Genomic DNA, 114035 nt, shown 5'->3' on the forward strand with positions numbered 1-114035 from the left:
AGAGTATGAATTCCACTGGTCTAGTTGGGCACAGACCATGATTTTCATGAGCGCACTGGTTGAAAGTTTATCCTTGTCGTAATCCAAAAGAGGACACTCAAAATCCTCCATTGGTAAGAGGGAGAGGCATTGACAAATAAGCGATAATTGACCTATACTTTTACTCACAGTTGAGCTCCTTTTCGTAGAGTTGGGAACAAGTATGGTCCCTTCTACATTAGGAGCTTTTTTGCGTTCTGTAAAGGATCTTTCTGTTTATTATCCATAATTTTCAAGTGGTGCATCGCTAGTGGGACAGGCCCCGCCATCCCACGGTCATCCCGCGGTCATCCCACCGCCAACCATCCCACCGCCATCCCACCGTCCCCCGAGCCACATCCAATTATTCCCCCTGCGAAGGACACGCAGCTTCCATCAGTCTCTCCAAATCCTGGTCCATAATGAACATCTCAATGCGTTCACCGGTTTTCGTGCTGATATCGCTATGGCTGGACAGTACTTTGCAGCCTGTCAGGCCTTCAATGATTTCTTCGTATTTTGCACTGTACATTTCTCTGAGCAGCTGTCTCATATGCTTTACGAGCTTTCGTCCGTCGTCCCGTTCCACAAGGTGCTTTTCCTCAACTGTCAGGACACCTTTGAATCTGGTAATGACCATGTCTCTCATAATATACGTTTTGGCTTCCTGAGGTCCTCGGCCGATCAGCTCGCGCTGAAATTTAATTAATGCTTCGCTTACGTCTGCTTCCAGCTTCTTTTTCGTTGTATAAGGCAAACCGATGTCCTCCATTAACCCGATTTATTTCCAGCTAATCTTAATCATGGGGAAAAAGTTTGTCAACAGGAGAAAAGAGGAGAAATAATGTGAAAAAGTGAACTCAGAATAATAAAATGGCAGATTAAGAGTGAATATGAGTAAATATGCTTAAATTTAGAGGTTAAAAGGGTATTTACTTTATAGAGCGGCAGGATTAAAATAAATCTCGTAAGAAACAATTAAAGACGGCTTAGTCCCTGGTACACAGGGAACGGAGGAACCAATTTTTTGGGGTTAATTCTGCAGCAGCAGAAAGGATGAGAAACTCTTTCGCCATCCTACCCGTCAGCTAACTTCGTCGGCTAAAGCGAAGGAGGTCCATGACCGCCTTAAAAGGGTGTTTTTTTATGGAGTTTTTTAACAAACTCTGCAAAAAACCATTCATTCCGCTGGTCTTTTTATTTTGCTTACAAACTGAACATGTGAATGGATAAGTGAAAAAGTCTGGGGGACTGGACGTAAAGGAAGCTTCTGGCTTGCTGGACGTAACGTAGACCAATGAGTGCTTTTTCTCCGAATAAACAAATCTTGGCTTGCCCTGTAAAACAGGTGCCTGAGCTTACTTAAGATTTGTCCGGGGAAGGAGTAAGCATTGGTCTATTTTTGGTTTTCAGGATTGCTCCATCCTTGGGAGGGATCGGTCAGGAGGGCAAACAGCGGAGGCAGCCGCCTTCCTGCTTTTCATTCACCGAACTCAATTTGGGAGGTCGCGTATGGACATTGCAGCGATAGGGATCGCCGTTATCTGCTTCGGTCTGTTTTACGGATTTATCGTATTCTGTGAAAAAGTAATAAAAGAATAGGAGTGGCGGATATGATCTTTTTATTAATCCTCGTACTTGGTTTGTCAGCATATTTAATTGATGCCCTTATTCATCCTGAAAAATATTAATTCGAATGCCGGAGGAGAAAAACATGGATTTTGTTCAAATGGGAATTGTCCTGCTGCTTGTTGTGCTGCTGGCTATTCCGATGGGGAAATATATTGCACGCGCCTTTTCGCTGGAAGAGACGAAGCTGGACCGGGTGTTCGGCTTTGAGAAAATCATATATAAGTTATCTGGAATAAAGCTTTCATCGATGACTTGGAAGCAATATGCGATTGCCGCTTTGCTTTCAAACATTGCAATGTTTGCCATCACCTATCTCGTTGTTAGACTGCAGCACGTTCTGCCGGGAAACCCGAGCGGAATTGCAGCGATGGACCCGTTTTTATCCTTTAATACCATTTCAAGCTTTTTAACGAATACGAACCTTCAGCACTACAGCGGCGAGTCAGGATTATCCTACCTGTCACAGATGATGGTTATTATGTATTTAATGTTTACGACTCCTGCTACAGGGCTTGCCATCTGTATCGCATTCTTTAGAGGCCTGACAGGGCAAAAGAGCATGGGGAACTTTTATGTAGACTTGGTTCGTGCCCATACCCGGATCCTGATTCCGCTTTCAATAGTAGTTGGTCTTGTTTTAGTCAGCCAGGGTGTTCCGCAAACGCTAAGCGGTACAGTAAATGCCGAAACACTTGAAGGCGCCCAGCAGCAAATTGCCCGCGGTCCTGTTGCGGCACTAGAATCGATTAAGCATTTAGGAACAAACGGCGGAGGATTTTTTGGAGTCAACTCTGCCCATCCATTTGAAAACCCGAATCCATTTACAAACGTTTTAGAAATTCTTTCGATGTTCCTCATTCCGGCATCTTTGCCATTTGCCTTTGGACATATGGCGAAAAGCCGCAAGCAGGGGTGGATCCTGTTCAGCTCAATGGGCATCATTTTCCTAGCCTTCCTGGCTGCCGCCTATTTTGCTGAAAGTAACGGAAACCCAGCGCTTGCAAACATCGGCCTTTCCCAGGAAAACGGAAGCATGGAAGGGAAAGAGGTCCGATTTGGAATTGCCCAAAGTGCCCTGTTTACCACGGTAACAACAGCGGCAACTACAGGAACAGTCAACAATATGCACGATACGCTGACTCCGCTTGGCGGAATGGTTCCTCTCGGATTGATGATGCTGAACAACATCTTCGGCGGTGACGGTGTCGGTACGATCAATATTCTGATGTATGCGATTCTCGGTGTTTTCCTCGCTGGCCTGATGGTCGGACGAACGCCTGAATTCCTCGGCAGAAAAATTGAAGCAAAAGAAATGAAGCTGATTGCGATTACGATTCTTGTTCATCCGCTGATCACTCTTGTTCCATCAGCGATCGCTCTCGCTACCGAAATGGGCTCATCAGCGATTTCCAATCCAGGATTCCACGGAATTTCACAGGTCGTGTATGAATTTACTTCAGCCGCTGCGAACAATGGATCTGGATTTGAGGGCCTTGGCGATAACACACCGTTCTGGAATATCTCCACAGGGATAGTGATGCTGCTAGGACGCTACTTGTCCATTATTGCCATGCTTGCCGCCGCCGGATCACTACTTAGCAAGAAGCCGGTGCCGGAAACGCTTGGAACATTTAAAACCGATAATATGACGTTTATGACGATTCTTATATTCACCGTAATTGTTGTTGGAGCCCTTACATTCTTCCCAGTGCTTGCACTAGGACCGATTGCAGAATGGCTGACGATTGCGAACTAATACAAAGAGAAGAGAAGGAGCAAGATCATGAATACGAAGCGGAAAGCGACGATGACAAATGATATTGTCAAACAGGCTTCAATTGATGCCTTTAAAAAATTAAATCCAATGACGATGGCGAAAAATCCTGTTATGTTCGTGGTGGAAATCGGTTTTATCGTCACGCTCATCCTGACACTGGCTCCCAGCCTGTTCGGTCCTGGGGAAGGCGCCGGCTATAACGGTATTGTCAGCATCATCCTGTTCATTACCATTCTTTTCGCTAATTTTGCTGAAGCGTTAGCGGAAGGACGGGGAAAGGCTCAAGCCGATTCGCTGAAAAAAACGAAACAGGACACGAAAGCAAAGCTTCTTCAAAAGGATGGCTCTTACAAGTCGGTCAGCTCCACAGATTTGCGGAAAGGCGACATTGTCCTAGTTGAAGCGAACGAGCTGATTCCAAGTGACGGAGAAATTATTGAAGGGGTATCGGCAATTGATGAATCAGCCATTACCGGAGAATCTGCTCCTGTTATTAAAGAGTCAGGCGGCGATTTCAGCTCTGTAACGGGCGGAACAAAAGTCATCAGTGACGCTATTAAGATAAAAATTACTACAGATCCGGGTGAATCATTCCTTGACCGGATGATCGGGCTTGTCGAAGGGGCAAAACGCCAAAAAACACCGAATGAAATTGCATTGAATACATTGCTTGTCAGCTTGACCCTGATTTTCCTGATTGTTTGTGCCACACTGCTTCCAATCTCATCTTATGTGGATGCAGCCGTTCCGATTGCGACCTTGATTGCCTTGCTCGTCTGCCTCATTCCAACGACCATCGGCGGCTTGCTTTCAGCGATTGGGATTGCTGGAATGGACCGGGTAACGCAGTTTAATGTCATTGCGATGTCTGGGAAAGCAGTAGAAGCTGCTGGGGACATCAACACCATTATCCTCGATAAAACCGGAACGATTACACATGGAAACCGGATGGCTGCTGACTTTGTGGCCGTTGGAGGAACAAGCAAAACAGAACTGAACAGAGTAGCGATGGAAACCTCTCTTTTCGATGAAACACCGGAAGGCCGCTCTGTGATCGAGCTTGCGAGAAAGCAGGGAGCGGCGGAAGAAAAACGGGATGGCTCTGAAGGAGTCGAGTTTAAAGCGGAGACCCGGATGAGCGGAACGGATTTCGCTACAGGAAGAAAGGTAAGAAAAGGGGCCGTTGATGCCATAAAGGAATATGTGAAAGATCAAGGCGGAACAATTCCATCCGATCTTGATGACCAAACCACGATGATCGCAACAGAGGGCGGAACTCCGCTTGCAGTCGCAGACGGAAATCGCATTTTGGGCTTAATTTACTTAAAAGATACCGTGAAACCAGGGATGAGAGAACGGTTTGATGAGCTACGCAAAATGGGAATCAAAACCGTCATGTGTACAGGGGATAACCCGCTTACAGCCGCTACAATTGCGCGCGAAGCAGGAGTGGATGACTTCATTGCAGAAGCAAAGCCTGAAGATAAAATTGCCGTCATTAAAAAAGAACAAGCGGAAGGAAAATTGGTCGCAATGACCGGGGATGGAACGAATGACGCCCCTGCACTTGCTCAAGCAGACGTGGGTCTTGCCATGAACAGCGGAACCATCGCCGCAAAAGAAGCAGCCAATATGGTGGACCTTGATTCGGATCCAACGAAAATCATTGAAGTTGTGGCCATCGGCAAACAATTGCTCATGACCCGCGGAGCGCTGACAACTTTCAGTATCGCCAATGACATTGCAAAATACTTTGCCATTATCCCTGCCATGTTTATGCTTGCGATTCCACAAATGCAGGCGCTGAACATCATGCAGCTTGATTCACCGCAAAGCGCGATTCTTTCTGCTCTAATCTTTAATGCAATCATTATTCCGCTGCTCATACCGCTTGCAATGAAAGGCGTCAAATACATTCCGATGAGCGCTACGAAGCTATTAAACCGCAACCTGTTTATTTATGGATTCGGCGGTGTCGTCGCTCCGTTCGTTGGAATTAAAATCATTGATATGATTCTATCTGTATTTTAAATCGAGAGAAAAAGGTGAAAATCATGTTTAAAAACTTACGAATTGCCCTAGTCCTTCTTGTCATCTGCGGCATTGGCTATCCGCTGCTGATGACAGGAATTGCACAAGCCGTCATGCCGGCGAAAGCGGATGGAAGTCTGATTGAGAAAGATGGAAAGGTGATTGGCTCTGAGCTGATCGGACAGACGTTTAAAGATCCTTCCTACTTTACAGGACGTGTTTCTTCTATAGAAAACAATGCAGCAGGTTCCGGATCAGGGAACTATGCACCATCAAATGCCGATATGATTGAGCGTACGAAAAAAGATATCGCAGCCTTTCTAAAGGCGAATCCGGATGTAAAGAAAAGCGATATTCCGGCAGACCTGCTGACCAACTCAGGCTCCGGACTGGACCCGCACATTTCACAGATGGCAGCAGAAATTCAGATTCCGAGAATCTCCAAGCTTCGCAATTTGGATGAAAACGAGCTGAAAGACTTGATTAAAAAACATACAGAAGGCCGCCAGTTTGGGCTGTTCGGCGAGCCGAGAGTCAATGTGCTGGAACTGAACATGGAGCTTGGTCAGAAAAAGTAACGAGTTAGGGGGCGGAAGCGATGGCCGATCAATTTAGACGAAAATCACCTGAGGAGCTTCTGGACTCCATTTCCAAACTCCATCGCGGCCGTCTGAAAATCATATTAGGAGCGGTAAGCGGTGCGGGAAAAACGTATCATATGCTGCTTGAAGGCCATTCTTTAAAGAAAAAAGGGCTGGACGTCGTGATCGGTGTCATCGGCAGAGGGGAAAACCGCCCGAAAACAGAAGAAAAAATCGGAACGCTTGAAACGGTTCTTCCCATCCAATGGCGCCGCGGAGACAGCATTCGCTATGACTTGGATCTGGAGCGTTTGATTGAACGGAACCCTGAGGTTGTACTCGTCGATAATCTGGCAAAAAGAAACCGCCCCGGAGCAGAAAATCCAAGCAGGCTGGACGATGTACTCAAGCTCCTTGAGCACGGAATCAGTGTCATCACCACCTTAAATATTTATGAACTGAGCGGTGCCAGGCAGGTAGCCGAAAAGCTTACGGGAATTAAAGTGAAAATTGAGGAATGCCTTCCAGAGGACACTTTAACCAGGGCAGACGAAGTCAAGCTTCTCGATGTTCCGCCTGAAGCCATTTTGAAAAGGCTTCAGGAAGGATGTCCGGAAGGTCTGTACGGGGAACTGTTCAGTCAGGGGAGCCTGACCGCTTTGCGTGAGCTTGCTCTTCGTTTTTTGGCAGGAGAAGTGGGAGAGGATCTTGAGGAATACCGGGAAAAACAAGGGCTGATCGGAGCCTCCGGTGCCTCGGAGCGAATCCTCGTCACAGCGCAATATCACTGGAACGGCTCAATCTTAATCAGAAGAGGGCACCAGATAGCCAAGCGGCTCGGAGGAACCCTGAACGTCGTTTGCTTTATCCCGCACAACCGGTCGATCACCTCCGAGCAGGCGGCATTTAAACGATCGATGAAAAAACTGACAGAGAAATTGGAAGGGAAATTCGAGGAGCTGCCGCTTTTAAATGAAGATGCGCCTTCCGCCATCGTTTCCTATGCAACGAGGAAAAACATCACCCGGATTGTAATGGGCCATTCAAAAAAGAGTGTATGGGAGGAGCGAATTCAGGGATCGGTTGTGAATAAGATTCTTCGCCATACTCGGAATATCGATATTTTCCTTGTCCCGGACAGGACCGAAGCTGAGGGAGAGCGGCTCCTGCCCGCTAAACAGTCCGAGCTTCCTGTTAATCCTTTTAAGCGGCTCTCGGCAGATGAAATGGCCGATGAAATCAGTAGAATCCGGCGGGGAACACTGAAAATTTATATCGGTGCCGCACCGGGTGTCGGTAAAACATACACGATGCTGAGAGAAGCGAATGAGCTGAAAAAAGAAGGAATCGACATTGCCATCGGTCTTCTTGAAACCCATGGACGCAAGGAAACCGAGGAGCAGGTAGGGGACCTTGAGCTTATACCGAGAAAACAGATTCCCTACAAAAATGTCGTCTTAGAGGAAATGGATACAGCTGCGATTATTAAGCGGAATCCTGAAGTTGTCCTTGTCGATGAACTCGCCCATACAAATGTCCCGTTCAGCAAGTATTTAAAACGGTACGAGGATGTTGAAGAAATTCTTGAAGCGGGAATTTCGGTTATTTCCACCGTGAACATTCAGCACCTGGAATCTCTGAATGACAGTGTTGAGCAAATAACAGGGGTAAGAGTACGTGAAACGATTCCGGATCGGGTCTTAACCGCTGCGGATGAAATTGAACTGATTGATATCTCTCCAAAAGCCCTCAGGCAGCGGATGAGGGAAGGAAACATATACGCCCGGGAAAAAGTCGAGCAATCGCTTCAGAACTTTTTCAAAACCGGCAACCTGATTGCGCTGAGAGAACTTGCGCTAAGGGAAGTAGCAGATGACGTAGATGAAAGGCTTGAATCATTAGAGCGAAGCCAAACGATGCGGGGGCCGTGGAGAAAGCAGGAAACGATTTTCGTCTGCATCAATCTCCATCCCGAAAGCGAAAGGCTGATTCGCAGAGGCTTCCGCATTTCCTACCGGCTTAAAGCGAAATGGTATGTGATGTTTGTAAAAGGTCCGGCACCTCTTTCAATGGAAGAGGAAGCCCTTTTGAAAAAGGCCAGGATGCTGACCGAGCGTCTTGGTGGAGTCTTTTTGCTGCGGGAAACAAAAGAATCAGGGGAAATTGTCCAGAATATCGTCATCCATCTGATTGATAAAAAAGCGACCCAGCTCATAGTCGGACACACATCCAGATCAAGGGTGGAAGAGCTATGGAAAGGGCGGGTCGTCCAAAATCTGCTGAAAGAAACGAGAAATTATGATGTTCTCGTTGTTGCGAATCCAACCGACGCAGCTAAAGGATAGGAGAGTGTACCATGTCAGGGGACACGAGCTAGTTTCCATGTGTTTCATCATTCGTTACTAAAACGGAAAGGGATGAACATGGATGAAACAAGCAGTGGTGAAAAACAGGCCGGCCGTGCTGCCGATGCCAAAAAAACAGGCAGTCCATGATTTGCAGCGAGGACTTCAAGCAAGGCATTTAACGATGATCTCAATTGGCGGAAGTATTGGAACAGGACTTTTTCTAGCGAGCGGTACCTCCATTTATTCTGCCGGGCCAGGCGGTGCCCTACTTGCCTACTCCATTATCGGAATCATGGTGTACCTGCTTATGACAAGCCTTGGCGAAATGGCTGCCTATATGCCGGTAACGGGCTCTTTCAGTACGTATGCTTCAAAATTTGCAGATCCAGCCCTGGGATTTGCATTGGGCTGGAACTATTGGTTCAGCTGGGCCATCACACTTGCCGTTGAAACATCGGCCGCAGCCATCTTGATGAGGTACTGGCTGCCGGATTCTTCCTCGCTCCTGTGGAACGCCCTGTTTCTGCTTTTGATTGTAGGATTGAATCTGATGCCGGTGAAAAAATACGGGGAAGCCGACTACTGGTTTTCCATGATTAAAGTGGCAGCCATCATCGTGTTTATCATAACGGGACTGCTGATGATTACCGGCATTCTTTCAGGACAAACCTCAGGACTGAGCGGCTTCACCGCGGGGGATGCGCCCTTTCACGGCGGACCGCTTGCCATCCTGGGAATCCTGATGATTGCCGGATTCTCCTTTCAGGGAACCGAAATCGTTGGCATCGTTGCAGGAGAAAGTGATAATCCGAAAAAGAACATCCCAATCGCAATCAAACAAATTTTCTGGAGAATCCTTCTCTTTTATATGCTCGCGATCTTTGTCATTGCGATGATCATTCCCTTCACGGACGAGCGCCTGATGGTAGGAGATCTAAGCAACGTCGCCATGAGCCCGTTCACACTCGTTTTCGAAAAAGCCGGCATCGCATTTGCCGCGGCTGTAATGAATGCAGTCATCCTGACATCTGTCCTGTCAGCTGGAAACTCCGGTCTATACGCAGCAACCCGGATGCTGTACGTAATGGCAAAGGAAAATAAAGCCCCATCGATATTGAAAAAAGTAAACAAAAACGGCGTACCGATTTTCGCTCTGCTGCTAACGGCATTCGTAGGAATGCTCGCCTTCCTAAGCTCCATCTACAGCGAAGGAACCGTCTTCCTCTGGCTGCTGAACGCCTCCGGACTCACAGGTTTTATCGCCTGGATGGGAATAGCAATCAGCCATTACCGGTTCAGAAAAGGGTATCTTGCTCAAGGGAACCTTCTTGAGGATCTTCCTTATAGAGCAAAATGGTATCCCCTTGGACCCATTCTGGCTGGCCTGCTTTGCCTATTCATTATCCTGGGCCAAAACTATCAAGCCTTTACAAGCGGACCAATCGACTGGCATGGAATACTCGTCACCTATATCGGCCTCCCTATTTTTATCGGAGCATGGATCGGACATAAAGTCATCTGCAAAACCAAATGGGTCACACCGGAAAAAATGGATTTAAAACCGTAGCCTATGGAGTCCTTATTGCATCAGGAAATCACTTCGGTACATGGCTGCAAGTGAAAACGCTCAGACTGTATGGATTTGCAGCCATCAGGCGAAGTGATTTCACGTTAGAACCCCGCTAACTGGGATGGCGGGGTTTTTGTTGTTGTGTGATGTGGTCGTTGATAGATATTCCTAAAAACAGTAATACCAGTAATTTGGTTCACAACCAGCCAGGGAAGAATGCCAGGCAAACGTCTGAAATCCAGGAATGCCAGGGAAGAATGCCAGGCAAACGTCCAAAATCCAGGAATGCCAGGGAAGAATGCCAGGCAAACGTCCGAAATCCGGGAATGCCAGGGAAGAATGCCAGGCAAACGTCTGAAATCCAGGAAAGCCAGGGAAGAATGCCAGGCAAACGCTCCGAAACCAGGAAAGCCAGGAAAGAATGCCAGGCAAACACTCCAAATCACTTGACCAGTGTCCCCCATCCCCTACCCTACAACTAAAGTCCGAGACAAAATTCCTCCTTTCCATGTAAGAATATTCGGCTTATTCCTGATATACTAACGAATAAGAAGGAGCGAAACGGCATGAACCAGGATGAAAGACGGATAAATGAATTAAAAACACTAAAAACAATTGCGGAGAAGCTGAATGAGGGCAATGAACTTGCCATTCTTCTTCCTGATGTATTAAAGGAGCTCGTTTTATTGGCTGATATGAAGACGGGCTGGATTTTCCTTGTTGATGATCAAGGAAATCATTCGCTAGCTGCTGATTATTCATTGCCAAAAGCTCTTATGTTCGAGGAAAAGAAACCAATGTGCGGTGCGAGCTGCTGGTGTATGGATCGTTTTCGAAACGGCCGTTTGACGCAGGCTGCGAATATTTTAAGCTGTCAGAGAATTGAAGAAGCGATTGAATATAATTATGGTGATACCGAGGGCGTGACTCACCATGCAACTGTCCCGTTAAGTGCAGGGGGAGAGAGGTTTGGCCTGCTTAATATTGCAGCACCGGGGAAGAAGCATTTTTCTGATGAGGAGCTTGCTTTGTTAGAATCGGTTGCACTCCAGATTGGGTCGGCGATTAAGCGGATCCAGCTTGCTGAGAATGAACAGAAGCTTGCCCTCATTGCGGAGCGAAATCGACTTGCCCAGGATCTTCATGACTCGGTCAATCAGCTGCTCTTTTCGATTTCCCTTACAGCGGGCGGAATGAAGGAGATGACTGGGGAGCCGAAGCTTAAAGAAATGCTTACCTATGTGCAGGATTTGTCTCAGGAAGCCTTGTCTGAAATGAAATCGCTTATTTGGCAGCTAAGACCTTCAGGATTGGAGCGGGGATTAACCTGTGCGCTTAAGCAATATGCTGATATGCTTGGACTTACAGTTCATTGTGCGGTAGAAGGCGTCCATAATCTTTCGCCTAAAATAGAGGTGGTGCTCTGGAGAATCGGCCAGGAAGCGCTGAACAATATCAGAAAACATGCAGGGGTTTAGCGGGTCATTAACTTTTTCCAGATCCAAAGATAAGGTACAGCTTGTGATTAAAGATAAAGGGCGCGGATTTCATTGCCCGAAGTCATCCTCTGATCTTCCTTCCCTCGGTTTGCAGGGAATGAAACGAAGAGCCGAGCAGCTGAACGGAACATTTTTCATCCGTAGCAAGCCAGGGGCAGGGACCACTATACAAGTAACGATTCCATTAAAGGGAGCTGAAATGCCATGATTCGAATTCTTCTTGCAGACGACCATCCGGTTGTGCGGAGGGGGCTTGGCTTTTTTCTGAGCATGCAAAAGGATATGGAAATTGCCGGAGAGGCCTCGAATGGGGCAGAGGCTCTGCATCTGGCCGGAGAGCTGAAGCCGGATATTATTCTGATGGATCTCAGTATGCCGGAGATGGATGGAGTCCAGGCGACAAAAGCCATTAAGGCTGATTTTCCGAAGATGAAAATTTTGATTTTGACGAGCTATGCGGATCAGGATCATGTCATACCTGCAATTGAGGCGGGTGCATCAGGGTATCAGCTCAAGGATGTGGAGCCGGGAGAGCTTGCTCAAAGCATCCGTGCAATTCTAAACGGGGAGAATAAGCTGCATCCAAAAGTAACGAATCATGTACTCGCCCATCTTTCGAATGGAAAAAAAGAGAAAAATCCTCTGACTGAATTGACTGCAAGAGAGCTTGACGTGTTAAAAGAAATTGCAAAGGGAAAAAGCAACAAAGAGATTGCTGCATCCCTGTTTATCACCGAAAAAACAGTTAAATCACATGTTTCCAATCTCCTTCCGAAGCTGCAGGTTTCGGATCGCACACAGGCGGCGCTGCTTGCAGTAAGAGAAGGATTGGCCTAGGAGGATGACAGATGAATGTATTAGTACTAAGCGGCGGACCGAGAAAACACGGCCGTTCAGCTATTGCGGCAAAATGCATTGCAGAAAACCACAAAACGGATCTAATTGATCTGTCCCAGTTTGCTCTGCCGCTTTTTACTGGAGAAGAAAGTCAGCCAGCCGATTCTCAAGTAAAAAAGCTGAAAGAGGCAGCTGAAAAAGCAGATGGATTTGTGCTGCTGTCGCCTGAATACCACGGGGGAATCTCAGGTGCTCTAAAGAATGCTCTCGATTTTCTGAATAGCGGTTATTTTGCCCAGAAGCCGGTTGCTTTAGTATCTGTAGCCGGAGGAGGAAAAGGCGGAATTAATACACTGAATCAAATGAGAACCATCATGCGGGCGCTCTACGCCAATACGATTGCCAAGCAGCTCGTTTTGGATCCGCATTGCTTTGATATGGAAGCGAAGGCTTTACATGCAGAACCTGCTGGGCTGGTAAATGAGCTAATGGATGAACTGGCTCTTTATTTGGAAATTTCAAAGCAAATCAGAAAGCTGTAAAAACAGAAAGGAAGGCAAAGTCCGAGCGGACTGCCTTCCTTTTTTGTACTTATCTATGTTAAAGGAACAGCATGTTCCTGGATTTCCGGATGTGCGGCATGATCGATATATCGAAGCAATGTGTAAAGATTCTGTTCGATCATGGTGTAGTCATGCTCAAAATTATAAGCATGCAAAAAATGTTCAATTTTTTTAGAAAGAAAATCATCGTGGGTCCGCACCATTAAGATCAGCAAATTGTCCCACTGGGAACGGTGCGTGTAATATAAAGCTTTATCATAATCAACGGTATTCAAATGATTTTCCTCCTTCATTAGGAGTCCTTCTTAATGTGCGCACACTCGTGAGAATTCCTCTGGGGAAAACTTGGCTTCCGCTAAAAACGGGATTGGGAGTTACTGCACAGGATAAGATTAATTTGTTTCGTTCGGGACAAAATAAGATAAAATCCTTTTACGGAGGAGATTTTGTTGAAATCCCGATTTTGGCTGAAAGCATTGGCTTTTATCTTATTTGCTGTATTTTGTATAGACTCTGCCGGAGTTTATTTCCATAAAGAAGAATTGCTGAAGGAAGAAGGCGAATATGCCCTTCAAGCTGTTCAGGGGAGTTTTCCTGATGCGGCTATTCGTACATTTTCCTATACAGGCCGAAAAACGTCCGGTCACGAGGCGAAGGATTTTTACCGGGTGGAAGCAGCGGTGAAAAACCGCCATCCTCTTGTGCTGCTCGTTGAAGTGACGGTTAATCCTGAAACAAGTGAACCCACAAGAGCACATGTAAAAAAACTTTAAACGTTTCTGCTGTCCCTTCCAGTGGTATAGTTTAGGCAAGTAAGGAAAGGGGCGGACACCGTTATGTTTCATGATACCGAGAAAAAGCTGATCTCATTATTTGTGCAAAAGGAATGGGATGAAGCCTATGCACTGATTTTACAGGACGAGCCGAATCATCCGGGTAAGCTTCACAAATTCAGCTTCTGGAAAGCCTGCCTGCTGTGCATAAAAAATGAGCCGGATGAAGCGTTGGCCACTCTGCAGAACGCATTTGACAAAGGCTTTTGGTGGAATCCGGACTTGCTTAAGGGTGACCAGGATTTAACTCCGCTGCATGAAAAAAAAGCATTCCAGGGGCTTATTGATGAATGTGAAAAGCGAAAAAAACAAGCGATGGAAGAAGCAAGACCGCTCGTCGAATTTCATGGTAATCAGGATCCTTCAGCTGCAGTTGTCGTTCTGCATGGACGAGGCGGAAATATGGAAGATACCATTCCCTACTGGATGAACGAGATGTCAGTGCGCGACTGCCTATTCGCATTCCTGCAATCCTCGCAGGCAGCGGGTTATGAAGCATACGGCTGGGATGATGCGGACAAGACTATACGTGAAGTACAAGGAATTGTGAATAAAATCATCAAAGATTATCCCGATGTAGAAAGGATTATTCTTGCTGGCTTTTCACAAGGAGGAAAAACGGCAATCAAACTTGTCCTTAGCGAAGAGCTTGAAAGGACGAATGAATTCTATGCTGTCGTTCCGGCTATTCGCGAGGAAGACCTGCAAATGGGTGGAAAAAGTGGTGCAAGAGGCTGGATCGTTACAGGCACAGAGGACCCTTTTTATGCAGAAACGAAGAAATTGAAACAGCATCTGGAAAAGCAAAAAGTTAAATGCGAATGGATCGAATATGAAGGGATGTCTCATACATATCCTGAAGATTTTACTGAGCTATTTCAAACATCTTTTCAATCAAAAAAAGTCACCCGTTGATGGGCGACTTTTTTTCTCATTTAAAGAAAATAGTTGAGAATACTGTTTACATTTTGCTGAGCTGTGCTGTATAGGCGCTAATATCGATACCGAGTGAATCAGCGAGACGCTGACCGTATTCTGCATCTGCACGGTAGAAGTTGCAGATGGCAAGCAGCTTTGTACGTTCATGAACGCTTTGTAAATCATCTGTCATATTTTTGATCAGATTGTCCTGCTCTTCTTTCGTATAGCTGCGGTATTTTTCGCCCGCTTGCTTGAAGTCGTTCGGTTTTTCGATTTTTTCCCTAGTGATATAGCCTGACGGAAGCGGTTGAACGCTATCCCGGAAAGCTGGTGCCTCTTGAGGAGCTTCAGCATGACGGGTCGGCTCGTAGTTTGTTGGTGACGTTTGCTGTTTCGTTTGCATGAAGCCGTCGCGCTGGTTGTTGCGCACCGGTGCATATGGACAGTTAACCGGGATCTGCATATAGTTTGGTCCGAGTCTGTGGCGCTGTGTATCCGGGTATGAGAACAAACGGCCTTGCAGCAGTTTATCTTCCGATGCTTCAATTCCAGGCACCAATGCGCTTGGAGAGAAAGCAGACTGCTCAACATCTGCAAAGAAGTTTTCAGGATTGCGGTTCAATGTCATAGTTCCTGCTTTTTGTAGAGGATACTCATCCTCAGGCCATATTTTTGTTGGATCGCACGGATCGAAATCAAGGCTGTCGTACTCATCCAGCGGCATGATTTGCACATACAGCTCCCATTCTGGATAATCGCCCTTTTCAATCGAATCGAAAAGATCGCGCGTTGCATGGTTGAAATCTGTTTTTTGGATTTCAGCTGCTTCTTCAGCCGTCAGGTTCTTAATTCCCTGAAGGGGCTTCCAGTGGTATTTCACATACACGACATTTCCTTGTGCATTCACCCACTTAAAGGTATGTACGCCGAAGCCTTCCATTTGACGGTAGTTCGCAGGTGTTCCGTAATCAGAGAACAGGTACGTCATCATATTTGTGGATTCCGGTGTAAGGGACATAAAATCCCAATATCTGTCTGGATCCTGAATGTTCGTTTCAGGAGATGGCTTTAATGAATGAACCATATCAGGGAATTTCATCGCATCCCGGATAAAGAAGACCGGCAAATGGTTTCCTACAAGATCATAGTTCCCTTCATTTGTATAAAATTTCACGGCAAATCCACGGGGATCGCGGAGGGTTTCTGGTGATCCTTTAGAATGAATAACCGTCGAAAATCTTACGAATACAGGTGTTTCCCTTCCTTCTTCGCTTAAAAAATCAGCGCGTGTAAATGGATACATGCTGGTTTCCGTTTTGAATACCCCGTAAGCTCCAGCTCCGCGGGCATGGACGACGCGCTCAGGAATCCGTTCGCGGTCAAAATGAGCGATTTTTTCAAGCAAATGATAGTCTTCAAGAAGTGTCGGGCCGCGCTGGCCTGCTGTTCTGGAATTCTGATTGTCTCCAACCGGGACCCCTTGATTTGTTGTTAAGTTTGGACGATTGTTTTCAGTCATGTTATTGCCTCCCTATCATTCTATCAATAATTATTATTATATAGTTTTTAGTTTGATAGTCAATATTTAATAGTAATTATTTTAATTTAGATGTGCGAATAATATTGATGGGAATTAATGGTTATTTATGTGGTACAATGGAGAAAAGGCGGTGGAGGATGAAAAAGCGGATTGTTTTCATGCTGACAATGCTTGTATTAAGTGGATGCAGCGGAATGTCACTTGTAAATGGTTATTCCCCTTCTGATCGTGACGTAATCAACAAACATGGAGAGATTAAAAATCTTGAGCTTTTCATGGACTTTAAAGAAAATGCAGAAAAAGGTATAAAGGACAAAATTCGGATCGTGAGCTACACAACTGAAGGTGATCCGATGATTCAGGATCTGGAGTTTGACGGCAAAGTGATTAAATCCAGGTTTGATGGAACCCGTGATCAATTTGGCAAAGAAGAAGTAACCTACGCCTCGTGTAAAACGATTGAAAAATCAGAGCAGCAGGAAAGTACGGAATATATATTGAAACAGTGCGGCAAGGACAATGGGGAAAGTACAGTGTTAACGATTCGGGAACAAAAGAGATGATGAGCGGTTTAAAAAAAGGGGATGCGGGATTAGCGATTTTCAGGTGAAATTGTGAACGAACATAAGTAAGATCAACTGAATTGGTTTACTTAGTTTTAAAGTCTTTGGAAAGAAAGACCGCCTGCTGCGTCCTTGCGAAGGACAATGCGGGCGGTCTTTTTAACTGGTTCCTAGAAGATCCTGGAGCCTGTTCTGATTTTTCACAAGATCAGCCAGCGTATACCCGTCCAGTATCTGCAAATACGATTGAAGCGCTTTATTCAGTACATGTTTCAATCCGCAAACAGGGGAAATGACACAGCTATTCGTTACTGGGTCAAAGCATTCAACAAGGTTAAAATCATCTTCCGTTTTTCTTACAACCGCACCGATGTTAATATCTGAAGGATCTAAAGCAAGCCTGATGCCTCCGTTACGTCCGCGGGTTGTATTAAGAAGACCCATCTTTCCAAGTTCATACGTAACTTTCATTAAGTGATTCTTTGATATGCCGTAAACGTCTGCAATCTCTTTGATGTTCGATAACTTCTCCTGATCTTTTGCTGCCAGATAAATGAGGACTCGCAGCGAATAGTCGGTATAATTTGTCAGTCTCATAGCTACAACTCCGCTTAAGAATCTTACTTTAATAGTATCATACTGTTGCGTTAAATCGAGAAAGAACTCTCCAAATCAAGTGGAATTATGAATTTTTTGTGAATTCTTTCCTTGAAAGTGATCCGAAATTTTTTGGATTAAATAGGAATGACCGACTGCCTTTCATTTTTTTACCTGCCAGGTCATACATTTAGGTAAGAAAGTGATAAGGGGGAAGGACGTTTGAGCGGATCACGACATGAATCCCTTCAGTATGCAATTGAGCAAATTACAGAAATTGCTGATGGGTTTGGACTGGATTACTATCCAATGCGCTATGAAATCTGTCCCGCGGACATTATTTATACGTTTGGCGCGTACGGCATGCCGACAAGGTTTTCCCATTGGAGCCACGGCAAACAATTTCATAAAATGAAACTTCATTATGATTTGGGATTGAGCAAAATCTATGAGCTCGTAATCAACTCGGACCCGTGCTACGCATTTTTGCTGGATACAAATTCTCTCGTTCAAAACAAGCTTATCGTTGCCCACGTGCTGGCTCACTGTGATTTTTTCAAAAATAACTGCCGGTTCGGGAACACGAAGAGGGACATGGTCGAAAGCATGGCTGCAACAGCTGAAAGAGTGAAGCACTACGAAATCCTGCACGGAAGAAAAGAGGTCGAGGATTTTCTCGATGCCGTCCTTGCTATTCAGGAACATATTGATCCATCCATCATGAGACCAAAGCTTTCCTGGAGTTTGGATGATGAAGAAGAAGAGGATGCCCCACCGAAAAACAGTCCATATGATGACCTCTGGAAGCTCGACAGCCGGGATGAGAAAAAAGAGAAAAAGAAAAAAGGGAAGAAAAACTTTCCTCCATCACCCGAAAAAGACCTGCTGTTGTTTATTGAAGAACACAGCCGCGAGCTCGAGGACTGGCAACGCGATATCCTGACCATGATGCGGGAAGAAATGCTCTACTTTTGGCCGCAGCTCGAAACGAAGATCATGAACGAAGGCTGGGCTTCCTACTGGCACCAGCGCATCATGCGCGAGCTGGATCTCACCTCAAGCGAAGCCATCGAATACGCCAAGCTAAACGCGGGAGTCGTCGTTCCATCCAAAACAAGCATTAATCCGTATTACCTCGGACTGAAAATCTTCGAGGACATCGAAGAACGCTATGACAATCCGACTGAAGAAATGAAACGCCTCGGCGTCAAGCCAAACTCGGGCCGTGAAAAAATGTTCGAGGTGCGGGAAATCGAATCCGACATTTCCTTCATCCGAAACTATCTCACAAAAGATCTCGTACTGCGAGAAGATATGTACCTATTCCAAAAGCAAGGCCGCGACTACAAAGTCGTCGACAAGGACTGGAAAGGCGTCCGCGACCAGCTCGTCAGCATGCGCGTCAACGGCGGTTTTCCATACATCACCGTCAATGACGGAGACTATATGAAAAACAACGAGCTGTACCTTAAGCACTGGTACGAAGACATCGAACTCGATCTCAAGTATTTGGAGAAAGTGCTCCCATACGTTCACCAGCTCTGGGGCCGTCCGGTTCATATGGAGAGTATGCTGGAAGGAAAAAAGGTAATGTTTACGTATGATGGGAAGAGTGTGCATCGGAAGTATTTGTGAGGGAGGAAGCCGCTTTGGGGAGCGGCTTTTTTGTGGTTAAAGCTCGCAACTTGTATCCGTCCTAAGATAAAGGGATGTCAGTTAAATATGTATATGTTGTGAAAACGCTTGATTGTTCTAGAGGGATCGATAAGATTACATGTACATACTGCTTACTGGGAGAGTGCAAATTTGAAATTCAACCTGTTCGTCATGAGTATCCTTTCCGCAATAGCCTTGGCTGCATGTTCATCTGAACCCGGCACCGGAAAGAAGGAAGAAGACCACGCCAATCATCAGGAACATGCCGGCGAAGATATCCGGGAAGAGACAAAAAGCATGAACTTGCTTCCTTCCTTTATGGAAGACAAGCCTGAGGGAATGAAAGGCATCTATACGGCTGCTGCCAAACATCGGGAATTGCTCGAATCCATCCCCTGCTATTGTGGCTGCGGTGACTCGGCTGGACACCGAAACAACTATGACTGTTTTGTTTTTGAAAACAAAGATAACGGAAGCCTTGTATGGGATGATCATGGAACGAAGTGCGGGGTTTGTATGGAGATTGCAGCCAAATCAGTTGTTGATTATCAAAATGGGAAGAGCATCAAAGAAATTCGCAGTAAAATAGATGAAGCATACAAAGATGGGTATGCAAAACCCACTCCTACGCCAAAAGTATAAAATCACCAAAGCCCTTTTTAAAAGTGACGGGGCTTTTTTTCATCGTTTTTTTCTTCAATCGTATCCATTACTCATTTACATAAGTAAGCTTCCTTCCCTGAAAATGGTTCATAGGATATTGGGATAAATTCTCGAAGGGAGTGAGATGAAATGAGCGATCCTTATTACATGTTTCCATACCCGTTTCAGCCATATTACCATTATGCGAATGTACCGATGTATATGAATGTAAGACAGCCTGTATCCTGGATGGTCCCTGATCACTCTAACAGATTATGTGCTTGTCAATCACCAAAAGGAAGAATAAAAATTGAGGCAAAAGATTATGGAGCAAATCCATTTGTAGTGAATATCAATGAAGCTGCGAAGCAAAACAATACCTACCGAACGGCCCTTTGGACAGGAGAACATTTACAGGTGACCTTGATGAGTCTTAAAGCTGGCGAAGATATTGGGTTGGAAATTCACCCAAAGCTTGACCAATTTTTACGAATTGAACAAGGTCAAGGGATTGTTCAAATGGGCAAGAAAAAAGATAATTTAAACTTTGTACGTAAAGTCCAAGATGATTTTGCCATCTTGGTCCCTGCCGGAACATGGCACAATGTAACCAATACAGGGACTATCCCGTTAAAACTCTATTCTATATATGCTCCTCCACAACATCCATTTGGCACCGTGCATATAACTAAAGCTCAGGCTTTGGCAGAGGAGAGTGATTAGATTAGCAGGATGTTTCTTCTATTGCTAATGCCCTTTTTTAAAAGATTTTGGCTCTGTTAAAGCCTGATGTTGATTTTTAACACCTGTTGATTGGAGTGGAAGACACGAGACTCCAGCGGGAGCAGCGGGACAGGTGAGACCCCGCAGGCGCCTGCGCAGCGGAGGCTCACCGCCCGCCCCGCGGAAAGCGAGTGTCTGCAACGGAAATCAACAGCCAAGTTTAACAGAGCTAAGATTTTAAAAAGGAAGTTTAGGGAGCAGCAAAGGTTCATTCCTTCCTGCTCCCTTTTCATATTGGGTCACTGAATCCAGCTCTTTTCAAACATTCAAATAACCTTTTGACTAATTAATTATTCTGATTTATTATTAAACTAATAATCAAATGAACGTTTGAATATCGAGGTGAATAATATGAAGGAAATTGATACCTGTGAGGTAACCTGCGTAGACGAAGAGAAAGTCGTACGGGTCAATGAACAGCTGAAGAATCAAGATCCAATGAGTGTGGCAAAAATTTTTAAGGCCCTTTCCGATCCTACGCGGCTTAAAATAGCCTACTCCCTTACGCTGGAGGAGGAGCTTTGCGTTTGCGACATATCCAATATTGTAGAAGCTTCCAATGCAACAGCCTCCCACCATTTGCGGCTTTTGCATAACCTGGGATTAGCTAAATACCGTAAAGTAGGGAAATTGGTCTATTACTCGTTGGATGATGAACATGTGAGCCAACTAATTAAGATCGCGTTTACTCACCAAATGGAGGTAGAAAACCGAGGGTGAGAATTGGGATGAGAAGTAAGGAGGGTTTGACTTGTCAGAGCAATGCTGTGGTTCTAATAGTAAGAAAAACAACATGGAGGAAGTGAGCTGCTGTTCCTCGGGCAGTTCCTTATCCAATACAAATGAGTCAGTCGCTAAAGAAACTGGCTGCTGCTCAAGCTTAGATGGTGAGCAAAAGCCAAATATTTCACAACCAGCTGATTCATGCTGCAGCAGTGCCGCACCCCTTGACGGCTGCTCTTCAAGTGAAGAAGCAGCAGCACCCATTATGAATCAAACGAAAAGCTGCTGCAGTTCTGATTCCCAAATTAATGAAGATGCTGCAGCCCTCTCAGCTGAAGCTGAAAGCATGAACTTTCGGGTATACGGAATGGATTGTCCTGCCTGCGCGAAAACAATTGAAAAAGGAATTGGTTCCTTACAAGGCGTCCGGGATGTTCAAGTAAATTACAGCACAGCCAGAATGCAGGTAACCGCGGCAAGCGCAGCAGCATTTGAGCCGGTTCAGAACGAATTGAAAAAGCTTGGCTATACGGCTGAACAAACGAATGAGAAGAGAAATCTTAAAACATACACGGTTGAAGGCATGGACTGCGGAAGCTGTGCAAAAACGATTGAAAATCACCTGAGGCTAAACAAGTCTGTCCAAAGCGTAAATGTGAATTTTTCTACGGGAAAAATGAAAATTGAACATACGAATTCTGCAGATGAAATTATTAAAGAAGTGTCGAAGGTTGGGTTCAAAGCTGCTTTAGACTCAAGTCGCTTATCCAATCAGCCTTCTCTCTCTGTAAAAAGCAATGAAAATGGCTGGTTTATTTTTTCCGGAGTATTGATTGCAATGGGCTTTGCAGGTTCGTTCTTGGGAATTCACCCGTTATTATCTTCATTTTTGTATGCTTTTGCCATGATGATCAGTGGGTACAAACCAGTGAAAAGTGCATTTTATTCCATCAAAAGCCGCTCGCTTGACATGAATGTACTTATGTCCGCAGCTGCAATAGGAGCTGCCTTAATAGGAGAATGGCTGGAAGGTGCTACGGTCGTTTGGTTATTTGCTCTTGGAAATCTGCTGCAAAACAAATCGATTGAACAGACAAGGAACTCTATTCGGAATCTTATGGACTTGGCTCCACCGGAAGCCTGGATTAAAAATGGAGCAGATCTTGTTAAAAAACCTGTTGAAGAAATCTCAATAGGGGAAGTCATTTTTGTTAAGCCAGGTGACAAGATTCCATTGGACGGAGAAGTGGTTAAAGGAGAATCCAGTGTTAACCAGGCACCGATCACCGGAGAATCCATTCCAGTTGATAAAGAAGCGGGAGATACCGTTTTTGCCGGGACGATAAATGAGCATGGAACACTTGAAATCCGAGTAACGAAGCTCACTGAGGATACAACGATTGCCAAGATTATTCATTTGGTCGAAGAAGCGCAGGAGCAGAAAGCCCCGACTGAAGCTTTTATTGATAAGTTCGCAAGTGTCTATACCCCTGTCGTATTTGTCATAGCACTGCTGCTTATGATTCTGCCTCCATTAGCGGGGTTTGGCACGTGGGGTGACTGGTTTTATAAAGGATTAGAGCTGCTAGTAATCGCCTGTCCATGTGCACTTGTCATCTCAACCCCGGTGGCCATTGTGTCAGCCATTGGAAATGCGGCAAAGAACGGGATCTTGATCAAAGGCGGTACATTTTTAGAAAAAGCTGGTGCGATCACGGCGATTGCGTTTGATAAAACTGGGACGTTGACAGAGGGGAAACCAAAAGTATCAAAAGTTGAAGTGCTGGAAGGTACTGAGGAAGAATTGCTTTCAATCGCCCTCACACTTGAAACCTATTCTACACATCCCATTGCCAAAGCGGTTGCTGATTATGTAAAGTCAAAAGGAATACCTTCTCAAGAGGGAGACTCATACAGCAACATTGTAGGAAAAGGTGTGCAAGCGACCGTAAAAGGGATTACGTATTACGCAGGTAATCTTGCGCTTTTTAAAGACATGAACCCGTTGCTGGAACAGGTCGTAAAACACGTATTGGATTTGCAGAACGAAGGAAAGACCATTGTACTGATTGGTACGGAGCAAAAACTAATAGGATTGATCGCGGTTTCGGATACAATTCGGGAATCGACCACTTCTGCAATGAAAACATTAACTGGAAAAGGAATCCGCGAAACGGTGATGCTGACGGGAGATAATACGGGAACCGCCAAAATGATTGCCTCTGAAGCAAACATCACCCGCTACTTTGCAGAATTATTGCCAGAAGATAAAGTAAACGCCATAAAAAAACTTCAAAATGAAGGCCATAAAGTGGCCATGGTAGGAGACGGAATCAATGATGCCCCCGCATTAGCCGCCTCTGACTTGGGAATTGCGATGGGAGGAGCAGGGACAGATACAGCCATGGAAACAGCAGACATCGTATTAATGGCTGATAATCTGGATAAACTGCCTCACACCATCAAGCTAAGCAAAAAAGCGCTAGCCATCATCAAGCAGAACATTTGGTTTTCCATCATTATTAAAGTGATTGCACTGGCCCTTATTTTCCCCGGCTGGCTCACTCTTTGGATGGCTGTTTTAAGTGATACAGGCGCAGCATTGATTGTCATTTTGAATGCTTTGAGGCTGTTAAGAGTTAAGGAATAACTGGGAGAAAGAACCATTGAATTCATATTCATTGGTTCTTTTTCGTTGATATTGGACTTTTTGCGAACAGATGGATGAAGGAAGTATGTGTGAGGGAGGAAGTCAATTTTCGCTATTTGATCCTCCTATTAATCCTGAAAGGAGATTTCCAACCTATGGAGGAGTGGTAGCCGCCTTGCCGTTAGTCAGTTTACTGAGCCTAAAAACAAGCGAGCGGAAAAAGTTGATTGGAAAATCTCTGAACGCACCCGTTCGATTATGAAATATTATGAGGAATAGTTGACGGAAGAAGAAGTTGTTGACGAGTTCCTGCTCAATCTCTTGGATGATAAGAAGTTTCTAAAATGGGTGGAAGGAAAACGTTATAATAAGCGGATTTTAGCTCAAATCTTTAGTACGGAGGAGGATGCTAATATTGGCTAAACTGGAAATGCCATCAGATGGTGCGGTAGAAGGTTTTGATCTTATTTTTTAAAAAGGAATCTTGCTTAACAACAAGAATTCAATATTAAATAATAAATATTTATTGATAAACAATAAATTATAAATTATAATTAACAGAAAATGGAGGAGGATTTGCTTGTGAAACAATATAAAATTACTTTTCTAAAAATCACGATCTTCATCATCGGGCTTACTATACTTTCATTATGTATATTTTTATTACCTAACTTGGCGAGAGATGCAGCGGTGATGGACCCTGAGAATGCTTATTTGAAAATACCAGTTCTTATGGGATTATATTTAACAGCCATACCATTTTTTCTAGCTTTATACCAAGCCTTAAAAATTTTAAATTACATAAAACGAAAGGATGCCTTTACCGATTTATCTGTAATTTCTTTAGGATATGTAAGGAATTGTGCAATAGCCATTATAGTTTTATATGTAATAGGGATGATTATGTTGACAGTTCTTAATGCTTTACACCCTGGAATTGCCCTTTTGGGTATCGTAATCATTTTTGCTTCACTTGTTATTGCCGTTTTTTCTGCTATTCTCCAAGAACTTTTAAGAAATGCAATACAATTAAAATCGGAAAATGAATTAACGGTTTGAGGTGTTGAAATGGCGATCATAATTAATATTGATGTAATGCTTGCAAAAAGAAAAATGAGTGTATCAGAACTAACGGAGAGAGTTGGTATCACAATGTCTAACCTTTCTATATTGAAAAACGGAAAGGCGAAAGCCATTAGGTTTTCAACTTTAGAAGCAATATGCAAGGCATTGGATTGTCAACCTGGTGATATTCTTGAGTATAAAAGTGAAGATTGAACATTTATAAAGGAAAAGAGGCTGGTACAAAAGGTTTCCGGCTAATAAAAAAGCACTGTTAAACTTGGCTGTGGATTTCCGCTGCAGGCGCTCGCTTTCCGCGGGGCGGGCGGTAAGCCTCCTCGCCGCTTTGCGACTGCGGGGTCTTACCTGTCCCGCTGCTCCCGCAGGAGTCTCACGCCTTCCGCTTCAATCAACAGGGTTTATAAAATCAGCAACATGCTTTTTTAAAAAGAAATATTCGGATTAGGGACAACAATTTTAGTTATGTCCCTCCTCTTTTTATGCGAATTTTACTGAGAATTATACTTAAAAGTTATTGTGATTTAACTTGTTATCAGCAAACACCTGTTTTTTTATCTTCTTTTATTAGGGGCATGGGGGAGTTGATTATTACCTGCAGCAATACCCTTCTTTGACCGAACCCCGCTGTTAAACTGAACCAGATTTATTTGAGAATCACAATAATTGCACAAAATCTAAAATAATTGCACAAAATCCAAGTTAATTGCACAAACTTACTCATCATCAATCCCCATTCCAGTCACCACAAAATGAGGGCTTTTTTCTTTCCAGTTAAAAAATCTCCAGTATTCAGCGTCGGAATCTTCTTCTGAGGAATCCGGAAACACTTCTAAAGTGAACCCGTATGAAAAGGAAAGGAAGAATCCTCCAAATTCATCAGCCTCGATCTTTTCCACAAGCAGTTTTTCCTTCCGGCGATTGAATAACTGAATCCGCTCATCAAATCGATTGCTTCCTATTCTATCCCAATCAAAGTCAGCCATTTCCCCGTTCCATAGTGAGGAGGGAGAATAAAAATCTCTGGACCCTGCAATGATTTTCTTTCCTTCGGATAAGCGCCAAGAACATTGTATATGTAAGGAATACTCAGCTCCAATATCAGATCCTTTTTTTGTTTGGACTGTGGATAAGGGGCCGATTCCGAGCCAAAACAAATTTGACGCCCTGCCTGCTTCCTGTAATTCAAGTTCTAAGAGTGGGTTTAATTCTAATTCAATTTCGTTTTTCATCTATGCACCTCTTGCTATTAAGTTGATATTTGATTTCGGCTTCGATACCTCTTCACTTTATCAATGGTCCCGCAAGCGCGGCCATTTGAGCCCTCCGCATACATGCTGCACCATTTTTTGCTGCCGTTTTTCGAATGATCATAGAAGACGTATCGGCAGTCAGGGCAGGATTTCAATCGGTTCCACTGTCCTTTGGATACCACTTCCGCGATGATCGCAAGAAATATACCTACGAACTTGTCTTCATCTTCTGGCTTGAACATAATTTTTGCTGCCCTTTCTTCCTTCACGAAAACCGTATATACAGGATGGGAATCCATCCAGGGAGAGAGCACATCCATTTCCTGCGTCTCGATGCTTTTGCGAACATCCTCACGAAATGCTTTAAACTCTTCTACGTTCCCTTGCAGATCTTTTAGCAAAGGCTGCTGGTGAAAAAAATCAGTGAGATCCTGCTGGGTGCGGATGGCTTCGGCAGGCTTTCTCGTATCGTTTGGGATGGACCAGGTGTTCAGATATTCCCGAAGAACCTCTAAGGATCCAGGAGCAGGTTTATGGGTCATGAGTAACCACCTATCTAATTTATTGGTTGCATCTTCCTTTATTTTACCATAAGATGGTTGGTAATGAAGTGTATACCAGTAAAAGATATGACTGGTTACAAAAGAGGAGGAACCACATGAAGCTGAATGGGCCTGTTCAGACGCTCCTGGCTGCGACTTTTTTCATGAATCTCGGAACATTTGCGGTATTTACATTTCTGGCAATCTACTTGTCGGACCAACTATCTTTCCCGGCTATCCAGGTCGGAACCGTGCTGAGTGTCCTCATGATCACCTCCCGAGTGCTGCCGCTGTTTTGCGGCTTTCTTTCCGATCGGATCGGGTATGCGGTCTCAATGGTCATGGGAATGTGGATTCGAACGGGCGGTTTTTTCTATTTTGCCATTGCAGATTCCTTCGTTGGAACCTTGATTGCCGCTGCCTTGACGGGACTCGGAACAGCCCTTTATGAACCTGCGGTGGGGGCGGTTTTCAGCCGGCAGGAGGAATCAATCCGAAAAAAAGGATTCACCTACTATAACCAGGCTTTAAACGCAGGCGCTATACTCGGACCGCTTGCGGGAGGCTCGCTTATGCAGGGGAATCCGGACTGGCCGTTTCTATTTGGAGGGTCTCTCTACTTTTTAATCGGGCTTATGTTGTTTCTCAATCGTCATTCATTTAAGGTCCAAACCGATTCTGCTGTGGCCAAAGGATTTTTAAAAGTCTTTAAAGACCGTCCCTTTCTTGCCTTCAACGGGACCATGCTTTTTTTCTGGTTCATGTACAGCCAGCTTACGATCCTGTTTCCGCTCATCATGTTTGACGTAACGCAGTCCAAGGCAGACGTATCGTACGTCGTGACTGTCAATGCCATCTGCGGCCTGCTGCTGATGTTCCTCATCCGAAGTCTTTTTGAAAAACATGCCCCGATTGTGCTCATTCAGCGGGGGATGCTCATCATGGCTTCAGGGCTTTTTCTATGCTGGGCAGTGGGGGATAAGTGGTGGATTTTATTATGCGTCATGATCTTTACCATCGGGGAAACGCTCGTTCTTCCTGCTTCCGATATCAAAGTGGCGGAGTATGCCAATAATGGACTTACAGGAGCTTATTTTGGGCTATCCAAGATCTCATTTGGGATCGGTGCGTCTGCGGGAAGCTTTGCCGGTCCAGTGCTGATGGGCTTGCAGGGATGGGACGGTATTCCCTGGCTCGTTGTTTCGGCTGCTGGGGTAATGGGGAGTATGCTTACATTTGTATTAATAAGGGGAGAGGACGGGATGAAAAAACTCGATGGTCCTTCTATTCATTCTTAGAAGGGGTTACATGATTTTATTATTAATTGGACTTTATTTATTACATCAACGAAAATAAAACGGACCTCGGCAATCAAAAACTGACGATCGAAGAATTAGTGGATTTAGCGAATCAGGTGCATTAGGATTAAATCTTAAAAGTAGAATTTAGGGGTTTGAACCAAACTGAGCAGAGGCTACTTCCTCAAAAATAATCTGTTATAAGTAAGGAGTTCAGTATTGAATAGATAATAAAAAAGTGCTAGAATACCCTAGCACTTTTCTGTGGAAATTACTTTCCATTATCAACCGTTTCAATAGTCTTAAAAATCCTTGAGTAAGCATCCAAGATATTCACCTTGTTCACCTTGTCATTATAAAGTCCAAATTCCCAATGCCTTCCTTCCTCACCAGATTGGTAATATCCACTGGCATAATAGCCGGACTTTGAATCAGAAAAATCTTCATAATCTGCATCTTCCAAAACAAAAGGAACATAGGATTTTTTTGATTCAATAAAGAAGAATGGAATACCAGAATTTCGGTAGATGCTTGCATAAGAAGCTTTTGCAGCTTCAGATAAATGCTCCTTCATAATAAATACTGAATTAAACTTTGAAGCGAGATTTTTTTCACTTAACCCCTTTAATTCCATCTTTCTAAAAACAATGTTTTCCTCACGAATTGCTGGAGGTTTCCCAATGATCCCGATCGTCAATTCTTTACCTTTATATAAAGGGCTATCCTTGATTTCGTTTTTATTACTGTTGCACGCTGATAAAATAGATAAAACAATCAATAAGATCAATATGGATTTATTCTTCATGTATTCCTCTCCAAATTCAAAATATATTTATATTTACCTTTACATATTTTACCTGTAAGTGTTGAAGATTTCATCATTATTTTCAGGAAAGTTGTTAATTTGTGGGTTTTGTAGTTAAAGAGTTCCATTTGCGAAAAGACCTTTTATAGCATCTTTTTATGATGATCTAACATGGAATGTTGTTTTTATGGAGTGAGGAAAGGTTTTTTAAGTTAAAAACTGAATACTATAAATGTGATAATCTAGAAAATGCAATCTTCTAACCATTAATGTAATATTGAAAGGAAAAATTTAATGGCTCAGTCTGTATTAAGAACGGATAACTACCATTTATCGAAAAATAAAAGAGCTGCCGCAAGACATTATACATAAGAGGGTTAAGAGCGGTTTTCCTTCAGCGGCAAAAGTAATGTCCCATATATACCTCACAGATTTAGCCTGGTTCGAGATCATTTCTGGTGAAAGCATGAGTGATGCAATTAGAAGTTAAGAGTCAACCTTTAGAGGAGCTGCCAATGAAAATTGAATCACAAAGCAGTTGAAGTAGATACCTTTAAGAAATGAGATAGTATGTTACACACGTTTTTCTTTCAGTTGATACTATGAATCTTATTTTGATAGCTATGGTAAACTCGTCAGTTGATTTTCACTGAGGTGTAAATTATTCAGCCGCCTATTTTTACATAGCATATTAAGAAGAAAATTCGGTGTATATGCAGAGGATAATAAAGATCAAGCATAATTTGAGTTAATCAATCGATCAGGGAAAAGAGGGGATTCTCCATGAATGAAAAATGGATGGAAGCGGACAATCCGCTTCCTCAAAAGAAGCGCATTATGGTTTTAGATAGTTTGAGAGGCTTTGCCTTGCTGGGAATCTTTCTTATTAACATTACGGCCATTGCAGCAGCCGGAGGCCCGCCTTCATTAGATAGTAAACCGAATTTCATCGATGAAATGGTGAATCAATTTCTTTTATTATTTGTTGAATCTAAATTTTTCACGCTCTTTTCGTTTTTGTTTGGAGTGGGATTTTCAATTCAGCTTTTGAGGGCAAATGATCAGGGGATCAATATTGTACCAAGGTTCTCAAGAAGGCTCGCTGCCCTTTTTCTATTCGGTGTCCTGCATATCGCACTGTTTTGGGAAGGGGATATCCTTGTTATTTATGCGGCAGTGGGCTTTGCTTTGCTTCTTTTTAAAAAATGCAGCGAGAAGACACTGCTTATCTGGATAGCGGGGCTATTGATCCTTCCCATTTTAATTGTGATTGGATCTGCAGCAGGAATTGAAGTGCTGCGGCATACTTCTGAATACGGCGGTCAAATAAAGGAAGCCGATCAAGAGCTGCTCCGTGCTTTCAGGATGCTGGAGGGCGGGAATGAAAAACCGCTGTCCTACACGGCTTCAATCACCGAAAGAATAAACGCGTACATCGAAGTCCTTCCTTTATTAATCTCACGGTTCCCAACGGTCCTGGCAATGTTTCTCCTTGGGTTATATGCAGGGAAAAAACGCATATTTGAGAAGCTTGAAGAAAATCTTCCCTTGTTAAAAGGCATGAGCAGAAGGGGAATAGCGATTGGTCTGCTGTTAAACCTTGCCGTTGTGATCCTGTTCAATACACTAAAGCCGGTGACCGCTATTGTCGTCCTCCTGCTTAACCAGACACTTACTGGGCCCATTCTATCGATCAGCTATGCAGCCATCTTTATTTTACTATCCAGAAAAAAGAACTGGGACTTTCTGTTTCGATGGCTTAGCTATCCCGGCCGCATGGCGCTGACAAACTATATTCTTCAGTCGGTACTATGCTCATTTATTTTCAACGATTACGGATTCGGGCTAAAGGGGCAAGTCTCCCTGTCGGGTACGATACTAATGGCATTCGGAATATATATAGTTTTAATGATTGGAAGCAGATTTTGGCTTAAAACCTTTAAATTCGGCCCGCTTGAGTGGGTATGGCGCTGCATTACCTATAAGAAAATCCAGTCCATTCGATAATGTATAGATACTAAAAAAGCCGCTGACAAAGCGGCTTTTTTAGGTGAAGAGCAAGTATAGCGATTTGTTTCCCTCGATTGCTGCGGCGATTATGAACAAACTTTCACTATTATTATGTGGATTTTTTATGAAATTCCATTGACTCCAATACAAATGCGGGGTTATAATTATCTCAACTTCAAGATATTTAAATTAAAAATACTTCATTTAAAAACATAAACCAGGAGGTGACCGATTTGGATGAAGCGTGCAAAAAAACGCCTTACCTTGCTTTGATGCAAACAGCGAAAGCGGTTCATGAACGTATGCGAAGGGCAGCGGCTTCAGAAAATCTGAATCCTACCGAGTTCTCCATATTGGAAGTCCTGTTTCTTAACGGGAAACAGACGATTCACCAAGTGGGTGAAAGCATCCTCGTATCAAGCGGTTCCATGACCTATACGATTGATAAACTTGAAAACAGAGGACTGATTTACCGTAGCGCCTGTCCGGATGACCGCCGTGCCATTCACTTGGATTTAACGGAGCTTGGCAAAAAGCAAATGGAGAAGATCATGCCGAAGCATCAGGCGCTAACGAGTTACGTGCTTGGATCCTTGAAAAATGATGAGGCCGAGAGACTAGTTGAAATGTTGAACAGAGTTAAGAACAGAGCAGAAAACTAATTTTTTATACCTGTATATCTCGATTTCGAGATAAAAGGATAATCAATCATTCATATAGAATAGAGAAATGATAAGGAGTGAAAGAAAATGACAAAAAAAACAATGGGTATTCACCATATTACAGCGATTGTCGGGCATCCACAGGAAAATGTTGATTTTTACGCAGGCGTATTGGGATTGCGTTTAGTGAAGCAGACGGTAAATTTTGATGACCCTGGTACGTATCATCTTTACTTTGGAAATGAAGGCGGAAAACCGGGCAGCATTATCACCTTTTTCCCATGGGCCGGAGCACGCCAAGGTTCGATTGGCGATGGTCAGGTAGGTGTCACCACTTATTCGGTGCCAACGGGTTCGATGGAGTTTTGGGAGCAGCGGCTGGAAGCATTCAAAGTTGAATTTACGAAATCGGAACGCTTCGGTGAACAGTATTTGGAGTTTGATGATCCTCATGGCCTTCACTTGGAAATCGTAGAGCGGGAGGAAGGCGAGGCGAATACATGGTCTTTTAATGGGGTCACTCCTGAGACGGCAATCAAAGGATTTGGAGGAGCGATTCTTCTATCGGCTCAGCCGGACCAGACAGCACAATTGCTGGAGAACGTCATGGGGCTTGAACGCGTTGGAAAAGAGGGAGATTACATCCGGTTCCGTTCTGAAGCCGATCTTGGGAATGTGATTGATTTAAAAGCGACACCAATCGGCCGCGGACAAATGGGAGTTGGAACCGTGCATCATATCGCATGGCGTGCAGCGGATGATGAGGATCAATTGGAGTGGCAAAAGTATGTGGGAGAGCATGGATACGGGGTTACTCCAGTAAAAGACCGAAATTACTTTAACGCCGTTTACTTCAGAGAGCATGGCGAGATTTTATTTGAAATCGCGACGGATCCTCCAGGCTTTGCCCATGATGAATCTCATGAGACAATGGGACAGACATTAATGCTTCCATCTCAGTATGAAGAAGCAAGAGACCGGATTGAACGTGCGTTGATTCCGCTTGAAGTAAGAGAAATCGACTGATTTTAGGGGGGGAATATTGTGCAAAAGACAGCTGGAATCCATCATATCACAGCTATGGTGAACGATCCGCAGCGGAATATCGACTTTTATGCCGGCGTCTTGGGCCTGCGGCTCGTCAAAAAAACCATTAATTTCGACCGGCCGGAAGTGTACCATCTTTATTTTGGAAATGAATCCGGCCAGCCTGGAACGATTATCACCTTTTTCCCCTGGGCGGACCAATTAAAAGGACGGATTGGAACGGGGCAGGTCGGAGTAACGAGCTATGTGATTCCTCCCGGTTCCCGTTTATTCTGGGAGAGCCGCTTGAAAAAATTCGGGGTAAAATTTTATAGGACAGAACGGTTTGGGGAAACGTATGTGGCCTTTCAGGACCCGGATGGTTTAGAGCTTGAATTGGTGGAACGGCAGGAAGGACCTCTAAATACATGGAGCTTAAGCGGAATCCCGACGGACCAGGCTATAAAGGGATTCAGCGGCGCGACGTTAATTTCAGCCCAGCCCAATAAAACGGCAGATTTACTTGAACAAGTACTAGGACTCGAATGCGTGGGACAGGAAGAAAGCTTTCTGAGATTTAAATCCGAGGGAGAGCTTGGCAATACGATTGATGTAAAGCTATCCCCTTCTGTAAGAGGGCTAATGGGGGCCGGCACGGTGCACCATATTGCCTGGAGAGCGAAAAATGAAGAAGATCATCTCAAATGGAGAGCCCTTCTTCAGGAGAAAGGGTTCTATCCAACGGACATATTGGACCGCAACTATTTTAAAGCCCTTTATTTTCATGAAGAAGGCGGCATTTTATTTGAAATTGCGACCGATCCGCCCGGATTTACAGCAGATGAACCAGCTGACGAGATGGGAACAAAGCTCATGCTGCCATCCTGGCTTGAGCCGCAGCGAGAAGAATTAGAAAAAAGCCTGCCTCATGCAGAGGTACGCGTTTTGGAGGAGGAATTAGAATGAAACACATCTTTAACAAAGGAACCAATCCGGACAAACCAACCCTGCTTCTGCTTCACGGCACAGGCGGAAATGAACTGGACCTGCTTCCGCTCGCAGGAATGATCGATGAAGAGGCATCCGTATTGAGCGTCCGCGGAAATGTACTGGAAAATGGCATGCCCCGGTTCTTCCGCAGACTCGCTGAAGGTGTGTTTGATGAAGAAGATCTCGTGTTCCGCACACAGGAACTCAATCAATTTCTGGATGAAGCAGCTGATAAGTATGGGTTTGACCGCAGCCAAATCATCGCCATCGGCTATTCCAATGGAGCCAATATCGCAGCAAGTTTGCTTTTCCACTATGGGGATGCATTAAAAGGCGCAATTCTTCACCATCCGATGGTTCCGAGAAGAGGGATTGAGCTCCCGGATCTAACGGGGAAATCCATATTCATCGCAGCCGGAACTAACGATCCAATTTGTCCGGCAGAAGAATCGACTGAACTGCACGCCTTGCTGCAAAGAGCCAATGCCAAGGCAGAATTGCACTGGGAAAATCAAGGCCACCAGCTAACGCGGAGTGAGGTTGAAGCTGCGGCGAAGTGGTATAAGGGATTGTGAAGGAAGAAAACTGCTTGTGCAGTTTTCTTTTTTTTTGCACTTTGCACTGACCCCCGCTCTGCTAAAGTGTAAAAGCTCCGTCCCCGTTTCACGTGACGCTTAGAGCGGTCAGGGATTGCACCGGCTATGCTCATTCCCCAAGTGCGGTGCAGGATAGAAGGTCAGAGCAATGCACTGACCCCCGCTGTGATAAAGAACTAAAGCTCCGTCCCCCTGACACATGAAACCCAGAGCGGTATGGGATTGCAAGCTTCTTCCTTCTTCCCCCGGTGCGGTGAAGGCGAGAGGGTCAGTGCAAGCGCATCATTCAACTCTTATTTTATCCGTATGCTGTGCACATTTTTTGCAATTGAATGATGTGCGGTTATACTAAAAGCATACTTACTGGAGGGTGATTCAATGAGCCGCAAAAAAATGATGATGTTCACTGTTTCCCTGCTTGCCGCATTTGGTTTGGCCGCCTGTTCGAACAGCGGAATGGATGAAAAGCATGAAGGAATGGACCATTCCAAGATGGAACATTCAAGCTCGGGTGAAGTGCCTGAAGGATTAAAAGAAGCAAAAAAACCGGCGTATCCGCTCGGAAGCAAGACGGTGGTGAAAACGGATCATATGGAAGGCATGAATGGAGCAGAAGCGACCATTGCGGGTGCCTATTATACAACGGTCTATGCGGTTACCTATACACCCAAAGGCGGCGGAGAAAAAGTAGTCAATCACAAGTGGGTGATTAACGAGGAAATCGAGAACGCGGGAGATGTTCCTTTTAAGAAAGGTGAAGAAGTTACCTTGATGGCAGACCATATGAAAGGAATGATGGGAGCAAAGGCGACCATTGATTCTGCTGAGAAGACAACCGTTTATATGATTGATTATTCTCCAGCGAATGGCGGAGAAGAAGTGAAGAATCATAAATGGGTGACGGAAAGCGAGCTTTCAGCCGTCAGCAAATAACGAATGAGGAAGAGCATCTTATGGGGGATGCTCTTTTTCGATCTTTACGGTTTTCTGAATCTGTTTTTAAAATTGATCTGCTAAATTGCACCTGAAAAATATAAGCATTGCCTTATATAAGTATATAGTTATATTATAATAAAGGGGTGACGATCAAAGATGACCAAATCAATTGAAGTGGAACAAGCAGCATCCATCATGAAACTGCTAGGTGATAAAACCCGGCTTACAATGATGAAAATGCTCCAGAAAAATGAATGCTGCGTATGCGAATTTACGGCGATTTTTCAGGCGAGCCAGCCTGCAATCAGCCAGCACCTGCGAAAATTGAAGGATGCGGGGCTTGTAAAAGAAAGGCGAAACGGACAGTGGATTTTTTATTCGCTGAACGGCGAAAGTGAAGTGTATGAATTTGTTCAAAATCTGCTTGTGTTTATTCCTGATCAAGATCAGAAGCTGAAGGATCTGGAGAAACAGGGATTGCGAATAACCTGTGAATAATGGAGGGACCATTTTGACATCAGTGATTTTAGCATCCCTGATTTTCCTGTTGACCCTTGTGCTTGTAATCTGGCAGCCGAAAAACTTATCGATTGGCTGGTCTGCTTGCGGCGGAGCAATCCTTGCGCTCATCGCAGGGGTTGTTGACTTTCAGGATGTATGGGATGTAACCGGCATCGTTTGGAATGCCACGTTAACGTTTATTGCAGTTATCATCATTTCTTTAATAATAGATGAAATTGGATTCTTTGAATGGTCCGCCCTACATATGGCGAGAGCGGCCAAAGGCAGCGGAGTACGAATGTTCATTTATGTGAGCATCCTCGGAGCTGTGGTAGCTGCTTTCTTTGCCAATGACGGAGCAGCGCTTATTTTGACGCCGATTGTTCTGGCAATGGTCCGTAATCTGAACTTTGAAGAAAAATTCGTGTTTCCTTTTATCATGGCCAGCGGATTTATAGCGGATACGACTTCGCTTCCCCTTGTCGTCAGTAACCTGGTAAACATTGTCTCGGCTGACTTCTTCGATATTGGCTTTGCAGAGTACGCCAGCCGAATGATTGTGCCAAACTTCTTCTCGCTCGCAGCAAGCATTTTAGTTTTATACTTGTTTTTTAGAAAGAGTATCCCGAAAAACTATGATGTGACCAGCTTGAAAAAGCCGAAAGAAGCCATTAAGGACATGAAAATGTTCAAACTCTCATGGGTTGTCCTTGGTGTACTATTAGCGGGTTATTTCATTAGTGAGTTTATTGGGATTCCTGTATCGATTATTGCAGGAATCATCGCGATTTTCTTCCTCATCATGGCGAAAAGGAGTCCGTCAGTTCCAACGAAAAAGGTACTAAAGGGTGCTCCATGGGCCATCGTCTTCTTCTCCATTGGGATGTATGTCGTGGTGTATGGACTTCGAAACGCTGGATTAACAAGCGTTCTTGCAGATGTCATTCAGTCAGTAGCAGATCAAGGTTTGTTCGCCGCAACGATTGGTATGGGATTTATCGCTGCGATTCTTTCATCGGTCATGAACAACATGCCGACGGTCATGATTGATGCGCTTGCAATCGCTGATACCGATACGTCTGGTATCACCCGGGAAGCGCTCATTTACGCAAATGTGATTGGTTCGGATTTGGGACCGAAAATCACCCCAATCGGTTCCCTTGCGACACTGCTTTGGCTTCATGTTCTGTCGCTGAAGGGAGTGAAGATTTCCTGGGGTACCTATTTTAAAACGGGGATTATCTTGACGATCCCAACCCTTTTTATTACGCTTGCCGGCCTTTATCTATGGCTTTTGCTGTTCTAAATCCACTACATAAAAGGAGACTGACAACATGTCTAAAAAAACACTTTACTTTCTTTGCACAGGAAACTCATGCCGGAGCCAGATGGCGGAATCGTGGGGGAAAAAATACCTTGGTGATGAGTGGAACGTACTCAGTGCAGGAATCGAAGCTCATGGATTGAATCCAAATGCCGTAAAAGCGATGAAAGAGGTTGGAATGGATATTACGGATCAAACCTCTGACATCATCGATAGCGAAATTTTGAATAACGCGGATTTCGTAGTGACCCTTTGCGGTGATGCGGCAGATAAATGTCCAATGACACCGCCGCATGTAAGACGTGAGCACTGGGGCTTTGAGGATCCTGCGAAAGCTACCGGTACGGACGAAGAGAAATGGTCTGTTTTCCAGCGGGTTCGTGATGAAATTGGGGAACGGATTAAACGTTTTGCGGAAACAGGGAAATAAGAGAAAAGCCGGGAGTGAATGCTCCCGGCTTTTTTTACTTCAGTAAATGAACCTGCGTTCGATTATTTTGCCACGTCCCCAAAAATATAATCTGTGTGTTTTTCACAGTTTTCTGTATTCTCCCATTTAATTTTCGCGTTTTCCACTTTCCCAATGCGCTCTGAATGATAATCAATCACAATCTTTTTGACTTCTGCTTCGGAAATACCGGTTTTCGTAATGGCGTATCCAGCTGCTGTTACTAGTACAAAAAACAAGAGAACAATGTGCTTCACATTCTCCACCCCAATATGTTAAACGGGAGAGGAAGAGGGAGGTTTCCTCTTAAAGGAGGAGTTAGGTATGATTTGTTGAAAATAATAAATGGCTGCTGTTATCTTTGAAAAAAGAACTGGTCGGACTTCAATTTTCACACCTGAAAAAATACCCCGAATGGAGAACTGAATGAGAACGTTAAAATGGATCCTCATCCTACTGGTCATCCTAATTTTCGTTTGGCTGTTGTACACGAAATTACAAGAAAGATACTATGAGCCGGTTCAGCCGGGCGGAAAATATAAAAATACTTCCAGAATATTAAAAGACTTGCGGTATCTCTATAACGGGAAATATAAAGTGAAGAGTGTGGAGTCTTGGTCGGCGGATGGATACAGTGACCCATTGATGTTCGAAAAAGAGATGAAGGTGCTTGGAAATCTGGTAAAGAATAAAGATAATGAGGTTCTTACAATAGAGTTGACTGATTTAGTTAAACCAAAAAGTCACGAAGACGTGAGAGATAAAGAAATCGTGACAAGAGAAGCCGTTCATATCCTCCACTTCCTTACTAAAAGAGAATTAGAGGTCCATGTAAAAGCCGTTCAGGTTCACTACACTCATCAATACGGTTTTTTAGCGGTACCAAAAACCACTTCTATTATCATCCCTTTAGAAGAATTCATAAACAAGTATGATGAATACCAAAAACAAGGGGACTCTGCAGATATAAGGTTTGTTAAGCTATGTTTGGAATTTATCAATTACTCGAAATAAAGCACGTAACGGTTTTTGTAGAACAAGGGCATGACACCGCGCATCAAGCCCTTTTCTTCTTAGTAATGCTTAATCCATATCCTGCTTTTTGTTAATGACTTCTGCTGCAAGTTCCTCATCCTGTAGCATGAGCAGCACTTAGATATAGTTATTGCAACCTCAAGGCATTTACCATAACATGGAATTAGATCCTCTTATAAAGAGAAATGAAAAGTAAAGAATAAATGGGTTAAAACCGCATGCCATCTATCTTATTTGGAATTTTAGCGATTGTATTCACGACATTCCTTGCTTATCAGCTGGGGATGCGGATTCACACTGTTTCTTGCTGCTTTGTACTGTGCTTATAAAGCATTCCGTGAGAAAGAGAAAAAATCAAAGCTTTTGCTATTTCTTCTAACAATTTTCACTCTGTTATTGGACATTCACTTTATTCAATTTTTAAGGGCCCATTTGAGTTTAGGGGTGGAGAAGGGCAGGGTGCCCGCCGTAAGGAGCTAACCGGCGGCCATCCGGATACACCCCCTGCGGAAGATATTGCTCGCTGGGGAGAAAAATATGGCCTGCAGGAAGCACTTTTGCTGACGGTTTTTCAAGCGCTTTCTATGGAAGAATTATACAATCCAAAGATCGAGCCTCAAAATTTTCTGAAGCATGTACCCGTCCTGAAATCAGTTGAGGTGGAAGGACGCTTGTATACCCTAACTTTTATCCGGCAATTTGAGAATGCAAGTGTCATCCATCTGCATGTTGATTGGAATGAAACGGTTGATATGGAAACGATTCATACCCGTATGAATCGTCCCAAATTTAAATTGAGAGCGCTGGAAGGGTATAATTGTCAGTCTGATGGAGCTGGAGGGGGGACAGGGCGTGTTACTCACCGGTTTACGGTTTCTCCAGCCTTGCCGGATGATGTCTCAGGTTTTTCTTTCATTTTTGAAGAGTACGATGACAACTGGATGGGGGAAAAGACCGGTCTTGAAATAGAAATAAAGATCAGTTGAAAAATGGAATGGGAGTGATTCTCAATGAAAGACACTCATGAAACTCAATTATCCAATAGGTACGAACGTGATATACGAAATGGGAAAGTCTTTTCACCTACCGAAGACCTTGAAAACATTGCAGGCGGCGGGCCTTTAAATAATGAAGGCTTGGAGAACGTAAGCAGATTTCCGAAAGGCATCAAATATATGGGGTATGTCTTATTTGGGATATTTGGCGTTTTAATCTTGCTTGGAATAACCTTGAGTTATTTTAACTGAGGCTTAGGATAGATGAGCTTTAAGCTGTAGTGGGGAATCGGCTCTGGATCAAACTTTTCCGTTTGCCTGGCGACTGGAAACGAAGAAGTATCTATATATTGGTGAAACAAATCAACTGACGGCGGTTTATAGAACGCTGTTATTTTTTTTGACTCCATGTCTGAATGCGAGTTAAGCTTTGTTATCGATTTGAAATAAATGTAATATCCAAGAGTTCTCATAAGTTTAGACCTCAATTTTAAGAGTGGGATGGGGGGCCTGTTCTTTTAATAGCTAGCACAGGTTCTTACCTATTTAATATGTAAAATAGTGCAAATTGGAAGTAGTAAGGGCTGTTAAATTGGCTGTTAGCCCTAATTTTAAACCCTTTCAAATCCATATATGTAAACTGTTTATCACAAGTGTGTAACCATTTGAAGTTGATAAAAAGATACAATTATACGGTACTTAGGATGTGGGATAAGGAGGCTATCTTTTGAAAGAAACCATTAGCGGCTATGAGGACATACTGGAAATGCTGGATTCATTTCTTCGTGAGCCAGTTCGGTTTTGGGATGAGTTTTATTCTGATCGCGAAAAAGGAGTTCCATTTTTTACGGAAAAGCCGGATGAGAATTTGGTTGAGTATTTTGAGAGAGGTTTATTACAGCCGGGAAAAGTACTTGAACTTGGCTGCGGGCCAGGAAGAAATGCTATTTTTCTTGCTGAGAAGGGGTGTTTGACGGATGCTGTTGATTTATCTGAAGCATCATTGCAATGGGCTGCAGAAAGGGCGCAGGCTAAAAACTTACCTATAAACTTTACAAGAGAAAATATTTTTGAACTTAGTGTGGAAGATCATTCTTATAATATGGTGTATGACTCCGGATGCTTCCACCATATCGCTCCGCACCGCAGAATGGATTATCTTCAATTGGTGAAAAGAGCCTTAAAGAACGGCGGTCATTTCGGGATCACGTGCTTCGTACTCGGGGGTGAATTTGGCGGGGCAGATATAACAGATTGGGAGGTTTACAGACAAAAAAGCCTCATGGGCGGATTAGGGTTTACAGAAGAAAAGCTGCGGACTATTTTTAAAGATTTTGAAGTAGTTGAAATGCGAAGAATGAGGCAGATTCCACAATCGGCTGAAGTATTTGGAGTCTCTGGATTATGGTCGGCTTTGTTTAGGAAACCTTTGTAGCAAATGTGTTTAGATAAGTCGTAAATTCGAGAAACACCGTCCTTTTTTACTGGACGGTGTTTCACTTTCAATTTACTTCCCCTCAAGAGTTGCCTTCAAATCCGTTTCATAAGCAAGCAATTCATCATTGATTTCCTTCGCCAAAGGCTCGTAGCCGTGATCCTCTTTAAAGGCTGCTGCACGTGTTTTTAATCCTGTTAGCTTGGCGAATTGTTTTTTTGCTTCTGCGGTATTGCCCGAATCAATTAGGTCTGACACTCGGTTCATTAGGCGATATTGGGAAATTTCGTATTTGGTACGTTCGATCATAATTTTCACAGGCGTTACGGATCTTTCTGTAAGAGACTTTCTATATTTTTTATTAGGAACCTGGCCAATCTTTACTTCTGTTTGCATCAAGTACTTAATGACTTTGTCATAGGAGAGGTTGGCTTGATGAAGGTCTGTGAGAGGTTCCATATCTGGAACGGTATCCACATAAATACTCAATGTATAATTGTTTAAAGCTAGGTTAATTCCAGAAGCGTATGCTTCCATATGACGAAGTTCTTCATTAATTTTTCCGGAAAGAGGTTCATAATTCCTTGCACTTTTCATGAGTTCTTTGCGCTTTTTCAATCGCTCTGCTTTTGCCATGTCTGTATCGTATTGTTTGTAGTTCATATCAGAAAGAATATGATAAATAATGCTTGCTAACAGCCTATATTCGGATACTTCGTAACCAGTTCGTTCCATTTCTATTTCAACAGGACGAATATATGTAGATAGTAAAATGGAGCGATTTGATGTACCAGATACCCTTGCAATAGTCTTTTCAGCAATATATCGCTGCTTTGCCAAACCATCATATAAGCTTTCTATCTTCTCTAAGGAACCCGATGAAATGGCTTCTTTAAACAATGCCAATTTCTTTAGCAGACTTTCACCTTGCCTGACGGCTTCTTTATTTTGAGTTGAAACTGCAGCTGCAGATGGTGCAGGTAATCCGGCAGTTGCAAGTGGAGATATAAATATTGCTGCTGTTATCCCAATCAATAGCATTTTTTTACTCATAACTAGCCCTCCTGAATGTGTTCAAGTGAGTTAATTATAAGGTGAAATGATTCTTTTGTCCTGTGAAAAAACACCTTATTAATGGAAAAGTTTAGAATGATAACTCCAAATAATGAAAAACACCGTCCTCAAATGTTGGACGGTGTTTCAATTTCATCTTATTTTCCCTCAAGAACGGCTTTCAAATCCGTTTCATAAGCAAGCAATTCATCTCGGATGGCTTTTGCTAAAGGCTCATAGCCGCCAGCTTCTTTAATAGCAGCAGCGCGAGTTTTTAAGCCTTCCAGCTTGCTGAATTGTGTTTTTGCTTCTTCGATATTGCCGGCATCAATGAGTTCCGAGACGCGGTTCATCAGACGAAGCTGGGAGATTTCGTATTTTGTACGCTCTACAGTTACTTTCGCAGGCGCAACGAATTCTTGCAGCAGAGATGTTCTATATGCTTTATCAGCCACTTGGCCGATTTTCATTTCCGTTTGTTTCACGTAGCGAGTTAAATCATCATAATAAAGATCGGCTTCGTCAATATCAGGTTCAGCGCCTGTGGACTCATCAACCCAATAATCATAATAAGATAGATTGTATCCGGCTGCAAAGGCTTCTGCTTTACGCAGATCGAGGTTGATAGAGGCAGGCAGCGCTTTGTATCCGCCGGCTTCCTTAATGGCAGCAGCGCGTTTTTTCATGCGCTCTAATTTCGCCATATCTTTATCATACGTATAGTATTCATCTTCATCTAATCCATTAAGTATGGTATAGAGCAGACGAAACTGTGATACTTCATAAATGGTGCGTTCAATTTCCTTCTTAGCCGGAACCGCATATTTATTTAGAAGTACGTTGCGGTTTGATAAGCCTGATACCTTGCCAATAGCTTTTTCAACAATGGATAGCTGCTTCGTCAATTCGTCATACAAATCATTGATTTCATCAATATTCCCCATTGAGACGGTGCTTTTGTAAACGTTCAGCTTCTTTAATAATATGTCCCCTTGTTTTACTGCTTCCTTGCTTTGTGCAGATGAGGTTGTTGCAGCAAACGCGGATGGTGCCGGTGTTGAAACAGCTGCAAGTGGTGTGATCAGCATAGCTGCGGTAATACCTGTTAACAACATTTTTTTCAAGTTCTTTTCCCCCTAAAATTCTTTCAATCCAGATAATTATAGGGATGTTCAAAACTTTCATCATGTGTTAAATGACCTATTTTTTATCATGATTTAGAAGAAGTTGTTTAATATAGAATGTTAGACAAATATTTGATCTACCCGTGGTTTACAAGGGTTTCTTTTATTAGATTCCAGTTTTTAAATAAATGTAAATTCACAAAAAAGGTATACATTTCCAACTACCTGTAATAAAATTATGAAAAATGAAAAAAATGGAAATGAGCTACTTCAGTTACTGGAAGCACTCTCTAATCCGTATCGGCTCAAAATTATTGAGGCTCTCAGAGCTGAGCGACAGTATGTGAGTCAGCTTGCGAGAGTTTTAGGGATTAGCAGGCCGCTGCTTTACTTGCATTTAAAAAAGCTGGAGGAGGCTGAATTAATCAAAGGCGCTGAAGAACGGGGCCAATATGGGAAGATCATGAAATATTTCGAGGTCATTCCATTTAGACTTGAACTAAATGACAGGATGATTACAGACGCAGCAGGAACAGTCACACTAAAAAATAAGGAGAAGGGGGATTGAAATGGTAATTCCTGAGATTTTCTGTTTTCAAGTTTTGCTTTACTGGTTACGTTCCTGCCTTTAATCTTGACTGTTTGTGTCTTGATATTCATCATTCGCGCCTTCCGCCGGTTTGAAATACGCGCGCAGGAACGTCTTCATTTAGAAAAAGAAAACTCTGCCTATCAGGAGCAGCAAATGAGAATGATTCAAGACTTAAATCAGCGCATGACAAGCATTGAGAATATATTAAAGCAAGTAGATTAGGGATTGGGGAGTAGAAACGTTTGGTTTTTCGTTCAAAAATTGACTCGTTTTTTATAAAAATAATGGTGTGTACAATCATATTTGTTGGTGTAGTTCTTTTTTTGCCTCTTTATTTTGATAAAACAGCAGATCGTACCGTATATATCGTTGAGACAGCAATTTTTCTCATAATAGCCGTTTTTATTTTCTGGACTATCACATCGATTCGCTATACCTTTCAAGACAAATTCCTGGTTGTGCAGGGAGGGCCGGTAAGAAGCCGGATCCCTTATGAAGACATCACTCGTGCAATTCCGACACGTGATATTTACACAGGCTATCGGCTCCTGTCTGCCCGTTATGCCATCGACCTCTATTACAAATCAGCGATGCTTGGAAGTGTGAAAATTTCTCCCCAAAATCCAAGCCTGTTTCTTGAGCAATTAAGAAAGCATTGCCCAGATGCTTTAATTGAATCAGACAAAATATTGAAGCTTCTGGGAAGAGAGGAAAGCCAGGCATAATCTAGTGGCATGATTGGATGCTGCCGGACAGGATGCCTGGACCAAGCTTGCCTGATTTGGTATTTGAAGGGCGAATCTCCACCTTGCTTTTTTCAAGCTCCGCTGTGATGGAATCAATTTTTCCAGCCCAAACTGGATCATCGGCAGACGAAGAAGGATATAGCCTGAAGCGCCAGCTGATCTCACCTGGAATAAAGGCGTACCCCTCATAGCTGTCGAAATTTCCTAATCTGCTGGGGGCAGGTAAATGAAGGGCGTGAATACTGATGCTGGTTCTTGGAAAACTTGGTGTAAGCTTCACTTTATAAATCAGCGCGGCTCCTCTTGCATTGAATAAGTTTTGATTAGCCGGCTCCAAAATCATACTGCATGGCATCTCAATAGCTTGGGTATTCAGGGGATTGATAGCTGCAGCAATAAGAAGGACAAATAGTGAAAGCAAAATTTTCATAAAGCACCTCTTTTTTTTGAATTTTCTTTAGGATTCCCTAAATAGGCAACTTTATGGAGAGAGTAATAGGATAAATCAACATGCAGTATTGCCATGCGGATTTCACACTATGTCCAGCAGTTTTTATTAAAATTTTCAATAACAATGATTAATTAGAAACTTTATCCTTATTGATGCGGATGAAAGATAAATAAGAAAGGGGTGGCTTTTCATGATGCAGTTCTTTTTAATAGCAGGCATCATCGGCATAATCATTTCAGGAATCTCGATTGGCGCTTGGACAAATGGTCAGCAGCAGAGAGCAAATTTCTTTTCAGAGACGAAAGAGCACCGTGCTTCCCGGACTAGAATTGCCATGTTTTCCGGATTAGCCGGAGTGATTTTTCTGGGGATTGCAGGACTGATTTGGTATTTATAGAGATACGTTTGGTTTTTTTTCTATTTAAACCCCTTCATCAGAAATACTTATTTTTCTATTATAAATTTATCAGTTAGAGAAGTGACTTTTAAGGTTTTTCCGTCTTTTTTGAAAATTTCAAGAGCACCCATTTGTTCTGACGTTGATTCTTTCCAGCCATCCTCTTCTAATTTTGCAAGGTAGGCTTTCGGCAAGCCTTCTTCTTCTTTCATTCCTTTCAGGCTATATACTGCAGAGTCCTCTTTTTTCTTTATCTCTTTTGCATCTGCTGGAATGGGGAAGGTGCTTTCAATGGATGACTGTTTAAAGTTTTCTGCATGAGCATTGCTGGAGCAGCCTTGCAGAATGAAGATAAGACCTGCAGCTGCTGTAGACATGACTAAGCGTTTCATAGTTTCCCTCCTTCAAAATTATGGTAACAATCTCATTATACTAGACTATTTGGAAAAAAAAAGAAAAAGCCTTCCGGACCAGGAAGACTTTTTAGTTTGGCTCTGTTAAACTTGGCTGTTGATTGCAGTTAGCAGGCGCTCAGCGACCAGCGGGGCGGGCGTGAGCCTCCTCGCCGCTTTGCGCCTGCGGGGTCTCACCTGTCCCGCTGCTCTCAGCTCGGAGTCTCGCGCCTTCCACTCCAATCAACAGGTGTTAAAAATCAACTCAGGCTATAACAGAGCCTTTAGTTTAATAAACCGTGTAAAACACCAAGCAACGTAAAAATAACCAGATGATCTCCAATTGCGATCAGCAAAGCTTTTCTGCTCATTAATCCGAATAGTGAATTTTTCACATACACAATGGAGATGAGAACAGCGATAATGAAGCCGATTCCAGCTCCGGTAAGCCAGTTTTCAGCACCGATGGATTGAATCAGAATAGCTGTCAGAAACGAACTGATGAAAGCGACGATGACAGAAAAGACATATTTAAGAGGGCCTTTGCTTTCATTTTGCGTAAAATTGCCTTTATCTTTAAGTAAAATAGAATAATAAATGCCTCCGTATATCATATACAGGATGCCTCCAGCGAGGATGGCTAAAAAATTTAGATCAGACATGTTAATCAGCATATGGGTTCTCCTTTTCTATTTCGGTTCAACGGCTAAGGCGATGGCCTTGATTCGGCATGTGAGGTCAAGTGTTCCTCCATTCGGATCAACTTGCACAAATTCAATTGGATTCCCCAAATATTTATAGCCGCTTCTCGGCAGCCAAAAGCTGTAGAGTTCAGAATAGCACTCAATCAGCATGCCGCGGTCACTGTAAAGGACAGGCTCGTCGAACTCAACCACCACATGTTTTCCTCCATTAAACGTATACAGTGGTTCCTCAATATTGTCATGTGAGGTGATTTGCATCAGGCAGTCGTAACGGCTTCTCTCAGGCAGTGTAATGTAAGGGTTGTTTCTTGGAATCCCAATCATCCAGGTGTCTGTTTGGATAAGTCCTCTTGCATTTGACCAGTGATAAAGCTCTTCCCAAGCATTTGGAATGTGATCTGTATAAGATCCGATGTGAAGTTTTCTGACCGCACGGAAAGCTGGGAGTTCAATTGTTTTCACCTTATCCAAATCCAGCCATCTAAATTCATTATAGGGCTGCTTATCGTTCGTTGCTTGCAGATTCTTGCTGAAAAGTTTAGATTTCTTGCTATCTTCGTATTCCCTTGGAAAACGCTCCAGGTACGCACCTTCCCGCCATTTTTTCGGGCTGGTTCTAAACGTTTCGTTAAATGAGTAGGTGAAGTATGAAAGGGACGAAAATCCGCATAGATAGGCGATCTGGGTTATAGGTAAATGCTGTTCATAAATCAGGAAGTGGGCGGCATTTTCCAGTCGGAGTCTTTTGATATAGGCAGCAGGCGATTCACCGGCTATCCCCTTGAAAATCCGCTGAAAATGAAAAGGAGAATAAGTAGAAACTTTTGCAAGTCTTTCGAGTGGAAGAGATTCATGGAGATTTTCTTCTATATAATCCATCACTTTTTGTATTTGTCTTTCTTGTTCTTTTCCATAATTCATCTTGGAAGCCCCTTATCAAATGAGTTCTCTCTTATTATGGAGAATTTCGGGCTCAATCTCTACCGTTTTTTTTCAAAATATCAATTGACCTTCACGCTGCGTAAAGGTGTAAGCTGAATCTATCAGGAGGTGAACACCGATGGAATATACGGTGCAAAAGCTTGCGAAAATGGCAGGAATCACGGCAAGGACGCTCAGATATTATGATGAGATTGGCATTCTTAAGCCGGCAAGAATGAACTCATCGGGGTATCGAATTTATGGTCTGCCAGAGGTGGATCGTCTGCAGCAAATCCTCTTTTACCGTGAGCTCGACGTCAGTCTGGAGAAGATTCAGGAAATCCTGTCTGACCCTCATTTTAACGGAGCGAAAGCCCTTATTGAACATCGTGAAAAGCTCCTGGAAAAACGAAAGCAGCTGGATTTGCTCATTTCTAATGTGGAGAAGACAATCTCAGCGGGCGAAGGGAGAATAACGATGTCCGATCAGGAAAAATTTCAAGGCTTCAAGCAAAGAATGATGGATGAGAACGAAGCAAAATACGGGAAAGAAATCCGCCAAAAATATGGAGAAGAGACAGTTAAACGCTCGAATGAAAAATTCGAAAATATGACGAAGGAGCAATACGAGGAAGTAGCGAAGCTTGAGCAGGAGGTTAAAACCGCATTGGCTGAAGCCTTTAAAAAGGGTGATCCTTCAAGTGCTGCTGCTCAAAAAACGGCAGAGCTGCATAAGCAGTGGCTCATGTACTACTGGGCTGATTACAGCAGTGAAGCACATGCGGGTCTTGCGGATATGTATGCTGAGGATGACCGGTTTAAAGCCTATTACGATGAAAAGGAACCGGGACTTGCGGAATTTCTGCGGGATGCAATTCATGTTTATACGGGTTATAAGAAGTAAAAGGGAGTGCACGGAGCTTTGAGCTTCGTCAGACCTCTTATGAAGATACAAGTCTGCCATGAATTATGGAAAGTCAGCAATTACCCTTTAAAAGTCAGCAATTAATCTGAGGAAGTCAGCAATTATCCTTCAAAAGTCAGCAATTACTTTTCAAAAGTCAGCAATTACTCTTCAAAGGCCAGCCATTATCCTTTAATCGTAAGCAAAGGTGAAGTCTGGCCGCTTTCTCCTCATCAAGTGTGGGAGAAAACAAATAAAAACGATGCGGCTGATTATGCCGCATCGTTTTTATTAAATCAGCAATCCAACAATTGCTGCAGATAAGAAGCTTACCAATGTTGCCCCGTAGAGGAGCTTCAGTCCAAAGCGGGCTACCACGTTTCCTTTTTGTTCATGCAATCCCTTTACCGCTCCGGTAATGATCCCGATGGAGGAGAAGTTGGCAAAGGATACGAGGAATACGGAAATAATTGCGGTTGTCCGGTCAGACAGCTCGGTCATTTTTGAAAGATCAAGCATGGCGACGAATTCGTTTGAAACGAGCTTTGTTGCCATAATCGTTCCGGCTTGTACAATTTCTGCAGCCGGTACACCAATGATGAAAGCGAATGGTGCAAACACATACCCAAGCATCGTTTGGAAGGAGATGCCGAAAATGATGCTGAATAGATCATTGATGGCTGCAATTAAAGCAACGAAACCAATCAGCATCGCTCCGACGATGATCGCTACTTTAAAGCCGTCCATGATGTACTCGCCCAGCATTTCGAAGAAGGTCTGTTTTTCCCCTTCTTGAACTTCAATGAAGTCTTCACTGTCCGCAACATCATATGGGTTGATGATGTTCACGATGATGAATCCGCCCAGCAAATTCAGCACAAGGGCTACAATGACGTATTTTGGATCAATCATTGTCATGTACGCGCCAAGAATAGAGGCGGAAACAGTGGACATAGCTGATGTACAAAGTGTATATAAACGGTGGTCAGGCAAATGGCCTAATTGTTTTTTTACGGAAATGAATACTTCAGACTGCCCAAAAATAGCAGATGCAACCGCATTGTAGGATTCAAGTTTTCCTAAGCCATTTATTTTACTTAAAACCAGTCCAAGATACTTAATGATGATAGGCAAAAGCCTGATGTGCTGGGCAATTCCGATCAGAGCAGAAATGAAGACGATCGGAAGGAGAACATTAAGGAAAAATGGCATTTCCTTAGGGTTGGCAATTCCGCCGAATACGAAATTAATTCCGCTTGCAGCATATTCAAGGAGCTTCGTAAATAATGCTGAAATTCCCTCGATAATAAATAGGCCAATTCCGGTATTAAGGAAAATAAATGTTAAGACGACTTGAAGAACAAGCATGATGATAATGGGTTTGATCTTAATCTGCTTTTTATTGTTACTGACCAAATAGGCCAGCAGCAGAACCACGACGATACCGACAAGTGAAATGATGATACTCATAGCAGCAACCTCCTTATGTAGTAAGCGAATGATGACGAGGGACAGGCTGGGGGAGAAAGGGTTCCCTTTATCTTTACCCAAACATTCCCTAGAGTGTACAAATTTACAGCAAAAACACATTTTTATCCTTGCTGCTTTTTTGCCCTTTCCTATTATACTGTTTTACAGGCAATAGGGAAGGGGTTATTTAAATAAAAATGAATTCGTTTTCTTTTTAGTGAAAAACGATTGGTATTCATCGTACTTTTTATTAGTCATGCCCCATTCCTTACTAATCTTTTCACAAGCAATTTCACGCATCGTAAAGCAACCACAAGCAATATGAAGATAGAGTGCCATAACAAGGAAAAAATACGACTATATAGTCAAAAACTCACATTTACAAAGTTCTATCCAGGGAGTACGATATACATGAAAATTTTACTGGCTTAATCCCGTAAACACGGGAACGGAGGAACCAATTTTTTTGGGGCTAATTCTGCTTTAGCAGAAGGGATGAAAGGACTCTTTCGCCATCCTGCCCGTCAGCTAACTTCGTCGGCTAAAGCGAAGGAGGTCACAAGACCGCCTTATTTTGGGGGCTTTTTTTGCTGTCATTTTTTCAGCAATAGCCAGCGAAGTGCCAGTGGTCTTTTTCTTATGGATTGAAAAAGTCAATAAGTGAGAAAATGCTAAAAGAGATTATAGATTAAATAAAGGAGCTATCGATTGAATGAATATAGCGTTTTTCTTAATACCAAAAAAAGAGGTCATCCATTTGCCGATTCACGCTACAATGAGACAGGCTTTGGAGAAAATGGAATATCATCGTTATTCTGCCCTTCCGCTGCTGGATGATGAGGGGAAGTATATAGCTACGCTTACAGAGGGTGATTTATTATGGAAGCTCAAAAATACGCCGAATCTAAGCTTTGACAGCACAAATAAAATCCGGTTAACGGAAGTGGAGATGCACCGGAAAAATGAACCGGTCCCAATTCACGCCAAAATGGAACAAATTATTTCCAGGGCAATGGAACAGAACTTTGTCCCTGTAGTAGATGATCAGGGGATTTTTATAGGGATGATTAGGCGCAGAGAAATTATAGAATACTGTGCAAATCAGCTTTTTAACAAAATAGAGAGATGATATTGGATGAAGGGGAAGTAGAATCATGGAATACGAAATTTTAGTGAGATTACTGACGGCTGTTTTTCTGGGGATTGTTATTGGAATTGAACGACAATGGCATAAGTGCATTGCAGGTCTTCGGACGAATGTTCTGGTAGCCGTTGGCGCCTGTCTATTTGTCATGCTCGATTTTGTCTCAGGCGATCATTCAAGTATGAGGATTGCTGCTCAAATCGTCAGTGGAATTGGTTTTTTGGGGGCAGGGGTTATTTTTCGCGAAGGGTTAACCGTTAGAGGACTGGATACGGCTGCAACTCTCTGGTGCTCAGCCGCTATCGGTACGCTTGCAGGTGCCGGGTTTTTGATGTTAGCCACTGCAGGTACAATTATTGTTGTAGCCGTCAACAGCATTCTCAGGCCAATGGCCAACTGGATTGACCGGCATAATCAAAAGCACGGCAAAATTACTTCTTCTCAAAAGGTCCTAACTAAAGATAAAATGTCTATATAAGGAATTTTTCACTCAGGGAGGCCTTTATGGAGAAAAAATGGAAGCAGGAGAATCGCATTTTTGAAACGCTCTGGGAAGCCGAGATGTGGGCTGATTCTATCGCCAATGAAATGGTCGGAAAGCTTTATAAGACATACATTACACCCGATCATAAAGTGGCATACGTGCTTGCTTTCAATTTGGCTTCTGATCCGGTTGTTCATGTCATAACTGAGAAGATTACGGCGGAAGGTTCTTCACTCTATAAAATTACAATGAATTAATCACGTATCGTGACGAGGGGATACATTCCCCCGTCATTCCACTCCATCAGGATAATTTTTCTCCCAGTATTTATCTCCTCTATGGTCAATGTCTTCTGCGGTTTTTTCCAGCTCAGACAAAATAATCTGTTTCACTTGATTAATCGTTTCGAAAAAGGTTTTTTCCTCATAAGGGTTTGGCTGTATTTTAGCCGTAGCACGAACCCCGGCATATTTTCGGTGCTCCTCAATTAATGAATCAAATGCCTCAAAAATGTGGCTTGTCAGTACTGCAATGTTTTTGTGGTTCTCAGGAAGCCTGTCCCTTAGATTTTCTATTCGATTATACATCCCATCACCGATCCCTTTTACATTTTTCTTATGATTTGCTGATTGGCGGGCAATCATTCATGAAAGAGCTGAATGTGCGCGATTGAATGAAGCAATTATGGAAACACTACTTCTCATGAAGTAAAGCATGAGGAGGGTTCAAAATGTCTCATTCCAAAATAAGGGTAGGCTGTACCAGCGAATATGCGCCTCTTAAAAGCGTTCTATTATGTCCACCCCAGTATATGAAAATCGAAGACATTATCAATGAAACACAAAAGGAATTTCAGGATGAAGAGCTTGATGCCGTAAAAGCAGTAAAGCAGCATAGGGAATTCATACGTGTACTCCGGGAAAATGGAATTGAAACACATCTTCTTGAGCCGGATGAGCAATTTCCTGAACAGGTGTTTACAAGGGATATTGGATTTACACTTGGAAATACACTTTTTATAGCCAACATGGAGATGGACATCCGGCAGGGAGAGGAACGGATCCTCAAAGAATGGCTGGATAAAGAGGGAATTCACTATGAGGACTTAAAAGGATCAGGTATTGAGGGCGGGGATGTTTTAATCAACGGGAATACCGTCTATGTAGGAATCAGTGAGCGAACATCTGAAGACAGTATCACCATGCTAGAGAACCATTTGCCTGATTACGAAATTATTCCAGTTCCTATTAAAAAAGAATACCTCCATTTAGACTGTATTTTTAACATGATTTCAGAAAATGAAGCACTGCTTTTTTCGGAAGCTTTGAAACAGGAAGAAATTGATGTGCTGTCATCCCGTTTTTCTATTATAGAAGTAAAGGAAGAAGATCAGTTCAGGCTGGGTGTGAATGTATTTTCCCTGGGAAATAAAAAAATCATCGCCCTGCCTCACAATCATCATACAAATGATCAGTTAAGAAAGCTTGGCTATGAAGTGATAGAAGTGGATCTTTCTGAAATCATTAAGTCCGGCGGAGCGTTCCGATGCTGTACATTGCCGCTTCTGCGGGAGGGATAAAGCTGTCACACAGCCCAATCTATTACAGGTCTGCACTAAAAGATAACTGGAGCAATATAGGGTGACATGGGTGGGGATTTACCAATTCATTATGAAAACTGTTCAAGCACTGAATGAAAAAAGAACCGGCATTAGGCTGGTTCTTCTTTTCTCACATTAATGATTAGCAGCTCTGCTATCAGGGCGGTGATAAACTGCCATTTTTTCAATTAATTCAGAGCTTTTTTCGTTAAGTCCTGTAACTTCCACGTGATTATGGTTTTGCCTTAATTTCAAAACGACCTTGTCCACAGCACCGACTGCTGAATCATCCCAAATGTGCGCGTTAGTCAGATCAAGCACGATGTTCCGGTTTTGAGCGGCAAAATCGATTTGATCGATTAAACTGGAAACAGAAGCAAAAAACAATTGCCCTGTAACCTTATAAATTTTTGATGAAGGAGCTTCTGTAACGGCTACTGCTACTTTTGAAATCTGGCCGGCAAAGAAAATCGCACTTAGGATCACGCCTGCCAGTACTCCTTTTGATAAATCATGGGTGAACACAACGGTAACGACTGTCACAACCATAACGACTGTATCAGTGACCGGTACCTTATGAAGACGAGTGAGCGAAGCCCAGTCAAACGTACCGATGGAAACCATAATCATAACACCAACAAGAGCCGCCATAGGTATTTTAACGAGAACCCCATTGAGAGCGACAATCAGTATGAGAAGGAAGGCTCCAGCCACAAATGTAGACAGTCTTCCCCGTCCTCCGGATTTAACATTGATTACAGACTGGCCAATCATGGCGCAACCTGCCATACCCCCGAAAAAGCCTGCAACGATATTGGCAAGACCCTGTCCTTTTGCTTCTCTGTTCTTATCGCTGCCCGTATCTGTCATATCATCGACAATTTGAGCAGTTAGAAGAGATTCCAATAAACCGACGAAGGCGAGCGCTAAGGAATAAGGAAAAATGATTTGCAGAGTTTCAAACGTTAGTGGGATATCCGGAATAAGGAAAACCGGCAAAGCCTGGGAAAGCTCCCCCATATCACCTACCGTACGTACATCAGAGCCTGTAAAGATTGCAATAAGGGTGATGACAATAATTGCGATTAATGGTGACGGTACAGCTTTAGTCACACGAGGAAATAAATAGATGATAGCTAATGCCCCAGCAGCCATTGCATACATGGGCCAGGATTCCCCTTTGAAATGGGGCAGCTGGGCCGAGAAAATTAAGATGGCAAGGGCATTGACGAAACCAATCATAACCGGACGGGGAATAAATTTCATCAGGCGGCCAAACTTAAGAATGCCGAGCACAATTTGAATGATCCCTGTGAGAATGGTCGCTGCCAGGAGATATTGCAGCCCATGGCTGGCAACGAGCGAGCCCATAACAAGGGCCATCGCGCCGGTTGCAGCAGATATCATGCCTGGTCTGCCGCCAACGAATGCAATCACGACAGCGATACAGAATGAGGCATAAAGTCCTACCATCGGATCAACCCCCGCGATTATGGAAAAAGCAATGGCTTCCGGAATAAGAGCCAGTGCAACAACAATGCCGGAAAGAAGGTCCCCGCGAATATTTCCAAACCACTGCTGTTTTATTGTATGATTCAAAAATAAAGCACCTCTTTTTTAATGTTTTTTGACTTTCAACTCTCATAAAAGTCGGGCCGTTGTGAACGAATGATATTATACCATTAATTTAAGGAATGAAAAATCCAAACAAGCAGATAAACAATTATTTTTCTTATATTATTTGATTCATACAACGCGATAAGAAAGAACTCTTCACAAGATCTGCTTGGACGTTGCAGAAGACTAGCTGCATCGTAATCAAATTATAAGTTTCCTGAAGCAGTAGAAGCATAAAAGGCTGACCCAAAAGTTCGGGTCAGCCTGCTAGCTATGTTCGTGCAAATTGCCGTTTTCTTTTACTAAAAACCAGGAAAGTCCAAAGCTAAGCAAGGCAAGAAGCAGCGTCCCTCCATATATCATATGAACCCCTGAAGCAAGAATTTCCTGCAGGCCGGCAAGCTCTCCGGAAGGAACGTTTCCGTGATCAAAGGAAGCATTCAAGTTAAGATTTCCTTTTCCTGCCTGGGAAATTGTCACTATATTAAAAATCGTTCCGAATACAGCTGAGCCCAATGTCTGGCTGAAGGTGCTGATAAATGTGTTCAGCGCAACGGCAGAACCTCTTTTGTTAGAAGCAACGGATCCCTGAATGATTAGCATAAAAATCGGAGTCATGAGCCCCATGCCCAAGCCAAGCAGTCCAATCGCTACATAGATTAGAAATTCAGGTGACTGAGCGGATAACGAGAATAAAAGAAGCGCTCCTAAGCTAAGAATGCCCGTTCCCATCGTTATAATTGACTGGGCTTTCAACCGGCCGACGAGGTTTCCTGCAAGGATTGATCCAAATGTCCAGCATACAGGCATGGGCATGAGGATAAATCCAGCCGCGGTAGCGCTTTTCCCCAGTACTCCCTGACTCCAGATCGGCAGGTAAATGGTAATGCTGATAATGACTGAACCGGTAAGAAGCGTGAGCAGATTCACAAGCAGCACACGTTTATTTGAAAAAAGATTCAAAGGAATAATCGGTTCTGCTGCTCTTTTTTCAATCCATACAAAACAGCCATAGACGGCAAAAGCTGCTGCGAACATTCCGATGATGAGCGGATTGGTCCAGTCTTGTGACTGGCTGCCAGAAAGCAGGGCGTATAAGAGGGAGATCGTTCCGATAGAGAACGCGGCAGCTCCCAAATAATCAATGCGCTGCTTTTCCTTTGAAACATCCTCTTTATAATATTTTACGAGCATCAGTAAAGCGACAAGTCCGAATGGGAGGTTTAGGAAGAAAATGTACCGCCATGAAAGGGTATCAACGATAAATCCCCCAAGCAGCGGGCCAAGAACACCGGCCACTCCCCAGACAGCACTAATCCAGCCCTGTGCTTTGGCGCGGCCCTTTGTTTCCGTGTATAAATCTCCGATAATGGTCATCGTTACCGGCATGACAACACCAGCGCCAAGACCTTGAATAGCGCGGTATATAATTAATTGTTCCATCGTTAACGCAATTCCGCAAAGAGCGGCTCCAATTAAAAACAGGATAATTCCATATACCATAATTTTTTTTCGTCCAAATAAATCGGCAAGCTTCCCGTATATAGGAGCGGAAACAGCTGTAGCCAGCATATAAACCGCATACACCCAGCTCACCAGTTCAATTCCGGATAAATCACTTGTTATACGGGGGATCGCGGTGCTGACAATGGTTCCTTCCATTGCGGCAAGGACGGTTACGAGCAGCAAAGCACCCATTATTTTTTTTCGCATGTTAAAATCTCCCTTATTCTGCATGGCAATAAAAGAAAGTTTACCATTAATTGAAGGATTGATGTAATGAAACCTCCCGAATGAATGAAAAAAGTGAAGGAAGTCGCATTCCTTCTATCAAACTATCGTCAGAAAAAAACCTCATGATAGTCAATGAGGTTCGTGCGGGTCGGCGGGCATAGCTTCATAAAGAAGATCGGCGAGATGAACGGCTTTCATTTTATCTGAAAAACCTTCCCGCTCAATCCCGAGCTTCATTTGAAGAAGACAGCCGGGATTTGCGGTGACAATAATGGCTGCCCTTGATTCTTTCGCCTGCACCATTTTATGATCCAGGATCTGCATGCTCATCTCAGATTCTACAATGTTATAGATTCCAGCAGATCCGCAGCAGCGATCCGCATCCTTCATCTCCCGGAATTCAGTGCCTTCAATCGCATGAAGGAGTCTCCGGGGAGCAGAGGAGGTGTGCATAACGTTTCTGAGATGGCAAGAATCCTGATAGGTGACGATGCCTGGCGGGAGGGAGAGCGGGACGTTTTTATGAAAATCGCATTCTATCAGCACCTCTGTAAAATCCTTCAGCTTTGCAGAAAACGTAATTGCCCGTTTGTGCCATTCCGGTTCGTCATGGAGAAGGTGGCCGTACTCAATCAGAAAAGCACCGCAGCCGCCTGCATTGGTGATAATATAGTCAACGTTCAGATCTTCAAAAGCCTGGATGTTCCGTTTTGCCAGCTCTTTTCCTTCCTCTTTTTCACCGCTGTGTCCGTGAAGTGCACCGCAGCATGCCTGGTTCTTCGGAATGACGATTTCACAGCCGGCCGCCTGAAGGAGCTTGGCGGTCGCATTATTTGTTTCCATAAACATTGTATCCATCAAACAGCCGCTGAAAAACGCGACACGTTTAGAGGCCGTTCCGCGGGAAGGCAAAAATTCCGGACGGTTTTTCATCTCTTTCATTTTTGGGACGGCAGGGAGCACTTTTTCCATCGTCGCCAATGTTTCAGGGAACAGCTTCATTACTCCGGTATTCCGAGCCAGCTTCTGCAAACCGGAACGCTGATAAAAGCCAAGCAAACCTGTTACATTTCTCATCCGGTTCTGATGGGGGAACAAATGATGAAAAGCAGCCTTCCGAATTACTTGGACCGGAAGCGAATGCTTTTTATTCTGATTGATAATATCGCGAGCTTCCTCGAGTAAATGGCCGTAATTCACTCCGGATGGACAAACCGGCTCGCATGCGCGGCAGCCCAGGCAAAGATTCAATGAGCGCTCTACATCTTCATCGGGTTCAATCAATCCGTCAACAACGCCTTTCATTAAGGCGATTCTTCCTCTTGGCGAGTGGGCCTCGTCATAGCCTGACTCAATATAGGTCGGGCAGGAGGGCAGGCAAAAGCCGCACCTCATGCAGTTGAGAAGTTCATCTTCATTCATGCGCTCCTTGAACTGTGCCTGGATTTTTTCGCGTTCCTGTACCGTTGTCATGATGAAACAACCACCCTTTTTCTAGTGTCCTTCGCGAATACTTTTCCAGGATTCATGATGTTAGCGGGATCAAGTGCGCCTTTGACGGCTTTCATGGCCGAAATACCTGCTGTACCTAATTTTAATTCAAGATACGGAGCCTTCATTTCCCCGACGCCATGCTCACCCGTAATCGTTCCGCCGAGTTCAATGGCCTTTTCGAAAATAGCGGCAAATGCTTTTTCAACCCGTTCCATTTCATCATGATCCCGGGCGTCAGTCGCAACGGTTGGATGCAGGTTGCCGTCTCCGGCATGGCCGAATGTACAGATTTGGACATTGAATCTTTCGCCGATTTCGTTAATGGCCGACACCATTCTGGCAATTTCAGACCTTGGAACCGTAGCGTCTTCAAGTATAGTCGTGGGCTTCAGCCTGGCAAGCGCGGATAATGCAGAGCGCCTCGCTGTTCTTAACGCTTCAGCTTCTTCATTTGTCTTCGCCAGCTGAACCGAAACGGCCTGCTCCTGCTTGCAGATATCCGCTATTTTCAGCATGTCGCTTGCAACGAGATCAGCTGGGCCGTCCTGTTCAATAAGCAAGACAGCTTTTACATCGGTCGGCAGTCCAATCCTGGCAAAGTCTTCGACCACTTTTAGTGTTGGCTGATCTAAAAACTCCAGTGTGGCCGGAATGATTTTATTGGCGATAATCTTGGATACAGATCTTGCTGCCGCCTCCAAATCCTGATAAAGTGCGAGCATCGTGCTTTTTGTTTCCGGCATCGGAATCAGTTTCAACGTTGCTTCCGTCAGAATCCCGAGCGTTCCTTCAGAGCCGACAAACAATCTGGTGAAATCATAGCCTGCCACATCCTTTGCAAGCTTTCCGCCTGTCCGGATGATGTCCCCATTTGCAAGGACGATCTCCAGTGCCATCACATAATCACGGGTAACACCGTATTTCAGTCCGCGGAGCCCGCCTGAGTTTTCGTTAATATTACCGCCGATTGTAGAAATTTTCATGGAGCTCGGATCGGGAGGATAAAATAATCCTCGCGCCTCGACTCCATTAATAATATCCAGTGTCACTGCGCCGGGCTGAACGGTCACAGTCAGGTTTTCCTCATCGATTTCAAGGATTTTGTTCATATGCTTAAATAATAGGACAATCCCGCCTTCTGTTGGGCAGGTTCCTGCGCATAGGTTTGTTCCGGATCCTCTGGGCACAATCGGGACGTTATAGTGCCCGGAAAGCTTTACCACTTGTGATACTTCTTCAGCACACCTTGGTGAGACGACAGCATCAGGAAGCGCCTGGAAGTTTGGTGTAGCATCATAGGAATACACAAGCCGGCTTGCCTTGGAGTCCTCCACGTTGCTTTTGCCGACAGCAGCGATCAGTTTTTCTTTGAATTCTAGGTTCAGCATCTATATCCCCCTCTACAGGTAAGCGTTTTCTCTTAGTATAAAAGAAAGTGGGCTTAGCCCGCTATGTAGATTCCTATAAAAATAGGACGGGAAACCCGCGTTTATTTTGGCTGTTTATCCAAAAGCATGACAGCCAGATAAAGAATGAGCGCATCATTGAGCCTGGAAGGATTCAGCCCGGTCAGCTCTTCTATTTTTTTCATCCGGTAATGGAGCGTATTAATATGGATAGGCAAAGCTTCAGCTGTTTTTTTCAAAGAATGATTTTTCTCAAAAAGAACGGACAATGTTGTAAATAAATCAGCCTCCGTTAATAGAGGGGAAATGGTGCGCTCAATGTATTCCTCTTTTGTTTTCAGACTGATTTCATTCAACAGCATTTCGATGGTCAAATCTTCATCAAAAACAATCCGCGCATCATGGGTGCTATTCGATTGGATGGCCCGTTCTGCTTGCATATAAGAGTCAGAGAGTCTGGAGGGGCGTACGGACTTTCCGGCTCCAATCAAAACATGTGTCCTGAATTCTTCTTCTAAAAATTGGTGAAAGGATTGTATTCTCCCTTTTGCATAGGCGGTGTCTCCTGAATGAAAAACCATCACGATCCGGTTGTTTCCCCATTGCACAAAAAGATCTTCGGGATGGCTGTTTTGCCAGGTTTGGATGACGGAGGATATGCCTTTGTAATGAAGACTTTCATCGGGAATAACCGCTATGGCTGCCAACCGCTGCATGGTTAAGTCGATATTCAGAAGACGGGCCCGGTTCGTGAAAGCAGAAGTCCATTCCTTCAGCTGGATCCAGTCGAATACAAAGGCTTCCCGGGTCCGGGCTTCCCAGTTTAACTGTTCGGTATAGTAGCTTTCGTTGACAAGAAGCTCGGTCATTTTCCGGATAACTTCTCCGAAGGGGGATATTTCATCCGGTATCCCAGTGATCCCGATTACGCCTGCTACCTCTCCTTTAAAAAATACAGGAAGATTAATCCCGGCTTTTACACCGGCTAGAGTCTGTTCATCCTTTTTGGAAATGATGACCGTACGCTTTTCGCCTGAAGCGATTTTCGCCCCTTCATGGAAGTCTCCCACCCGGCTGTCATCGGTGCTTGCGATAATCGTTCCTTCAGGAGTTACAACGATTACATCTTCCACAATGACCTTTTTTACTTCTTCCACAATTTTAGCGGCAAGTGCAGGCAGCAGCATTGTATACACTCCTTCAATTCTGTTCTGCGCTCATTATACCAAAGACAGTGATTGCGGAATCATCCGTTGCGGGAAGTTGTGCTGAAGGAAAGTAATCAATCCGGCAACCAAGAGCAGAAAGAGGCTGTGCTTAATGGTAAATCGGAATAGATGAGATTCTTTCCCTGCCAGCCCAACTGCCGCACAGGCGACTGCAATGGATTGAGGGGAGATCATTTTACCGGTCACTCCCCCGGAAGAGTTGGCAGCAATTGCAAGCATCGGATCCATGCCAATGGAAGCTGCTATCAGTGATGGAGGATTTAAAAAAGGGAGATGCCGCGCATCCCCCTTTACCACTCCTCATAATCCCTTGGAGCGTAATAATGAACAAACCCCTGCTTTTCAGCAAGCTGTTCACTTTTTTCCTTTTCTTTTTCAGAAACGGTGAAGATCGTAATCCCATATTCATCAGATAGCCAGCGGGTCTTTTTCAACCACTCTTTGGACCAGTCATCATTCATAATATAGGAGTGCTGAAAATCCTCCCACATAAACCCGTCAATGAATGGGGCCGTTTTTTGCGCGGTTTCCATCCCCCAATTCTGAATGACAGACAGCTGCCTTCTTTCCAGTACTTTAAGCAGAAGGATCAGACTCTCCTGCTGCTGCTTCATCTCTTTTGAATCCTCTGAAAAAAAATCGTCAATGTCTCCTACTGTATCTAAAAAGACTCCGTTCAGCTGCTTATGCTCAATTTGCTGATGAATTTCTTTTAGAAGTGTTTCCCGATAATGAAAGGATGTCATATCCATTAAATAAGCATCCCAATCTTTAAGGTAAACCCGCTTCCCATCTCTATAATAGAAATCCTGGTGCTCGAATTGCTTAAACAGGTTTTTGTTCCAACGATCCGCTTCCATGGAATTAATATAACCGTAAACAAGAGTTCCGGTTTGCTGGATTTTTTCAATCTCTTTTCTGGAATAATGTGTTGGTTCAATAATTACGAGGGGGTAGCCGGATAATTTCTTCACTGTATCCTTCGCTGGTTCACCGTAATAGATTTTGTATTGATGAACTCCGTCGAGTGGATTTTTCTGCAGGGTTAGAAAATAACCAACTAAAAGGAAGAAAATGATGATGCAGCAAATCAACAGCAATTTGGAGTTTTTTCTCAAGAATGATCATCCTTTTCTCATTTTTTTCATTCAACTTATCATACAATTGTATGGACTTTGCAAATAAGTATGCTCAGAGAATCATGTCAGCTGAATCAGTAACAAAACAGACAAAAAACAGCTAAGTTCCCCCATTGGCAAATTATCACAATCGATATAAAATAAAAATGTGAAACACTTCACAAAAAAATCTGTTCTCTGAAAGGGTGAGGCGATATGGCAGGCGAAACAGCAAACCGGGTTGTATTGATTGGAACGGGATCTGTAGGATCAAGCTATGCTTTTGCACTTATGAATCAAGGGATTGCAGATGAATTGATTATGATTGATATGAATGAAGAAAAAGCAATGGGCGATGTCATGGATCTAAATCATGGAAAGGTATTTGCACCGTATCCGACACAAGTGAAACTTGGCAGCTATGCGGATTGCAGAAACGCAGATTTGGTTGTCATTTGTGCAGGGGCGAATCAGAAGCCGGGAGAAACACGCCTTGATTTAGTAGAAAAAAATTTAAAGGTATTTAAAAGTATCACAGATGAAGTGATGGCATCCGGCTTTGACGGAATTTTTCTAGTGGCAACGAATCCCGTGGATATCTTAACGTATGCAACCTGGAAATTCAGCGGTCTGCCGAAGGAGCGGGTAATTGGTTCCGGAACGATTTTGGATACTGCCCGGTTTCGCTTTGAGCTTGGAGAGTACTTCAAGATAGCTCCCCATAATGTTCACGCCTATATCATCGGAGAGCATGGAGACAGTGAGCTTCCGGTATACAGCGCAGCTGACGCCGGCGGGGTGCCAGTGCTAAAGAGAATTGAGCGAGATGGGGCTTATAAAAAAGAAGATTTAGATGAAATATTTGTACGCGTAAGAGACGCAGCATACGAAATCATTAAAAGAAAAGGGGCTACGTATTACGGGATTGCGATGGGGCTGGTACGGATAACGAAGGCGATTCTTCATAATGAAAACAGTGTCCTGACCGTTTCTGCCCTTCTCGAAGGGGAATACGGGGAAGATCAAATTTATATAGGTGTTCCGGCCGTGATTAACTGCGGCGGTATCAGAGAAGTGATTGAACTTGATTTGAATGAGGAGGAAAAACAGAAATTCGGGCACAGTGCAGAGGTGCTGAGGAATACTTTGAAGGATTATTTTGATTGAGGTTCATAGCATTCGAAAGAGTAAATGTTGGAAAGTCAGTTTTCAAAACACTTTATCTCATTGGATTGGTTTTGGCTGATTTCCGCTGCAGGATGCTTGCTTTCCGCGGGGCGGGCGGTGAGCCTCCGCGGCGCAAGCACCTTAATTTACAGACCGTTTATTTCCTTAAACCAATTTCTAATCCATTTTTCTGGTAAGTTAACTTGAGCTAAATTAAGTTTTTTTAATTCATCCACCGAGTATTCTTCACCTAGGTGTAAGTCCCAATTGCATTCTATATCCCTTGCGATTTTAAAAGCTAGATCATTTTCAGTAAACTCCTTTAAATTACCATCAATATAAGAATCATCCTCATCAAAAACCATTGTGAGATTATCACACCATTTAACAAACTCGTAATGGGAGTATGTATTCTCTTTGTCATAGACTTCATTTAATAGCCTTTTTAAGCTTTCAATGGAATAAGGCAGTTCAATGGAAGTATCACTTAATTTATAAATCATAGACATTTTCTCCTTTTTTCTCGATAATTTGCATACAAAACCCAAAAATTTGATATAGCAACAAAAATAAGCCACCTAATTTAAATGTGAATTAGGTGGCTTATTATTTTTTGTACTCCGAAAAAGAACGGATTAGCGTCTTTCATATAAAGCTTATACGTTCGGTTCATCGCCTTACTTAGGAACTCCCATCTTCTCAAATGGAGAGAACCGGAACTTTGCTTCTCCGACAACCGCTTTTTGAGAAATACTGCCGAATACCCGGCTGTCCATGCTGTCGCGGCGGTTGTCTCCCATGACATAAAGAGAGCCGGCCGGCACCTGGATACTTAGGTTTTCAGTCAGATTTTCGCGGGGGACAAGAACGCTTTTATTTTCCTTCAGGTATGGTTCATTATATATTTTACCGTTAATAGTAAGGACATCATTTTTAATTTGGATTCTGTCACCGGGAAGTCCGATAACTCTTTTGATGTAATTGTCTTTTGAGATTGGCGAGTGAAAGACAATCATATCAAAACGTTCAATTTTGCTGATCTTGGATACGATGATCTGATTATTGCTTTCAAAGGTCGGCATCATCGATTTTCCCTCTACCATGACCGGGGTGAAAATAAAGTGCCGGCAGATAAGGGCAACGACGACTGCCGCCAGAATGCTTCCTAACCAGGACAAGGCCTCTTTTTTACTGCGTTCTTTCATACAAGCGCCTCCTTTACTTGCTTCGGTAAAAGGCAAAAACGTGAAATTCTTTAAATGGGTGTTTAGCTTATTTTACACGTTTTTTTCCGGTAAAGATATTATCTATTCCACCTTTTTACAACTTTATGACGTGGGATAAGGAGGTTCCTGGACGAGAGGGATGATACCATTGGTAGCAAAAAATAACAATTATAAGAATATTAAGTACGTCCCCTCCATAATACATCAGCATTCCAGCTGTTTCGGCTTGTTTAACCGGTACACCCGCCGGCGGATTTGCATAGATAAATTTGGACAGAATTCCATGCCCTGCGAATGAAAGGATTAAAACGGCGGCTCTGAATTTGAAGCTGTACCGGTTTGAGATGGGATCTATGTAAAGAAAAGCAATAGTAAATAGATAGCCTGCAAGAAAGATATGTACATGTACAAGAACATAAATCCAGTTTTGCTCATGCATTAATCCGTATAAGCCTGTCGTATAAAGGACCCATAATCCGCCAATGTTTAAAATGGATGCTGCTAAAGGGTGAACAGCGAACTTCAGCGGCTTGCTTTTTAGAAGCCTTGAAAGCTTGCGGCCTTTCTGAACGGTTAGTGACTGAAAAGCAAGTGTTAACGGAGCGGAAAGTGCGAGCAGCAAAGGTGCCAGCATTCCAAGAAAAAGATGGGTGAGCATGTGAGCATTAAAATCTGTATGAGACCTTTCTGCCAAAGGGCCGATTACGGAGATTAGTGACAAGGAAATTCCCAATGTCCAAAGGATGATTCGATAAAACGGCCATTTTTTATTTGACTTCAAAGCGGCTGTTAAATACAGAACCCAGACCAGTAAAAAGGGCAGGGCTAGTATCAGCGGCATCCAATCGAATCCAGATGCTTCATGATGGCTATGCATCTGCTTTTTTTCCCTGCCTCGTGTTAACCAGTAAAAAAATACCCGCTGCAAGCATCGCTGCGGCTGTTATGTTCCAGACAAGATCATATGGAAGGATATTGACGCCATACCGGATTTGGTGAAGGCTCATCAGCTTATGCTGAACCGTCCCGTCATACAGCTGAAAAGCTCCTGCTCCTGTCAATATTCCTCCAATCCATCTCTTTCCATAGAACGCATTTTTCCTGCGAAGATCTGCAAACATGAAAAGAGATGCAATGGTTGCGAACCAGCTGAAAGAGTGGAAAATGCCATCTGATACGAGTCCAATATCCGTGGTCGATTTATCATAAAAATGATGCCAGTGGAGCAATTGATGAAAAACGGTTTCATCGAAAAATGCAACTAATCCAAGTCCGAAAAGCATCCCTGACAATGCGTTTAGTGCCTGTCTTTTTTCCACAAAGAAAACCCCCTTACTTCATATAACTTAATAGTTTTGTATTACCTGTCTGTACTTTCAATAAACTGGGTCTTTTGGTAAAAGTGTCTTTTCTGGGAGTTCTAATTCTTGTAGGTTAGCACATACATAAACCGACTATAATTTTTCACAGGGTAATAGACCGGGTATGATAAAAACAAACGGATCTTTATTTAAGGGAGGATGGCAAGATGGAAGAAAACATAAACCGCGTATTCCCTTCAGCCTGGTATGCGGTCGCCTTTTCATCAGAATTAAAGAAGGATCCCATACGGAAAAAAGTGACTGGCCGGGAAATCGTGCTGTATCGTGATGATAAAGGAGAAGCAAATGCCCTGCATGCCTTCTGTCCGCATAGGGGAGCCGATTTATCATTGGGCTGCGTGAAGGATGGCAAGCTCATGTGTGCCTATCATGGGTGGAAGTTTGAATCGGATGGAACATGCACCGAAATTCCGTCCCAGCCAACCAAGGCGATCCCGAAATTTGCTCATACAGCTGCTTTCCCGGTAACTGAAGAGGCAGGACTCATATGGGTATATCCTGATCATTTAGAAAAGAACGTACCGGAACTTCAGGTAATACCGGATGTGAAGGATAAGAGATACCGTCTGTCCCCTTACCAGGCTCATTGGAATGCCCACCTGACAAGGACGGTGGAAAGTGTGCTGGATGTCGCTCATCTTTCCTTTGTGCATAAAAAAACAATAGGAAAGAAAACAAGCACCGTCTTTCATGATCTTCCCTATACACATGAACGAGATAACATTACAATTCAAAATGGAGGCGGACTCCTTGAATACCGGTTTCCCCAGCAATGGCTTTTGAGGCCGGCAAAGGAAGCAAAGAGTTCCTTCATTAACTATGTGACCTTCACTCCTGTAGATGAGGAAGAAACGATGATCTTCGGTTATGCGGGAAGAACCTTTGCTAAAAATATTCCTTTCATGGACAGAGTTTTTTCAAAGTACAGCCTGAAAGTACTGGATGAAGATAAGTCGATTGTAGAGAGCCAGCATCCAAGGCCGATTCCTGAAGCTCTCAGGATGGAAGCTCACGTTTATGCTGACGGTCCCCAGATCGCTTTCAGAAAACGGTGGTTTGAGTTTCTCTCTGAGGATGAACGGAAAATCAGGCTCGATGAGGGTGTAAGGGTTTACTAAAATCTCTTGCACATTAAGGGAAATTCAGTATTCTTGTTAGGAATAACCAGTAAGGGAGTTTTCGTTATTTTTAAGAAACTATTTAGCAGAAAAGAATGCGCTCACCCGTCTTATAAAATGGAAGCTGATTTCGGTTCGGATCCAATTTGGTGCAGCAAATGCGGAGAAAACCTGGAGATCGACAGCTTTCCACTGTCAGAAGAATTGAAAGCAGAGCTTGCCGATTGGATAGGAGACTACGGTGAGTGGATTGATATGGAAGCAGATACCTTGAAGCCAGGAGGATTGGAGCTTGAAGCCAAGCACGACGAAAGAGGCAGGTAGCTATTCAAGAAGGTGAAAGCTTCGCTTGGTGAAGGAGTTTCAATTGTTTTTGTGCCTTCCCCTTCTGGACAATGGTATAAATGATATTTCTGAACCGGGTGCAGGCTGTTTGCTTGCACCTTTTTCTATTTTGCTGTCTTTTGGCGAGGCAGAAGGAGACTGACGGTACATTGGGTGTAATTACCTGAAGAAAAATGAGTTCAATCTGTTTATTTTTTTATGGAAAAAGAGTATTGTGTATAATGTGGATAATATTTATCCATATTAAGATTAATTGAGTAGGGATGGAGATGAGTCCTTTGCAAATGAAAACCGGAGTGGAACAGGCCGTATACGCAATTTTAATGCTGACATTTTTACCTGGAAAGGCGGTATTGCCTGGAGAGGTAATCAGCAGCCAGCTAGGCGGCTCGCCGACCTATTTTCAAAAACTGCTCAGAAAGCTGGTCAGTGCAGACTTGATTGCCTCTGTTCCCGGGAAGAAGGGCGGCTTCCGTTTAAATAGAAAGCCGGAGGATATCCCAATCTACGATGTGTACTTGGCGATTGAAGGAAAGCAGTCCCTTTATTCATCAACCGGAATCTTTCATGACATGCTGAACATAAAGGAAAAAGAAATCGACTTGCTGTCCAATCTAATGGGGGAGGCTGAATCGTCGTGGAAATCCATTTTAAACCGCGAAACAATCGGTTCTCTAAACGAAGAGATTCACAAAAAATGCCCAAAGGAAAGCATCGAAATTTTGCGTGCGGTCATTCATGAAAAAATGGTGGTCTAAAATAGGAGGATGAAACATGGAAAACTTAGATAAATATTTTGACTTATTTGATCAGTCCAGAACAAGTGAAAAAGCTTTTGAAGAATTGAATGCTCTTTTTTCAGATGACATGGTTTTCGTTTTAAATGGGGACAAGAAGTCCGGGATTGAAAACTGGAAGCTGTTCATAAAAATGGTGTTTACCGAAAACAGCGATATCAAACATATGTATGAAGGCTGGAAAAAATCAGAGGGTGCTGATCATTACGAAACCCAATGGGCCGTATGCGGAAAGCATTCATCAGGTCGGGTGTTTACTCAAACGGGCAAGGATATAGCAAAACTTAATGAGCACGGGAAGATTGTGTATTTAGAAAATGTGCCGGACAGCAAGGAAATGTTTAAGAGCTATACAACGCTATAAAGGGACTGGATTAAAAGAGAAGGATCGTAATTCATCATTTCCTGCTGAAGCTTAAAATTTTAGCAGGAGGCGGTAAAGCAGTGGATACGGATTCTATTAAACGGATTAATACAGAGTATTTAAAAAAATCCGCTCATCTCAGAGCGGATGTTTCTTTATACGTTCAGTAATCTCTCAATATCCTGTTCCATATCCAAAGGGTCCGTTGTTGCTTCAAACCGTTTGACAGGATGGCCATTCTGATCAATTAGAAACTTTGTGAAATTCCACTTGATGGAGTCACCGTATAAGTATTCCGGGTGCCGCTCATTAATTAAAGGAATTAAAACTTTAGCTACAGGGTGAAAATGATTAAAGCCTTCAAACGGTAATTTGGATATTAAATAATCGAACAGTGGATGAGCCCCATCATCCCGGACTTTCATTTTTTGAAACATCGGAAATGATACACCGTAGCGAAGGGTGCAGAATGTTTGAATCCGGTCATTATCATCCGGTTCCTGGTCAGCAAACTGATTGGAAGGGAAGCCTAAAATGACAAAATCCTTAGATTTGTAGCGGTCATAAAGACGCTGAAGATCCTCGTACTGGAAAGTAAAACCGCATTGACTGGCTGTATTGACAACCAGGACCACTTTTCCTTTGTAGTCTTCAAGCGATATTTCTTTTCCATTCATTGCTTTAGCCGAAAACGAATAAATGCTCATCATGGTCCTCCTATGTCAATATTCTTATTATATATCGGTATAAAAGAACTATTTTCAATAGGAGAGAAATGGGAACGACGATTATAAAAATAAGACTGCACGGCGGTTCCATGCAGTCTTCAGTAATTGCTATTGCTCAGGCACAGCCTTTTCATCCATATAAAATACTTCCCATAGATGATCGTTCACGTCCTGGAAACTCCACCCGTACATAAATCCATGATCAATCGGTTCGTTTGAAGACTTTCCACCGGCATCGAGAGCTTTGTTTACAATTTCGTCAACATGCGCACGGCTTTCCGCAGCAAGGGCAACAATCACCTCGGTACTTTTTGCAGAATCCGAGATTTCTTTTTTCGTAAAAGTCTTAAAGTAATCTTCTACAAGCAGCATCGCATACGTATGTTCATTGATAATCATGCAAGTGGCGTTTTTGTCGGTAAAGTGAGGATTAAATTCAAATCCAAGCTTTGTAAAAAAATCAACGGTTCGATCCAAGTCTTTTACAGGCAAATTAATAAATACCTTGCTGATGTTAGCACTCATCCAAAATCCCTCCGAATTGGTTTATTTGCTATAAGTCCATTTTAATATTCGGCTTACAACCCCCATATCCTGCTTGTAAAAGAGAGATGCAATAATTTGTAGAGAATGGGTGCAGGTCATCGAGTGCTGTTCTTCAGCAGATGGATTGGACACTTTCTTTGAAAAAGCGGACCCTCCAGCGGTTATCGGAAATTCCAAATATCCGACACCGAAATCAACTGCCTGTCCTTCTGCTGGAATCCAGGTATAACGCATCAGCTGATTCTTCCATCCCCTATACTATAATGAAAAAACAATAGAATAGGGGACTCAAGGGTGGACGGTACACTCCCGGTGAAAGGGGGTGGTGCCTATAACGGTTTTTCAAGCGCTGATGTTTGCTATTTCGTTTACGAATCTTGTGATTGCCATTTTGGCGTTTAACCATAAAAAATAATCCACCCTTGAGTTGACGGCTCGGCGGGTGGATTATCTTCGTTTTGACCGATCCCCCTTGCAGGGAACCTTTCTATTGAGGGGCCGTCTGGTGTGCAATCACCAGGCGGTCTTGTTTAGGTTATTCTAAGTTACTCCCAGTATACATGTTTTGGGTCCAGTCTGTGAACTGATTTACTGAACCTTATTTTGCAATCCGGGTAAAATCCTCAGTTGAATTAACATTTATAAAGGTTACGCTGTTTTTATCCTGAATGACATAATCATTGATCTGCTTTTCCGTTTTATCAATACTGCTGTTTTGCAGATATACAAAGTCTTTTCCAGTTCCGCTTAATACAGTGAGGGAATTGACCTTCAGTTCTTTGTTATAGGCATCCGTTGATTGGTATAAATCCCCAGGGTATTCTGCGATAAATTCTTTTGAAAAGGATTCGCTTTTATCTGTTTCGGTTGTGTAATAAATACCGGATACATTCATGGTGTTTCTAAATTCTATGCTAAGCTTTTCACCGCCGTATACGGTTTCGCTGTAGTCATATTCCCATGAACGGTTTCCGGATTCCACATACGGTTTACCAAGAAGAAGCTCAATTTTGTGTTTAGGATCTCCAATTTTGATTCCGCCAAGTGTTGCCTGTTTGGAACTTGCATCGTTATCCAGCAGCAGAACGACTTCCTTATTATTTTTGTAAAAAGGATTCACTGCTGCATCTTTTAAATAGCTCTCAAGCCATGTTAATTCCTTTACAACGGTTGCAGGAACTGCTGCATATCCGCCATCTTTTTTAATTTCGGCCGCTCTGTCTTTCAATCGGTCAAGTTTTTGCAAATCCAGTAATGCATTCTCTTCAAAATTGAAAATAATCGATTTTGAAATGGAACCCATCAGCCTAGCCTGGGAAACTTCATATATGACTCTTTCTTTTGCTTTTTTAGCAGGAGTTACATACTTATCATTTAGGGTTTTGCGTACTGCCGCACCGGGTACCTTGCCGATTGCTTGTTCTGTTGTTTTTAGTCTTTTAGTAAAAGCATCATAATTTTCATCGATTGCATATATATCGCCAGAATTCGTGGTAGTAACAAACGAGGCTGTCTCTTTTTTTAATTTCTCTCCGGTTGCTGTAGCTGTTGACAGGGGAGATGCTGCTGCTTCTGCTTGGAATGAAATAGATGCAGAAAGCGCGATTGTTGCCATGAACCCAAACATCATTTTGTTTTTCACTTTTTTTCCTCCTAAATTATGTACTATTATAGGTGTGCGGGTGTTTTGAACTGGTGCGTTTGTAACATAAATGTAACAAAAATAACACTATTGTAATTTAACGCAGAAAACAAACAAAGAAAAGGGTAATTTGTAAATTTATAGAAAGATAGGAAAATAGCATGATAAAATTACTGCCTGAATAGTGAAGAGAGGATTTCTATGAAAAAACGGTACAATTTTTCCCTTCAGACAAAGATTATGGGTCTTGTTATGATCATTGTTTCTGTCATTATAACCCTTCTTGTTTCAGTCTTTGCCTATCTCGAATCGTCCGATACGAAAGAGGAGACGGCAAAGCTTGCTATTCAAACGGCTGCAAATGTTGCATATATGCCGGAAGTAAGAAATTCACTGGCCACAGGGAATCAGGAAGAAATACAGGGGCTTGCTGAACTCATTCGTGATCAAGTGGATGCGGCTTCGGTGATTGTGACAGACAGGCACAGCAGAATTTATACTCATCCGGATGCCTCAAAAATTGGTCAAATCTTTCGTGATCCGGATAGCGAGAAAGCTCTTGTTTTTGCAGGAAAATATTCCGCAGAAGGGCAAGGAAGCTTCGGACCTTCTTTGAAAGGAAAAGCTCCTATTCTTTTAGACGAGGGAAACTATCAGGAAGTCTCAGGAGTTGTTACGGTTGAATTTCTTGAAAAAGATATTCAAAAGAAGATTGCGGGGAAAATCACCAACCTGGCTCTTTATACCTTGCCGGTGCTTGCAGCGGGGATAATAGGAAGCGCTTTACTGGCTCGAAACATTAGGAAAGATACATTAGGCCTGGAACCTTCTCAAATTGCGGCCCTTTACCGGGAGAGGAGCGCCATCCTTTCTTCTCTGGGCGAGGGGATTTTAGCTCTTGGTTACAATGGAAATGTGACACTGATGAATCCAGCCGCAGAAGAGATGCTTGGTTCGGAAAACAGGGATCATTGGTTTCCTAAACTGAAGCATCTCCGGCAAAGCGGAGGGGCGAGGAATGCGGAAATGAGCTATCGTGATCGTGTACTGATCGTCAATCATGACATCATTTTAGAAAAAGGCAAGGCAGCCGGAATGGTTTGGACCTTTAAGGATAAGATGGAATTTGTAAAGATGATTGATACTCTTTCCGAAGTGAAAAAGTATTCGGAGGATTTGAGGGCTCAAACCCATGAGTATACGAATAAGCTTTATGTCATTTCCCGTTTACTGGAGCTTGGGAGGACTGATGCAGCGCTTGATTTAATCAATGATGAATCGGTAAAAAGCCAGAATCAAAATCAAGTGCTGTTCGAACAAATTAAAGATCCGAAGCTGCAGGCGATTTTGCTTGGAAAGATCGGCAAGGCTTCAGAGAAGAAAATTTCATTTACGATTGACCGTGAAAGTTCTTTCAACAAAGGGAGATCAAAGAGGCTATGGGCTTTCAAATGTAAAAGCAGCGGTAGAGGAGCTTGGAGGATGCATTGAAACGAGCGGTATCGATGGAGCTATTTTTACCGTATCCATATCAAAAGGGGAGAAAGACTGATGTATAAAGTCGAAATTGCAGAAGATGATTTCAGAGTAGCCCAAATCCACGAACAATTTTGGAAACGGGGAAAATGGATGGAGGTACGTAAAGGCACATCCAGCTGGAGCGATTACTTTAAACTCTTCCTTAATTATGACAAACCAGATTCTTGGGAAAAGCGAAATCACTTATCATGATTTTACGCCGCTTGCCATTCTGGTCTTAGATTGGGAGGCCATCGCCGTGCCGAAAAATTCGCCTTACCGTCATGCAAATGAGGTCATTGAAGACCTGAAGAAGAACCCGGGGAATATGAGTATCGGCCTTGAGTAGGGCTTCGGCAACGATGACCAAATCGCCTTCGTTCAAGCTATACGGCAAGCGGGGATCAATCCTGCGAAAATTCCGTTCAAGCTTCATGATTCGCTCGATGATCTCATTCATTATTTTGACAGCGGTTCCATTGCTGTGGCTTCGCTTTCTTTCTCTGAAGCTGCCTTTCTTCACAGCAGGGGAAATTAAGAATTCTCGCTGTATCTTCCCATCGGCGGCTTGAAAACTTCGAGGGCATTCCCACATGGAAGGAGGAGGGCATACGGATTGTCTTTCCGCATTGGCGGGGAGTGATGGGTCCTAAGGGAATGACGAAGGAAGAAATGACATGGTGGAATCGGGAACTGAAGGCTATGACAGAAACGAAGGAATGGAAAGCCATTCTGAGAAAGAACCACATGAGTGAATTTTATAAGGATAGTCAGCAAACCAAAGAGTTTCTGACGAATCAGCAAAAGTTTTATGAAACCATTATGAAATAAATAGATTACAAGAAGAAAGGGTGGCGCGTATGCAGCGAATTACAGAGTTTAAAACAACACTCTCTCCGGCAGATGCTTCTTCTATTCTGCGAAAATATGAAGAGTCTGAAAGCAGACTGATCCATGAAGAATATCATGATGCTGGGGATGGAAAGGTTGTCATCATTCTAATTTTTGAGAGATATTTCTTGAGGACAAGCGGCCGCGGGTCAATGACCGTCATACTTGAGAATATGACCGGCTCAAACAAGGTTCGCTGCATTACGGCGGGCAGCGGGGACAGTCTCTTTAACTTTGATTTGGGAGCCAGCCGGAACTTTAGAAGATGGGTAGAAGAGGCCTTGAGTTCTTATATCGAAGAAAATTCCTATTTGGAAAAATAGAAGGGTGCGGCTGTGCTCTTTTTTATAGGAAGAAAGAATGAATTTGTGAAAAAGGGTTTACTGGAAAGGTAAAGTGGTTATAATGATTCGTTATGTATGATACAATAGAAACGAACGTTCGGAAAACCTCGAACAGATAGGAATGATGTTAATGAGCACCGCATTTGAAAAAATGAACCTATCAGGAAATAGGGTGGCAGAAGTATTCCTGCACAAAACAGCCAACGGACAATTTATTGCAGCAGTACCAGACATACACTGGTCAGCAAAGTTTAACCAAATAGATGAACTTCACGATCAGTTTGTACATCTTCAGTCTTCGTTAAACTTTCATATGTTTGAAGGAAATACAGATGAACTGGCAGAGTCGATCATAGCTATGGTAAAAAAGTTCAATCATAAGCAAGATGTTATTTAACCGGGAATTCCTTCCGGTTTTTTATTTTGGAGTAAATTTCATCCAAGCCTTCTTTCTAAAGTGTAAAATATAGACAATCGAAAGCCGGGGGGATGAAAAGGATGGACACTGATTTTGCAGTATTGCAAAATACCTTTAAAAAATTGGAAGAGTGCTTGCTTCAGCCTGAAATACGCAAATCTGCCGAAGAGCTTGACCAGCTTTTGGCGGATGATTTCCTGGAAATAACAAGTACAGGAAAGAGGAAAGATAAACGGGATTGTATGGATGGGCTGGACATTCCGGAAATGAAGCTTTCACACTTCTCAATCCGGATCTTGGGTGAAGGAATTGTGCAAACCATATATACCATTCAAATTTTTGAGAGGAAAACCCTTCGGAGCTCCATTTGGCGGTTTGACGGTTTGAGATGGCAGATGATTTTTCATCAGGGGACTGTAGCGGAATAACAAAGTGCTTTATACCCGCTGACTGGAGTTTTCCATATCCTTAACTTCCTAGTCTTGCTCAATTCATGCTGTCCAGCTTGCATTTTTCACAGCTGAAAGAGAAAATAATGACAAGAAACGGAATGTGAGGCAGGGAAGCGAAATGGGACATAACCACGATCATCACCATCATCATGGATCAAATAATAAAAAAGCATTGCTGTGGGCTTTTTTGCTTATCGCCCTTTTCATGTTTGTGGAAGTAATCGGAGGCATAGTGACGAACAGTTTAGCTCTTCTTTCCGACGCCGGCCATATGCTGAGCGATGCGGCAGCACTGGGGTTAGCTTTGTTAGCCGTTCAATTTGGCCAGAAAAAAGCTGATCAATCTAAAACTTATGGCTACAAGCGTTTTGAAATACTAGCTGCTTTTATAAATGGACTTGCCTTAATGGTTATCGCCATATTGATTATCTGGGAGGCTGTGAAGAGATTTTCTTCCCCTCCTGAGATCGCAGGGACTGGAATGCTTTTGATTTCCACCATTGGCCTTCTTGTAAATATCGGAGCGGCCTTTATATTAATGATGGGGGATAAGGAAGAGAATCTGAACGTGAGGAGCGCGTTCCTTCACGTATTTGGGGATTTGCTTGGATCTGTTGGAGCTATTATTGCGGCGCTCCTCATCATGTTCTTTAATTGGGGAATTGCGGATCCGATTGCGAGTATTCTTGTAGCTGTTTTAATTGCTGTTAGCGGATTTAGGGTTACTAAGGATTCATTTCATGTATTAATGGAGGGAGTTCCTGCGAATATTCCGGTCGAAAAGGTTAAACAGAAGCTGGAGCAGATTGAAGGCGTATGCAGTGTACATGATCTTCATATTTGGGCAATAACGTCTGATTTTCCCGCATTAAGCTGCCACATCGCCATTCAAAAAGACTGCGATGGACGAACCGTAATCAAGGCTGCCAATCAGATTCTTCACGATGAGTTCGGCCTGCACCATACGACCATTCAGATTGATGAGGATGGAGAAGACCACTCAGAACACGAGCATTGCAATTAGGAGGAAGCATAAATGAAAACAGAAAAAGAAAAGATGATGGCAGGAGAAATGTACATACCGAATGACACCCAGCTGCTGGAAGAACGGGTGAACGCAAGGAGACTCACGAGGCTGCTGAACGAAACGACAGAGCAGGAAGGTGAAGAAAGAGTCCGCCTAATTAAGGAGCTCTTCGGCTCAACCGGCAAAGAAATATGGCTGGAACCATCTTTCCGATGTGACTATGGATCTAACATTCATACAGGTGAATCATTTTTTGCTAACTTTGATTGTGTGTTCCTTGATGTATGTGAAATCCGTTTTGGCGAAAACTGCATGCTTGGACCTGGTGTACATATTTATACCGCAACCCACCCGCTTCATCCTGCCGAACGAAACAGCGGAAAGGAATTTGGCAAACCAATCACAATCGGAAATAACGTTTGGATTGGTGGTGCTGCGGTCATCAACCCAGGCGTAACAATCGGGGATAATGCCGTCATTGCCGGAGGTGCAGTTGTTGTAAAAGATGTACCTGCTAACTGTGTCGTCGGGGGAAACCCTGCGAGAGTTTTGAAGGAAATAGAAATCTAAGACAAGAACCTCTGCCGGTTCTTGTTTTTTGTTATTTTGGGCTCTTTTCTAAAAGCTGTGCTAAAATTTGTCCGGTTGAGGCTATAATTTGTCCGTTGCACTTTATCTGTCCGATAGCGCCTGTTATTTGTCCGTTCCGCTTCTTAATTTAGCCGTTCATGCCCCTTATTTGTCCGATTGAGGCCACAATTTGTCCGTTGCACTTAATCTGTCCGATGGCGCCTGTTATTTGTCCGTTCCGCTTTTTAATTTAGCCGTTCATGGCCCTTATTTGTCTGGTTGCGGCTACAATTTGTCCGTTGCCCTTTATCTGTCCGATGGCGCCCGTTATTTGTCCGTTCTGGCCCTTAATTTAGCCGTTCATGCCCCTTATTTGTCTGGTTGCGGCTACAATTTATCCTCTGCACTTAATCTGTCCAATGGCGCCTGTTATTTGTCCGTTCTGCTATTTGTCCGTTCCACCCCTTAATTTATCCGTTCATGCTCTTTATATGGCAGGTAAGTAAAAACCGCAGAGATGTCCATCATCCCTGCGGTTTTGTAATTAATATCATGTATCAGTTTCCTTTTCCTCAAATAACTGCTGGATTGTATCACGGTTTTTCTTGGATACAAGAATGTACAGCGTATCTTTTCCCTGCAGAATGGTATCACCCCGTGGAGTAATCAGCCTTTCCCCGCGAATGACCCCGGTTATCAGAGTATCCGTCGGAAGGTCGATGTTTTTCAGTTCAATTCCGGCATACGGAGTCTCCGCAGGAATTTCTAATTCTATGAGTTCATTGTTCGTTTTGCCGATCGAAACAAGCTCAAGAGTATGGCTTTTTACTTTTGTTTCTCCTTCCGCAAGCTTCAGCTTGTTGGCGAGAGGGGAAATCGTTGCTCCCTGCAGCAAGGCAGACAGCAGGACAACAAAGAAAACGACGTTAAAAATGAGCGTATCATTTTCCAGGTTGGCCATGAGCGGATAAGTCGCAAGCACGATTGGAACGGCTCCTCTTAAGCCGGCCCATGAAATGAACATCTTTTCTTTAAAAGAATACTTGCTGAACATCATACTAATGAACACCCCGAGCGGCCGGGCAACAAGCATAAGGAGGAAGGCGAGCAGAAGGCCTTGCCATGTAATAGCAACGAGCTGTTCCGGGAATACAAGCAATCCAAGCATGATAAACATGAGAATTTGCATCATCCAGGCGAACCCTTCATTGAAGCGGATGATGGTATGCCTATAGGTAAGAGGGGAGTTGCCGATAATAACAGCCGTCACATAAACAGCAAGCAATCCGCTGGCATGGAGCATCGTCGTCATTCCATATGAGAAGATTGCTAGGCCAAGCGTCAAAACAGGATAGAGCCCGGATGAGTCAAAATCAATTTTGTTAATGAGCCAGACAGCGCCTTTTCCAATTAGAAGACCCATAATTAATCCGAATCCCATTTCCCAGAAAAAAGTCAGGACAAGCATGAAAAAATTTGCATCCGGGTGCTGAATGAGTTCAACAAGTGTAACCGTCAGGAACAGGGCCATAGGATCATTGGAGCCTGATTCCGCTTCTAATGTTGAAGTGAGTTTTTTTCGTATATTTTTACTGCCCAGCACAGAGAACACTGCCGCAGCGTCCGTAGATCCAACAATGGCTCCGAATAGAAGACCTTCAAGCCATGATAAATCAAGAATGAATTTCGCGAAAAAACCGGCTGCAACTGTAGTCACAAGCACCCCTATAGTAGCCAGTACTCCGGCAGGAACCAGAACATTTCTTAAATCCTTCCAGCGGGTCTGAATACCGCCTTCAAAGATAATGATAATTAATGCTAAAATACCAAATAGTTGTGTTATCTTTGCGTTATCAAAGTATACATAGCTTCCGAGACCCATTCCGACAGCAACGAAAAAAACAAGTGCAGGCAGTCCAAGGCGATTCGAAAATTTTGCGGTGAGGACACCGATAATGAGTAATAAGGCTAGAACGAATATGATGCTGTCTATTGAAAAATCCAAACCAATCGATCACCTTTCTCTCATCTATCTTAGTTGTTTATATTCGGGCAGGTTTAACAAAACCTGAAAATAAAGCATTTCGTATTTATGAAACATAAACATTACAATGTGGACAGTTATTTGAAGGTAATCCTGAAGAAATGTCCAAGAATAATTATACACATACTTTGAAGGGAACTCCCTTTATCTGCTCAAAATGGAAAACATCCGAAAGAATTTTCTGTGAAAAATGATCTATATCCTGATTTCTTCCGTTACCTCTATAGACCATTACATTTCCACTTTAGGTACAAAATATGATATTTTTTTCTTAGCCCCCTAAAATAAAGGAGATAACTATGGTCGAAAACAATGATGCCGTACTTTATGAACGGCTTGCTGCAAAAGACAAGCAAGCTTTTGAAACGCTGTATGACCGCTATGAAAAACTGTTATTTTCTTTTGCTTTTAAAATTACGAAAGATCGTGGCTTAGCAGAAGAGGTCATGCAGGATGTGTTTGTTAAGCTATGGAATGGAACACATGCCTTCGAATCTTCTAAAGGAAAGTTTTCTTCATGGCTGCTTACTATTACACGGAATAAGGCGATAGACATGATAAGAAAGTACGCAAAGCACGAGCATGTTGAATTAATGGATAAAGACGCCTTAATCAGCGAAGAAAAACCCGTCGATAAGATCGTTGAATGGAAAGAAGACAGAGAATTGATCCGAAGTGCTGTTTCCGAGCTCAATGTGGAACAGCAAAAGGTGATTGACCTTTTTTATTTCAAAGGTTTCAGCCAGCAAAAGATTTCCGAAAAATGCGGAGTTCCTCTTGGAACTGTAAAAGGAAGAATAAGACTCGCACTAAAGCATCTTAGAGAGACATTGGAGAAAGGAGGGAGGTCTGATTATGAAGCCTGAACAGTGCCATCATTTAATTGATTATTTTAACGGGACGATGACGAGCGAAGAATCAGCTGAATTTGAAAGGCATCTGCAGGAATGCAGCGAATGCCGCGAGGAGCTTGCAGAACTTCGTATTTTGACCGAGGACCTTCCTTACCTCTCAGATCCAGTAGAGCCATCGCCAGGACTCAAAAATCGGATTTTGGAAGCCGCATATAGCGAAGGTCAGCCGATTAAGGAAGAACCATCTGAATTTCAAGCCTATAAAGCATCAGCTGAACCACAGATAAAGAAGTCAAAGCGCAGCCAGTCTTTAATCATAGGAGGTCTGGCAGCAGGGCTTGTTCTTTCATTGGGTGCGAATATCATTCAGATGTCTGATGATAAAGAAGAACAGCTTGTGCAAAGTGAGGTTTTAGAAAGAAAAGTGGCTCTTGCTTCTGTGGAGGGAAATAAGACCTTGAATGCGAATGCCTCTTTCTTAAAGGAAAAGGGCGATCAATTCATGGTTCTGCAGGCAGACGGACTTCCGGAAATCAAGGATGGAGAATTATATCAGGTATGGCTGATCAAAGGGGAAAAACCTGTTCCCGCAGGATATTTTACTCCGGATGAGAAAGGTAATGGAGCACTCGTTTACAAAGTGACAGACGAAGATTTGGATTGGGATACTGTGGCGATTACAGTGGAAAATGAGCCGAATTTGTCTGCTCCTAAAGGGAAAGTTGTTTTAGCAGGAAACATTTAACCATTAAAGACAGGAGGCGTGTACACCTTCTGTTTTTTTATGAGAAAATAGTCACACTTATTAATTACCCATCGTTCTAATGACCTAAACACAAAAATGGTTCATAATGTTCGTTTATTCATTTTAATGGTCTATTTCACCAGATGCCTCCATATGTAATTCAAAGAGGTGATTGGATGAAGGTACTTCTGTTTTGCGATCCTGGCATAGATGATTCCCTGGCAATCATCTATGCCCTGCAGCACCCGCAAATTGAGCTTCTTGGAATTGTGACAAGCTACGGAAATGTATCGAAAAAACAGGCCACATTAAATGCGGCTTATTTGGCCGGGCTTGCCGGGCGTTCTGATATTCCGATTATCTCCGGTGCAGAATTTCCTCTTTCAGGGGAAAATATAATCTATTATCCTGAAATTCATGGGCCAGATGGACTTGGCCCCATCCGTCCGCCATCAACCATTCAAGGGAATTATCAGGGATTCATGTATCTGTACAAAGTGATTGAAGATCACTTGAATGAAATGGTGATTATCGATGTCGGACGAAGCACCTCTCTCGCCGCTGCCTTTAATTTGAACCGGAATCTCATGGAGAAGGTTAGCAGGGTCTATTTGATGGGCGGAGCGTTTCTTACTCCGGGAAATGTGACTCCGCTTGCAGAAGCCAATTTTCATGGAGACCCGATTGCCGCGAACGTTGTTCTTAAATATGCAAAAGAAGTGATTATATCCCCCCTGAACATCACCAACCAGGCCATTGTGACAAGAGAAGTGGCTTCATATATTTATTCTGCGGCTCATTCCGTCTTTAAAGAGCTGATTCCGCCAATTACGGAATATTATGCTGCCTATTACCGTAAAATGAACCCGGGTATGAGAGGCGCTCCTGTTCATGATGTAATGCCGTTCTATCATCTATTGAATCCTTCTTTTGTCATTACAAAAGAGCGCAAGGTCACCGTTTTGACCTGTGAGGATGGAAGAGGAACGAGTGTTGCGGATTTAAGGAATTCAAGCAAAAACGATGGCAGCCGGAGACATATAGGTTTGCAGTTTGATTACCGGCACTTCATTTCAGATTTTATTAAAACAATGACGGTTTGATGGGCTATAATAAACGAAATACAAATTGCTGGAGGAATCATGAACTATTTTGCCATCGGACTTGCAGGCGCTGCAGGCGCGCTTCTTAGATACGCTACAGGTCTTGCGGGAAGTGCAGCAGGTTTTCCCGCGGGAACGTTCATTGCCAATATGACCGGATGCTTTCTATTAAGCTTTTTAACCGCGGCTGTGTTTAAAATGGACAACTTCCCTAAAAAGATGGCTGCACCTATTGGAACAGGTTTGATTGGTTCTTATACTACTTTTTCCACTTTCAGCGTTGAGGCTGTAAAGCTATTGGACAAGGGGGATGTGCAAATGGCATTGCTCTATATCGGAGGGAGTGCAATCTTAGGTCTCCTTTTTTCCATCACGGGTATGATTGCAGGCAGTGCCTTCTTAGAAAGGGTGGTGCGGGAATGATCGATTTTTTATCCATAGCTGGAGGCGGATTCCTTGGAGCGATTTCACGTTACGCTGTGAGCCGGAAATGGAATAGGACCTTACTTCCTTATGGCACCCTGATCGTTAATTTGTCAGGTGCCTTTATTCTCGGCGTGATAGCAGGAAGCGGGCTTACCGGACATTATTTTCTCTTTGCTGCAACAGGATTTCTTGGAGCGTTTACTACGTTTTCAACCTTAAATCTTGAATTGGCAAAGCAAGTGATGGAGAGAAAGTATAAAGTGGTTTTGATTTATGCTGGCATGACATACATAGGCGGGCTGCTGCTTGCGTTTGCTGGATTTTGGATTGGAAATAGTATGTAGAGGACAGTGGAGGCTGTCTTTTTTTTTTGCTCCCAGTAAAAATATGAGTCAGTCCACCAGCTGAAATTATGGTGATATTCAAATGGATATTAGAATGAGGGGATTCCGATAGGAAGAGATGAAGGTCTACAGCCTCCCATCACCTTCACACTTGGAATTAAACTGGCTGCACTTGTCATGGTCGTTCCAGAGTGGCTTACGTTATGGATTGCTATTTTTGCAGATATGGGCGCGGCACTTCTGGTTACACTGAATGGATTAAGGCTGCTTAAGGTAAAGGACCGCTAATTACAGAATGATGGAACCGGATCAGTATTCCGGTGCTATTTGTATAGGAATCCTGCTGCGAAACGGCGGTGGAAGTGATTGTTTAGGTTAATTGCTGACAAATTGAAGATAATTGCTGACTTGCAAAAATAATGGCTGAATAGTCAAAAGAAGAGGGCCCGCAAGCATGGCCCAACTCCTCTTACTGTTCCAATACATAAGGAATGGATGATTTCAGCAGCCCTTTTATTCCTCCAGGATGATAAGGCATCAAGCGGTCGGCTGTTTCCCAGTCCATCCAGGCGGTTTCATCAATGGTGTCAGTATCTTGAATTGCGATTTGCCCGCTCCTGATTTCTGCTTTAAACGTAAAGAAGAGAGCGTGAACTTCCATATTTTCGAGGAAAGACTCGTTCACGGAGAGCAGGTCGCCTATTTGAACAGTAAGCCCTGTTTCCTCAAAGGCTTCCCGCTGCGCTGCAAGAGTGAGTGTTTCTCCTTTTTCCACCGCGCCGCCAGGCATTGACCAATCATCCCGTTTGCTGTTTTTCACCATTAATATCTTCTCTTTTTCCTCATCACAGATTAAAGAATAGACTACATCTACCCGTTCCATATGAAATCCTCCTCATTATCAAACGCATCAGGCTGTACATTCCCCGTTTCTTCCTAATCTGCTGATGCCAGGAATACCCTTCGAATAGCGTTTCATTTCACTTCGTTTTGAACGGGAGGAATTCCTGCTTTCATGCAAAAAAGTGCTGGGATGCCCCGCACTTCGGATTAAAACTTTAATGTTTCTCCATCTTCCGGAATCAAAGCCTTATCAGACCATTCTTTAGCAGAAAGAAACTCCTTCAAATCCGCTCTTGTTAGCAGGCAGTGATTCAATGTTTCCATGTGGGAGACAACAATAATGGATTCCGGAGCAGCATGATGGATCTGCTCAATATCGTCTTTATCCATCGTAATCGTACCGCCCTCAAGGAACTGTGCTGCCCCTCCATTTACTGCAATCACTTCAGGATGATGCTTTTGAATAGCTTCCTTCACGTCTTCGCACCAGACAGTATCTCCCGCGATATACAATGATTTTTCATCTGGATGGCTGAAAACGACTCCTGAAACCTGGCCCGTCATCTTGGTGATTTCACCTCTGCCATGCTGGCCGATCGTTTTTGTAATCGTGATGTCTCCAATGGTAATGGACTGCCCAAGAGATTGCGCATGAACAAAACCACCTTGGCGAATGGATGCGGCATCATTTTCGTTTTGAGCGTAAATGCTGATTTCCTTCGGTAAGGCTTTTTTAGCTGCGTCATCATAATGATCTGGATGCAGATGAGTAACAATCACTGCATCTGCTTCAATGATTTCTTCAATTGATACGGGCAGGCCGACCATTGGATTGCGTTTATCCTGGTTGGGGGTGTTGGGAAACGGAGGCATGGCTCCTTTATCAGCTAGAAAAGGGTCGATTAGAAAGGTTTTCCCTGCATATTTTACAACTAATGTAGCATTGCGGATTAGACGAATCTCCATTTCAAGTTCCTCCTTTTGTATGATTCTCCTATAGGATAATATAAGAAGGGATATGACATACATAGATAAAATCAAGAGTTTGCACCGATATACTTGAATTGTGAAAGAGGTGGGAGAATTGCTTGATCAAACCGATCAAAGGATTGTATACGAGCTTACGAAGAATGGGCGTATTACCATGAAAGAATTAGGAGAAAAAGTTCATTTAACGGGGCAAGCTGTTTCTTCGAGGGTAATTAAGCTTGAAGAGGAGGGGGTCATTGAAGGCTACACTATCAACCTTAATGAAAAGAAAGCAGGATACTCCATTCACGCTTTCCTAAACATATATACAAACAGCTTCAATCACCAGCCTTATTTAAATTACCTTTCTAGTCAGAAGGAGTATGTGCTGAAAAATTTTAAGATCAGCGGAGACGGATGTTATTTGCTTGAATGCCGTTTTAAGGGCAATGATGAACTGGATGCCTTCTTAACGGGGTTAACCAGGCACGTAAATTACAAGCTGTCCATCGTCATTAATGAGACACAAATTGTGTAAATTTTGCGTTACATTTAATAGGCAATTATCCGATCCTCAATTGTCCATGCTACTATAAGGTGGATTATTATAACGGAGGACTTTCAGATGAAATCGCGTCTTAAAATTTGGCTTGAAATTTTACTTGTATCCTCTAAGCTCGGATTGACGTCCTTTGGCGGTCCGGTTGCCCATTTAGGGTATTTTCGGGAGGAGTATGTCAAAAAGAAAAAATGGCTGGATGACCAGTCTTATGCGGATATTGTAGCTCTGTGCCAGTTTCTTCCGGGGCCGGCGAGCAGTCAGGTCGGACTTTCCATCGGGCTGCTCCGGGGTGGCCTTGTAGGCAGTTTTCTGTCATGGTTCGGCTTTACCATGCCCTCGATCCTTATCCTGATTGTATTCGCTTATTTGTTTAAGGGGACGGATGTTCATGAGGCGGGCTGGCTTATGGGGCTGAAAATTACAGCGGTAGCCGTAGTGGCGCAGGCTGTAATGGGGATGGGAAAGTCACTTGCACCGGACAGGCCGCGGATCACAATTGCGGTTCTCGCTGCAGTCGGTGCCCTTTTCGTTCCATCCGCTTGGGGTCAGCTTGCCATTATTGCAGGATCTGCTGTTGCAGGTTATTTGCTTTATAAAAGAGAAGAAGTGCCTGAGGTCCCTAAGCTTATTCTTACAATCGGCAAAAAAACAGCTTCAGCTTCACTTTTATTATTTGGTTTGCTGCTTGTTCTCCTGCCCATCATCCGGCAAACATTCTCCGGGACCTATATCGCTCTATTTGACGTATTTTACCGGGTTGGTTCCCTCGTATTCGGCGGCGGTCATGTCGTCCTGCCGATGCTTGAAAAAGAGGTGGTTCCTGCAGGCTGGATGACACAGGATGTGTTTCTTGCGGGATACGGGGCTGCACAGGCAGTTCCAGGTCCTCTTTTTACACTCGCTGGTTATGTGGGCGCAATCATCTCTGGAGTTCCAGGGGCTTTGATCGCAACTGCGGCTATGTTTCTGCCTTCATTTTTGCTCGTCTTCGGAGTTCTTCCTTTTTGGAGCAGCATCCGCGGAAAAAAGGGAGTGCAGGCAGCCCTCATGGGTGTAAATGCGGCGGTCGTTGGTATTCTGCTTGCCGCCCTGTATGATCCTGTTTTTACAAGTGCTATTCATTCAGCGTCTGCATTTGCACTCGCCTTGGTCTCTTTTGCCCTTCTTGTTTATTGGAAGCTGCTGCCATGGCTTGTCGTGGGACTTACCATAATTGCCGGCACACTGATGGAGCAAATTGGAGTGCTTTAGAAAAATATTATGATATACTAACCGGCAAAGGAAGGTGATTTTACATGAATAGTAAACAGTCCATCCTGAAAAAAGTTGTGGATTATGCAAAAAAGAATCCTGAGCAGACAAAAAAAGCAATCAGCATGGTTACAAAAACCTTAAAAAACCGAAAAAAATAAATGTGCAGATGGCCTTCCCGGTCATCTTTTTTTGTCCTCATAATATCACCTCTTTTTGGAAAAATAACAGTATCTATTTATTTTGAAAAGAGGAAATCAGTATGAAACCAATGTCTTCGTCCGAATTAGCAAATTTGTGGTCCACTTATCAGAAAAAGACGATGCTTCTCCGCATCATGGAACACGCATTGGATGTATCAACCCAAAAGGACATTACGTCGATCCTTCAATATGCCTATCAGGAAGAAGTGAAATTTGTAAAAGAAATCGCTCAGCTTTTTCAAAAGGAAGGCGCTGCAATTCCTGAGGGGTTTGATGAAACGGATGTGAACCGAAAGGCGGAAAGGCTGTTCGATCAATACTTCTATATCCGCTTTCTGCGGATGCTGATGAAGCTTGGAATCGGGCTGAATGCTGTGCACCTGTCAATGGTGTATCGAAATGATATTCACGACTTCTTTTCGAGAACGTCTGCCCATTCCAACAAAGTGTTCGGTATGTGTACAAATTGCCTCCTGCAGGTAGGGAACGGCGCCATTCCACCGGTAATCGGGATGCCGGATCATCCTAAATATGTCGTAAATGAAAGGTATTTATCCGGATTTCATTTTGGCAAAAGAAGATTGAATGCTACCGAACTTTCCATCATCTATCACATTGTGGAAAACAACAACTTCGGTGCCCAGCTGATGAAGGGGTTAACCAAGGTAGCGAAAGAACCGGAAGTGAAAATGTATTTAAAGAAAGGCGAACAGCTTGCTATTGATTTGTATCAATCCTATGGGAAGCTGATGGAACATAGTGGAATCCCTGTCTCAGCCTTGCCTGGAGCAGTCATTTCTGAAACAAAGACCGCTCCATATTCAGATAAACTGATTATGTATTTAATCAACTTGTTAAGCAGTTTGGGGTTGACAAGCAACGCACTTGGAACAACCTACAGTTTGCGCCCGGATCTTCCTCTGAAAATGGCACTTGCTGCACGTGATATTTATTCATTTGCAAAAGAAGGCGGGAAAATCATGGTAAAGCATCAGTGGATGGAAGAAATTCCGGAAGCTGTGATAAAGAGATAGTTGACGTTTTTTTACTGCATGTTATGATGAACCTGGAAAATAAAATACCGCATTGCCACTAGGGGAGCCCATAACGTGGGGCTGAGACCGGAGTATGCTCCGGGACCCTTGGAACCTGATCTGGTTTGAACCAGCGGAGGGAAGTGGGAGATTCTTAATCTTTCCCGCTCTTATCCGTTAAGAGCGGTTTTTTATTTTTACATAAGAAGCAGGGGGAATTCAAACATGACATCTTTTACAGAAAAGTTAAGAAAAGTAACCGATTCAATTTGGGAGGCAAACTTCAACCATCCTTTTGTAAGGGGAATCGGCGATGGTACGCTTCCGCTTGAAAACTTCCGTTACTATGTCATGCAGGATGCCTATTACTTATCCCATTTTGCCAAAGTTCAGGCACTCGCTGGCGGAAAGGCTGACGACCTTCATGTAACAGCGCGAATGGCCTTCCATGCGCAAGGAACCTACGAAGCGGAGCTATCGCTTCATGAGAAATTCTCAACTCTGCTCGGAATTACAGAAGAAGAAAAACGGGCCTTTGAACCATCACCAACCGCATATGCCTACACATCCCACATGTACCGTTCTGCAATCAACGGAAGCCTTGGGGAAATCATTGCCTGCATCCTGCCATGCTATTGGATTTACTATGAAATCGGCGAGAGATTGAAAGAGTGCAAGCCTGAAGAACCGATCTATCAAGAATGGATCGCGGCTTATGGAGGAGAATGGTTTAAAGAACTTGTATTTGAACAGCTAGAGCGACTGGACCAGCTTGCCATGGAAGCATCTGAAAAAGAACGGCAGAAAATGATCCGCCATTTCACAATCAGCTGCAAATACGAACTGGCATTTTGGGAAATGGCCTATACGATGGAACAATGGCCGGATACGGAAGCTGTTGAAGTACAGTAAGAGTGGAATTGACTGCATGGGAGTGTCCGATATCGAACCATGAACGTCCGATAAGAAGAGCGGAGTGTCCGATATCCGTGCGCGAGCGACCGATAACCCCTCGCGAGTGTCCGATAAAAAGCGGAATGACCGATATCGAACCATGAACGTCCGATAAAAAGAGCGGAGTGTCCGATATCCGTGCGCGAGCGACCGATATCACGGGAGCGGCCGATAACCCCTCGCGAGTGTCCTGCCACCAAAGAGCTAAAAGTCTCTCCGCAAAAAAAGCCGGCTTCCAACAGGAGGCCGGCTTTTTCTCAATCAATTAATCAATCACTTCATCATCAAATGGGTTAATTACGTAAATATAGCCGTGGGCCAGATCAATTCGGAGGATCCATTCCCATGGAACATCCAGTCTTTTATAAATAGCTTTCCAAAACTCAGCGGATTTTGTTTCAAATTCCAGGTATTCCTGCAGCAGCTCCTTATAGGAAGCTCCCTGAATCTGGATGTTTGAATCCATTAGACGCATGTGGGCTAGGTGCCTGCACTCCAATTCCTGGGCCATCTGAAGCTCTTCCTGTGTGGCTGTTCCAATAACGGTACCGTCCTCAGGTATTGCCGCAAAAACGTTTACATTTTCATCTACTGTCACTGGCTGTTCGTCGAAGCGCATGAGTCATTTCCTCCTTGTTTTGGAATAGGATGGTTCTCCACTATCATACATGAAAAGTTTCAATAATGACATGGATAATCATTAGGTTTGACCAAGGATATTTCGGGAAAACAGGCAGTACGGACATTAGACATATCATCAATGAATAGGGAGGCGCTTCTTTATGTTCGAGCTTCGGGACGTCCTTACATTGCTTTGGTCACTTTGCATTGTTTTGCCGATCGCATCATTTGTTCATCAATTAGGCCATACTGTTATGGCGCTTGCCTTTGGCGGAAAAGGAACATTCACAATTGGTAGAGGAAAGCCGCTTTTTACGTTTAAAAATCTGACGGTAAAACGTCTTTATTTTTTGGATTCTTTTTGCCAGTATGAAGGTCTTAGGTATGATAATCGTGCTACTCATGCCATGGTGTATGGAGGGGGAGCGCTTTTTAATCTTCTTTCCATTCTGCTTGTGAACCTGCTTATTGTGCATAATGTATTGGAGCCTCATTTATTTTTCTATCAGTTTGCTTACTTTTCAAGCTACTATGTTATTTTTGCTTTACTGCCTGTCCGATACTCAGACGATCATCCAAGTGATGGAATGGCAATTTACGAAGTTCTCCGTCATGGGCGCAAATGTGATCCTATTGATTAGATAAAAAAACCGCCATTAGGCGGCGATTCAAATCTTTGTTAAATAATATAAAAACCAGACAGCATGGTTTTGCTCGTCCGCAGCCGCTCTTTTGAAAATGCGCTTTATGTACGCATTCGTGGCTTTATCTGAGATATCCAGATAGAAATCAACGGTTTCCTGTTCATCCTTGAAAGCGGCATTAAGCCCTTTCTCATAGGTTGAGGGACATTCTTCAATTTGCTTCGGCTTATGCTGGCGTCCTGTCAGCGACAGATAAATCTGTGAAAACTCCTCATAATGCCTTCTTTCATCCTTTTGAATTTCAAGAATTTTTTCCCTCTGTTCCTGCGTCGGTGCTTGCTTTGCCAGTACTTCATAGCAATTTATCGCGCTGTATTCTCCATCAATTGCCTTGGCTATTTCTTTAGCAAGCAATGCATTCTGGTTCATTTGGCGCTGATATTCTTCGTAATATTGATACTGCATGTCCTTGATCCCCCTTAAAGTTAAGCTTGATAAAATATATGACAGTAATTACAAATTAGTAGTGAAAAGGTTCTGAACATTCTATATAATAAATGCTAATATCAGCAAGGGGATGTGTTGAAAAGCAATGATAACCGTTGTTAAAGCAGGACTTGAGCACATTCAGGGAATCATTCGTGTTTGTTCTGAAGGGTACAGGAACACATATAATGAAACGCATTCCAAAAAGTATATAGAACGTACCATTTCCGAATTTTATAATGCAGAGCGGGTGGCAAAGGAAATACAAGAAACTGACCGTCATTGGAACGGCTGGTATGCGGCAATTGGTGAGAATGGAGTAGCAGGAGCCGGCGGTGGAGGGATGACTGCCGAACACACTTCTGAGCTTTTCGTTCTTTATCTGGATCCCGCCAAAAGAAGACAGGGGATTGGCACGCTGCTTCTTAATGCCATTACAGAGGAACAAATTCAAACATATGGGGCACAGGAACAGTGGGTATCCGTGGATGAACAGAACCAGAAAGGAATTCCGTTCTACAAAGCTAAGGGATTTATCGTTCAGGATTGCGTGCCTTCCTATTCACAGACAGAGACTGAAAACTATTATTCTTTGAGGTGCAAGAGAGAGCTATAAGGGGGGCTTCATAATGATTAGGCAACTAACAGAAAAAGACCATGAACAATGCTATTCCTACGTTTCCGGCAAGCCTGCTGAAAACTTGCTTATAATAGGGGACATCGAAGCATTCGGGTACAATGAGCCTTTTCAGAAGGTTTGGGGCGATTTTAATGAGGATGGCGAGCTTCAGGGGATTCTATTAAAATATGAAGCGAATTATATCCCTTTTTCCCATGGGGATTTTGATGCCGGCGGCTTTGCCGGAATTATGAAGGCGGACCCGGAATGGGGTATTCTTTCAGGTCTTGAGGAGGTAACGGTCAAACTGGAGCCGTTCCTTGAACGGCGCGCTGAGAAACGTGTGCTGTATTATGCAAAATGCGTGAAGCTTGAGGAGACGTTCAGTCATCGTCCTGGAGTAACCGTAAAAAAGGCAGGGATTGAAGATGCAGAACGGATTCTGGAGCTGCATAAACAGATTGAAGAATTTACTTCAGCGGGAGAGAGTGTGGAAAGCAAGCGCCGAAACATGGAAAAGGGCGCTTCAAGAACGTATTATGTGGAGGAAGAAGGAAGGATGGTCAGCGCCGCCTCTACTGCAGCTGAAAACAGCCTCTCAGCGATGGTGGTCGGTGTCTGTACGCTCAATGACCATAAGCGGAAAGGCTATGCCACTCAGTGCATGCTTGAGCTATGCGGTCACGTACTGAGTGAGGGACGCGAGCTCTGCTTGTTTTACGATAACCCGGAAGCCGGCAAAATCTATAAACGCATTGGATTTAAGGATATTGGGATGTGGACGATGTATGAATGTTCATAAACGAACGGGCTGCCTATTACTTAGGCAGTTTTTTTTAGAATAAGAAAGTATAAATTTTGTCCATTTCCAGGGCACAGCCCCTTGAGGTATGGGAGGCACGCAGGACGTTGCGCATACAGCAGAACTTCATTCCCTCAAGGCGTTTTCACTTTTCTAAATGCCGGAGTCTTTTCTCTCATACATTAAGAAGGAATCCGACTATCGAACGATTGATTAAGAGAATCATTTTCATTATGATTAATGAGATTGATTCTCATTATCGAAAGAAAGAGGGCTATCACGAATGAACCACATACATAATGCTCAGAAAGGGATTCTCGATCGGTTGATGCAATGTCTGCTTCGGGAAAAGCTTATACCCTATAAAGAAGAAGAGGGTGCTATAAATATTGAACTTTCTAAGGATTCATCTATCCGCATAGGGGTAAAGAGAAAGTTTTATTTAAACAGGATTGAAATTTCCGATGTTTCCTATATTCTGTCCTCGGGAACGACCCGGATTGAAACTCCTGAACAGCTGATTCATCTGCTGCAATTATATGGTCTTTTTCCGGAATCAGAGGAGGCAGCAGTATTTAGCAGGGAACTGCAGAATAGTACAGAAAATTACCAGCTTAGTTTGAAGGAGTTTTCCAAAAGACAGAAAAGCTGGCTTCCGTATATGGAGCAATATGATAACCCAATCAGCTGGATTCATCAGCTTGCCGTTGAAAATGAGACGTTTAGTCCGTTGGCATTTTTTGAACAGCTTGCCGTTCATGGTCATACTCTCCACCCCTGTACAAAAACAAAAATGGGGATGAGTTTAGAAGAGGCCGCTGTTTACTCTCCTGAATGCGGCGGTATGCCTGAGATTGTGTACGCAGCGGTTCATAAAAGCAGGACCGCAGCCAGCCTTTTGAAGGGGACTGAGATTAAAACTCTTCTGTTCCAGCAGAATGACGCGCTTGAAGAAGCATTCAGAAACGAACTGGATAGCCAGTCTCTGGATCCTGAAGAATATGAATTGCTTCCGCTTCATCCATGGCAGGCTGAGCATGTTATACCTGAGCTTTATTATGGGGAACTACAAGACCGTCTTGTTGTGCTGATTGAGGGGATAAAGGAGCCGGCATTTGCCCTTGCTTCATTGCGCACCCTTTTACCGGCAGCACAGGGACGCAAGAATCCGTATCACCTGAAAACAGCAATCAGAGTTCAGGCAACAAGTGCCGTTCGAACCGTATCGCCTGCGTCAGCGAGCCATGGACCTAAATTTACACAGCTGTTTCAGGAGTTAGCAAATCGTCCTGATTTTCCTGAAACTCTGATTTTAGTTAAAGAAGAGGGCGGCATTCATTTCAAGGATCAAGGTTCCTCAGATGAACGGGAAAAAAACCTGGCTGCGATGATTAGGGAAAATCCTGAAGTCTATACGGATTCCGCAAATGGAGAGCTAGCCATCCCCGGCGTAGCTTTAATCTCTGATTCACCATTCGGAAATGGATCTCTTCTTACTGAAGCAGTTCGTTTATACAAAAATAGCAAAGATTCAGGGAGTCTTGAGGTAGCCGCAGAGGACTGGATCAGGGATTATTCAAGGCTGCTCTTCCAATCCGTTCTTCCAGTGATGACCCGTTACGGTATCGCTTTGGAAGCACACTTGCAAAACAGCATCCCGGTATTGAAGCATGGGGCGCCGGTCAAATTAATTGTCAGAGACTACGGCGGAATTAAACTTTATAACAAGCGGCTTCAAAAAACAGGACTTGAATTCGTCTTTCAGATGGAAACCCATGTGGAAGCACTAAATGCCGAAGCCCTTCAGGATACCGTTTCACATGCAATCATTCAAAATCACCTTGGCGAGCTGATCATAACACTCGTTAAGGAACTGAATATAAAAGAAGAAAAATTTTGGGAAATTGCCTCTGAAGAGATGGATCTTGTTTGGAATTCACTCTATGATGATCCCGACGCTCCGGCAGACAGGCAGGCGATGATGGAAAGAGAATTGTCTCTTAAAAGCCTTGTGGGAATGAGGCTTAAGCATACGATTGATAATACGTACACGAAGGTGCCCAACCCCTTTGCTGCCGTAAAAGAAGGAGGAAGCAAACGTGCTGAATTACAGAATTGACTCAAAAGCGGGCGAAAATCCATTTGCACGGGAGACGCTGAACTATTTGGAGCAGCAGCTTCCTCATTTAAAGAATTCCTATCTGGAACAGCTGCCAAGTGCAGAGGAAGCAATCTTGCATAAATGGATGGAGTCTCTTTTAAGGGAGGACATCCTGAATATGAGAAGCGAAGCGGTAGAATGGGAACAGAAGATATCTGGCCAGGATGCTTCTGGAAAGCCTTCCACTTTTCTCTCCATCCAGCTGAATGACCGGGCGAGCCTTATTGCAGCATGCACTGGCCGGCATGCCTTTAATCGGATTATGGTTAGCGGCCTTTTTCTTTTAAAGGATGGATTGATTAAGATTAAATCGTGTTCAGAGCTGCTTGAATTGCTCAAAAACAGGCATCCCCGTTTTTGGGAGTTTGGAGGAAGCTGGGAAACCTATGCAGAGGAGCTGATGAATGGAAGTGCGAATCTGGCTTTGACTTATGCTGTATTTGAGGAGATGAAAGGCAAGCTTCCCAGACAGGAAAGCTTCTACAGCTATGCTGAAAAATTATCGAAGCCAGCTTTGTTTTTTGAACAGCTTTGCATAGAGGGCCATCACCTTCATCCAGGAACAAAGACAAAACTGGGCATGCAGGCAAAGGATGTATTTGACTATTCACCCGAGCTGGGAGGAAGGGTTAGCATCCGATTTGTCCTGGGAAAAAAAGAAGCGTTTATGTGGAAGGTGCAATCAAATCGAGAACCGAATGAGTTTTTGTTCTCCAAGCTGCCCGGTTTGGAAGCAACGGTGGAAAAAGAGTGCCGCAGGAGAGGATTGCTGCTCGATGAATGGGTTGTCATTCCGGTCCATCCATGGCAAATGAAACATATGCTGCCTGAATTGTTCGGAAACGAGATGGATTCCGGTATGATTCAGGAGCTTGATCTTATATGGGAGGCTTATCCTACGACCTCTTTTAGAACCGTCATTCCAAAAGGGAGTGATTTGTTTATTAAGCTTCCTGTGCACTCACAGATGACGTCAACAAAGCGCTCTGTTTCAGCTCAAACCGCATGCAACGGTCCTGCAGTCTCTGCGTTATTTGATGACATTTTAAACAGAGAAGGGCAATTGAAGGATACCTTTATCCCCATTCCTGAAACATATGGTGTGGCTTTTAAGGATGAAAATCCATTAAAGAGCCGGAACATGACAGCGATGCTGAGAAGCGGTTTGGATCCATTTGTCCATGGCGATGAAATTCCTGTAGTTGCCTCATCGTATAACAGTCCGTCTCCATTTTCTGAAAAGCTGGTTCTTGAGGAAATCTATGAAGAATACTGCCGCAGGGAAGGGCTGAATTCAAAAGAGGCTTTTGAGCCGTTTTTAAAAACTTACTTCTCTGTTGTACTGCCAGGGACCTTGACACTTATGACGCGATACGGAATCGGGCTGGAAGGGCATATGCAGAATTCAATCGTGTCCTTCAGCGGCGGAAAACCTGTTAAATATCTGTTCAGAGACTGGGGAGGGGCGCGAATATATAAGGAGCGTCTAATCAAGCAGAAGCTCAGCCTGGAGCTGCTTCCGGGCTCTGTGACCGTTACAGAATCATTGGAGGAAATGCGCAGCAAGATGCACTATACGGTGTTTCAAAGCCATTTTGGTGAGGTAATCCGCATATTGGCAAGCTTCACCGGTTCAGAGGAAGCCCTTGCATGGAAATGGCTTGGCGAGGAAGCGGACCGGACCCTTGAATCCATTGGCGGAATGGATGCAGCGGAAGACCGTGCGTTTCTTTTCAGCCCAGTTGTTAAGCACAAGGCGCTTTCTTCCATGAGGCTGTTTCCCGATCATGAAGGGTATGTATATGTGGAAGCGCCGAATCCGCTTGCAGAGGCGTGTGAGAAAAAGTGAAAACATTTCCTGCAGCCTCTGCGTTCCGTTCAAAAGGATACCGGCTTTTTTATGCATCAGGATTTGCAAGCAGATTGTGGGAGTGGGCGGATTTCACCGTTTTAAATTGGGCTGTTTTGCAAATGACACATTCCCCTTTATACTTGGGTCTTGTTAACGTATGCCGGCTTATTCCGATTTTCCTTTTTAGCCTGACCGGGGGCATTCTTGCCGACCGGTTTCCCAAAAAACGGCTGCTGCACATAAGCCAGCTGCTCATGTTCGGATCCACTGTCTGGCTTATTTCAGAATGGGGAGGGCCAATGCCCCTCATTTTATCGATTGTATTTATCCGTTCAGCCATTCAGTCCATTGAAGCACCGATCCGAAATGCATATGTGGCCGATTTAACTGGAAAAGACCAGCTCACGAGCGCTGTAGCCCATTACAGTTCCATGATTCACTTAGCGAGATTAATCGGACCGGCCGCTGCCGGTGTTCTGCTTGGATCCATGGCTACAGAGCCTCTGTTTACTCTCATACTTGGGCTGCTTGTCATTTCATGGATGGTCATGCTGTTTGTTCCGCCTGGGAGTGCGGTGTCTGTGAAAAAGGACAAGCCGAAGGGCTCCAGTTTGAAAGAAGCCATTACATATGTGAAAAAAGATACATGCATTCAAGGGCTGCTCCTGCTGTCGGTTATCCCGATGACCTTTGGCTTCCCGTATTCCTCTATGTTGCCGATTTTTGCAGACTCTCTGATGAATATTGGACCCGAAGGATTTGGCCTGCTTCTCTCGCTGTCATCGTTTGGTGCGATAATCGGGACGTGGATTTTAACCGCCGGCTGGATTCGTTCAGGCCACTGGACGATGATTGGGTCTTCGGTTCTGTTCGGATTATTTATCATCGGCATGATTATGGCGGCGGAAAGCACCTATCTGCTATTTGCCATTGTCTTCATGATGGGGCTTTTCGGACAAGTATACCGGACACTGAATCGAATATCTCTGCAGCACTACGTACCATCTCATTATCGCGGGAAAATTTTAAGCATTGCGCTGATGGACAGAGGATTTATTTCGCTTGGTACGATGATGTTTACCCTTCTTGCAGAGTGGAATGTTTATTGGAGCGGCATTCTCATGGGGTTATCATGCTGTGCCCTTACGATGGTCATCGGTGTGATTTTCAGCCGACCGCTTGAAAAGATGCATAACGAAGTTGGAGGATTATAATGTCATCTGCTGAACAGATTAAAACGGAAATTTTAAAAATGAAATCAGCGCGGCACCCTTTCTGCGCCTATATTTATGATATTAAAGGGCTTGAGGACCATGCGCTTAGTCTGGCATCATCTCTCCCTGATCAGGTCAGCCTTTACTATGCGATGAAGGCAAATCCCGATCCGGTCCTGATACATGCGATTCAACGCCATGTAAAAGGATTTGAAGCGGCGTCACTTGGGGAGCTGGACAAGCTTACAGCATTTCCAGACCATCAAAAGGTGATAAGCGGACCGGCTAAAACGGATGAATTTCTGAAAGCTGCGATTGCCCGGGATATTCGGATGATTCACGCGGAAAGTCTTTGGGAGGTTGAACGGATTCATCTTATTGCCCAGCTGCTGGGAAAAAAAGTACGCATTGCTCTCAGAATTAATTTAGAGGCGGCAATTGGGAAAGCGCGGCTGACAATGGCTGGCAAGCCCACTCAGTTTGGAATTGACGAAACTAGACTTCCTGAGATCATGGAAATGATAAAACAGCTTCCGTTTGTTGAAATTACCGGCTTTCACTTTCATTCTGTCTCCAACAATCTGGATGCCAGCGCCCATTTGGCTTTTGTCAGTCAATGCTTGATGAAAGCCAAGGAGTGGGAGGCGCAGTATCATTTAGATTTAAACTATGTCAATTTTGGCGGCGGAATCGGGATTCACTATGAAAAACAGGATGAGCCATTCCATTGGGCAGCGTTTTCGCAAGGCATACATGAACTGATGACTCACGCGCCATCCAATTGGGAGCTGGTGTTTGAATTGGGCAGGTACATGGCAGCACCTTTCGGATATTATGCCGCAGAGGTGATGGATGTTAAGGAAAATCATGGCCAAGCTTATGTAACGGTAAGAGGAGGATCCCACCATCTTCGCCTTCCGGCTGCATGGAAAATGAGCCATCCTTTTGAAGTGATAGCGGTTGAGGAATGGGAGTATCCGCTCAGCCGTCCTGAACTTCGTGAGAAGGAAGTTTGGATTGCAGGGGAGCTCTGCACGCCGAATGATGTTTTAGTAAGGGGCGAATTCTGCACCAATATCCGGGTAGGAGACATCGTTCTTTTCCACTTTGCAGGAGCTTACGCCTGGACGATTTCCCATCACGATTTCTTAAGCCACGGGAAGCCTCAGATGATTTATATTTGAAAAGGGCTTCCTAAAAAGACGTGAGAGGATCATATGATTGAATTTGAAATCCGCGGATCGCTGTTTAAGCATTCCGCGGATTTGTTTTTTAAATAGATATTTTGAACAATTACAGGTTATCCTGCATCGAAAATCAGCCAAAACAAATCCAATTTCAATAAGCAAAAGGAGCTTTGAAAATCAATTAGTGGAGAGCTTCTAAGCTGCTTCAGAAGATATATTTAAATAATAAATATTTTATCTGAATATATTTTTGTAAACGTTTTAATTTGCTGCATCACACTTATTTTCGAAAAGGCTATTAAACTATCAGTCATCTTCTCCGATGTAATAACTATCAATCTTGGAGGTGTATGAATGCTCATACTAGAAAATAGTATAGTGTCCCCGCTATTAATCGAAACCGCATTGCGCCTGGAAATTCCAATCTATTACAGTGCCGATCAGCGTGAATTTTATTTGGAAAATCATTCAAAGCTATTAACCAATTCAGAAAGCTGTTTGCCGGTTCTGGAAAAGTACAATCCAAAACATCCCCACACTGTCTCTTCAAAGCTTGTAAAAAATAAAGCGAAATTCAGAGAACTTCTATCTTCAGTAAATGAAAATTATTATTTCCATTTAGTTACATTGAAGGAATTAACACACGTAGATGTGAAAACCATACCGTTCCCGGTCGTGATTAAGCCTAACAAGGGCTATGGAAGCATAGGGGTTTATTTTGTCAAGGAAGAAAAGGATTGGGATACAGCGGTAAACAGCCTTTATGCTGATATGCTGTTATCGAAAAATACATATTCCGATACGGTCATCGATGGAGAAGAAATTCTTATTGAAGAGTGGATTGATGGGGAAGAGTATGCAATCGATTGTTATTTTGATGAGGAAGGAAACCCGATTATCCTTAATATCCTTCAGCGGATTTTTGCCAATGAAAAAGATACATCCGATCGTATTTACTTCACATCAGCAAACGTCATTCAGGAAGTAAAAGATGAACTATCATCATACCTGAAGAATTTAAATAAACATTTGAACCTTTTAAACTATCCTTTTCATCTGGAAGTACGGCGCAGTTCAAAAGGGATCCTGCCCATTGAACTGAATCCTTTGCGGTTTGCAGGTGCGGGAACCACAGATATAAGCACCCACGCGTTTGGAATTAATGGTGCGGAATGCTATTTTCTTAATCAGGAACCTCAATGGAACGAGATTTTGAGAAGAGATGATCAAAATATATATGGATTCTTTTGCGCGGAAATCCCGAATGATATAAGCAAACCACTAATTCAAACCATACGACATGAAAAGCTTAAAGAAGAATTCAGTGAAATTTTGGAATACAGAGAACTCCATGCAGACGGAGATCGTACTTTCGCTGTCATCTTCTTTAAATCCAAATCTATGAACGAGCTTGAATACCTGCTGAACCTGGATTTATCTGCATACATCGAAATGAAACAAGTTGAGGAGAACGTCATATGAAGCGGGTAAACTTGAATCCTAAAAAATCCTTGCAAGTGCAATTATTTTTAAACTTTATTATTCCGTTTATCATCATGGGAGTGCTTGTGTTCGGATTTGTGAAATATTTAACAGATTATATTATTAATGAACACGTTCTTCCTCAGTTTGACCAAATATTAGAGATCAACGGTGAAAGCCTCGCTGGCTCCATTAATGAGACGGCTGTCAATAAAGCGATTGAAAATCCGGCGCAAAACGGGGAATTAGTGAGATTTCTTGACACCTTTATTGAAGGTAAAGAAGGAATTGAATATGTATACGTGCTGACGAAGCAAAATAATAAAGATTACATCGTCGGCTTAAACGGCAGCGGCGACGCAATGGTTGAATCGCCATTTACACCTTCACAAGAAGAAGCATTTACATCAGGAAAAACCGTCCTTACTGATATTTACGAGGATAAATGGGGGAGCCATAAATCATATTTCATTCCTCTTGAAAACTCCAACGCCATTATCGGGGTGGACATGAGTACAAATTTTATTGAAAAACTGCAAACAGCCATCAACTTTTTTCAACTTATCTTCTTAGCTGCATCAATCACTTTAGGGGGAATTTTGGCGTTCTTCTTTGGACGCCGATTGATTAAGCCGATTCAGCTCCTGCTCGCTTCAATGAACAAAATCAGCAACGGAGACCTGACTGAGAGTATATCGGTGAAAAGACAGGATGAGATCGGCAGGCTCGCTCAAAACTTTGAAGAGATGAGAAAAAGCCTGGTAACCATAATCAGGAGTGTAAAGACGAACTCCAGCCAAATAAATGAAAACAGTCTGGAATTGGTTCAGTCTTTTGATGAGCTTGTGGATGCTGCATTTCAAATAGCGGCCGGAACCGGTGAAGAAGCAAAAGCTGCAGAGGTACAGGCGCTGCACATCGAGAAAATATCGCAAGGCATCTCGCTGATGTCAGATAAAATTCAGTCCGTGAGTAACGAAACGAATGCGATTGGCCATTTTACAAAGCATACAGGTGAAATTGCGGAGAAGGGATCTTCACAAATAGCAGATATCGCTAAACAAATAAACCGTATTCAGGAAAATAGCGACATAAGCCAGGAGAGACTTGGGCTATTAAAGGAAAAAGTCTATCAAATCAACCAGGATATTAAATTAATCAAAGATGTCGCAGATCAAACCAATCTGCTTTCGTTGAACGCATCCATTGAAGCGGCGAGGGCAGGGGATGCCGGAAAAGGATTCTCGGTAGTGGCTCACGAAGTTCAAAAGCTTGCAGGACAAACAGAAGGCACGGTTAAAACCATTGATTCAATTCTGAGAGAAATCACAGACCATTGTATTCAAATGGTCACATCCAATAATGAGGACAATCAGGAAATTCAAAAAGGTGTTCAGCTGATCACGGTCAGCGGGGAGCTCTTCGGTCAGATATTCGAAGCTGTAAACACCTTGACGAACCAGGTAGATTCCATGGTAGAGAGTGTGGATGATATCACTAAAGCCTCCACTGAATCATCCCAATCTGTCCATGAAATAGCAGCAATCTCTGAAGAAAGAGTTGCAACGATCGAAGAAATCTCTGCCTCCTCTCACCAACAGAGCACGACAGTCGGTCAGTTAAAAGAGAAAAACCGTGAATTGCAGGAAATGGCCCACTCACTAAGTGAATTAGTGGAAAAGTTTACTGTCCAATAGTGAATAGACAAGGATCTGTCCGTTTTCAAAGATGCGCCCTCTGTTTAAACTGTAGCCAGGATTTCGTTAATGGATGCTCAAGGTTCAGCATGTCGGGCGTTGACGGCTCCTCCAGGGTCTCACTGTTCCGCTGCTCTTAGCAGGAGCGCGCACTTTCGCTCCAATCGGCCTAATCCTGATTGTTCAAAGTATCTATATAGTACAGCGCCCGGAATGCTTTCACAGCATCCGGGTGTTTCAATTTTAATCATTCAAACAAAATGATGGAAGCCCTTCCTCTCACCCTCTAAAACCAAGCGTCTTTCAATAACCCGATTCCCTTTATGATTTCCTCTTCTGTCACACCGCCAAATCCAATAAAAAGGAGCGGTTTTTCCGGGATAGCTTTTACAAAATAGATGGAGGCCGGATACACTTTTATCCCTTTTTGCAGGGCCTTTTTGATTAGCTCCTCCTCACTCATTACGGTGTCTATTTCAATTAGAATATGCATTCCAGATTTCTCGCCGATGATTCGGATCCGGTTTTGAAAGACCGTCTTCATTTGCTCCAGCAGCAGTTTGTGTTTTTTACGATAATGGGTTCTCATTCGATTTAAGTGCTGCTCCCAAAAGCCGCGGGCCATGAAAAGGGAAAGTGCATGCTGATGCGTTCGGGACACGGTTTGTTTAAATTTCAAAAGCTTGGGCCGGGCGGAATGCATTAGTTTTTCCGGTAAAATCATATAACTGATTCTGAGTGAGGGCATGAACGATTTAGAAAAGGTTCCAAAGTAAAGAACATCATCGTTTTGGCTTAGACTTTGCAGGGACGGAATCGGACGTCCTTCATAACGGAATTCCCCATCATAATCATCTTCTATGATCCACCGGTTATTCTCCTCTGCCGCCCATTCCAGCAGCTCCAGACGCCTTTTAACAGGCATAACTGTTCCATATGGGAATTGGTGGGAGGGTGTGACGTATACAACTGAAGCATGTGAAGATTTTAGCCTTTCGATATCTATTCCTGATTCATCCAGCGGAATGGGCTCCACGCTGTAATCTTTCAATGAATCCCTTGTCCGATGATAGCCGGGATCTTCAATGGCGAAGAACTCAGCTCCCAATATTCCGGCAGCCTTTTCCAATAAAATTTGGGTTCCCGCACCGATGATCACCTGGTTCAAATGACAGCGGACCCCTCTGGCCCTTTTTAGGTAAGCGGCGATTTCCTCCCTCAGTTCTTTCTCACCAAAAGGATGGCCTGTATGGAAAAGTTCATCTTTATAAAGAGCCTCTATCGAACACTTTTTCCAGGGCGCGTAAGGGAATTTAAAAGTGTCAATGGTTTGGCTAAAGTCGATTAGGTCTTGGTTTTCCGTTTCTTCTAAACCAACTTTACAAGGGAGTGGAGTTTCTGAAAGCATGTCTTCAAATCGAAGGACGTACCATCCTCTTCGCGGTCTTGCTTCAATATATCCTTCTGCTTCAAGCTGGCCGTAAGCCGCTTCTACCGTGTTTACACTTATATTCATCTGAACGGAAAGCTTCCTCTTCGATGGGAGCTTCTTTTCAGCAGGAAGACTGCCGTCTGTAATTTTCTGTTTTATTTGTTCGTAAAGCTGGACAAAGAGGGGAATCCCTTTCTTGAAAAAAATTGTTTCCATTTTAGCCTCCTGAACTGGCACCTTGAAAAAATATAAAACTGGCTCTCCGCACCATGCCAGTAATTTGTTATTTTTATCCTAACACAAGGAGGAATGACAAATGGAAAAAATTATAGAACTAGTTGGTGAGAAGGACTGGAAGAAAGGATTTCCGGTGATTTCGCAGCTAAGACCGAACTTGACTGAAGGTGATTTCCTTGAGCTTGCGGCGCTTGCAGCTGAGCAGGAAAACTACCGGATTAAAGTACTCTTTAAGGATAGTCAGCCTATTGCCTATATTGGATATCAGCCAATGATCACCCTGTATTACGGGAGGTTTATCTGGGTTTCTGATCTTGTAACGGATGAAGCCCACCGCTCTCTGGGATATGGCGAAAAACTGCTTTGCCATGTGGAAGAGGAAGCGCAAAAAGGTGGATATGACGGAATAGCCCTTTCTTCCGCACTTCATAGAAAAGGGGCTCATCGCTTTTATGAGGAGAAAATGGGTTTTGATAAAGCAAGCTACAGCTTTAAGAAGGTTTTCAAATAACTTTTTCCTTCGCTTGTCTATTTTCCTAGAAACAAAGGCCCCTTTTTAAAAGAAAATGGAGCGCTAAAAATAGTGGGAATTCGCTGTGTTTCTATTGTTTTCTGCATGTTCTCTCAAGTGGGACAAACGGAGGTACATCGAAAAATGTAAAAATTTTGACTGAAATTAGGCAATCTGATATATTTACTAAATATTCTGATAAATTTATGATGTGTAAAAGGAGGCGAGACAATGGGAAAGGGAAGAATTAGAGTGGAGGAGCGTATCAAAGTTGAGACTAATGAAGAAATGTATAAAGCCACCCTCGTTGACCAGAATAGCTCAAAGGAAAAGAAATAATCCCAATTCCATGAATCAAAGCCGAACTGCCTTTTCACAAAACTTTACTTAGAATCCCGTTCATGCTTTAAGCTGCCAGCCCCGAATCTGGCAGCTTTTTTCATTCTTCGGGAGATCTTTTTACAGGTGCAACCAGTTCTTGGCCCGTGCCTCAAAGCCTTGGAATGGAAAACCCCCCCTTATTGCCGTTTAACATTTTTTCATAAAGGTATATAAATGAAAAAGGGGACATTATTCCCGTTTTTGGAACGAATATATAGTATAATTCTTTTTTAATCAATCTAAAGGAGAGAAAAAGCAGTGCTGTTATCTTGGTTTACATACGAAAATTTGACGAAGCTTGGAATTAGTTTAGGCATCCTTGTTTTGTTTTTAGTTCTTAGAAAGCTTTTTACGAAATATATCTTTCATCTGATTATGAGAATAAGCAGGAGAACACCAACCGAATTTTTTACACATGTTCTGCTATCGTTTGAAAAGCCATTTAGATGGCTGTTTGTGTCCGTCGGTATTTACTTGGCTATTATCTACTCGCCATTTTTTAATGACAGCATGCAAATTGTTCATGAGGTTTACCGATCTGCCATTGTCATCGTTCTTGCATGGGGACTGTACAATTTGACTGGTTCATCTTCCTTGTTTTTCAATAAAGTAAATTCAAGGTTTGATCTTGGTATTGATGATATTTTAGTGCCGTTCCTCTCTAAGCTATTGCGTTTCGTCATTGTAGCATTGAGCTTTAGCATTGTGGCTCAGGAATTTGATTACGATGTGAATGGTTTCGTTGCAGGTCTCGGTCTCGGCGGTCTTGCCTTTGCGCTTGCGGCCAAAGATACAATCGGCAATTTCCTTGGAGGAATCGTGATCATTACGGAAAAGCCCTTTACAATCGGGGACTGGATAAAAGCTCCGAGTGTGGAAGGTGTCGTAGAAGACATCACCTTCCGCAGCACGAAAATCAGGACATTCCCGCAGGCGCTTGTAACTGTGCCCAATTCCACTTTGGCGAATGAACCAATTACAAACTGGACCAAAATGGGGAAAAGACAAATCAACTTTAAAGTAGGGGTTACCTATCATACGAACCAAAAGCAAATGAGCTTAAGTGTAAAAAGAATCGATCACATGCTTCAGGAACATGACGGAATCGATGATGAGTCCATCCAAGTCAGCTTTGACAGCTTCAGTGCAAGCAGCCTGGACATTTTGATAAACTGCTTTACAAAAACAACCCAATATGGAGAGCACTTGAAAATAAAGCAGGACATTAACTTGAGAATTATGAGTATATTGGAAGAAGAAGGCGTGCGTTTTGCTTTTCCAAGCCAGACGATTTATGTTGAGCAAGCCGGGAACGGGGAAGAGCAAACGAAGGAAAAGCAATACTCATAATCCCGGAGGAATTCTCATTTACGTTAGTAACTCAGTTTAGGAAATGACACAGTATAAGAGGCAGGTTTTCATTTTGAACCATACCATCAACCAATTAGCCACTTGGCTGTCTGAAGCAAACGTCATATCGGTGATGACAGGTGCAGGTGTCAGTACAGAATCAGGAATACCTGATTTTCGTTCATCTCAAGGATTGTGGACAGAAGATCTTTCACGGACGGAGGTAATGAGCCGTTCCTATTTTGAACGGAATCCTAAATCCTTCTGGAGATATTTCAAAGATATTTTTCAAACGAAACTAAGTACTGGGCACCAGCCGAATAAAGGTCATTCGTTTTTAAGAGACTTAGAGAGCATGGGGAAGGAAGTTCGTATTTTTACCCAAAATGTAGATGGTCTTCACCAAAAAGCTGGGAGCCGTCATGTATATAACATGCATGGCTCTATACAGTCCGCAGAATGCCCGAAATGCAAAACCAGCTATGGATTGGATTATATTCATGAAGAAGAAGTGCCAAGGTGCAGCGCACTGATAGGCAATGGAAGACGCTGTGATTTTATCCTGAAGCCTGACGTTGTTCTTTTTGGAGACACGGTTCAGCACATGGAAGAGATCTATCACACGGTTGACCGTTCCGAGCTCCTTCTTGTAATGGGAACCTCGCTTGAAGTCTATCCAGTCAATCAGATTCCGAAGGACTTCCGGTATCGCGGTGATAAAAAAATGGTGCTTATCAATCGTGAACCGACTCGAATAGACCATGTGTTTGACCTTGTAATCCACGCTTCTATAGGGGAAACTCTTGAACAGGCTGAGGAGAAAATGAAACACGAAGATTCTGGCTGATTGAAGGAGACTCCTGAGATTGATGACACAATCTTCCGTATCATCTATAACCCAAAAATGCCCGGGATTCCACATCCCGGGCATTTTTTCCTTCTGGCTGATTACTAAAAAATCCAACATGCGAAACCAGCATTCATTTCAAATGAACAGGTTCCATATCCTCTGAAATGACATCAAATGAGTAACCGCGTTTTTTCAGCTCAGGAAGCAGCTGACTAAGAGCTTCCGGTGAAGGAAGTCGATCATGCATTAAGATTACGATTGGCTGGTCTGGAAAATCGTGATGGTGTTCTTCTACCTGATTCAGAACATCTGTTACGTAGTCAGGTTTTTTGAACTTCCAGTCAAAACTGTCGACATTCCAGTCCCAATATTGGAAGCCCGCAGCATGAAGAGCCTGCTGTTCTGGCTGTGTAAGGTTTGGTACGCTGCCATAAGGGGTGCGGACAAGGCTCGTTGTGATCCCTGTTAATTTTTTGAGTGTATCCCTTGATTTGCTCATTTCCCCTACGACGGATTCAGGATTGGCATAAAAGACCTTCGGCTTGTGCGAGACACCGTGAAGTCCTGCAGCATTCCCTGTTTGGACAATGCGTTTAACCTCTTCCGCATGCTTAACCATATTGGGCTCAAGCATGAAGAATGTGGCCGGTACCTCATATTTGCCTAGAACATCCAGAATGTCATCGGTGGCATATGATGGACCGTCGTCAAACGTTAAAAATACCGTTTTTTCCTTGACTTCCTTCTTTTGCTCCAGGGGTTTTGGAATCATTGATTCCGGGGGATCCGCCTTCATGAATTCTTCCTTTCCCCCATGCTTTAGCGTTCCTATTTCCTGGCTATTCACCTTCGCTTTAACCGGTTTGTGCAAATCTGTTTCCATCCAAAGCGACACGAGAACCAGGCCCATTACTGCGAGTACACTTGCTTTCATCCATAAATACTTCGGCGTCGGCTGTCTTTTTTCCACATGACCCTCTCCCATGACGTGTAGCTATGTATTCTTATAGTAGTGTAACGAAAATTGGAAGCTGTTTTGTTACAGGAAAGTAACAATTTATCGACTATTATGTAATGAAGCGGAATGAATGTGCTTCATGTGTGCAGTCCAAAATATGGATGAGCAGAAATTTCGTAATTTTATTGACGGCTGATTGGAAAGCGGATATATTAAGTTTATAAGTTTAAATGTTTAAGTTTTTAAACAAACAATCATTAGGAGGAATTGTTTATGAAATCAATGGGTTATGTTCTCATAACAGGTGCTTCAGGCGGAATTGGAATGGAACTCGCTAAAATTGCAGCAGGGAAGGGCTATTCACTGATTCTCGCAGCCAGAAATGAGAAGAAACTGCTGGAGCTGAAGGCCGACCTTGAGAGTAAGCACGGTATTTCAGTTGTAATCCATCAGGCAGACTTATCAAAACCTGAGGAAATAACGAAAATGGCAGAAGAATTGAAAATAAAAAAATTAAAGGTATCCTATCTGATCAATAACGCTGGGTTTGGTTTGTTTGGAGAATTTCTTGAAACAGATCTCGATGCAGAATTGAATATGATTGACTTAAATATCCGGTCCCTGACACACCTGACCAAACTGTTTCTGCCGGATATGACAGAGCGCAATGAGGGAGGCATCCTTAACATCGCTTCAACCGCAGCCTTCCAGCCTGGTCCGCTAATGGCTGTTTATTATGCAACCAAAGCATACGTCCTTTCGTTCACAGAAGCTCTTGAAAATGAGCTCAAGGATACAAATATCCGTGTATCTGCACTCTGCCCGGGTCCGACCGATACCGGTTTTTCGGAAAGAGCTGACCTCGGCAAATCCAAGCTTTTCAATAATGGTGTCATGCGGGCAGATCAGGCTGCACAAGCAGGATTTGATGGGTGGATGAAAGGGAAAACGGTCATCGTTCCGGGTCTTCAAAATAAAATCTTGGCTGGATCGGTCCGTTTCATGCCGAGAAAAATGATTACCTCTATTGTGAGGAGCGTGCAGGGCAAAAATTAATGGAAAATGGCGGGTAATTCATAATGGTGTATAATAAGGGTAATTGCATTAAGAAAGGCTGATGATCATGTCAGAACCCGTTTTAGAGATTTTTCGATCGTGCACGCCCATTTTTCAGGCACTTGGCGATGCAGCCAGACAGGATATCATTTTGCTGCTGGCAAAGCATGATACCTTAACCGTAAATCAAATTGCTGAGCAATCCCATCTTTCCCGTCCTGCTATCTCCCACCATTTAAAGGTTCTCAGGGATAACCAGCTTGTAGCGATTGAACAAAAGGGAACTCAGCGTTATTATTCATTATCTCTCGATCAGTCTGTAGACCTGTTGAAACAGCTGATATCCAAAATAGAAGAAGAGTGCGATCTATAAATATATGATCTAACTCTGCTTTAAATGTTTATATATTTAAACGTTTGAACGATAGAACTGAAAGGACGCTTGCAAATGAAGATAGGAGTACTTGGAGCTACAGGCATGATCGGTCACCACACAGCTTTGGCTGTTTTGGAGCGGGGACATGAGTTGAGAGTGATTCATAGAAAAAATTCAAATCTTTCCGTTCTAAAAGATCTGGCTTTTGAATCAGCAGAAGCAGATTTGTATGATCAAGCAGCAATGGAGAAAGCTTTGTCAGGTTTGGATGCCATTATTCATTGTGCAGCCTATTATCCGGTTAAGCCGCTTCCGCTTAAAGAAGATGTGGGGCTAGCCCGGCTCCAAATGAATACTTTTTTATCGGCATGTGAAGCTAATTCACAGCTGAATAAGATTGTTTATACCGGAGGGTCCATCGCTCTCCCTAAAAATGCTGATGGAGCCCCGGGGACAGAGACGCTTGTTTACACGAACCCGCCTGCGCAAAAAAATGCCTATCTGCAGGTGAAATATGAGATGGATAAAATAGCGAGAGAAAGAGCATCCGCAAAATTGCCGATTGTCATTGGAATCCCTGCAATGTGCCTTGGTGAATATGACTATGGTCCTTCAACTGGGCAGATTATAGTTGAAGTGGCAAATGAATCCCTTCCTGCTTATTTAGAAGGAAACCGGAATGTCGTTTATGCAGGGGATGCAGGACGGGGACTGGTGCTGGCTGCTGAGAAAGGCAGAATTGGAGAGCGCTATTTAATCACCGGGACGAATATTTCCATGAGTGAACTCGTTCCTAAAATTGCTTCTCTCGCCGGTGCGGTTCCACCTAAAAGAATTCTCTCGCTTAACGCTGCCAAAATCATCGCTTCTTTAGTATCTGTAAAACAGTCAATGTTCGGCGGGCCGAGCCCGAAGCTTTCAAAAACGGCGGTTGCGATTATGGGATTAGGGCAATTTCTTGATGGGGGCAAGGCTGAGAGGGAGCTTGGCTATTCGCCCTCGAATACACTCGATGAGACACTTGAGCGAACATTGTTATGGTTTAAAAAAGAAGGTTATCTATCATCAAAGGAGATGGGACATCATGATTGACACAAAGCCTGATGAAATAAAGCAAATCCTCAAGGAGCAGCAAACGTATTTTGCCACTCAACAAACAAAAAATATTTCATTTCGCTTGGAGCAGTTAAAGAAGCTTAAGGATGGAGTAAAGAAACACGAGCAGGATATTGTTAAGGCCCTCGCTCTGGACTTAAATAAATCAGAGCTTGAAGCTTACTCAACAGAAATCGGTATTCTATATGAAGAGATTAATTTTACGATGAAGAGATTAAGAAATTGGGCTAAGCCAAGAAAGGTGAGTACGGCACTGACACATACTGGGTCTAGAGGGTATGTCATTCATGAGCCTTATGGTGCAGTGCTTATTATTGCACCGTGGAACTACCCTTTTCAGCTTGCCTTATCTCCTCTAGTCGGAGCAATCGCAGCTGGAAACACAGCGGTCATTAAGCCTTCAGAGCTGACGCCGAACGTTTCGTCACTGATCAAGAAGATTCTTCAGGAACAATACACTTCCGCTTATATTGCAACAGTTGAAGGGGGGGTAGCAGCGAGCCAAGCCCTCCTGGAACTGCCATTTGATTACATCTTTTTCACAGGAAGCGTCCCAGTCGGAAAAGTTGTGATGGAAGCAGCAGCTAAGCACCTTACCCCCGTCACACTTGAATTAGGCGGAAAAAGTCCAACGATTGTAGATGAGCAAGTGAATATCAAACTTGCAGCTAAACGGATTGTATTCGGTAAATTTACGAACGCCGGTCAAACGTGTATTGCTCCGGATTATCTGCTTGTTCAAAAGAAAGTAAAACAAGAATTGATTGACGCAATGAAGGAAGCAATAAATGAGTTTTATGGAGATAACCCTTTGGAAAGCAGCCGGTATTCAAAAATTGTGAATGATCGCCATTACAGCAGACTCACTCGTTATCTTAATGATGGAAGAATCCTTTTTGGAGGAACACGAGATGATGGGACTCACCGGATTGCGCCAACACTGCTCGATCAAGTGGATCCCAATTCACCTGTAATGACGGAAGAAATTTTCGGACCGATTTTTCCAGTGATGGAATATGACACTCTGGATGAAGCAATCGAATTCGTGAATTCCCGTCCAAAGCCGCTCGCTCTCTATCTATTTACAGAAAGCAAAGAGACAGAAGCAGAAGTGACAAACCGTATTTCTTTTGGCGGAGGATGCATCAACGATACCCTTATGCACATCGCGACTCCCTATCTCCCATTTGGAGGAGTCGGTGAAAGCGGGATGGGAAGCTATCACGGGAAATACAGCTTTGAAACCTTTTCCCATGCTAAGAGCGTGCTGAAGCAGACGACAATATTTGACTTTTCCTTCCGATATCCTTCAGCAAAGAACGGTCTAAAATTAGTAAAAAGATTATTAAAATAATAAAATGGACAGCTCCATTAGGGGGGCTGTCCTCGTTTTGTCGAAAAATAATCGGAATTCCAGCACATTGTGATTTCAGATATAGGTCTTTCTTCCGATATATTCAGTAATAGATGTTAGGAATTTTGCTGCTTACTTAGGAGGAATATCATTGAACGCATCGAAGAACAGGCTTATGCTGTGGGTCTCCGCAGTGTGCATTGCCGTAGCCTGCGGTATACAAGTTATCCATCGCCTTTTTCCAATGCACATGCATATGGAGCATTCAGGCAGCCATTCACTGATTCTGATTGCTGCGATCATCCTGCCGGTTCTTTTATTGAGTGCCGCTGTTTTCTTTTATAACCAAGATTCAAGCCATCGGCTCGTCCCGCTCTTTATAGTACTGACGCTAACTTTTTCCAGCATCGCTATGATCGTTTCAGGAGAAGGGATGGTTGTGTACCATTTTTCGATCTTTCTGGTCGTAGCGCTGGCTGCCTATTATGACAGTATAAGATTGATTTCGGTAATGACTGTTCTTTTTGCCGTTCCTCACCTAATTGCTATGTTTGCCTTTACAGATTTGTTCTTCGGAGATCACGATTATACATGGTTTATGTTTTTCATACATGCGTTCTATCTCGTTCTTACATCAGGGGGGATCTCATGGCAAATCTACTCGAAAAATAAATATACCCGTGAGCTCTTGCAGAAAAATGAATGGCAAAAGCAATCCTTGGAGCGCCTAACAAATGAACTGGCTTCTACCGCTCACCGCATCGTTGAAAATGTGGACAGATTGACTGAGCATGGTGAAATGACTGGTCTGGTAAGCCGCCAAATAAAGGATTCCGCCTCTGAAGTAGCAGCGGGTACGGTAAGTCAAGTGGCAGAGGCAAAGCAAAGTGAAGAAAAAATGATTGATATGCAAAATGGAGCGGTTAAAATCTCAAGTGCCGCTGCCAGTATTCGGGAATTGTCCTTTAACGCCAATGAACTAGTAAACGCGGGGAAAGAATCACTTGAAGATACAGAGCGTCAAATGGAGAACATTCATGAAACCTTTGAAACGCTTGCCCGCTCCATTCAGGCCCTTCAAAGTCAATCAAAGCAGATTGGCGGCATTGTTTCAGAGATAGCTTCCATTGCGGATCAGACAAATCTTCTCGCCTTGAATGCTGCGATTGAAGCCGCCAGGGCAGGAGAAGCAGGAAAAGGATTTGCTGTGGTGGCGGATGAGGTCCGGAAGCTTGCAGGGAAGTCAAACGAATCTACTGAAAAAATCAGCCATCTTATTGACGCTATTCAAAACGATATCCAACAGGTGACCGAAGAAATGAACGCAGGTTCCGGGGTTGTCCAGGAAGGTTTGCTTAAAGTCGAAACAACTGCAGCAGCCTTTGAACAAATCAACACCGCTTCCAATGATGTTGCTGCTGGCACAGACCGGGTGGCAGAGGAAGTTACCCGTTTCCTTCAGAGCATTACCGAAGTAAGCGACTCCATTTCCAGCATGTCATCTGCCCTGCACTTAAGCAAAAAGGCGAGCGGCGAAATGATCACCAGCATGGAAAGCCAATCAGAAGCGGTTCAATATCTTGGTACCATCATGGAATCCCTGGGAGAACTCACCGCAAACCTGAATGGACTGGTCGCATCGCTTGGGGAAAATAAGTAGAAGAGTGAAAAGCAGCCGGTGGCTGCTTTTTTAATTGTAATGAAAATATAAGAGACGGAAAGAAAAAATCTGACTATCCATCTTCCATCTTAGTTGACTTCCCAAACTTCATATAATACAATTAACAAAATGTTAATTAAAAAGCTGGTGAATAAGTGAGTGATATAAATCAACAAGCCTTAAAAAATTATGATTCCGGCAAGTATCGGACACCTGATGGATACACGTCAGACATCGCCGTATTTACGATTCATTCAGAAAAGCGGGAGCATAAGCCGCCCATTGTAAGCATGATGCTAATGCTGATCCAGAGGACAGAAATCACTGCCGAGGGCACCCCGAATATTGAAGGGGGCAAATGGGCGCTTCCGGGAGGATTTGTTCAGCCGGATGAAACCGCGCTTGAAGCCGCACATCGGGAGCTTTTAGAGGAAACCGGGGTAAGAGGCATTCATATGAAACATTACGGTGTATATGACCGGCCGGGAAGGGATCCGCGCGGATGGATTTTATCCAATGCCCATTATGCGATAGTGCCGGAGGATGTGCTGAAAGGACGAAAGGCGAGTGATGATGCGGAGGATGTTCAGCTTTTCCGCTTGGAGGATTTGAAATCCATTCAGCTTGCATTTGATCATGAGCAGTTAATTTCCGATGCCATTCGCGAGATCCGATCAGATCTGCTCCAGACAACAGCAGCGAAGAATTTTTTGCCTGAGGAATTTACTTACTCAGAGCTGCAGGCGGTGCTTCTAACGGTAACCGATGACCCCGCCATTAAAAGCGAGCAGTCATTTGCCAGGAAAATCAAGACACTTCCTTTCATAGAGGAAGCAGAGGGGAAGACAACAGCCAGAACCTCAAAAAAGCCTGCTAAGCTGTACCGTTTTGTAGAAATGGATATCATAAAGCCAATCTATACGGCACGCTACTAAGTAAACAGGGGGAATGGGCATGACCAGGGGATTGATTGTGATTGATTACACAAATGATTTTGTTGCGGATAACGGAGCACTGACTTGCGGCAAGCCGGGTCAGGTGATTGAATCAGAAATCGTGAGGGTAACGAAAGATTTTATTGAGTCTGGAGATGCGGTTGTTTTCGCAGTAGACTTTCATAAAAAGAATGATCCATTTCATCCGGAGACAGCTCTTTACCCTCCTCATAATATTGAGGGAACCTCAGGAAGAGAGCTATACGGAGCGCTTCAGGGTCTATATGATCAAAATCAGCATCTCGGCCATGTTTTTTGGATGGATAAAACGCGGTACAGCGCATTTGCAGGGACGAATTTGGAAATCCTTCTCAGAGAGAGAGGAATTACGGAGCTTCATCTGATTGGGGTATGCACAGACATTTGTGTTCTTCACACGGCAGTAGATGCCTATAATAAAGGATTTAAACTTACGGTTCACGAGAAGGCAGCAGCCAGTTTTGACGAAGATGGCCATAAATGGGCGCTTAGGCATTTCAAAGGCAGCTTAAATGCGGAAATCCAGTAGTTGGATGGAGAGGAGATCTACAGATGCACGACAGATATGAGGATGACAGCCTGGCCCTTCATACGGACCTTTATCAAATAAATATGGCGGAAACTTACTGGGAAGACGGTGTTCATAATAACAAGGCTGTTTTTGAATTATTTTTCAGAAAACTGCCGTTTGGCAATGGATATGCAGTCTTTGCAGGACTTGAGAGGGTTATTCAGTATTTAAATGGATTTCGTTTCTCAGAAAGTGACTTGGAGTTTTTAAAGGAACTTGGGTACCAGGAAGATTTTCGGGCTTACCTGAAAGATATGCGATTTACCGGTTCCGTCCGTTCAATGGAAGAAGGAGAGCTTGTTTTCGGAGGCGAGCCGATGATTCGGATTGAAGCTCCGCTTGCCGAAGCTCAGCTCGTTGAAACGGCTTTGCTGAATATCGTAAACTTCCAGACGCTGATTGCAACGAAGGCGTGCAGGATAAAGCAGGCTGTCGGTAATCAGACGGTGATGGAATTTGGTTCAAGACGGGCTCATGAACTGGATGCCGCTCTCTGGGGAACGCGGGCTGCCTTTATCGGCGGACTCGAAGCAACCTCCAACGTTCGGGCGGCGAAGCTATTCGGAATTCCTGCGGCCGGAACCCATGCCCATGCACTTGTTCAGGCATACCGTGACGAATATACAGCTTTCCATAAATACGCCCGCCGCCACAAGGACTGCGTCTTCTTAGTTGATACATACGATACGCTGAAGTCCGGTGTCCCTAATGCGATCAGAGTGGCACAGGAGCTTGGTGATAAAATTAATTTTGTCGGAATTCGCCTTGATAGCGGGGATATGGCGTACCTGTCTAAAAAAGCGAGAAAGATGCTGGATGATGCAGGATTTACAGAAACGCATATTATCGCATCCAATGATTTGGATGAAGACACGATTATGAATTTAAAGTCGCAGGGAGCCCGGATTGATACATGGGGAATTGGCACGAAGCTTATCACAGCCTATGATCAGCCGGCATTGGGTGCCGTATACAAGCTTGTCAGCATTGAAGGCAAAGATGGCGTTATGGAGGATACCATTAAAATCAGCGGGAATCCTGAAAAAGTCACAACGCCAGGCATGAAACGCCTCTACAGAATTATCAATACGAATAACCATAAATCAGAAGGCGATTATATTGCGCTTGAAGAAGAAAACCCGAACGAAGAAGAGCGACTGAAAATGTTCCATCCGGTTCATACGTACATCAGTAAATTCGTGACGGATTTTGAAGCGCGTGATCTCCATAAAGATATATTCAAAGACGGAAAACTTATCTATGATCTTCCATCAATTAAGGATATTCAAAGCAAGGT

Annotated in this window: 123 protein-coding genes, 4 pseudogenes and 3 riboswitches (1 of these 130 running past the window's edge); of the genes and pseudogenes, 89 read left to right on the plus strand and 38 right to left on the minus strand. The window is 43.5% G+C overall.

The window, feature by feature from the left end; translation table 11 throughout:
• Positions 1–382: 382 nt before the first annotated feature.
• On the minus strand, positions 383–775 hold the full coding sequence (locus AS29_RS09080) for a DUF2294 domain-containing protein (RefSeq protein WP_156505913.1): 393 nt from the start codon (positions 773–775) through the stop codon (positions 383–385).
• Between the two features lie 219 nt (positions 776–994).
• Positions 995–1136: riboswitch (cyclic di-AMP (ydaO/yuaA leader) on the plus strand.
• Between the two features lie 495 nt (positions 1137–1631).
• Between AS29_RS09080 and AS29_RS22045 the strand changes: the two genes are divergently transcribed.
• From AS29_RS22045 to AS29_RS09125, 10 genes and pseudogenes are all read left to right on the plus strand, one after another.
• Positions 1632–1709, plus strand: coding sequence for a potassium-transporting ATPase subunit F (locus tag AS29_RS22045; RefSeq protein ID WP_123920017.1), 78 nt, complete (start codon positions 1632–1634; stop codon positions 1707–1709).
• 23 nt (positions 1710–1732) lie between these two features.
• Positions 1733–3406 carry a potassium-transporting ATPase subunit KdpA gene (gene kdpA, locus AS29_RS09085; protein ID WP_035405416.1) on the plus strand — a complete coding sequence of 558 codons (1674 nt, stop codon included), beginning with the start codon at positions 1733–1735 and terminating at the stop codon, positions 3404–3406.
• Between the two features lie 27 nt (positions 3407–3433).
• Positions 3434–5458: a potassium-transporting ATPase subunit KdpB gene (kdpB, locus tag AS29_RS09090; protein WP_035405417.1), complete on the plus strand. Its 2025-nt coding sequence runs from the start codon at positions 3434–3436 to the stop codon at positions 5456–5458.
• A gap of 23 nt (positions 5459–5481) precedes the next feature.
• Entirely contained in the window at positions 5482–6036 is a 555-nt protein-coding gene (gene kdpC, locus AS29_RS09095) for a potassium-transporting ATPase subunit KdpC (RefSeq protein ID WP_197491596.1), read from the plus strand.
• A gap of 20 nt (positions 6037–6056) precedes the next feature.
• Positions 6057–8384 (plus strand): universal stress protein, encoded by a 2328-nt coding sequence (locus tag AS29_RS09100; RefSeq protein WP_035405419.1) that lies wholly within the window; start codon positions 6057–6059, stop codon positions 8382–8384.
• A 124-nt stretch (positions 8385–8508) separates the two neighbouring features.
• Positions 8509–9954, plus strand: coding sequence for an amino acid permease (locus AS29_RS09105; protein WP_035405683.1), 1446 nt, complete (start codon positions 8509–8511; stop codon positions 9952–9954).
• A 219-nt stretch (positions 9955–10173) separates the two neighbouring features.
• On the plus strand, positions 10174–10407 hold the full coding sequence (locus AS29_RS09110) for a hypothetical protein (RefSeq protein ID WP_035405421.1): 234 nt from the start codon (positions 10174–10176) through the stop codon (positions 10405–10407).
• 116 nt (positions 10408–10523) lie between these two features.
• Positions 10524–11664: pseudogene (locus tag AS29_RS09115) on the plus strand (GAF domain-containing sensor histidine kinase).
• Positions 11661–12293: a response regulator gene (locus AS29_RS09120; protein WP_035405423.1), complete on the plus strand. Its 633-nt coding sequence runs from the start codon at positions 11661–11663 to the stop codon at positions 12291–12293. The pseudogene AS29_RS09115 and the gene AS29_RS09120 overlap by 4 nt, the downstream one beginning before the upstream one ends.
• Before the next feature lie 11 nt (positions 12294–12304).
• A complete protein-coding gene (locus AS29_RS09125; RefSeq protein ID WP_035405425.1) occupies positions 12305–12835 on the plus strand; it encodes an NADPH-dependent FMN reductase in 531 nt (176 codons plus the stop codon).
• 53 nt (positions 12836–12888) lie between these two features.
• Here AS29_RS09125 and AS29_RS09130 read toward each other — a convergent pair whose 3' ends face one another.
• Positions 12889–13131, minus strand: coding sequence for a YhdB family protein (locus tag AS29_RS09130; protein WP_035405685.1), 243 nt, complete (start codon positions 13129–13131; stop codon positions 12889–12891).
• 174 nt (positions 13132–13305) lie between these two features.
• Between AS29_RS09130 and AS29_RS09135 the strand changes: the two genes are divergently transcribed.
• Both AS29_RS09135 and AS29_RS09140 read left to right on the plus strand, forming a co-directional pair.
• Positions 13306–13629 carry a DUF3889 domain-containing protein gene (locus tag AS29_RS09135; RefSeq protein ID WP_035405428.1) on the plus strand — a complete coding sequence of 108 codons (324 nt, stop codon included), beginning with the start codon at positions 13306–13308 and terminating at the stop codon, positions 13627–13629.
• Between the two features lie 63 nt (positions 13630–13692).
• Positions 13693–14604, plus strand: a complete 912-nt coding sequence (locus tag AS29_RS09140) for an alpha/beta hydrolase (protein WP_035405431.1) — start codon at positions 13693–13695, stop codon at positions 14602–14604.
• 46 nt (positions 14605–14650) lie between these two features.
• On the opposite strand, the gene AS29_RS09145 is transcribed toward AS29_RS09140, so the two are convergent.
• Positions 14651–16129, minus strand: a complete 1479-nt coding sequence (locus tag AS29_RS09145) for a catalase (protein ID WP_035405433.1) — start codon at positions 16127–16129, stop codon at positions 14651–14653.
• 158 nt (positions 16130–16287) lie between these two features.
• On the opposite strand from AS29_RS09145, the gene AS29_RS09150 reads away from it, so the two are divergent.
• Positions 16288–16713, plus strand: coding sequence for a DUF4362 domain-containing protein (locus AS29_RS09150; RefSeq protein ID WP_051860569.1), 426 nt, complete (start codon positions 16288–16290; stop codon positions 16711–16713).
• Between the two features lie 159 nt (positions 16714–16872).
• Here AS29_RS09150 and AS29_RS09155 read toward each other — a convergent pair whose 3' ends face one another.
• Complete coding sequence (locus AS29_RS09155; protein ID WP_035405437.1) at positions 16873–17310, minus strand: Rrf2 family transcriptional regulator; 438 nt, start codon at positions 17308–17310, stop codon at positions 16873–16875.
• Between the two features lie 222 nt (positions 17311–17532).
• Here AS29_RS09155 and AS29_RS09160 point away from each other — a divergent pair, with 222 nt between their 5' ends.
• From AS29_RS09160 to AS29_RS09195, 8 genes are all read left to right on the plus strand, one after another.
• Positions 17533–18945, plus strand: a complete 1413-nt coding sequence (locus AS29_RS09160) for a SpoVR family protein (protein WP_035405440.1) — start codon at positions 17533–17535, stop codon at positions 18943–18945.
• Positions 18946–19116: 171 nt separating this feature from the next.
• On the plus strand, positions 19117–19608 hold the full coding sequence (locus AS29_RS09165; protein ID WP_035405443.1) for a PCYCGC motif-containing (lipo)protein: 492 nt from the start codon (positions 19117–19119) through the stop codon (positions 19606–19608).
• A gap of 150 nt (positions 19609–19758) precedes the next feature.
• Complete coding sequence (locus AS29_RS09170) at positions 19759–20331, plus strand: cupin domain-containing protein (RefSeq protein ID WP_035405446.1); 573 nt, start codon at positions 19759–19761, stop codon at positions 20329–20331.
• 411 nt (positions 20332–20742) lie between these two features.
• Positions 20743–21111 (plus strand): ArsR/SmtB family transcription factor, encoded by a 369-nt coding sequence (locus tag AS29_RS09175; RefSeq protein ID WP_035405448.1) that lies wholly within the window; start codon positions 20743–20745, stop codon positions 21109–21111.
• A gap of 73 nt (positions 21112–21184) precedes the next feature.
• Positions 21185–23764 (plus strand): heavy metal translocating P-type ATPase, encoded by a 2580-nt coding sequence (locus tag AS29_RS09180; RefSeq protein WP_035405689.1) that lies wholly within the window; start codon positions 21185–21187, stop codon positions 23762–23764.
• 279 nt (positions 23765–24043) lie between these two features.
• Positions 24044–24187 (plus strand): hypothetical protein, encoded by a 144-nt coding sequence (locus AS29_RS21740; RefSeq protein WP_231889921.1) that lies wholly within the window; start codon positions 24044–24046, stop codon positions 24185–24187.
• Positions 24188–24346: 159 nt separating this feature from the next.
• Positions 24347–24823, plus strand: coding sequence for a DUF2975 domain-containing protein (locus tag AS29_RS09190; RefSeq protein WP_035405451.1), 477 nt, complete (start codon positions 24347–24349; stop codon positions 24821–24823).
• Positions 24824–24832: 9 nt separating this feature from the next.
• A complete protein-coding gene (locus AS29_RS09195; protein WP_035405454.1) occupies positions 24833–25042 on the plus strand; it encodes a helix-turn-helix domain-containing protein in 210 nt (69 codons plus the stop codon).
• A gap of 518 nt (positions 25043–25560) precedes the next feature.
• Here AS29_RS09195 and AS29_RS09200 read toward each other — a convergent pair.
• Complete coding sequence (locus AS29_RS09200) at positions 25561–26076, minus strand: hypothetical protein (protein WP_035405457.1); 516 nt, start codon at positions 26074–26076, stop codon at positions 25561–25563.
• A gap of 17 nt (positions 26077–26093) precedes the next feature.
• Positions 26094–26639, minus strand: a complete 546-nt coding sequence (locus AS29_RS09205; RefSeq protein ID WP_035405460.1) for a CGNR zinc finger domain-containing protein — start codon at positions 26637–26639, stop codon at positions 26094–26096.
• Between the two features lie 116 nt (positions 26640–26755).
• On the opposite strand from AS29_RS09205, the gene AS29_RS09210 reads away from it, so the two are divergent.
• Positions 26756–27937 (plus strand): MFS transporter, encoded by a 1182-nt coding sequence (locus tag AS29_RS09210; protein WP_035405463.1) that lies wholly within the window; start codon positions 26756–26758, stop codon positions 27935–27937.
• A gap of 271 nt (positions 27938–28208) precedes the next feature.
• Here the strand turns inward: AS29_RS09210 and AS29_RS09215 are convergent, their stop codons facing one another.
• Complete coding sequence (locus AS29_RS09215; protein WP_035405466.1) at positions 28209–28742, minus strand: hypothetical protein; 534 nt, start codon at positions 28740–28742, stop codon at positions 28209–28211.
• A gap of 319 nt (positions 28743–29061) precedes the next feature.
• Here AS29_RS09215 and AS29_RS21000 point away from each other — a divergent pair.
• The 10 genes and pseudogenes from AS29_RS21000 to arsC form a co-directional block, all read left to right on the plus strand.
• Positions 29062–29223: pseudogene (locus AS29_RS21000) on the plus strand (DinB family protein); the annotation flags it as partial.
• A gap of 302 nt (positions 29224–29525) precedes the next feature.
• A complete protein-coding gene (locus AS29_RS09220) occupies positions 29526–30749 on the plus strand; it encodes a DUF418 domain-containing protein (RefSeq protein WP_035405469.1) in 1224 nt (407 codons plus the stop codon).
• Positions 30750–30976: 227 nt separating this feature from the next.
• Positions 30977–31414, plus strand: a complete 438-nt coding sequence (locus AS29_RS09225) for a MarR family winged helix-turn-helix transcriptional regulator (protein ID WP_442854523.1) — start codon at positions 30977–30979, stop codon at positions 31412–31414.
• An 87-nt stretch (positions 31415–31501) separates the two neighbouring features.
• Positions 31502–32440, plus strand: a complete 939-nt coding sequence (locus AS29_RS09230) for a ring-cleaving dioxygenase (RefSeq protein ID WP_035405475.1) — start codon at positions 31502–31504, stop codon at positions 32438–32440.
• Positions 32441–32455: 15 nt separating this feature from the next.
• Positions 32456–33406, plus strand: coding sequence for a ring-cleaving dioxygenase (locus AS29_RS09235; RefSeq protein ID WP_035405478.1), 951 nt, complete (start codon positions 32456–32458; stop codon positions 33404–33406).
• Positions 33403–34005, plus strand: a complete 603-nt coding sequence (locus AS29_RS09240; RefSeq protein ID WP_035405480.1) for an alpha/beta hydrolase — start codon at positions 33403–33405, stop codon at positions 34003–34005. The genes AS29_RS09235 and AS29_RS09240 overlap by 4 nt, the downstream gene beginning before the upstream one ends.
• 399 nt (positions 34006–34404) lie before the next feature.
• Entirely contained in the window at positions 34405–34959 is a 555-nt protein-coding gene (locus tag AS29_RS09245) for a YdhK family protein (protein WP_035405484.1), read from the plus strand.
• Between the two features lie 159 nt (positions 34960–35118).
• On the plus strand, positions 35119–35460 hold the full coding sequence (locus tag AS29_RS09250) for an ArsR/SmtB family transcription factor (protein ID WP_035405487.1): 342 nt from the start codon (positions 35119–35121) through the stop codon (positions 35458–35460).
• A gap of 13 nt (positions 35461–35473) precedes the next feature.
• Entirely contained in the window at positions 35474–36769 is a 1296-nt protein-coding gene (locus AS29_RS09255; RefSeq protein ID WP_035405490.1) for an arsenical efflux pump membrane protein ArsB, read from the plus strand.
• 28 nt (positions 36770–36797) lie between these two features.
• Positions 36798–37217 (plus strand): arsenate reductase (thioredoxin), encoded by a 420-nt coding sequence (gene arsC / locus AS29_RS09260; RefSeq protein WP_035405493.1) that lies wholly within the window; start codon positions 36798–36800, stop codon positions 37215–37217.
• 62 nt (positions 37218–37279) lie between these two features.
• Here arsC and AS29_RS09265 read toward each other — a convergent pair whose 3' ends face one another.
• Entirely contained in the window at positions 37280–37492 is a 213-nt protein-coding gene (locus AS29_RS09265) for a hypothetical protein (RefSeq protein ID WP_035405495.1), read from the minus strand.
• A 169-nt stretch (positions 37493–37661) separates the two neighbouring features.
• On the opposite strand from AS29_RS09265, the gene AS29_RS09270 reads away from it, so the two are divergent.
• The 4 genes from AS29_RS09270 to AS29_RS09290 all read left to right on the plus strand — a co-directional run bounded on the left by AS29_RS09270 (position 37662) and on the right by AS29_RS09290 (position 40700).
• Positions 37662–38249, plus strand: coding sequence for a hypothetical protein (locus AS29_RS09270; RefSeq protein WP_035405497.1), 588 nt, complete (start codon positions 37662–37664; stop codon positions 38247–38249).
• Between the two features lie 578 nt (positions 38250–38827).
• On the plus strand, positions 38828–39256 hold the full coding sequence (locus AS29_RS09275; RefSeq protein WP_051860570.1) for a hypothetical protein: 429 nt from the start codon (positions 38828–38830) through the stop codon (positions 39254–39256).
• Positions 39257–39280: 24 nt separating this feature from the next.
• The gene (locus AS29_RS09280) at positions 39281–39517 is read left to right on the plus strand and encodes a hypothetical protein (protein ID WP_035405499.1); all 237 of its coding nucleotides are present in this window, start codon (positions 39281–39283) and stop codon (positions 39515–39517) included.
• 475 nt (positions 39518–39992) lie between these two features.
• Positions 39993–40700, plus strand: coding sequence for a class I SAM-dependent methyltransferase (locus AS29_RS09290; protein WP_035405503.1), 708 nt, complete (start codon positions 39993–39995; stop codon positions 40698–40700).
• A gap of 72 nt (positions 40701–40772) precedes the next feature.
• On the opposite strand, the gene AS29_RS09295 is transcribed toward AS29_RS09290, so the two are convergent.
• Positions 40773–41753, minus strand: a complete 981-nt coding sequence (locus AS29_RS09295; protein WP_035405505.1) for a hypothetical protein — start codon at positions 41751–41753, stop codon at positions 40773–40775.
• 158 nt (positions 41754–41911) lie between these two features.
• Complete coding sequence (locus AS29_RS09300) at positions 41912–42868, minus strand: hypothetical protein (protein ID WP_231889923.1); 957 nt, start codon at positions 42866–42868, stop codon at positions 41912–41914.
• A 247-nt stretch (positions 42869–43115) separates the two neighbouring features.
• Here AS29_RS09300 and AS29_RS09305 point away from each other — a divergent pair, with 247 nt between their 5' ends.
• The 3 genes from AS29_RS09305 to AS29_RS09310 all read left to right on the plus strand — a co-directional run bounded on the left by AS29_RS09305 (position 43116) and on the right by AS29_RS09310 (position 44194).
• Complete coding sequence (locus tag AS29_RS09305) at positions 43116–43445, plus strand: ArsR/SmtB family transcription factor (RefSeq protein ID WP_035405508.1); 330 nt, start codon at positions 43116–43118, stop codon at positions 43443–43445.
• A gap of 81 nt (positions 43446–43526) precedes the next feature.
• Positions 43527–43691, plus strand: coding sequence for a hypothetical protein (locus tag AS29_RS21345; RefSeq protein WP_156505919.1), 165 nt, complete (start codon positions 43527–43529; stop codon positions 43689–43691).
• A 20-nt stretch (positions 43692–43711) separates the two neighbouring features.
• Entirely contained in the window at positions 43712–44194 is a 483-nt protein-coding gene (locus AS29_RS09310) for a PH domain-containing protein (protein WP_051860571.1), read from the plus strand.
• A gap of 1 nt (position 44195) precedes the next feature.
• Here AS29_RS09310 and AS29_RS09315 read toward each other — a convergent pair whose 3' ends face one another.
• Positions 44196–44645 (minus strand): hypothetical protein, encoded by a 450-nt coding sequence (locus AS29_RS09315; RefSeq protein WP_035405510.1) that lies wholly within the window; start codon positions 44643–44645, stop codon positions 44196–44198.
• A gap of 211 nt (positions 44646–44856) precedes the next feature.
• Between AS29_RS09315 and AS29_RS09320 the strand changes: the two genes are divergently transcribed.
• On the plus strand, positions 44857–45063 hold the full coding sequence (locus tag AS29_RS09320) for a DUF5316 family protein (RefSeq protein ID WP_082883793.1): 207 nt from the start codon (positions 44857–44859) through the stop codon (positions 45061–45063).
• 47 nt (positions 45064–45110) lie between these two features.
• Here AS29_RS09320 and AS29_RS09325 read toward each other — a convergent pair whose 3' ends face one another.
• The 3 genes from AS29_RS09325 to AS29_RS09335 form a co-directional block, all read right to left on the minus strand.
• Entirely contained in the window at positions 45111–45455 is a 345-nt protein-coding gene (locus AS29_RS09325; RefSeq protein WP_035405513.1) for a hypothetical protein, read from the minus strand.
• 284 nt (positions 45456–45739) lie between these two features.
• Positions 45740–46129 carry a DUF1761 domain-containing protein gene (locus tag AS29_RS09330; RefSeq protein WP_035405515.1) on the minus strand — a complete coding sequence of 130 codons (390 nt, stop codon included), beginning with the start codon at positions 46127–46129 and terminating at the stop codon, positions 45740–45742.
• Positions 46130–46144: 15 nt separating this feature from the next.
• A complete protein-coding gene (locus AS29_RS09335; protein WP_035405517.1) occupies positions 46145–47080 on the minus strand; it encodes an AraC family transcriptional regulator in 936 nt (311 codons plus the stop codon).
• Positions 47081–47219: 139 nt separating this feature from the next.
• Here AS29_RS09335 and AS29_RS09340 point away from each other — a divergent pair, with 139 nt between their 5' ends.
• The gene (locus AS29_RS09340; protein ID WP_035405519.1) at positions 47220–47984 is read left to right on the plus strand and encodes a MerR family transcriptional regulator; all 765 of its coding nucleotides are present in this window, start codon (positions 47220–47222) and stop codon (positions 47982–47984) included.
• A 291-nt stretch (positions 47985–48275) separates the two neighbouring features.
• Here AS29_RS09340 and AS29_RS09345 read toward each other — a convergent pair whose 3' ends face one another.
• Complete coding sequence (locus AS29_RS09345; protein WP_035405521.1) at positions 48276–49454, minus strand: NupC/NupG family nucleoside CNT transporter; 1179 nt, start codon at positions 49452–49454, stop codon at positions 48276–48278.
• Positions 49455–49869: 415 nt separating this feature from the next.
• Positions 49870–50012: riboswitch (cyclic di-AMP (ydaO/yuaA leader) on the plus strand.
• 154 nt (positions 50013–50166) lie between these two features.
• Here AS29_RS09345 and AS29_RS09350 point away from each other — a divergent pair.
• The 3 genes from AS29_RS09350 to AS29_RS09360 are packed head-to-tail and all read left to right on the plus strand — an operon-like array spanning position 50167 to position 51339.
• Positions 50167–50583 carry a CBS domain-containing protein gene (locus tag AS29_RS09350; protein ID WP_035405524.1) on the plus strand — a complete coding sequence of 139 codons (417 nt, stop codon included), beginning with the start codon at positions 50167–50169 and terminating at the stop codon, positions 50581–50583.
• 25 nt (positions 50584–50608) lie between these two features.
• A complete protein-coding gene (locus AS29_RS09355) occupies positions 50609–51076 on the plus strand; it encodes an MgtC/SapB family protein (protein ID WP_035405526.1) in 468 nt (155 codons plus the stop codon).
• A gap of 26 nt (positions 51077–51102) precedes the next feature.
• On the plus strand, positions 51103–51339 hold the full coding sequence (locus AS29_RS09360; protein ID WP_035405529.1) for a hypothetical protein: 237 nt from the start codon (positions 51103–51105) through the stop codon (positions 51337–51339).
• A gap of 33 nt (positions 51340–51372) precedes the next feature.
• Here the strand turns inward: AS29_RS09360 and AS29_RS09365 are convergent, their stop codons facing one another.
• Complete coding sequence (locus AS29_RS09365; protein ID WP_035405696.1) at positions 51373–51669, minus strand: hypothetical protein; 297 nt, start codon at positions 51667–51669, stop codon at positions 51373–51375.
• Between the two features lie 143 nt (positions 51670–51812).
• On the opposite strand from AS29_RS09365, the gene AS29_RS09370 reads away from it, so the two are divergent.
• Positions 51813–52661, plus strand: coding sequence for a dimethylarginine dimethylaminohydrolase family protein (locus AS29_RS09370; protein ID WP_035405532.1), 849 nt, complete (start codon positions 51813–51815; stop codon positions 52659–52661).
• A gap of 156 nt (positions 52662–52817) precedes the next feature.
• On the opposite strand, the gene AS29_RS09375 is transcribed toward AS29_RS09370, so the two are convergent.
• From AS29_RS09375 to AS29_RS09405, 7 genes and pseudogenes are all read right to left on the minus strand, one after another.
• Positions 52818–54281, minus strand: coding sequence for a SulP family inorganic anion transporter (locus tag AS29_RS09375; protein WP_035405534.1), 1464 nt, complete (start codon positions 54279–54281; stop codon positions 52818–52820).
• Between the two features lie 285 nt (positions 54282–54566).
• Positions 54567–56012 (minus strand): MDR family MFS transporter, encoded by a 1446-nt coding sequence (locus AS29_RS09380; RefSeq protein ID WP_035405537.1) that lies wholly within the window; start codon positions 56010–56012, stop codon positions 54567–54569.
• A gap of 150 nt (positions 56013–56162) precedes the next feature.
• Positions 56163–57506: a (Fe-S)-binding protein gene (locus AS29_RS09385; RefSeq protein WP_035405540.1), complete on the minus strand. Its 1344-nt coding sequence runs from the start codon at positions 57504–57506 to the stop codon at positions 56163–56165.
• The gene (gene glcD, locus AS29_RS09390) at positions 57503–58915 is read right to left on the minus strand and encodes a glycolate oxidase subunit GlcD (protein WP_035405543.1); all 1413 of its coding nucleotides are present in this window, start codon (positions 58913–58915) and stop codon (positions 57503–57505) included. The genes AS29_RS09385 and glcD overlap by 4 nt, the downstream gene beginning before the upstream one ends.
• 101 nt (positions 58916–59016) lie before the next feature.
• On the minus strand, positions 59017–60120 hold the full coding sequence (locus AS29_RS09395; protein WP_035405545.1) for a CdaR family transcriptional regulator: 1104 nt from the start codon (positions 60118–60120) through the stop codon (positions 59017–59019).
• Positions 60121–60153: 33 nt separating this feature from the next.
• Positions 60154–60438: pseudogene (locus tag AS29_RS09400) on the minus strand (L-lactate permease); the annotation flags it as partial.
• 14 nt (positions 60439–60452) lie between these two features.
• Positions 60453–61280, minus strand: coding sequence for an endo alpha-1,4 polygalactosaminidase (locus AS29_RS09405; RefSeq protein WP_035405549.1), 828 nt, complete (start codon positions 61278–61280; stop codon positions 60453–60455).
• Between the two features lie 216 nt (positions 61281–61496).
• On the opposite strand from AS29_RS09405, the gene AS29_RS09410 reads away from it, so the two are divergent.
• Positions 61497–62447 carry an L-lactate dehydrogenase gene (locus AS29_RS09410; protein ID WP_035405551.1) on the plus strand — a complete coding sequence of 317 codons (951 nt, stop codon included), beginning with the start codon at positions 61497–61499 and terminating at the stop codon, positions 62445–62447.
• 146 nt (positions 62448–62593) lie between these two features.
• Here the strand turns inward: AS29_RS09410 and AS29_RS09415 are convergent, their stop codons facing one another.
• The 4 genes from AS29_RS09415 to AS29_RS09430 form a co-directional block, all read right to left on the minus strand.
• Positions 62594–62950: a hypothetical protein gene (locus AS29_RS09415; RefSeq protein ID WP_035405553.1), complete on the minus strand. Its 357-nt coding sequence runs from the start codon at positions 62948–62950 to the stop codon at positions 62594–62596.
• Positions 62951–63124: 174 nt separating this feature from the next.
• Entirely contained in the window at positions 63125–63652 is a 528-nt protein-coding gene (lepB, locus tag AS29_RS09420; protein WP_035405555.1) for a signal peptidase I, read from the minus strand.
• A 115-nt stretch (positions 63653–63767) separates the two neighbouring features.
• Positions 63768–64550 (minus strand): cytochrome c oxidase assembly protein, encoded by a 783-nt coding sequence (locus AS29_RS09425; RefSeq protein ID WP_035405558.1) that lies wholly within the window; start codon positions 64548–64550, stop codon positions 63768–63770.
• Positions 64543–64956 carry a DUF2243 domain-containing protein gene (locus AS29_RS09430; RefSeq protein WP_082883801.1) on the minus strand — a complete coding sequence of 138 codons (414 nt, stop codon included), beginning with the start codon at positions 64954–64956 and terminating at the stop codon, positions 64543–64545. The genes AS29_RS09425 and AS29_RS09430 overlap by 8 nt, the downstream gene beginning before the upstream one ends.
• Positions 64957–65201: 245 nt before the next feature.
• Here AS29_RS09430 and AS29_RS09435 point away from each other — a divergent pair, with 245 nt between their 5' ends.
• The 4 genes from AS29_RS09435 to AS29_RS09450 all read left to right on the plus strand — a co-directional run bounded on the left by AS29_RS09435 (position 65202) and on the right by AS29_RS09450 (position 67679).
• The gene (locus AS29_RS09435; protein ID WP_035405561.1) at positions 65202–66173 is read left to right on the plus strand and encodes an aromatic ring-hydroxylating oxygenase subunit alpha; all 972 of its coding nucleotides are present in this window, start codon (positions 65202–65204) and stop codon (positions 66171–66173) included.
• Positions 66174–66206: 33 nt separating this feature from the next.
• Positions 66207–66497, plus strand: coding sequence for a hypothetical protein (locus tag AS29_RS09440; RefSeq protein ID WP_231889922.1), 291 nt, complete (start codon positions 66207–66209; stop codon positions 66495–66497).
• Positions 66498–66796: 299 nt separating this feature from the next.
• Positions 66797–67276, plus strand: a complete 480-nt coding sequence (locus tag AS29_RS09445) for an RrF2 family transcriptional regulator (protein WP_035405563.1) — start codon at positions 66797–66799, stop codon at positions 67274–67276.
• Between the two features lie 16 nt (positions 67277–67292).
• Positions 67293–67679, plus strand: coding sequence for a nuclear transport factor 2 family protein (locus AS29_RS09450; RefSeq protein ID WP_035405564.1), 387 nt, complete (start codon positions 67293–67295; stop codon positions 67677–67679).
• Positions 67680–67834: 155 nt separating this feature from the next.
• Here the strand turns inward: AS29_RS09450 and AS29_RS09455 are convergent, their stop codons facing one another.
• From AS29_RS09455 to AS29_RS09470, 4 genes are all read right to left on the minus strand, one after another.
• Entirely contained in the window at positions 67835–68386 is a 552-nt protein-coding gene (locus AS29_RS09455) for a glutathione peroxidase (protein ID WP_035405567.1), read from the minus strand.
• Between the two features lie 129 nt (positions 68387–68515).
• Positions 68516–68932 carry a VOC family protein gene (locus tag AS29_RS09460; RefSeq protein ID WP_035405569.1) on the minus strand — a complete coding sequence of 139 codons (417 nt, stop codon included), beginning with the start codon at positions 68930–68932 and terminating at the stop codon, positions 68516–68518.
• A gap of 21 nt (positions 68933–68953) precedes the next feature.
• Positions 68954–69187 carry a hypothetical protein gene (locus tag AS29_RS09465; protein ID WP_035405570.1) on the minus strand — a complete coding sequence of 78 codons (234 nt, stop codon included), beginning with the start codon at positions 69185–69187 and terminating at the stop codon, positions 68954–68956.
• Positions 69188–69551: 364 nt separating this feature from the next.
• Entirely contained in the window at positions 69552–70595 is a 1044-nt protein-coding gene (locus tag AS29_RS09470) for a hypothetical protein (RefSeq protein WP_035405572.1), read from the minus strand.
• Between the two features lie 201 nt (positions 70596–70796).
• Here AS29_RS09470 and AS29_RS09475 point away from each other — a divergent pair, with 201 nt between their 5' ends.
• The 9 genes and pseudogenes from AS29_RS09475 (at position 70797) to AS29_RS21350 (ending at position 76284) form a co-directional block, all read left to right on the plus strand.
• On the plus strand, positions 70797–72086 hold the full coding sequence (locus AS29_RS09475) for a Spo0B domain-containing protein (protein ID WP_051860572.1): 1290 nt from the start codon (positions 70797–70799) through the stop codon (positions 72084–72086).
• 60 nt (positions 72087–72146) lie between these two features.
• Positions 72147–72326: a hypothetical protein gene (locus AS29_RS09480; RefSeq protein ID WP_051860573.1), complete on the plus strand. Its 180-nt coding sequence runs from the start codon at positions 72147–72149 to the stop codon at positions 72324–72326.
• Between the two features lie 321 nt (positions 72327–72647).
• Positions 72648–72944, plus strand: a pseudogene (locus AS29_RS09485) (tripartite tricarboxylate transporter substrate-binding protein); the annotation flags it as partial.
• A gap of 29 nt (positions 72945–72973) precedes the next feature.
• Positions 72974–73327 carry a DUF6054 family protein gene (locus AS29_RS09490; RefSeq protein WP_035405575.1) on the plus strand — a complete coding sequence of 118 codons (354 nt, stop codon included), beginning with the start codon at positions 72974–72976 and terminating at the stop codon, positions 73325–73327.
• Positions 73328–73478: 151 nt separating this feature from the next.
• Positions 73479–73745: a YueH family protein gene (locus AS29_RS09495; RefSeq protein WP_035405577.1), complete on the plus strand. Its 267-nt coding sequence runs from the start codon at positions 73479–73481 to the stop codon at positions 73743–73745.
• A gap of 101 nt (positions 73746–73846) precedes the next feature.
• The gene (locus AS29_RS09500; RefSeq protein WP_035405579.1) at positions 73847–74194 is read left to right on the plus strand and encodes a nuclear transport factor 2 family protein; all 348 of its coding nucleotides are present in this window, start codon (positions 73847–73849) and stop codon (positions 74192–74194) included.
• A 142-nt stretch (positions 74195–74336) separates the two neighbouring features.
• Positions 74337–75242, plus strand: coding sequence for a cation diffusion facilitator family transporter (locus AS29_RS09505; protein ID WP_035405581.1), 906 nt, complete (start codon positions 74337–74339; stop codon positions 75240–75242).
• Between the two features lie 12 nt (positions 75243–75254).
• Positions 75255–75815, plus strand: coding sequence for a maltose acetyltransferase domain-containing protein (locus AS29_RS09510; RefSeq protein WP_035405583.1), 561 nt, complete (start codon positions 75255–75257; stop codon positions 75813–75815).
• A 190-nt stretch (positions 75816–76005) separates the two neighbouring features.
• Positions 76006–76284 (plus strand): hypothetical protein, encoded by a 279-nt coding sequence (locus tag AS29_RS21350; RefSeq protein WP_156505920.1) that lies wholly within the window; start codon positions 76006–76008, stop codon positions 76282–76284.
• Positions 76285–76365: 81 nt separating this feature from the next.
• On the opposite strand, the gene AS29_RS09515 is transcribed toward AS29_RS21350, so the two are convergent.
• Entirely contained in the window at positions 76366–77820 is a 1455-nt protein-coding gene (locus AS29_RS09515; RefSeq protein ID WP_035405585.1) for a potassium/proton antiporter, read from the minus strand.
• Positions 77821–78158: 338 nt separating this feature from the next.
• Here AS29_RS09515 and AS29_RS09520 point away from each other — a divergent pair, with 338 nt between their 5' ends.
• From AS29_RS09520 to AS29_RS09540, 5 genes are all read left to right on the plus strand, one after another.
• Entirely contained in the window at positions 78159–78725 is a 567-nt protein-coding gene (locus tag AS29_RS09520) for an RNA polymerase sigma factor (protein ID WP_035405587.1), read from the plus strand.
• Entirely contained in the window at positions 78715–79458 is a 744-nt protein-coding gene (locus tag AS29_RS09525) for an anti-sigma factor (protein WP_035405589.1), read from the plus strand. Before AS29_RS09520 ends, AS29_RS09525 begins: the two co-directional genes overlap by 11 nt.
• Before the next feature lie 176 nt (positions 79459–79634).
• Positions 79635–80561, plus strand: a complete 927-nt coding sequence (locus tag AS29_RS09530) for a nucleoside hydrolase (protein ID WP_035405591.1) — start codon at positions 79635–79637, stop codon at positions 80559–80561.
• A 39-nt stretch (positions 80562–80600) separates the two neighbouring features.
• Entirely contained in the window at positions 80601–80984 is a 384-nt protein-coding gene (locus tag AS29_RS09535) for a fluoride efflux transporter FluC (protein WP_035405593.1), read from the plus strand.
• Positions 80981–81331 carry a fluoride efflux transporter FluC gene (locus AS29_RS09540; RefSeq protein ID WP_035405595.1) on the plus strand — a complete coding sequence of 117 codons (351 nt, stop codon included), beginning with the start codon at positions 80981–80983 and terminating at the stop codon, positions 81329–81331. Before AS29_RS09535 ends, AS29_RS09540 begins: the two co-directional genes overlap by 4 nt.
• 469 nt (positions 81332–81800) lie before the next feature.
• Here the strand turns inward: AS29_RS09540 and AS29_RS09545 are convergent, their stop codons facing one another.
• Together AS29_RS09545 and AS29_RS09550 are read right to left on the minus strand one after the other, a co-directional pair.
• Complete coding sequence (locus AS29_RS09545; protein WP_035405597.1) at positions 81801–82214, minus strand: NUDIX hydrolase; 414 nt, start codon at positions 82212–82214, stop codon at positions 81801–81803.
• Positions 82215–82381: 167 nt separating this feature from the next.
• Positions 82382–83140: an MBL fold metallo-hydrolase gene (locus AS29_RS09550; RefSeq protein ID WP_035405599.1), complete on the minus strand. Its 759-nt coding sequence runs from the start codon at positions 83138–83140 to the stop codon at positions 82382–82384.
• Between the two features lie 118 nt (positions 83141–83258).
• Here AS29_RS09550 and AS29_RS09555 point away from each other — a divergent pair, with 118 nt between their 5' ends.
• The 4 genes from AS29_RS09555 (at position 83259) to tenA (ending at position 87105) form a co-directional block, all read left to right on the plus strand.
• Positions 83259–83681 (plus strand): Lrp/AsnC family transcriptional regulator, encoded by a 423-nt coding sequence (locus AS29_RS09555; protein ID WP_035405601.1) that lies wholly within the window; start codon positions 83259–83261, stop codon positions 83679–83681.
• An 87-nt stretch (positions 83682–83768) separates the two neighbouring features.
• The gene (gene chrA / locus AS29_RS09560; RefSeq protein WP_035405603.1) at positions 83769–84956 is read left to right on the plus strand and encodes a chromate efflux transporter; all 1188 of its coding nucleotides are present in this window, start codon (positions 83769–83771) and stop codon (positions 84954–84956) included.
• Between the two features lie 262 nt (positions 84957–85218).
• On the plus strand, positions 85219–86193 hold the full coding sequence (locus AS29_RS09565) for a DUF3231 family protein (protein WP_035405605.1): 975 nt from the start codon (positions 85219–85221) through the stop codon (positions 86191–86193).
• Between the two features lie 50 nt (positions 86194–86243).
• Positions 86244–86352: riboswitch (TPP riboswitch) on the plus strand.
• Positions 86353–86418: 66 nt separating this feature from the next.
• Positions 86419–87105 carry a thiaminase II gene (tenA, locus tag AS29_RS09570; protein ID WP_035405606.1) on the plus strand — a complete coding sequence of 229 codons (687 nt, stop codon included), beginning with the start codon at positions 86419–86421 and terminating at the stop codon, positions 87103–87105.
• A 307-nt stretch (positions 87106–87412) separates the two neighbouring features.
• Here tenA and AS29_RS09575 read toward each other — a convergent pair whose 3' ends face one another.
• A complete protein-coding gene (locus tag AS29_RS09575; RefSeq protein WP_035405608.1) occupies positions 87413–87766 on the minus strand; it encodes a hypothetical protein in 354 nt (117 codons plus the stop codon).
• Positions 87767–87929: 163 nt separating this feature from the next.
• On the opposite strand from AS29_RS09575, the gene AS29_RS09580 reads away from it, so the two are divergent.
• A complete protein-coding gene (locus tag AS29_RS09580; protein ID WP_035405610.1) occupies positions 87930–88409 on the plus strand; it encodes a hypothetical protein in 480 nt (159 codons plus the stop codon).
• Between the two features lie 27 nt (positions 88410–88436).
• Here AS29_RS09580 and AS29_RS09585 read toward each other — a convergent pair whose 3' ends face one another.
• Positions 88437–88877, minus strand: a complete 441-nt coding sequence (locus AS29_RS09585; RefSeq protein ID WP_082883796.1) for a ferritin-like domain-containing protein — start codon at positions 88875–88877, stop codon at positions 88437–88439.
• 127 nt (positions 88878–89004) lie between these two features.
• Between AS29_RS09585 and AS29_RS09590 the strand changes: the two genes are divergently transcribed.
• From AS29_RS09590 to AS29_RS09625, 8 genes are all read left to right on the plus strand, one after another.
• The gene (locus AS29_RS09590; RefSeq protein ID WP_035405612.1) at positions 89005–89514 is read left to right on the plus strand and encodes a GNAT family N-acetyltransferase; all 510 of its coding nucleotides are present in this window, start codon (positions 89005–89007) and stop codon (positions 89512–89514) included.
• Positions 89515–89527: 13 nt separating this feature from the next.
• Positions 89528–90319, plus strand: a complete 792-nt coding sequence (locus AS29_RS09595) for a GNAT family N-acetyltransferase (RefSeq protein WP_035405614.1) — start codon at positions 89528–89530, stop codon at positions 90317–90319.
• 283 nt (positions 90320–90602) lie between these two features.
• Positions 90603–92438, plus strand: a complete 1836-nt coding sequence (locus AS29_RS09600; RefSeq protein WP_035405616.1) for an IucA/IucC family protein — start codon at positions 90603–90605, stop codon at positions 92436–92438.
• Positions 92419–94329, plus strand: coding sequence for an IucA/IucC family protein (locus AS29_RS09605; RefSeq protein ID WP_035405618.1), 1911 nt, complete (start codon positions 92419–92421; stop codon positions 94327–94329). The genes AS29_RS09600 and AS29_RS09605 overlap by 20 nt, the downstream gene beginning before the upstream one ends.
• Complete coding sequence (locus AS29_RS09610; protein WP_035405620.1) at positions 94326–95546, plus strand: MFS transporter; 1221 nt, start codon at positions 94326–94328, stop codon at positions 95544–95546. The genes AS29_RS09605 and AS29_RS09610 overlap by 4 nt, the downstream gene beginning before the upstream one ends.
• Positions 95546–96730, plus strand: a complete 1185-nt coding sequence (locus AS29_RS09615; RefSeq protein WP_035405622.1) for a type III PLP-dependent enzyme — start codon at positions 95546–95548, stop codon at positions 96728–96730. The genes AS29_RS09610 and AS29_RS09615 overlap by 1 nt, the downstream gene beginning before the upstream one ends.
• 357 nt (positions 96731–97087) lie before the next feature.
• Positions 97088–98215, plus strand: a complete 1128-nt coding sequence (locus AS29_RS09620) for an ATP-grasp domain-containing protein (RefSeq protein WP_035405625.1) — start codon at positions 97088–97090, stop codon at positions 98213–98215.
• A 509-nt stretch (positions 98216–98724) separates the two neighbouring features.
• Entirely contained in the window at positions 98725–99912 is a 1188-nt protein-coding gene (locus AS29_RS09625; protein WP_442854524.1) for a methyl-accepting chemotaxis protein, read from the plus strand.
• Positions 99913–100198: 286 nt separating this feature from the next.
• Here the strand turns inward: AS29_RS09625 and pdxR are convergent, their stop codons facing one another.
• Entirely contained in the window at positions 100199–101560 is a 1362-nt protein-coding gene (pdxR, locus tag AS29_RS09630; RefSeq protein WP_035405629.1) for a MocR-like pyridoxine biosynthesis transcription factor PdxR, read from the minus strand.
• A 100-nt stretch (positions 101561–101660) separates the two neighbouring features.
• Between pdxR and AS29_RS09635 the strand changes: the two genes are divergently transcribed.
• From AS29_RS09635 to AS29_RS09645, 4 genes are all read left to right on the plus strand, one after another.
• Complete coding sequence (locus AS29_RS09635; RefSeq protein ID WP_035405631.1) at positions 101661–102092, plus strand: GNAT family N-acetyltransferase; 432 nt, start codon at positions 101661–101663, stop codon at positions 102090–102092.
• 231 nt (positions 102093–102323) lie between these two features.
• On the plus strand, positions 102324–102431 hold the full coding sequence (locus tag AS29_RS21585) for a YhdX family protein (RefSeq protein ID WP_197491597.1): 108 nt from the start codon (positions 102324–102326) through the stop codon (positions 102429–102431).
• A gap of 300 nt (positions 102432–102731) precedes the next feature.
• Entirely contained in the window at positions 102732–103823 is a 1092-nt protein-coding gene (locus tag AS29_RS09640) for a mechanosensitive ion channel family protein (RefSeq protein WP_035405633.1), read from the plus strand.
• A gap of 85 nt (positions 103824–103908) precedes the next feature.
• On the plus strand, positions 103909–104670 hold the full coding sequence (locus AS29_RS09645) for an NAD-dependent protein deacylase (protein ID WP_442854525.1): 762 nt from the start codon (positions 103909–103911) through the stop codon (positions 104668–104670).
• Positions 104671–104803: 133 nt separating this feature from the next.
• On the opposite strand, the gene AS29_RS09650 is transcribed toward AS29_RS09645, so the two are convergent.
• The gene (locus AS29_RS09650) at positions 104804–105643 is read right to left on the minus strand and encodes a polysaccharide deacetylase family protein (RefSeq protein ID WP_051860575.1); all 840 of its coding nucleotides are present in this window, start codon (positions 105641–105643) and stop codon (positions 104804–104806) included.
• A 261-nt stretch (positions 105644–105904) separates the two neighbouring features.
• Here AS29_RS09650 and AS29_RS09655 point away from each other — a divergent pair, with 261 nt between their 5' ends.
• The 8 genes from AS29_RS09655 to AS29_RS09690 all read left to right on the plus strand — a co-directional run.
• A complete protein-coding gene (locus AS29_RS09655; RefSeq protein WP_035405636.1) occupies positions 105905–106687 on the plus strand; it encodes an SDR family NAD(P)-dependent oxidoreductase in 783 nt (260 codons plus the stop codon).
• A gap of 67 nt (positions 106688–106754) precedes the next feature.
• Complete coding sequence (locus tag AS29_RS09660; protein ID WP_035405638.1) at positions 106755–107060, plus strand: ArsR/SmtB family transcription factor; 306 nt, start codon at positions 106755–106757, stop codon at positions 107058–107060.
• A gap of 75 nt (positions 107061–107135) precedes the next feature.
• Entirely contained in the window at positions 107136–108155 is a 1020-nt protein-coding gene (locus AS29_RS09665; protein ID WP_035405640.1) for an NAD-dependent epimerase/dehydratase family protein, read from the plus strand.
• Positions 108148–109533, plus strand: a complete 1386-nt coding sequence (locus AS29_RS09670; protein WP_035405643.1) for an aldehyde dehydrogenase — start codon at positions 108148–108150, stop codon at positions 109531–109533. The genes AS29_RS09665 and AS29_RS09670 overlap by 8 nt, the downstream gene beginning before the upstream one ends.
• Positions 109534–110557: 1024 nt before the next feature.
• Complete coding sequence (locus tag AS29_RS22050; protein ID WP_442854526.1) at positions 110558–111193, plus strand: methyl-accepting chemotaxis protein; 636 nt, start codon at positions 110558–110560, stop codon at positions 111191–111193.
• Positions 111194–111357: 164 nt separating this feature from the next.
• Positions 111358–112128: an NUDIX hydrolase gene (locus AS29_RS09680; RefSeq protein ID WP_035405702.1), complete on the plus strand. Its 771-nt coding sequence runs from the start codon at positions 111358–111360 to the stop codon at positions 112126–112128.
• A gap of 19 nt (positions 112129–112147) precedes the next feature.
• Positions 112148–112696, plus strand: a complete 549-nt coding sequence (locus AS29_RS09685) for a cysteine hydrolase family protein (protein WP_035405647.1) — start codon at positions 112148–112150, stop codon at positions 112694–112696.
• Between the two features lie 23 nt (positions 112697–112719).
• Positions 112720–114035, plus strand: the 5' portion of a protein-coding gene (locus tag AS29_RS09690; protein ID WP_035405649.1) for a nicotinate phosphoribosyltransferase. It continues 151 nt past the right edge of the window; only the first 1316 of its 1467 coding nucleotides appear in the window; it begins with the start codon at positions 112720–112722; its stop codon lies beyond the right edge, outside the window.

Source organism: Bacillus sp. SJS, from assembly GCF_000732485.2.
Taxonomy (GTDB): domain Bacteria; phylum Bacillota; class Bacilli; order Bacillales; family Bacillaceae; genus Metabacillus_B; species Metabacillus_B sediminis.

Coding starts and splice junctions, on each gene's coding strand:
- AS29_RS09170 (WP_035405446.1), top strand. CDS start 19,759: ATGAGCGATCCTTATTACATGTTTCCATACCCGTTTCAGCCATATTAC.
- AS29_RS09475 (WP_051860572.1), top strand. CDS start 70,797: ATGAAAAAACGGTACAATTTTTCCCTTCAGACAAAGATTATGGGTCTT.
- AS29_RS09655 (WP_035405636.1), top strand. CDS start 105,905: ATGAAATCAATGGGTTATGTTCTCATAACAGGTGCTTCAGGCGGAATT.
- AS29_RS09335 (WP_035405517.1), bottom strand. CDS start 47,080: ATGAATTATGGAAAAGAACAAGAAAGACAAATACAAAAAGTGATGGAT.
- AS29_RS09295 (WP_035405505.1), bottom strand. CDS start 41,753: ATGAGTAAAAAAATGCTATTGATTGGGATAACAGCAGCAATATTTATA.
- AS29_RS09380 (WP_035405537.1), bottom strand. CDS start 56,012: ATGCGAAAAAAAATAATGGGTGCTTTGCTGCTCGTAACCGTCCTTGCC.
- AS29_RS09315 (WP_035405510.1), bottom strand. CDS start 44,645: ATGAAAATTTTGCTTTCACTATTTGTCCTTCTTATTGCTGCAGCTATC.
- AS29_RS09545 (WP_035405597.1), bottom strand. CDS start 82,214: ATGGAACGGGTAGATGTAGTCTATTCTTTAATCTGTGATGAGGAAAAA.
- AS29_RS09340 (WP_035405519.1), top strand. CDS start 47,220: ATGGAATATACGGTGCAAAAGCTTGCGAAAATGGCAGGAATCACGGCA.
- AS29_RS09590 (WP_035405612.1), top strand. CDS start 89,005: ATGATAACCGTTGTTAAAGCAGGACTTGAGCACATTCAGGGAATCATT.
- AS29_RS09300 (WP_231889923.1), bottom strand. CDS start 42,868: ATGTTGTTAACAGGTATTACCGCAGCTATGCTGATCACACCACTTGCA.
- AS29_RS09100 (WP_035405419.1), top strand. CDS start 6,057: ATGGCCGATCAATTTAGACGAAAATCACCTGAGGAGCTTCTGGACTCC.
- AS29_RS09110 (WP_035405421.1), top strand. CDS start 10,174: ATGCCAGGCAAACGTCTGAAATCCAGGAATGCCAGGGAAGAATGCCAG.
- AS29_RS09425 (WP_035405558.1), bottom strand. CDS start 64,550: ATGCATAGCCATCATGAAGCATCTGGATTCGATTGGATGCCGCTGATA.
- AS29_RS09385 (WP_035405540.1), bottom strand. CDS start 57,506: ATGACAACGGTACAGGAACGCGAAAAAATCCAGGCACAGTTCAAGGAG.
- AS29_RS09520 (WP_035405587.1), top strand. CDS start 78,159: ATGGTCGAAAACAATGATGCCGTACTTTATGAACGGCTTGCTGCAAAA.
- AS29_RS22045 (WP_123920017.1), top strand. CDS start 1,632: ATGATCTTTTTATTAATCCTCGTACTTGGTTTGTCAGCATATTTAATT.
- lepB (WP_035405555.1), bottom strand. CDS start 63,652: ATGAAAGAACGCAGTAAAAAAGAGGCCTTGTCCTGGTTAGGAAGCATT.
- AS29_RS09465 (WP_035405570.1), bottom strand. CDS start 69,187: ATGCGTTATACCTGGATTCCAGCAGAAGGACAGGCAGTTGATTTCGGT.
- AS29_RS09635 (WP_035405631.1), top strand. CDS start 101,661: ATGGAAAAAATTATAGAACTAGTTGGTGAGAAGGACTGGAAGAAAGGA.
- AS29_RS09350 (WP_035405524.1), top strand. CDS start 50,167: ATGAATATAGCGTTTTTCTTAATACCAAAAAAAGAGGTCATCCATTTG.
- AS29_RS09195 (WP_035405454.1), top strand. CDS start 24,833: ATGGCGATCATAATTAATATTGATGTAATGCTTGCAAAAAGAAAAATG.
- AS29_RS09625 (WP_442854524.1), top strand. CDS start 98,725: ATGAGTACAAATTTTATTGAAAAACTGCAAACAGCCATCAACTTTTTT.
- AS29_RS09535 (WP_035405593.1), top strand. CDS start 80,601: ATGAACTATTTTGCCATCGGACTTGCAGGCGCTGCAGGCGCGCTTCTT.
- AS29_RS09245 (WP_035405484.1), top strand. CDS start 34,405: ATGAGCCGCAAAAAAATGATGATGTTCACTGTTTCCCTGCTTGCCGCA.
- AS29_RS09530 (WP_035405591.1), top strand. CDS start 79,635: ATGAAGGTACTTCTGTTTTGCGATCCTGGCATAGATGATTCCCTGGCA.
- AS29_RS09685 (WP_035405647.1), top strand. CDS start 112,148: ATGACCAGGGGATTGATTGTGATTGATTACACAAATGATTTTGTTGCG.
- arsC (WP_035405493.1), top strand. CDS start 36,798: ATGTCTAAAAAAACACTTTACTTTCTTTGCACAGGAAACTCATGCCGG.
- AS29_RS09345 (WP_035405521.1), bottom strand. CDS start 49,454: ATGAGTATCATCATTTCACTTGTCGGTATCGTCGTGGTTCTGCTGCTG.
- AS29_RS09220 (WP_035405469.1), top strand. CDS start 29,526: ATGAATGAAAAATGGATGGAAGCGGACAATCCGCTTCCTCAAAAGAAG.
- AS29_RS09250 (WP_035405487.1), top strand. CDS start 35,119: ATGACCAAATCAATTGAAGTGGAACAAGCAGCATCCATCATGAAACTG.
- kdpC (WP_197491596.1), top strand. CDS start 5,482: ATGTTTAAAAACTTACGAATTGCCCTAGTCCTTCTTGTCATCTGCGGC.
- AS29_RS09230 (WP_035405475.1), top strand. CDS start 31,502: ATGACAAAAAAAACAATGGGTATTCACCATATTACAGCGATTGTCGGG.
- AS29_RS09210 (WP_035405463.1), top strand. CDS start 26,756: ATGAAGCTGAATGGGCCTGTTCAGACGCTCCTGGCTGCGACTTTTTTC.
- AS29_RS21585 (WP_197491597.1), top strand. CDS start 102,324: ATGGGAAAGGGAAGAATTAGAGTGGAGGAGCGTATCAAAGTTGAGACT.
- AS29_RS09495 (WP_035405577.1), top strand. CDS start 73,479: ATGAGCACCGCATTTGAAAAAATGAACCTATCAGGAAATAGGGTGGCA.
- AS29_RS09455 (WP_035405567.1), bottom strand. CDS start 68,386: ATGAGCATTTATTCGTTTTCGGCTAAAGCAATGAATGGAAAAGAAATA.
- AS29_RS09660 (WP_035405638.1), top strand. CDS start 106,755: ATGTCAGAACCCGTTTTAGAGATTTTTCGATCGTGCACGCCCATTTTT.
- AS29_RS09180 (WP_035405689.1), top strand. CDS start 21,185: ATGGAGGAAGTGAGCTGCTGTTCCTCGGGCAGTTCCTTATCCAATACA.
- AS29_RS09595 (WP_035405614.1), top strand. CDS start 89,528: ATGATTAGGCAACTAACAGAAAAAGACCATGAACAATGCTATTCCTAC.
- AS29_RS09565 (WP_035405605.1), top strand. CDS start 85,219: ATGAAACCAATGTCTTCGTCCGAATTAGCAAATTTGTGGTCCACTTAT.
- AS29_RS09365 (WP_035405696.1), bottom strand. CDS start 51,669: ATGTATAATCGAATAGAAAATCTAAGGGACAGGCTTCCTGAGAACCAC.
- AS29_RS09620 (WP_035405625.1), top strand. CDS start 97,088: ATGCTCATACTAGAAAATAGTATAGTGTCCCCGCTATTAATCGAAACC.
- pdxR (WP_035405629.1), bottom strand. CDS start 101,560: ATGGAAACAATTTTTTTCAAGAAAGGGATTCCCCTCTTTGTCCAGCTT.
- kdpA (WP_035405416.1), top strand. CDS start 1,733: ATGGATTTTGTTCAAATGGGAATTGTCCTGCTGCTTGTTGTGCTGCTG.
- AS29_RS09355 (WP_035405526.1), top strand. CDS start 50,609: ATGGAATACGAAATTTTAGTGAGATTACTGACGGCTGTTTTTCTGGGG.
- AS29_RS09200 (WP_035405457.1), bottom strand. CDS start 26,076: ATGAAAAACGAAATTGAATTAGAATTAAACCCACTCTTAGAACTTGAA.
- AS29_RS09320 (WP_082883793.1), top strand. CDS start 44,857: ATGATGCAGTTCTTTTTAATAGCAGGCATCATCGGCATAATCATTTCA.
- AS29_RS09600 (WP_035405616.1), top strand. CDS start 90,603: ATGAACCACATACATAATGCTCAGAAAGGGATTCTCGATCGGTTGATG.
- AS29_RS09500 (WP_035405579.1), top strand. CDS start 73,847: ATGGACACTGATTTTGCAGTATTGCAAAATACCTTTAAAAAATTGGAA.
- AS29_RS09460 (WP_035405569.1), bottom strand. CDS start 68,932: ATGAGTGCTAACATCAGCAAGGTATTTATTAATTTGCCTGTAAAAGAC.
- AS29_RS09215 (WP_035405466.1), bottom strand. CDS start 28,742: ATGAAGAATAAATCCATATTGATCTTATTGATTGTTTTATCTATTTTA.
- AS29_RS09330 (WP_035405515.1), bottom strand. CDS start 46,129: ATGCTGATTAACATGTCTGATCTAAATTTTTTAGCCATCCTCGCTGGA.
- AS29_RS09410 (WP_035405551.1), top strand. CDS start 61,497: ATGGCAGGCGAAACAGCAAACCGGGTTGTATTGATTGGAACGGGATCT.
- AS29_RS09105 (WP_035405683.1), top strand. CDS start 8,509: ATGCCAAAAAAACAGGCAGTCCATGATTTGCAGCGAGGACTTCAAGCA.
- AS29_RS09140 (WP_035405431.1), top strand. CDS start 13,693: ATGTTTCATGATACCGAGAAAAAGCTGATCTCATTATTTGTGCAAAAG.
- AS29_RS09280 (WP_035405499.1), top strand. CDS start 39,281: ATGAAAGACACTCATGAAACTCAATTATCCAATAGGTACGAACGTGAT.
- AS29_RS09415 (WP_035405553.1), bottom strand. CDS start 62,950: ATGATTTATAAATTAAGTGATACTTCCATTGAACTGCCTTATTCCATT.
- AS29_RS09240 (WP_035405480.1), top strand. CDS start 33,403: ATGAAACACATCTTTAACAAAGGAACCAATCCGGACAAACCAACCCTG.
- AS29_RS09150 (WP_051860569.1), top strand. CDS start 16,288: ATGAAAAAGCGGATTGTTTTCATGCTGACAATGCTTGTATTAAGTGGA.
- AS29_RS09450 (WP_035405564.1), top strand. CDS start 67,293: ATGGAAAACTTAGATAAATATTTTGACTTATTTGATCAGTCCAGAACA.
- AS29_RS09615 (WP_035405622.1), top strand. CDS start 95,546: ATGTCATCTGCTGAACAGATTAAAACGGAAATTTTAAAAATGAAATCA.
- kdpB (WP_035405417.1), top strand. CDS start 3,434: ATGAATACGAAGCGGAAAGCGACGATGACAAATGATATTGTCAAACAG.
- chrA (WP_035405603.1), top strand. CDS start 83,769: ATGAAATCGCGTCTTAAAATTTGGCTTGAAATTTTACTTGTATCCTCT.
- AS29_RS09360 (WP_035405529.1), top strand. CDS start 51,103: ATGGAGAAAAAATGGAAGCAGGAGAATCGCATTTTTGAAACGCTCTGG.
- AS29_RS09585 (WP_082883796.1), bottom strand. CDS start 88,877: ATGCAGTATCAATATTACGAAGAATATCAGCGCCAAATGAACCAGAAT.
- AS29_RS09155 (WP_035405437.1), bottom strand. CDS start 17,310: ATGAGACTGACAAATTATACCGACTATTCGCTGCGAGTCCTCATTTAT.
- AS29_RS09125 (WP_035405425.1), top strand. CDS start 12,305: ATGAATGTATTAGTACTAAGCGGCGGACCGAGAAAACACGGCCGTTCA.
- AS29_RS09435 (WP_035405561.1), top strand. CDS start 65,202: ATGGAAGAAAACATAAACCGCGTATTCCCTTCAGCCTGGTATGCGGTC.
- AS29_RS09370 (WP_035405532.1), top strand. CDS start 51,813: ATGTCTCATTCCAAAATAAGGGTAGGCTGTACCAGCGAATATGCGCCT.
- AS29_RS22050 (WP_442854526.1), top strand. CDS start 110,558: ATGGAGAACATTCATGAAACCTTTGAAACGCTTGCCCGCTCCATTCAG.
- AS29_RS09540 (WP_035405595.1), top strand. CDS start 80,981: ATGATCGATTTTTTATCCATAGCTGGAGGCGGATTCCTTGGAGCGATT.
- AS29_RS09525 (WP_035405589.1), top strand. CDS start 78,715: ATGAAGCCTGAACAGTGCCATCATTTAATTGATTATTTTAACGGGACG.
- tenA (WP_035405606.1), top strand. CDS start 86,419: ATGACATCTTTTACAGAAAAGTTAAGAAAAGTAACCGATTCAATTTGG.
- AS29_RS09580 (WP_035405610.1), top strand. CDS start 87,930: ATGTTCGAGCTTCGGGACGTCCTTACATTGCTTTGGTCACTTTGCATT.
- AS29_RS09205 (WP_035405460.1), bottom strand. CDS start 26,639: ATGACCCATAAACCTGCTCCTGGATCCTTAGAGGTTCTTCGGGAATAT.
- AS29_RS09550 (WP_035405599.1), bottom strand. CDS start 83,140: ATGGAGATTCGTCTAATCCGCAATGCTACATTAGTTGTAAAATATGCA.
- AS29_RS09575 (WP_035405608.1), bottom strand. CDS start 87,766: ATGCGCTTCGACGAACAGCCAGTGACAGTAGATGAAAATGTAAACGTT.
- AS29_RS09490 (WP_035405575.1), top strand. CDS start 72,974: ATGCAGCGAATTACAGAGTTTAAAACAACACTCTCTCCGGCAGATGCT.
- AS29_RS09270 (WP_035405497.1), top strand. CDS start 37,662: ATGAGAACGTTAAAATGGATCCTCATCCTACTGGTCATCCTAATTTTC.
- AS29_RS09480 (WP_051860573.1), top strand. CDS start 72,147: ATGTATAAAGTCGAAATTGCAGAAGATGATTTCAGAGTAGCCCAAATC.
- AS29_RS09120 (WP_035405423.1), top strand. CDS start 11,661: ATGATTCGAATTCTTCTTGCAGACGACCATCCGGTTGTGCGGAGGGGG.
- AS29_RS09505 (WP_035405581.1), top strand. CDS start 74,337: ATGGGACATAACCACGATCATCACCATCATCATGGATCAAATAATAAA.
- AS29_RS09430 (WP_082883801.1), bottom strand. CDS start 64,956: ATGCTTTTCGGACTTGGATTAGTTGCATTTTTCGATGAAACCGTTTTT.
- AS29_RS09175 (WP_035405448.1), top strand. CDS start 20,743: ATGAAGGAAATTGATACCTGTGAGGTAACCTGCGTAGACGAAGAGAAA.
- glcD (WP_035405543.1), bottom strand. CDS start 58,915: ATGCTGAACCTAGAATTCAAAGAAAAACTGATCGCTGCTGTCGGCAAA.
- AS29_RS09665 (WP_035405640.1), top strand. CDS start 107,136: ATGAAGATAGGAGTACTTGGAGCTACAGGCATGATCGGTCACCACACA.
- AS29_RS09670 (WP_035405643.1), top strand. CDS start 108,148: ATGATTGACACAAAGCCTGATGAAATAAAGCAAATCCTCAAGGAGCAG.
- AS29_RS09145 (WP_035405433.1), bottom strand. CDS start 16,129: ATGACTGAAAACAATCGTCCAAACTTAACAACAAATCAAGGGGTCCCG.
- AS29_RS09395 (WP_035405545.1), bottom strand. CDS start 60,120: ATGCTGCTGCCTGCACTTGCCGCTAAAATTGTGGAAGAAGTAAAAAAG.
- AS29_RS09305 (WP_035405508.1), top strand. CDS start 43,116: ATGAAAAATGAAAAAAATGGAAATGAGCTACTTCAGTTACTGGAAGCA.
- AS29_RS09510 (WP_035405583.1), top strand. CDS start 75,255: ATGAAAACAGAAAAAGAAAAGATGATGGCAGGAGAAATGTACATACCG.
- AS29_RS09325 (WP_035405513.1), bottom strand. CDS start 45,455: ATGAAACGCTTAGTCATGTCTACAGCAGCTGCAGGTCTTATCTTCATT.